100 protein-coding genes and 1 tRNA gene (1 of these 101 running past the window's edge) are annotated in these 115,343 nt (G+C 31.0%); 53 read left to right on the top strand and 48 right to left on the bottom strand.

The genetic code is table 11. The features are described from left to right. The 4 genes from RSC72_RS01465 to RSC72_RS01450 all read left to right on the top strand — a co-directional run. Positions 1-357 carry the end of a RagB/SusD family nutrient uptake outer membrane protein gene (locus RSC72_RS01465; protein WP_332543392.1) on the top strand. Its footprint begins 1,143 nt before the window's first position, so only the last 357 of its 1,500 coding nucleotides appear in the window; the start codon falls outside the window, past its left edge; the stop codon is at positions 355-357. 299 nt (positions 358-656) lie between these two features. Continuing rightward, positions 657-3,683 carry a SusC/RagA family TonB-linked outer membrane protein gene (locus RSC72_RS01460; RefSeq protein WP_332565863.1) on the top strand — a complete coding sequence of 1,009 codons (3,027 nt, stop codon included), beginning with the start codon at positions 657-659 and terminating at the stop codon, positions 3,681-3,683. 11 nt (positions 3,684-3,694) lie between these two features. After that, a complete protein-coding gene (locus RSC72_RS01455; RefSeq protein WP_332543396.1) occupies positions 3,695-5,263 on the top strand; it encodes a RagB/SusD family nutrient uptake outer membrane protein in 1,569 nt (522 codons plus the stop codon). Positions 5,264-5,350: 87 nt separating this feature from the next. Then, a complete protein-coding gene (locus RSC72_RS01450; protein ID WP_332543398.1) occupies positions 5,351-5,971 on the top strand; it encodes a hypothetical protein in 621 nt (206 codons plus the stop codon). Between the two features lie 35 nt (positions 5,972-6,006). On the opposite strand, the gene RSC72_RS01445 is transcribed toward RSC72_RS01450, so the two are convergent. Genes RSC72_RS01445 through recF form a run of 3 tightly spaced genes read right to left on the bottom strand, consistent with a single transcriptional unit; the run spans position 6,007 to position 8,348 of the window. Next, entirely contained in the window at positions 6,007-6,966 is a 960-nt protein-coding gene (locus RSC72_RS01445; protein WP_332543400.1) for a YheT family hydrolase, read from the bottom strand. A gap of 3 nt (positions 6,967-6,969) precedes the next feature. Then, positions 6,970-7,272, bottom strand: a complete 303-nt coding sequence (locus tag RSC72_RS01440; RefSeq protein ID WP_332543401.1) for a DUF721 domain-containing protein — start codon at positions 7,270-7,272, stop codon at positions 6,970-6,972. Next, the gene (gene recF, locus RSC72_RS01435) at positions 7,269-8,348 is read right to left on the bottom strand and encodes a DNA replication/repair protein RecF (protein ID WP_332543403.1); all 1,080 of its coding nucleotides are present in this window, start codon (positions 8,346-8,348) and stop codon (positions 7,269-7,271) included. Before recF ends, RSC72_RS01440 begins: the two co-directional genes overlap by 4 nt. A 266-nt stretch (positions 8,349-8,614) precedes the next feature. On the opposite strand from recF, the gene hisS reads away from it, so the two are divergent. The 4 genes from hisS (at position 8,615) to RSC72_RS01415 (ending at position 11,789) form a co-directional block, all read left to right on the top strand. Then, on the top strand, positions 8,615-9,985 hold the full coding sequence (hisS, locus tag RSC72_RS01430) for a histidine--tRNA ligase (RefSeq protein WP_332543405.1): 1,371 nt from the start codon (positions 8,615-8,617) through the stop codon (positions 9,983-9,985). Between the two features lie 138 nt (positions 9,986-10,123). After that, a complete protein-coding gene (locus RSC72_RS01425; RefSeq protein ID WP_332543406.1) occupies positions 10,124-11,044 on the top strand; it encodes a PfkB family carbohydrate kinase in 921 nt (306 codons plus the stop codon). Between the two features lie 77 nt (positions 11,045-11,121). After that, entirely contained in the window at positions 11,122-11,346 is a 225-nt protein-coding gene (locus RSC72_RS01420; protein WP_332543407.1) for a hypothetical protein, read from the top strand. Between the two features lie 2 nt (positions 11,347-11,348). After that, on the top strand, positions 11,349-11,789 hold the full coding sequence (locus tag RSC72_RS01415; RefSeq protein WP_332543408.1) for a hypothetical protein: 441 nt from the start codon (positions 11,349-11,351) through the stop codon (positions 11,787-11,789). 42 nt (positions 11,790-11,831) lie between these two features. Here the strand turns inward: RSC72_RS01415 and RSC72_RS01410 are convergent. The 4 genes from RSC72_RS01410 to RSC72_RS01395 form a co-directional block, all read right to left on the bottom strand. Next, positions 11,832-11,905: transfer RNA gene (locus RSC72_RS01410), tRNA-Arg, on the bottom strand. 85 nt (positions 11,906-11,990) lie between these two features. After that, the gene (locus RSC72_RS01405) at positions 11,991-12,587 is read right to left on the bottom strand and encodes an LURP-one-related family protein (protein WP_332543409.1); all 597 of its coding nucleotides are present in this window, start codon (positions 12,585-12,587) and stop codon (positions 11,991-11,993) included. A 75-nt stretch (positions 12,588-12,662) separates the two neighbouring features. Continuing rightward, entirely contained in the window at positions 12,663-13,112 is a 450-nt protein-coding gene (locus RSC72_RS01400) for a lipocalin family protein (RefSeq protein ID WP_332543411.1), read from the bottom strand. Positions 13,113-13,185: 73 nt separating this feature from the next. Beyond that, positions 13,186-13,881 carry a YjjG family noncanonical pyrimidine nucleotidase gene (locus tag RSC72_RS01395; protein ID WP_332543413.1) on the bottom strand — a complete coding sequence of 232 codons (696 nt, stop codon included), beginning with the start codon at positions 13,879-13,881 and terminating at the stop codon, positions 13,186-13,188. 51 nt (positions 13,882-13,932) lie between these two features. Here RSC72_RS01395 and RSC72_RS01390 point away from each other — a divergent pair, with 51 nt between their 5' ends. From RSC72_RS01390 to RSC72_RS01375, 4 genes are read left to right on the top strand one after another with little or no spacing between them, the layout of a single operon-like run. Continuing rightward, positions 13,933-15,183 carry a lipopolysaccharide biosynthesis protein gene (locus tag RSC72_RS01390; RefSeq protein WP_332543414.1) on the top strand — a complete coding sequence of 417 codons (1,251 nt, stop codon included), beginning with the start codon at positions 13,933-13,935 and terminating at the stop codon, positions 15,181-15,183. A 6-nt stretch (positions 15,184-15,189) separates the two neighbouring features. Next, a complete protein-coding gene (asnB, locus tag RSC72_RS01385; RefSeq protein WP_332543416.1) occupies positions 15,190-17,058 on the top strand; it encodes an asparagine synthase (glutamine-hydrolyzing) in 1,869 nt (622 codons plus the stop codon). Continuing rightward, the gene (locus RSC72_RS01380; protein ID WP_332543417.1) at positions 17,048-18,175 is read left to right on the top strand and encodes a glycosyltransferase family 4 protein; all 1,128 of its coding nucleotides are present in this window, start codon (positions 17,048-17,050) and stop codon (positions 18,173-18,175) included. The genes asnB and RSC72_RS01380 overlap by 11 nt, the downstream gene beginning before the upstream one ends. Continuing rightward, complete coding sequence (locus RSC72_RS01375; protein WP_332543418.1) at positions 18,172-19,416, top strand: lipopolysaccharide biosynthesis protein; 1,245 nt, start codon at positions 18,172-18,174, stop codon at positions 19,414-19,416. The genes RSC72_RS01380 and RSC72_RS01375 overlap by 4 nt, the downstream gene beginning before the upstream one ends. Position 19,417: 1 nt before the next feature. On the opposite strand, the gene RSC72_RS01370 is transcribed toward RSC72_RS01375, so the two are convergent. The 9 genes from RSC72_RS01370 to RSC72_RS01330 all read right to left on the bottom strand — a co-directional run bounded on the left by RSC72_RS01370 (position 19,418) and on the right by RSC72_RS01330 (position 27,381). Continuing rightward, entirely contained in the window at positions 19,418-20,680 is a 1,263-nt protein-coding gene (locus tag RSC72_RS01370; RefSeq protein WP_332543419.1) for a protein O-mannosyl-transferase family, read from the bottom strand. Next, entirely contained in the window at positions 20,677-21,546 is an 870-nt protein-coding gene (locus RSC72_RS01365; protein ID WP_332543422.1) for a hypothetical protein, read from the bottom strand. The genes RSC72_RS01370 and RSC72_RS01365 overlap by 4 nt, the downstream gene beginning before the upstream one ends. Next, positions 21,539-22,672, bottom strand: coding sequence for a polysaccharide deacetylase family protein (locus RSC72_RS01360; protein WP_332543423.1), 1,134 nt, complete (start codon positions 22,670-22,672; stop codon positions 21,539-21,541). Before RSC72_RS01360 ends, RSC72_RS01365 begins: the two co-directional genes overlap by 8 nt. Before the next feature lie 136 nt (positions 22,673-22,808). Then, on the bottom strand, positions 22,809-23,510 hold the full coding sequence (gene radC, locus RSC72_RS01355) for a RadC family protein (RefSeq protein ID WP_332543463.1): 702 nt from the start codon (positions 23,508-23,510) through the stop codon (positions 22,809-22,811). Further along, on the bottom strand, positions 23,488-23,943 hold the full coding sequence (locus RSC72_RS01350) for a hypothetical protein (protein ID WP_332543425.1): 456 nt from the start codon (positions 23,941-23,943) through the stop codon (positions 23,488-23,490). The genes radC and RSC72_RS01350 overlap by 23 nt, the downstream gene beginning before the upstream one ends. Positions 23,944-24,026: 83 nt before the next feature. Next, entirely contained in the window at positions 24,027-25,709 is a 1,683-nt protein-coding gene (locus RSC72_RS01345; protein ID WP_332543426.1) for a glutamine--tRNA ligase/YqeY domain fusion protein, read from the bottom strand. 118 nt (positions 25,710-25,827) lie between these two features. Then, positions 25,828-26,244, bottom strand: a complete 417-nt coding sequence (locus RSC72_RS01340) for a tetratricopeptide repeat protein (protein ID WP_332543427.1) — start codon at positions 26,242-26,244, stop codon at positions 25,828-25,830. A 61-nt stretch (positions 26,245-26,305) separates the two neighbouring features. Next, positions 26,306-26,830 carry a ribosome maturation factor RimM gene (gene rimM / locus RSC72_RS01335; RefSeq protein WP_332543429.1) on the bottom strand — a complete coding sequence of 175 codons (525 nt, stop codon included), beginning with the start codon at positions 26,828-26,830 and terminating at the stop codon, positions 26,306-26,308. Positions 26,831-26,853: 23 nt separating this feature from the next. After that, a complete protein-coding gene (locus tag RSC72_RS01330; protein WP_332543430.1) occupies positions 26,854-27,381 on the bottom strand; it encodes a 30S ribosomal protein S16 in 528 nt (175 codons plus the stop codon). A 158-nt stretch (positions 27,382-27,539) separates the two neighbouring features. Here RSC72_RS01330 and RSC72_RS01325 point away from each other — a divergent pair, with 158 nt between their 5' ends. From RSC72_RS01325 to RSC72_RS01315, 3 genes are read left to right on the top strand one after another with little or no spacing between them, the layout of a single operon-like run. Beyond that, the gene (locus RSC72_RS01325; protein WP_332543431.1) at positions 27,540-28,139 is read left to right on the top strand and encodes an HD domain-containing protein; all 600 of its coding nucleotides are present in this window, start codon (positions 27,540-27,542) and stop codon (positions 28,137-28,139) included. Between the two features lie 48 nt (positions 28,140-28,187). Next, positions 28,188-29,810, top strand: a complete 1,623-nt coding sequence (locus RSC72_RS01320) for a S41 family peptidase (protein ID WP_332543433.1) — start codon at positions 28,188-28,190, stop codon at positions 29,808-29,810. Next, the gene (locus RSC72_RS01315) at positions 29,811-31,388 is read left to right on the top strand and encodes a S41 family peptidase (protein WP_332543434.1); all 1,578 of its coding nucleotides are present in this window, start codon (positions 29,811-29,813) and stop codon (positions 31,386-31,388) included. A gap of 284 nt (positions 31,389-31,672) precedes the next feature. Here the strand turns inward: RSC72_RS01315 and RSC72_RS01310 are convergent, their stop codons facing one another. The 4 genes from RSC72_RS01310 to RSC72_RS01295 are packed head-to-tail and all read right to left on the bottom strand — an operon-like array spanning position 31,673 to position 36,913. Next, positions 31,673-32,674 carry an FAD:protein FMN transferase gene (locus RSC72_RS01310; protein WP_332543435.1) on the bottom strand — a complete coding sequence of 334 codons (1,002 nt, stop codon included), beginning with the start codon at positions 32,672-32,674 and terminating at the stop codon, positions 31,673-31,675. A gap of 30 nt (positions 32,675-32,704) precedes the next feature. Then, positions 32,705-34,903 (bottom strand): PepSY domain-containing protein, encoded by a 2,199-nt coding sequence (locus RSC72_RS01305; protein WP_332543437.1) that lies wholly within the window; start codon positions 34,901-34,903, stop codon positions 32,705-32,707. A gap of 16 nt (positions 34,904-34,919) precedes the next feature. After that, positions 34,920-35,405, bottom strand: a complete 486-nt coding sequence (locus tag RSC72_RS01300) for a DUF2271 domain-containing protein (protein ID WP_332543439.1) — start codon at positions 35,403-35,405, stop codon at positions 34,920-34,922. A 32-nt stretch (positions 35,406-35,437) separates the two neighbouring features. Then, on the bottom strand, positions 35,438-36,913 hold the full coding sequence (locus RSC72_RS01295) for an ankyrin repeat domain-containing protein (protein ID WP_332543440.1): 1,476 nt from the start codon (positions 36,911-36,913) through the stop codon (positions 35,438-35,440). Positions 36,914-37,251: 338 nt separating this feature from the next. Between RSC72_RS01295 and RSC72_RS01290 the strand changes: the two genes are divergently transcribed. Continuing rightward, the gene (locus tag RSC72_RS01290) at positions 37,252-38,076 is read left to right on the top strand and encodes a helix-turn-helix domain-containing protein (protein ID WP_332543442.1); all 825 of its coding nucleotides are present in this window, start codon (positions 37,252-37,254) and stop codon (positions 38,074-38,076) included. Between the two features lie 79 nt (positions 38,077-38,155). Next, positions 38,156-38,770 carry a DUF417 family protein gene (locus RSC72_RS01285; protein ID WP_332543443.1) on the top strand — a complete coding sequence of 205 codons (615 nt, stop codon included), beginning with the start codon at positions 38,156-38,158 and terminating at the stop codon, positions 38,768-38,770. A 21-nt stretch (positions 38,771-38,791) separates the two neighbouring features. Here RSC72_RS01285 and hisIE read toward each other — a convergent pair whose 3' ends face one another. The 11 genes from hisIE to RSC72_RS01230 all read right to left on the bottom strand — a co-directional run bounded on the left by hisIE (position 38,792) and on the right by RSC72_RS01230 (position 51,096). Further along, positions 38,792-39,403, bottom strand: coding sequence for a bifunctional phosphoribosyl-AMP cyclohydrolase/phosphoribosyl-ATP diphosphatase HisIE (hisIE, locus tag RSC72_RS01280; protein ID WP_332543444.1), 612 nt, complete (start codon positions 39,401-39,403; stop codon positions 38,792-38,794). Further along, entirely contained in the window at positions 39,400-40,152 is a 753-nt protein-coding gene (gene hisF, locus RSC72_RS01275; RefSeq protein WP_332543445.1) for an imidazole glycerol phosphate synthase subunit HisF, read from the bottom strand. The genes hisIE and hisF overlap by 4 nt, the downstream gene beginning before the upstream one ends. A gap of 139 nt (positions 40,153-40,291) precedes the next feature. After that, the gene (hisA, locus tag RSC72_RS01270) at positions 40,292-41,008 is read right to left on the bottom strand and encodes a 1-(5-phosphoribosyl)-5-[(5-phosphoribosylamino)methylideneamino]imidazole-4-carboxamide isomerase (protein WP_332543446.1); all 717 of its coding nucleotides are present in this window, start codon (positions 41,006-41,008) and stop codon (positions 40,292-40,294) included. Between the two features lie 93 nt (positions 41,009-41,101). After that, positions 41,102-44,221 (bottom strand): S41 family peptidase, encoded by a 3,120-nt coding sequence (locus RSC72_RS01265; RefSeq protein WP_332543448.1) that lies wholly within the window; start codon positions 44,219-44,221, stop codon positions 41,102-41,104. Positions 44,222-44,237: 16 nt separating this feature from the next. Next, positions 44,238-44,816 carry an imidazole glycerol phosphate synthase subunit HisH gene (gene hisH / locus RSC72_RS01260; protein WP_332543449.1) on the bottom strand — a complete coding sequence of 193 codons (579 nt, stop codon included), beginning with the start codon at positions 44,814-44,816 and terminating at the stop codon, positions 44,238-44,240. Between the two features lie 102 nt (positions 44,817-44,918). Continuing rightward, positions 44,919-46,052 carry a bifunctional histidinol-phosphatase/imidazoleglycerol-phosphate dehydratase HisB gene (gene hisB, locus RSC72_RS01255; protein WP_332543450.1) on the bottom strand — a complete coding sequence of 378 codons (1,134 nt, stop codon included), beginning with the start codon at positions 46,050-46,052 and terminating at the stop codon, positions 44,919-44,921. A 38-nt stretch (positions 46,053-46,090) separates the two neighbouring features. Next, a complete protein-coding gene (locus RSC72_RS01250) occupies positions 46,091-46,447 on the bottom strand; it encodes a four helix bundle protein (RefSeq protein ID WP_332543451.1) in 357 nt (118 codons plus the stop codon). 130 nt (positions 46,448-46,577) lie between these two features. After that, positions 46,578-47,645, bottom strand: a complete 1,068-nt coding sequence (gene hisC, locus RSC72_RS01245; protein ID WP_332543452.1) for a histidinol-phosphate transaminase — start codon at positions 47,643-47,645, stop codon at positions 46,578-46,580. 69 nt (positions 47,646-47,714) lie between these two features. Then, positions 47,715-48,998, bottom strand: a complete 1,284-nt coding sequence (gene hisD / locus RSC72_RS01240; protein WP_332543454.1) for a histidinol dehydrogenase — start codon at positions 48,996-48,998, stop codon at positions 47,715-47,717. Positions 48,999-49,102: 104 nt separating this feature from the next. After that, on the bottom strand, positions 49,103-49,960 hold the full coding sequence (gene hisG, locus RSC72_RS01235; RefSeq protein WP_332543455.1) for an ATP phosphoribosyltransferase: 858 nt from the start codon (positions 49,958-49,960) through the stop codon (positions 49,103-49,105). 248 nt (positions 49,961-50,208) lie between these two features. Next, positions 50,209-51,096 carry a T9SS type A sorting domain-containing protein gene (locus tag RSC72_RS01230; RefSeq protein ID WP_332543456.1) on the bottom strand — a complete coding sequence of 296 codons (888 nt, stop codon included), beginning with the start codon at positions 51,094-51,096 and terminating at the stop codon, positions 50,209-50,211. Between the two features lie 153 nt (positions 51,097-51,249). On the opposite strand from RSC72_RS01230, the gene hflX reads away from it, so the two are divergent. From hflX to RSC72_RS01210, 4 genes are all read left to right on the top strand, one after another. Further along, positions 51,250-52,491 (top strand): GTPase HflX, encoded by a 1,242-nt coding sequence (gene hflX / locus RSC72_RS01225; protein WP_332543457.1) that lies wholly within the window; start codon positions 51,250-51,252, stop codon positions 52,489-52,491. 49 nt (positions 52,492-52,540) lie between these two features. Then, positions 52,541-52,960, top strand: a complete 420-nt coding sequence (locus RSC72_RS01220; RefSeq protein WP_332543459.1) for a hypothetical protein — start codon at positions 52,541-52,543, stop codon at positions 52,958-52,960. A 255-nt stretch (positions 52,961-53,215) separates the two neighbouring features. Beyond that, positions 53,216-53,401: a DNA alkylation repair protein gene (locus RSC72_RS01215; RefSeq protein ID WP_332543461.1), complete on the top strand. Its 186-nt coding sequence runs from the start codon at positions 53,216-53,218 to the stop codon at positions 53,399-53,401. Positions 53,402-53,414: 13 nt separating this feature from the next. Next, entirely contained in the window at positions 53,415-53,927 is a 513-nt protein-coding gene (locus RSC72_RS01210; RefSeq protein ID WP_332566175.1) for a DNA alkylation repair protein, read from the top strand. Positions 53,928-53,991: 64 nt separating this feature from the next. On the opposite strand, the gene RSC72_RS01205 is transcribed toward RSC72_RS01210, so the two are convergent. After that, a complete protein-coding gene (locus RSC72_RS01205) occupies positions 53,992-54,699 on the bottom strand; it encodes a Crp/Fnr family transcriptional regulator (RefSeq protein WP_332544077.1) in 708 nt (235 codons plus the stop codon). Positions 54,700-54,774: 75 nt separating this feature from the next. On the opposite strand from RSC72_RS01205, the gene RSC72_RS01200 reads away from it, so the two are divergent. From RSC72_RS01200 to RSC72_RS01140, 13 genes are all read left to right on the top strand, one after another. Then, the gene (locus RSC72_RS01200; RefSeq protein WP_332578383.1) at positions 54,775-57,171 is read left to right on the top strand and encodes a heavy metal translocating P-type ATPase; all 2,397 of its coding nucleotides are present in this window, start codon (positions 54,775-54,777) and stop codon (positions 57,169-57,171) included. Between the two features lie 79 nt (positions 57,172-57,250). After that, entirely contained in the window at positions 57,251-57,415 is a 165-nt protein-coding gene (gene ccoS, locus RSC72_RS01195; protein ID WP_332544075.1) for a cbb3-type cytochrome oxidase assembly protein CcoS, read from the top strand. Continuing rightward, positions 57,415-59,682 (top strand): cytochrome-c oxidase, cbb3-type subunit II, encoded by a 2,268-nt coding sequence (gene ccoO, locus RSC72_RS01190; RefSeq protein WP_332544074.1) that lies wholly within the window; start codon positions 57,415-57,417, stop codon positions 59,680-59,682. The genes ccoS and ccoO overlap by 1 nt, the downstream gene beginning before the upstream one ends. After that, entirely contained in the window at positions 59,682-59,882 is a 201-nt protein-coding gene (locus RSC72_RS01185) for a cbb3-type cytochrome c oxidase subunit 3 (RefSeq protein ID WP_332544073.1), read from the top strand. The genes ccoO and RSC72_RS01185 overlap by 1 nt, the downstream gene beginning before the upstream one ends. Further along, entirely contained in the window at positions 59,879-60,826 is a 948-nt protein-coding gene (locus RSC72_RS01180; RefSeq protein WP_332544072.1) for a cbb3-type cytochrome c oxidase N-terminal domain-containing protein, read from the top strand. The genes RSC72_RS01185 and RSC72_RS01180 overlap by 4 nt, the downstream gene beginning before the upstream one ends. Positions 60,827-60,931: 105 nt before the next feature. After that, positions 60,932-62,413, top strand: a complete 1,482-nt coding sequence (gene ccoG / locus RSC72_RS01175; RefSeq protein ID WP_332544071.1) for a cytochrome c oxidase accessory protein CcoG — start codon at positions 60,932-60,934, stop codon at positions 62,411-62,413. 4 nt (positions 62,414-62,417) lie between these two features. Next, positions 62,418-62,861 (top strand): FixH family protein, encoded by a 444-nt coding sequence (locus RSC72_RS01170; RefSeq protein WP_332544070.1) that lies wholly within the window; start codon positions 62,418-62,420, stop codon positions 62,859-62,861. After that, a complete protein-coding gene (locus RSC72_RS01165; RefSeq protein WP_332544069.1) occupies positions 62,846-63,562 on the top strand; it encodes a sulfite exporter TauE/SafE family protein in 717 nt (238 codons plus the stop codon). The genes RSC72_RS01170 and RSC72_RS01165 overlap by 16 nt, the downstream gene beginning before the upstream one ends. A 240-nt stretch (positions 63,563-63,802) precedes the next feature. Further along, the gene (locus RSC72_RS01160; protein WP_332544068.1) at positions 63,803-64,825 is read left to right on the top strand and encodes a Vgb family protein; all 1,023 of its coding nucleotides are present in this window, start codon (positions 63,803-63,805) and stop codon (positions 64,823-64,825) included. A 165-nt stretch (positions 64,826-64,990) separates the two neighbouring features. Continuing rightward, positions 64,991-65,572 (top strand): Holliday junction branch migration protein RuvA, encoded by a 582-nt coding sequence (gene ruvA / locus RSC72_RS01155; RefSeq protein ID WP_332544067.1) that lies wholly within the window; start codon positions 64,991-64,993, stop codon positions 65,570-65,572. Next, positions 65,572-72,786, top strand: a complete 7,215-nt coding sequence (sov, locus tag RSC72_RS01150; protein WP_332578382.1) for a T9SS outer membrane translocon Sov/SprA — start codon at positions 65,572-65,574, stop codon at positions 72,784-72,786. Before ruvA ends, sov begins: the two co-directional genes overlap by 1 nt. A gap of 21 nt (positions 72,787-72,807) precedes the next feature. Then, on the top strand, positions 72,808-73,188 hold the full coding sequence (gcvH, locus tag RSC72_RS01145) for a glycine cleavage system protein GcvH (protein WP_332544065.1): 381 nt from the start codon (positions 72,808-72,810) through the stop codon (positions 73,186-73,188). Beyond that, positions 73,181-73,561, top strand: coding sequence for a VanZ family protein (locus RSC72_RS01140; protein WP_332544064.1), 381 nt, complete (start codon positions 73,181-73,183; stop codon positions 73,559-73,561). Before gcvH ends, RSC72_RS01140 begins: the two co-directional genes overlap by 8 nt. Positions 73,562-73,594: 33 nt before the next feature. On the opposite strand, the gene RSC72_RS01135 is transcribed toward RSC72_RS01140, so the two are convergent. Continuing rightward, positions 73,595-74,755, bottom strand: coding sequence for a DUF4932 domain-containing protein (locus RSC72_RS01135; RefSeq protein ID WP_332565979.1), 1,161 nt, complete (start codon positions 74,753-74,755; stop codon positions 73,595-73,597). Between the two features lie 111 nt (positions 74,756-74,866). Then, positions 74,867-75,664: an NAD(+) synthase gene (nadE, locus tag RSC72_RS01130; RefSeq protein WP_332544062.1), complete on the bottom strand. Its 798-nt coding sequence runs from the start codon at positions 75,662-75,664 to the stop codon at positions 74,867-74,869. A gap of 131 nt (positions 75,665-75,795) precedes the next feature. On the opposite strand from nadE, the gene gldB reads away from it, so the two are divergent. From gldB to RSC72_RS01105, 5 genes are all read left to right on the top strand, one after another. Next, positions 75,796-76,845, top strand: coding sequence for a gliding motility lipoprotein GldB (gldB, locus tag RSC72_RS01125; protein ID WP_332544061.1), 1,050 nt, complete (start codon positions 75,796-75,798; stop codon positions 76,843-76,845). A gap of 18 nt (positions 76,846-76,863) precedes the next feature. After that, positions 76,864-77,190: a gliding motility protein GldC gene (gldC, locus tag RSC72_RS01120; RefSeq protein WP_332544060.1), complete on the top strand. Its 327-nt coding sequence runs from the start codon at positions 76,864-76,866 to the stop codon at positions 77,188-77,190. A 98-nt stretch (positions 77,191-77,288) separates the two neighbouring features. Then, positions 77,289-78,611, top strand: a complete 1,323-nt coding sequence (locus RSC72_RS01115; RefSeq protein ID WP_332544059.1) for a TolC family protein — start codon at positions 77,289-77,291, stop codon at positions 78,609-78,611. A gap of 161 nt (positions 78,612-78,772) precedes the next feature. Next, complete coding sequence (tsaB, locus tag RSC72_RS01110; RefSeq protein ID WP_332544058.1) at positions 78,773-79,444, top strand: tRNA (adenosine(37)-N6)-threonylcarbamoyltransferase complex dimerization subunit type 1 TsaB; 672 nt, start codon at positions 78,773-78,775, stop codon at positions 79,442-79,444. Positions 79,445-79,460: 16 nt separating this feature from the next. Further along, entirely contained in the window at positions 79,461-79,844 is a 384-nt protein-coding gene (locus RSC72_RS01105; RefSeq protein ID WP_332544057.1) for a DUF423 domain-containing protein, read from the top strand. Between the two features lie 44 nt (positions 79,845-79,888). Here RSC72_RS01105 and RSC72_RS01100 read toward each other — a convergent pair whose 3' ends face one another. Continuing rightward, positions 79,889-80,407, bottom strand: coding sequence for a hypothetical protein (locus RSC72_RS01100; protein ID WP_332544056.1), 519 nt, complete (start codon positions 80,405-80,407; stop codon positions 79,889-79,891). A 158-nt stretch (positions 80,408-80,565) separates the two neighbouring features. Further along, positions 80,566-81,246, bottom strand: a complete 681-nt coding sequence (locus RSC72_RS01095) for a YceI family protein (protein WP_332544055.1) — start codon at positions 81,244-81,246, stop codon at positions 80,566-80,568. A 139-nt stretch (positions 81,247-81,385) separates the two neighbouring features. Between RSC72_RS01095 and RSC72_RS01090 the strand changes: the two genes are divergently transcribed. After that, positions 81,386-82,354 (top strand): ABC transporter ATP-binding protein, encoded by a 969-nt coding sequence (locus RSC72_RS01090; RefSeq protein ID WP_332565978.1) that lies wholly within the window; start codon positions 81,386-81,388, stop codon positions 82,352-82,354. Positions 82,355-82,394: 40 nt separating this feature from the next. On the opposite strand, the gene RSC72_RS01085 is transcribed toward RSC72_RS01090, so the two are convergent. From RSC72_RS01085 to RSC72_RS01075, 3 genes are read right to left on the bottom strand one after another with little or no spacing between them, the layout of a single operon-like run. Beyond that, positions 82,395-83,171, bottom strand: a complete 777-nt coding sequence (locus RSC72_RS01085) for an alpha/beta fold hydrolase (protein WP_332565977.1) — start codon at positions 83,169-83,171, stop codon at positions 82,395-82,397. 3 nt (positions 83,172-83,174) lie between these two features. Further along, a complete protein-coding gene (locus RSC72_RS01080; RefSeq protein WP_332544052.1) occupies positions 83,175-83,900 on the bottom strand; it encodes a pyridoxine 5'-phosphate synthase in 726 nt (241 codons plus the stop codon). A 10-nt stretch (positions 83,901-83,910) separates the two neighbouring features. Further along, a complete protein-coding gene (locus RSC72_RS01075; protein ID WP_332544051.1) occupies positions 83,911-85,182 on the bottom strand; it encodes a mechanosensitive ion channel family protein in 1,272 nt (423 codons plus the stop codon). A 58-nt stretch (positions 85,183-85,240) separates the two neighbouring features. On the opposite strand from RSC72_RS01075, the gene RSC72_RS01070 reads away from it, so the two are divergent. The 6 genes from RSC72_RS01070 to ggt all read left to right on the top strand — a co-directional run bounded on the left by RSC72_RS01070 (position 85,241) and on the right by ggt (position 95,516). Further along, positions 85,241-85,726 (top strand): DUF456 domain-containing protein, encoded by a 486-nt coding sequence (locus tag RSC72_RS01070; protein WP_332544050.1) that lies wholly within the window; start codon positions 85,241-85,243, stop codon positions 85,724-85,726. A 112-nt stretch (positions 85,727-85,838) separates the two neighbouring features. Beyond that, complete coding sequence (gene rimP, locus RSC72_RS01065) at positions 85,839-86,300, top strand: ribosome assembly cofactor RimP (protein WP_332544049.1); 462 nt, start codon at positions 85,839-85,841, stop codon at positions 86,298-86,300. A 14-nt stretch (positions 86,301-86,314) separates the two neighbouring features. Next, complete coding sequence (gene nusA / locus RSC72_RS01060; RefSeq protein WP_332544048.1) at positions 86,315-87,550, top strand: transcription termination factor NusA; 1,236 nt, start codon at positions 86,315-86,317, stop codon at positions 87,548-87,550. 69 nt (positions 87,551-87,619) lie between these two features. Beyond that, complete coding sequence (infB, locus tag RSC72_RS01055; RefSeq protein ID WP_332544047.1) at positions 87,620-90,739, top strand: translation initiation factor IF-2; 3,120 nt, start codon at positions 87,620-87,622, stop codon at positions 90,737-90,739. A 224-nt stretch (positions 90,740-90,963) separates the two neighbouring features. Beyond that, positions 90,964-93,768: a TonB-dependent receptor gene (locus RSC72_RS01050; protein WP_332544046.1), complete on the top strand. Its 2,805-nt coding sequence runs from the start codon at positions 90,964-90,966 to the stop codon at positions 93,766-93,768. A gap of 80 nt (positions 93,769-93,848) precedes the next feature. Continuing rightward, entirely contained in the window at positions 93,849-95,516 is a 1,668-nt protein-coding gene (ggt, locus tag RSC72_RS01045; RefSeq protein ID WP_332565975.1) for a gamma-glutamyltransferase, read from the top strand. Between the two features lie 86 nt (positions 95,517-95,602). Here the strand turns inward: ggt and metQ are convergent, their stop codons facing one another. The 9 genes from metQ to hutH form a co-directional block, all read right to left on the bottom strand. Continuing rightward, positions 95,603-96,412, bottom strand: coding sequence for a methionine ABC transporter substrate-binding lipoprotein MetQ (gene metQ, locus RSC72_RS01040; RefSeq protein ID WP_332545162.1), 810 nt, complete (start codon positions 96,410-96,412; stop codon positions 95,603-95,605). An 8-nt stretch (positions 96,413-96,420) separates the two neighbouring features. Continuing rightward, the gene (metI, locus tag RSC72_RS01035) at positions 96,421-97,074 is read right to left on the bottom strand and encodes a methionine ABC transporter permease MetI (RefSeq protein ID WP_332545164.1); all 654 of its coding nucleotides are present in this window, start codon (positions 97,072-97,074) and stop codon (positions 96,421-96,423) included. Further along, entirely contained in the window at positions 97,055-98,092 is a 1,038-nt protein-coding gene (locus tag RSC72_RS01030) for a methionine ABC transporter ATP-binding protein (protein WP_332545165.1), read from the bottom strand. Before RSC72_RS01030 ends, metI begins: the two co-directional genes overlap by 20 nt. Positions 98,093-98,339: 247 nt before the next feature. After that, positions 98,340-98,621 (bottom strand): GNAT family N-acetyltransferase, encoded by a 282-nt coding sequence (locus tag RSC72_RS01025; RefSeq protein ID WP_332545166.1) that lies wholly within the window; start codon positions 98,619-98,621, stop codon positions 98,340-98,342. Positions 98,622-98,646: 25 nt separating this feature from the next. Further along, a complete protein-coding gene (locus tag RSC72_RS01020; RefSeq protein WP_332545168.1) occupies positions 98,647-99,519 on the bottom strand; it encodes a pirin family protein in 873 nt (290 codons plus the stop codon). 279 nt (positions 99,520-99,798) lie between these two features. Continuing rightward, complete coding sequence (locus RSC72_RS01015; RefSeq protein ID WP_332545170.1) at positions 99,799-100,314, bottom strand: hypothetical protein; 516 nt, start codon at positions 100,312-100,314, stop codon at positions 99,799-99,801. Between the two features lie 9 nt (positions 100,315-100,323). Continuing rightward, a complete protein-coding gene (locus tag RSC72_RS01010) occupies positions 100,324-102,342 on the bottom strand; it encodes a urocanate hydratase (RefSeq protein ID WP_332545172.1) in 2,019 nt (672 codons plus the stop codon). Positions 102,343-102,498: 156 nt separating this feature from the next. Further along, on the bottom strand, positions 102,499-102,876 hold the full coding sequence (locus RSC72_RS01005) for a ribosomal maturation YjgA family protein (protein ID WP_332545174.1): 378 nt from the start codon (positions 102,874-102,876) through the stop codon (positions 102,499-102,501). 153 nt (positions 102,877-103,029) lie between these two features. Beyond that, a complete protein-coding gene (hutH, locus tag RSC72_RS01000) occupies positions 103,030-104,538 on the bottom strand; it encodes a histidine ammonia-lyase (protein WP_332545175.1) in 1,509 nt (502 codons plus the stop codon). Positions 104,539-104,677: 139 nt separating this feature from the next. Here hutH and folE point away from each other — a divergent pair, with 139 nt between their 5' ends. From folE to RSC72_RS00965, 7 genes are all read left to right on the top strand, one after another. Continuing rightward, positions 104,678-105,355 (top strand): GTP cyclohydrolase I FolE, encoded by a 678-nt coding sequence (folE, locus tag RSC72_RS00995; protein ID WP_332545177.1) that lies wholly within the window; start codon positions 104,678-104,680, stop codon positions 105,353-105,355. Positions 105,356-105,374: 19 nt separating this feature from the next. Continuing rightward, on the top strand, positions 105,375-106,847 hold the full coding sequence (cysS, locus tag RSC72_RS00990; RefSeq protein ID WP_332545179.1) for a cysteine--tRNA ligase: 1,473 nt from the start codon (positions 105,375-105,377) through the stop codon (positions 106,845-106,847). Between the two features lie 157 nt (positions 106,848-107,004). After that, positions 107,005-110,109 carry a SusC/RagA family TonB-linked outer membrane protein gene (locus tag RSC72_RS00985; protein ID WP_332545181.1) on the top strand — a complete coding sequence of 1,035 codons (3,105 nt, stop codon included), beginning with the start codon at positions 107,005-107,007 and terminating at the stop codon, positions 110,107-110,109. An 11-nt stretch (positions 110,110-110,120) separates the two neighbouring features. Continuing rightward, positions 110,121-111,554 (top strand): RagB/SusD family nutrient uptake outer membrane protein, encoded by a 1,434-nt coding sequence (locus RSC72_RS00980; protein WP_332545183.1) that lies wholly within the window; start codon positions 110,121-110,123, stop codon positions 111,552-111,554. Between the two features lie 105 nt (positions 111,555-111,659). After that, the gene (locus RSC72_RS00975; protein WP_332545185.1) at positions 111,660-113,633 is read left to right on the top strand and encodes a putative porin; all 1,974 of its coding nucleotides are present in this window, start codon (positions 111,660-111,662) and stop codon (positions 113,631-113,633) included. A gap of 117 nt (positions 113,634-113,750) precedes the next feature. Next, positions 113,751-114,812 carry a DUF2891 domain-containing protein gene (locus tag RSC72_RS00970; RefSeq protein ID WP_332545187.1) on the top strand — a complete coding sequence of 354 codons (1,062 nt, stop codon included), beginning with the start codon at positions 113,751-113,753 and terminating at the stop codon, positions 114,810-114,812. Between the two features lie 78 nt (positions 114,813-114,890). Continuing rightward, positions 114,891-115,187 (top strand): hypothetical protein, encoded by a 297-nt coding sequence (locus RSC72_RS00965; RefSeq protein ID WP_332545189.1) that lies wholly within the window; start codon positions 114,891-114,893, stop codon positions 115,185-115,187. Positions 115,188-115,343: the final 156 nt, after the last annotated feature.

The raw sequence follows: 115,343 nt of genomic DNA, 5'->3' as shown, positions 1-115,343 counted from the left end.
GACACAGGAAGTGCATTAACTACATTAAATAAATTACGCGATGTACGTTATTCTACTTATGCTGGAGGAGAAACAGGAGCAGCTATTTTTGATGCAATTCAATTAGAGCGTCGTAAAGAATTAGCTTTCGAAAACGGAGATCGTTGGTTTACACTAAAACGTTTACAAGGAGTTAACGGAATTTCTTCTGTTTACACAAGCGGTATTCAACGTAGTGGTAACGGTTATTTAGCAAACGGAACAGGTTCTGCATCGTCATCTCAAACTTTAAAAGCGAGAGATCACAAATGGCAATTACCAATTCCACAAACAGTGTTAAATCTTAACAAGAATATGACACAAACACCAGGATATTAGCCCTAGTCTTATAGTTAAAGAGTATAAAGCTCCTCATGTTTATGAGGAGCTTTATTATTTTATAATGTTAATTTATCTTTATTCAATAATAGATAAAAGTATTTTATTGAATAATTATATTCTTTTTAAAAACATTAAAATTGGCTTGATTTAGTAATAGTGTTGTTTATTTTTAATTGAATCAATAATATCTTAATGGTTTGTTTTAATGTATAATAAAACAAAAAAAAATATAACGTTTTTTGGTTTTGTTAAAAAAAAGTTAGAGTTTTGTCTAAAATGTTATAAAAAATAAAACTATGAGGAGAAGATTAACATCTTTGGGCTTATTAGCTTTCCTAGGATTAGGAACAATGGCTTTTGCTCAGGTAACGGGTGTAGTCAATGATGGAAATAATTTTCCAGAGTCTGACGTAGAAGTAACTGTAAAAGGAACTGATAAAGTTGCGTATACAGATGAAAATGGAAATTTCAATATTGACGCTAAAGTAGGGGATACTTTAGTTATTAATGGAAAAGAATTTAAAGTAACTTCTACTAATTTAGGAGCTATAAAATATGCAGAGGATGCAGATTTGAAAGAAGTTGTAGTTTTGGGGTATGGGTTAACGTCTACTAAACCAAAATCTATGGCTGCATCTACAACTGTTTCTTCAGAAGTATTAGCAAATAGACCAAGTGCTACTTTCTTAAATTCATTACAAGGAGCAGCGCCAGGTATATCAATCAATTCTGCATCTGGATCTCCAGGGTCAGGGAAAATAAATGTACGTATTAGAGGATTGTCGTCATTGGCAGCTAACACAGATCCTTTATATGTAATTGATGGTTTAATTTCTTCAGGATCACAATTTAGAAACTTAAATTCTAATGATATAGAAACAGTTTCTGTATTAAGAGATGCACAAGGAACAGCTATTTATGGAAATAGAGGAGCAAATGGTGTGGTTGTAATTACGACTAAATCAGGTAAATATAATTCAGGTTTATTAGTTAATTACGATGTTTTAACATCTTTTAATTTAATTCCTAAAACAGATTATAATTTAGCAAGCTCTAAAGAATTATTAACAATTCATAAAATTAGTGGAATTGGTGCTGGAGCATCAATGACAGATGATCAGATTGCAAATTATTCTACAAACACAGATTGGGGAAAAGAGTTTTTAAAAGTAGCAGCTTCTCAACAACATAATATTGGTTTGAAATTTGGAGGAGAAAACGTTACAGTATATTCTTCTGCAGGTTATTTAGAAGCAGCTGGAAATATAAAATCTACTGATTTTAAAAGATTTACGTTTAGAAATAATGTAACAGGTAGATCATCAAATGGAAGATTTAATTATTCATCTCAAGTAGCAATTGGTTATTCTAAGAGAAATCAGTTAGATCAAGAAACAAATTCTGGAATTGATAATAATGTTGTTCAAAATCCATTGTTTGGGACGCTTTTAAGTCCAGCTACTTTAGCTAAATATAGCTTTGTTAATGGTAGAGATATGTATAATCAAATTGGCTCGAATACGTCAGGTAGATCGGCTTGGATTTTGTCTGATATTATTAACGGAGGTATTAAAAATAGATTTACAGAAACTAGTATTATAGCTAACGTAAATGGAAATTATAAATTAACAGATTGGTTGTCTGTAGGGAATAGAACAGGTGTTGATTATAGAAATCACGAAAGATTATTTGCTCGTACACCAAATGGATATTTATCTGTAAATGTAGCTGCATCTCAGAATGCTCAATTTGGAGGTAATGAAGATATTACAAATACAAAAGATTTTACTTTTAGTTCTGTTTCAAATATTACATTTGATAAACAATTTGGAGATCACTCGTTAACAGTTGCTGCGTATTTAGATTATTTAAAAGCGCATTATCAGACATCAACTCAACGTGTAAACGGTCTAGATCCATTAAACTGGTCATTTGGATCAGGAGATGGATATGTTCCATTTAACCCAGCTACACCTAATATTTATCAACGTACTGCTACAGCAGATAAATTAAATGCTGGTACATTAGCTTATTTCGGTACATTAGATTATGATTATGCAGGAAAATATGGTTTAAGTGGGGTTGTAAGACGTGATGGTTCATATAGATTTTCAAAAGAAAATAGATGGGAAACATTTTGGTCTGTAGCAGGTCGTTGGAATATCGATCAAGAAGAATTTTTAAAAGGAACTTCTGTTCGTATGTTAAAACTTAGAGCTTCTTACGGAACAACAGGTAATCAAAACTTATTGATTACAGCAGATAACTTAAATCCTTTATTTGGTGGGGCTAACTTTTATAAGACATTAAATAATACAGTTACAGGTTACTCAAATTTACCAGGGTATAATTTGATTCAAATAGAAAATCCTAATCTGAAATGGGAAAAATCTGTGCAAGCTAACATTGGATTAGATTTTAGTCTTTTTAATGGACTTGTTGATGGTAATGTAGATGTATATGATAAACGTACAGAGCGTATGTTTAGCTCTCTTGCACTTTCTGCCACAAACGGTACTTATACTTTAAGAGGTAATAATGGTGAGATGTCTAATAAAGGGATTGAGGTAGGATTAAAATTTAATATTGTAAATAAAGAAGATTTTAAATTTGATGTATTCGCAAATTATGCATACAACAAAAATAAAATCGAATCAATGGATAATCAAGACCTTTCTTCGGACAATGTAAATGCAGTTGGAGATGTAGCCTTCCAATGGCACTTATACAAATATGTTGGAGTAAATCAACAGACTGGAGAGCAACAATTCTTAGATAAAGATGGTAATATTACAGAAGAACCAACTTCAGCTGATAGACAATTAACAGGTAAATCTTATTATGCTCCAGTTCAGGGAGGATTTGGTTTTAATTTAGATTATAAGGGCTTCTATGCTTCAACTCTATTTTCTTTCCAAACAGGAGGATGGTCTTATGATAACTTCTATAGTTGGTTAATGGACCCTTCTACAGCAGCAGCTTATAATGGTTCTGCAGATTTGCTTAATGGATGGACAAGTACAAACACAAATAGTAATACTCCAGCTATTACAGCGACTAATATTGGGGTAGAAGGATCTTCAGATCGTTTCTTGTATAAAACAGACTTTTTAAGATTGAAAAATATTTCTGTAGGATATAGTTTTACAAAGAAACAGTTACAATCTCTTCCTGTTAAGAATATGAGAATTTTTGTAAGTGCTGAGAATATAGTGACTTGGACAGATTGGAAAGGATATGATCCAGAACCTATTCAAAGTTATTCTTTAGGTGTTTATCCAAATCCAAGATCGATATCTTTAGGATTTAATGTAGAATTTTAATTGAATCAAAAATGAAAAAAATATTAATAAAAAGTGTATTTTTAGCTTCTATTTTAACAAGTGTAGCTACTTTGAATAGTTGTCAAGATGCATTAGATATAGTACAGCCAGGAGAAATGAATGATGACGTTTTGTTTACGAGCGTGTCAACTCTTGAAGGGTATTTAAACGGAGCTGTATATGGATCTCTTGATCCTGCAACATCTATTTATGCAGGAGCTATTTTGAGTGATGAACTTAAAGTTGGATCTCAAAATGGAGGACAAGAACAACCATTGTACAGACATTTTATTGATGGCGCTAATGATCGAGTAAGAGTTATATGGTTAAATAATTATTTAACTATTAATAGAGCTAATAGATTATTGGAAGGAGCCAAAAAAATTAAACCAGCTACTGATGCTGAAGTTGCAAAATATAACAGTATTATTGCTCAAGCAAGAGTATTAAGAGCTTTTGCTTATCTAGAATTAGAGAAGTATTTTGCTCCTGATATGAAAGATGATAATGGAATAGGTGTAATGATTACACCAGATGTTCCAAGTATCGATGATAAGACTCCTAGATCTACAAATAAAGAAGTTTTTGATGCTATTGAGAAAGATTTAGAATTTGCATCAACTATTTTAGTGAAAGGAACAGATCAATTTAGAGTAGATATTAATGTAGTTAACGCTATAAGAGCAAGAGTTAATCTATACAGAGGTAAGCACGCTGAAGCAAAAAAATATGCTGAGAAAGTAGTAAATGAATCAGGATTATCTTTAACAGTTGCTACACCAATGGTATCTGGAACAGCTACAGAAATAGGCTCTACTGCTTGGAATACAGCTTTTTATGCTACTTCTAATTCTTTTAATCCATATAGAAAAATATGGGATGATTCAGGACGTGGCGAAATTATATTTTCTTTGAATAGAGCTGCAACAGGGATTGGAATATCGGTTGGTAGTTTTTTCAATACCAACGTATCGTCTGCAACAGGTTCACCAATGTGGTTCTGGGGAAGAAATTTATTTAATATTTTCTATAATACGGATGGAGATGTTCGTCGTTATGCTTATTTAGATCCGACTTCTAAGATAGATCCAAATTACTTGACAAGTATCAATCCTCGTGGAACAGATCAATTAGTTGTTGATAAATATCCAGGAAAAACAAGTTCTGCAATTCGTAATGATCTTAAGATTTTTAGATTATCTGAAATGTATTTCATCCTAGCTGAAGCAGCTGTAGAAGAGAATAAATTATCTGATGCTTCGGCATTGATCCAAAAAGTAAGAGAAGCCAGAAATTATAAAGGAACGGCAGTTACTCCTACTTACTCTTCTTCTCAAGTTGCTTATGCAGATATTATGAAAGAACGTCGTGTAGAATTAGCTTTAGAAGGGCATAGATATACAGATCTTAAACGTTTAGCTGTAAAAGCAGGAGTTAAAATGGATCGTAATACTAGAGATGCTGTTCTTCCTAATGAAACTGTTGAAAATTTAGATAATGGAAGTTATAAATATACATTTCCAATTCCAGTATCAGAGTTTTCAGGAAATAACAATATGAAACAAAACCCAGGATATTAAAATTATAATCTTGATAAAAAAACCCTCAACGAGGGTTTTTTTTTATATAAAAAATAATGTTATATTTAAATTATTAATTACAATTATATGAAAAACAAGTTATTATTGATAATGTTAGGATTTGGTTCTATTGTTTTAGCTCAAAATGTTAATACAAAAGACGGAGGGACTATTTATAATTCACAAAATTATGTTCTAGATAAAGCAAATCTAAATGACAGTTTTTATATTGATAAAGAATATAAAAATGCAAATATTAAGAATTATAGTGGTACAAGAGGATATAGATATAATGCTTTTACAGATGATTTTGAATATTTAGATGGAAAAAAATACTATAACCTCGAAAAGCAAGATGGTTTAGAACTTAATTTTTTGAATGGACAAATCTATAAATATACATCTTATTATGACGATAATGGAGAATTAAAGAAAGGTTATTTACAGGTTCTTACAGATATTAATGGAAATAATATTTTATATAAGTCTGTTAAAGTTAGTAAGACTGAACTTGGAAATACAAATAGTTACAATAATATGGATAGTGTAAAGTTTAGAACTTTAATTAATTATTATATTGGAACAGGAAATAAAATTGAGCAGGTTTCTAAATCAAATAAAGATTTAAATAAAATAGCGAAAGCTGCTAAACTAAATATTAGTAAAGAAAAAGATCTAATAAAATTAGTAGATATTTTAAATAAATAGTGTAAAAAACCCTCGAAGCTTGCTTCGAGGGTTTTTTATTTATTCTCCACAAACTCCCAAGCTCTAATTTCTGCCCAAGAGTGTGAATTATTTTCTAAAGGAAAACCACAATGTCCACCATATTTTGGCATTTCAAAATGGCAAAATTCATGATTTTTAAAACGATCAATAGGATAACAATCTTTCCCTAAAAAGGGGTCATTTGCTGCATTTACAATCAAGCATGGTGTTTTTATATGGTCTAAAACTGTTGCAGGAGAAGCTTTGTGATAATAATCTTCCTTAGAAGAATAACCATGTATCGCCGCTGTAAAATATTCGTCTATTTCATCAAATGTTTTTATTTTATCAATCATTTCTTCATTCAAGAATCCAGGAAATTGTTTTGCCTTTTCTTTAAATTTTGGAACTAAAGTGCGTTTGAAATTTTTGAAGTAAACTGTATTAGGAAATTTCTTCAACGTATCTGCACTAGATTTTAAAGAAATAGGAGCAGAAAAAGAAACTGCACCTTTTATTTTTGAGTTGATTTGATGATTACCAAGATAATTTAAGATTAAAGCACCTCCCATAGAATAACCAATCAAATAAATACGTTCATATTCTTCTTCAATCGCTTTATTTACAATTCGCTCTATATCATCTGTTACACCATGGTGATACAAACGACAAGTATTATTCATTTCACCACCACAACTTCTATGATTCCAAGCTAAGATATTGAAACCTTTTTCATAGAAAAAATCGGAACACGAATTTAGATAAGTACGTTTAGAATCACCTTCTAATCCATGAAAAAGAATAACAATTTTATCTTTATTTTCTTGAAGACGCCAATCCAAATTCAAGAAATCACCATCATTCGTCGTTATTTTTTCTCTACTATAATTTGGAACAGGATATTTTTTGAATTTTGCAGGAATAATGGTAGAAAGATGTGCATTTCGGTTGATAAAATTAGGTTTCGGGTAGGACGATTTTTCGATATAAGGCATATCTTAATAAATTTTCACTTCAATTAAAAACTCTTTTCTAAGCTCTTCGTTGATGTTTGCAATGATTTTAGATTTTCCCATCATCAATTCTTGACGCATCGCAGGAGAATTGATTTTGACATATAAAACACGTTGTCTGACTTCAATTCTATCGGTATATTTTTCAAAAAACTTGCCCATAACTTTATGCCAAGCCTCTTCAGCTTTCACTTCCCAAATCAATTCTTCTTTTCCATTTTGTTTAATAAAATGTTCTAAAGCTTGACCAAGTGTTTGTTGATTGCTTCGTTTTTCATACTTTTTCATAAACGGAAAACTTTACTTTCAGAATTTATTTGTTTGATGATTTGTTCTGTTCGATCAGGATGTGTATCAGTAATAAAAATTTGACCAAAGCGTTCCTCGTTCACTAATTTAATTAATTGCGTGACGCGATGTTCATCCAATTTATCAAAAATATCATCCAATAATAACAAAGGTGTAATATTCAAAGAATTTTTAATCACATCTAATTGCGCTAATTTCAACGCAATCAAATAGGATTTTTGCTGACCTTGAGATCCAAATTTTTTGATTGGATAATTAGAAATTGTAAATAATAAATCATCTTTATGAATTCCGGCTGTAGAATATTGCGCAGAGCGATCTTTGTACAATGCATTTTTCAAAACAGTTTCAAAATCTGCGTCATTCAATTGCGAAACATATTCTATGTTTACTTTTTCTCTTCCTTCCGAAATTTCGTTGTAATATTTTAAGAAAGCTTCTAAAAATGTAGCAATAAATTCTTTTCTAACTTCATGAATTTTTTTTCCTAAAAAAATCAATTCTTCATCATAAATTTCTAAAGAACTTGCCTCGAAAGTATTATTTGCAACAAAATATTTTAGTAATGCATTTCGTTGCATTAGCACTTTGTTGTAACGCATTAAATCTGCCAAATAATGTTTGTTAGATTGTGAAATAATATTATCCAAAAATTTACGACGAACTTCGCTTCCTTCTTTTATCAAATCGCTATCATAAGGCGAAATCATAACCAAAGGATATTGTCCAATATGATCAGAAATACGATCATAAGATTTAGAATTTCGTTTTAATTGTTTGGGTTGACTTGTGCGCACCAAACAAAAAATAACATCATCAGATTCATTTCGATCAAAAGTACCTTCTAGCGTAAAATAATCACAATCAAATTGAATATTCATCGCATCCGAATGATTAAGATACGATTTACTTAAAGCTAAATAATGAATAGCGTCCAAAACATTGGTTTTTCCTTTTCCATTTTGTCCCACAAAAGCATTTATTTTAGGTGAAAATTCGAAATTATTTTCATCAAAATTCTTGAATTGTCGCGCTTTAAGTTCTTTCAAATACATGCTACGAAATTACGATATAATTAATTGAGAATAGAATGCGAAGCTGAAATAAATTCAGCTTGTCAAATCGTGTTTATTTTTCTGAAATAGAATTACACGTTGTAAATTCTATTTTGTCATTCTGAGCCTGTCGAAGAATTGAAATTAGTTTCAATTTTGATATGATTTATGGATAAATAATATAGAAAACAATGATTTATTTTTAAAATGTTGGGATAAAATCAAAATGATGTATTTTTGTATCTTAAATTGAAAGATTAAAGAAAATGGCAATTCAAAAACCATCGATTCCAAAAGGAACAAGAGATTTCTCACCTTTAGAAGTGAATCGTCGTCAATATATTATCAATACGATAAAGAAGCAATTCGTTTTATTCGGATTTTCTCCAATCGAAACACCATCATTCGAAAATTTATCGACTTTAACAGGTAAATATGGAGAAGAAGGAGATCGTTTAATCTTCAAAATTTTAAATTCTGGTGATTATTTAGCAAAGGTTGACGAAACTTTATTGCAAAATAAAGAAAGTCAAAAAGTAATTTCTAAAATCTCAGAAAAAGCATTGCGTTACGATTTAACAGTGCCTTTTGCACGTTACGTGGTGCAACATCAAAATGAGATTACTTTTCCTTTCAAGCGTTACCAAATTCAACCTGTTTGGCGTGCAGATCGTCCTCAAAAAGGTCGTTTTCGTGAATTTTTTCAGTGTGATGCAGATGTTGTAGGTTCGGATTCTTTGTTGCAAGAAGTTGATTTTGTACAATTATATGATTCTGTTTTTACGGATTTAAAAACGCCAGTTGAAATTCATATCAACAACCGTAAAATTTTATCAGGTTTAGCAGAAGTTGCAGATATTTCGGCTCAATTGATTGATTTTACTGTGGCTTTGGATAAGTTGGATAAAATTGGAGAAGAAGCGGTGAAAGAAGAAATGCGTGGAAAAGGAATTTCGGAATCTGCTATCGAAATTTTATCGCCTTTATTCCAAATGAATGGAGATTATAAAACACAATTTGCACAATTAAAAGAAATTTTAAAAACGTCTGAAATTGGTTTGAAAGGAATCGAAGAATTAGAATTTGTTTTCGAAAACACAACGAATATTGGCTTACAATCGGCAGATTTAATCTTAAATTTAACTTTAGCTCGCGGTCTTGATTATTACACAGGAGCAATTTTTGAAGTAAAAGCTAAAATTGGCGAATTTTTATCATCTATTGGTGGTGGCGGTCGTTATGACGATTTAACTGGAATTTTTGGAATGCCTGGAATTTCAGGAGTTGGAATTTCTTTCGGATTAGATCGTACATATTTGGTTTTAGAAGAAAATAATTTATTTCCTGCAATAGAAGATTCGACAAATATCCAAGCATTATTCATAAATTTTGGAACGACTGAAGCTGCACAAGCGATGAAATTGGTAAAACAATTACGTCAACAAGGTATAAATACAGAGGTTTATCCAGATGATGCAAAAATGAAAAAGCAAATGGGATATGCTGATAAAAAAGGAATTAAGAAAGTAATTTTATTGGGAGAGAAAGAAATTTCTGAGCAAAAAGCTACTGTGAAGGATATGACGACGGGCGAACAAACCGAAGTTGCTTTTGCTGATTTAGCTAACTCTTTATAAATATTCGGAATAATCGAAACCTATTTTTTTAATATACAAGAAGTTATAAAACGAATAAGTATAAAATAATAAATAGGTATATGCCTTAATTCAAGTCAATTCTATATATTTGCAAACTATTTAATTAAGATTATAAAAATGAGTTTATTAACAGTAGGTACTGTAGCCTTTGATAAATTGGAATCTCCTTTCGGGAAAACAGATAAAATCTTAGGTGGTGCCGCTACATATATCGGTATGGCGTCTTCTTTATTAGGCGTTGATACTGCAATCGTTTCGGTTGTTGGAGGAGATTTTCCACAAGAATACATTGATTTATTAACTTCGAAAGGAATTAATTTAGATGGTTTAGAAATCGTAAAAGAAGGAAAAACTTTCTTTTGGGAAGGAAGATATCACAACGATTTGAATACTCGTGATACATTGGTAACAGAATTGAATGTTTTAGAAACTTTCAACCCAGTTGTTCCTCAAAATTACAAATCTCCAGAAGTTTTAATGTTAGGAAACTTACATCCATTGGTACAAAAAGGAGTTTTAACACAATTAGATAAACGTCCAAGTTTGGTTATCTTAGATACAATGAACTTTTGGATGGATATTGCTTGGGACGATTTGATGGATGTAATCAAAGATGTTGATGTTATTTCTATTAATGACGAAGAAGCACGCCAAATGTCAGGTGAATATAGCTTAGTGAAAGCGGCTAAAAAAATCATGACGTTAGGACCAAAAACGGTTATCATCAAAAAAGGTGAACACGGCGCTTTATTATTTCAAGGAGAAGATGTATTTTTTGCACCAGCTTTACCATTAGAAGATGTATTTGATCCGACAGGAGCAGGAGATACATTTGCTGGAGGTTTCTCTGGATATTTAGCTAAAACAAACGATTTTTCTTTTGATAATATGAAACGTGCTATCGTTTACGGTTCAGCTTTAGCTTCTGTAACATGCGAAAAATTTGGAACAGAATCTTTACAAGCTTTAACACGTGATGGTTTAGCAGAACGTTTGAAAGAATTTAAAAAATTAATGGATTTTTCAATCACTTTATAAGAATTTGATTGTTCAAAATAGTTTAAGCCTTGCATTTGCAAGGCTTTTTTGTTTTATATTAGATTGTAATTATTTATATGCAGATTATTCTTGAAATATTAGCTTGGATCGTATTTGAGTTTGTTGGTTTAATTTTAGGCGCTTCTGTAAGATTTGCTATTTTTAAGATTTTTAACTCATCATTAAAATATAATGAATTTATAGATTCTGAATCTGGATCAAATGATTTTTACAATTTTCTTGTAGGAATACCAATGCTTTGTGGTTTAATTTTTGGAATAGTTTATTTAATTTATAATTAAAAATGAAAAACAGACTTATAACATTACTCGTTTTGGCAATTTTATCATTGTTATCAGGAATTTTAATTTCTAAAATGTCGTTTATCGGAAAAGTAGGAATTACACTTATTTATAACGAATACATAATTTTCAAATCGTGGTGGCAAACTGCTTTGGTTATGTTTATTATTCAACTAATTATTTTCGGAATTCTAAGTTTTTCTCAACATAAAAAGCAGTCAAAATTTAAACGTTCTATTTTACCGATTCTATTTATTTTGATTGGTGTTGCAGGTTTTTATTATACATATTATGATTTTACAGAAACTTCACACCGATTGATGAAGAAGTCTTTTCACTTCGGATTTTATCTATTTTGGATGACGTGGTTTATTAATTGTTTCTTTTTCTTTTCCACAAAGCCAAAACAAATTACACCAATCGGAAGTAATGAAATCGTATAAAATAAAAAAAGCTCATCTATTTAGATGAGCTTTTTACTTTTGTGACCGAGACAGGATTCAAACCTGTAACCTCCTGAGCCGTAATCAGGTGCGCTATTCAGTTGCGCCACTCGGCCATTCCTAATAATAAACTGTTGTTCTTATTTTGGACTGCAAATATAATGACTATTTATAGATTTGCAACTATTTTTCTATTTTTTTTTAACCTCTATTTCTGTCGCTAATTAGCATCATCATAAAACTCAAAACAAAAAGTGAATCATCTTCGGAAGAATTGAATTGATTTAGTTTAAATTTTCGTCCGAAAAATGAAGGTTCTTTTGAGGCTTCCATGTATTCTTTTCCAGAATTATCGGTTAATACATATTTTGGATTAAAAATATAACCAGAGAAAAAACCAAGTACAGGAATTTCACCAATCAAACCATCCATCATACGTGTAAATCCGCTACGTTCTTTTATTGTATAAAGATGATTGTCATTTGCGTCATGAATATGGAAAGTTGCTGTCCAAAACGATTTAAACGTTTTTCGACGCGCTTTTCCAATTAGATTTCCGTTTGCATCAGCAATAGAAAATGTTTGCTGAAAATCGATTAATTTATTTGATTTTAACTGAAATAATTCTTCTTTTTTAGATGAATCACTGTACACCTTAATTACATCGCGCCACGAAAACATTTTTTCTCGTACATAAAATATAGGTTGACTGTTTGCATCTGAAACAGAAAAATCGTTAGAGAATGTTGCGACATGAAATTTGATGTCAAATGGAAATTTTAGGTTGTTAAAATTCATATTATTTTTATATAAATCAAAAGTAGATTAATTTCAGACATAAAAAAAGACTCAGAATTTCTGAGTCTTTAAAATTTATCTTTTTAATATTAAAATATCAATTTCGTTTTTACCATCTCCATCAAGATCTTCACCATAATCAGATTTTAAAATTAATTCGTTTTTGGTTAGTTTGCTAATTTCTCCTTCTGCAATATCATTAGGGGCATATTCTATTTTAATCTTATTTCCTGTAATAGTATATATAGCTTTTACTGTCCAATCTTGTATACAATTTCCATTGATGTAATCAAAACCAACAGCTAAATAAGAATTATCTTTATTAAAAGTATAATTATCTTTAGAACTACAATCATCGGCAATATCTTCATCTACTATTTTATTGTCTTTAGAATATTGGGTTTGGTATTTTACGAATTTCCAAGTACCAACAATATTTGCATTGTCTATAGATGAATCGTCATCGTTATTACAGCTAAATAGTAGACCAAAAGCAAGAATGCTTGGTAAAATAAAATTTTTCATAGGTATCATTTTTTAAGTTGCTGGTGAAAATAAATATTAAAAAATTAACAAACCATTTTTAAATACTTAAGTTTTATAAATAATTCCTTACTTCATCTAAATGTTTAATTGTAGGAACATTCTCCATCTCGAAATTATCATCTAAACGATCAAAGAAAATAGCCGACATTCCATACGCATTTGCGCCAACAGCATCAGCAATCCAATCGTCGCCAATATAGATCGATTCATTTTTTTTAGCGCCAGATTTTTCCATAGCTAAATCATAAATACGAGGATCTGGTTTTAGAATTTCTATTTCGTCTGCATAAGTTACAGTATCAAAATAACCGTTAAGATCTGAAGATTCTATTTTACGTTTAGAAACTTCTATAAAACCATTTGTGATGATGTGTAATTTGTAATTTGGTTTCAAATAATCCAATAGTTCCATTGCGCCATCTACCACTTCATTGTAATTGGTAATCGTTTCTATGTATTCGTCCTCAAAAATTTTTGCTAATTCATCATTATTGATTCCAAGATTATCAAAAGCTTCTTTAAAACGACGTGCGCGTAATTCTTCTTTTGTAATTTTTTTATCACGAATTAATGCCCAAAGACCTTCATTGCTTTCATGGTAATGTGGGTGAAACTCATCAAAAGTAAACCCATATCTACTCTCTACATCATATTTTATATACAGCTTTTCTAATGCAAATTTTGCATTTTTTCGGAAATCCCAAAGTGTATTATCTAAGTCGAAAAAAACGTGTTTTATTGTGTTCATAAACGCAAAGCTAAGGATTTTATGTAGATTTGTTGATTAAGAATTCATCCATTGAAAACGAGGTTAGAAAAATTTAAGACAAAGAATGCCAAAGGTGTTCTATCTCTGTTGGCAGGTAATACAATTGCCCAAGTCATCATGTTGATTGGAGGATTGGCTTTGGCGAGATTATATGGTCCTGATGCTTCGGGAATATATAACGGATTTCTTGGTTTTGTGGCGATTTTATCTATTTTGACGACATTACGATTAGAAAATATTTTTGTTCTTTCTAAATCATCAAAAGCAATACGAAATTTATTTACAACACTTTTGTTATTAAGTACTATTGTTACGGTAGTTTTCTTTTTAGGTTACGCAGTTGTAGAACAAATTTTTTCTTTAAAAACATCATTATTTATTGTTTTCTTAAGTTGTATTGCGGGATTATTTACAGCTTGGAATAATATTCAAAATTCATTGTTCACAAAGTATAAATTCTTCAAAAGTATTTCGACTGGTTTTGTTATAAATGCACTGTTTTCTGTTCTTTTTCAATTCGTATTTTACGCAATGGGCTACAAAGAAACTGGGTTGATTTACGGAACAATTTTCGGAACAGTTTTATCTTGTGCTTATTATTTTTCTATTACTAAAAATAGATTTACAACAATAGATTTTGGTTTAGCGAAACAAACCATTTCCCAAAATAAAGAAATCATAAAATATACACTTCCATCTGAATCATTGAATGCAATTGCGAATAATTTGATGACAATATTGATGTTGTTTTATTTTACAAAAGAAGATGCCGGATTTTTTGGTAACGCCTCAAAAGTTTTGGTTGTTCCATTGGTTTTATTATCAAATTCGATGTCGAAAGTATTTTTTCAGAAATCTGCTGGAATGATTGATCATCGCGCACATCAATTATACGATTTATCCAAAAAAGTCATTTTGTACAATGTTGGTGCAATTGCGGTTTTTTTATTGGTAATGAATTTTGTTGGAATTTTTATTCTCGAATGGATTCTTGGTCCAGATTGGAAAGGTTTGCACATCATGACTTGGATTCTTTCTTTTTGGATTTTGTGTCGTTCAGCGCTCAATCCTATTCAACAAATTGTCGTTGTCATCAAGAAAAATCATTATGCTTTATACTTTAACATTTACTTGGTTTTTATCACGATTTTGACTTGCGTAATAGGAGGTTTAAATAAAAATATACTTTTAACGTTATCCCTATATTCTTTCTTTGCAGGAATAGGTTATTTGGTTCAACTTTACTTCGTGATGAGAGAACTAAAACGTTATAAAAGTTAAAAATAAATGTGTGGAATTTCTGGGATATTTTCGAAGAATAAATTGTATGATTTATCAATAATAAACTCCTTAGAATCAATAAAACATCGTGGACCAAATAATACAGTTCATGCAAGTTTTATAGCGAATGATTTTCATTTATTTTCGAGTCAACTTTCAAGTCAAAAGACGCAAATAGAACTTCAAAATTCAACAGAAATAGTATCTAATAATTGGATAGGATTTAATCGGCTTTCTATTATTGATTTATCAGATAACGGTATGCAACCATTTTATGATAATGATTCACAGACTGCATTTTTATTTAACGGTGAAATTTATAATTACAAAGAATTAAGAGAAAATTTCTTAGCAGATATAACATTTATATCCGATTCTGATTCGGAAGTTGTCTTTCAATTGTATTTGAAATTAGGAGATGATTTTATCCATCATCTTCGTGGAATGTTTGTTATAACGCTTGTAAACTATTCAACAAATGAGCTTAAAGTTTGGCGAGATCGATTTGGAATAAAACCTTTTTATTATTTTTTAGATGAAGAAAAATTTATCTTTTCATCAGAAATAAAAGGAATTTTTGCAACAGATTTTGTAAAAAAAGAAATTGATTTTAAGCACTTAGCATACACCTATTATCTTAATACCAGTTTTGCGCCCAATACGGTTTATCAGCAAATAAAATCTTTAGAAGCCGCAACTAAATTAACGGTCAATTTGACGAATTTTACGTGCGAAAAAGAAATTTATTGGATATTAAATTATGAGCCAGATGATCGAGAAATTGATAAAAATGAGTTTCTTAACGATATAAAAGAAGTGGTGGAATTGGCTGCTATTTCTGATGTAAAACAAGCTGTAATGCTGAGTGGAGGATTAGATTCTGGTCTGTTGGCGTATCAATTTGATCAACTAAAAATAGATATTGATGCTATAACAATTTATAACAATCAGGTTGAGGAACAAAATGAGTTAGAATTTGCAAAGAGTAATGCGAAAGCCTCAAATCTAAATTTATTGGCTTTTGAAATTGATAATAATGTTAATTTACAAACCATTAAAGAATATTGTTTAGCAGAAGAAGAACCAAACTCTTCGCCGGAACCCGCTTATTTTTTAGCGAAAAAAGCACATGAAAATAAATATATAGTTTTACAAAACGCGTTGGGTTTAGACGAATTATTTTATGGTTATGGCTATTATTCTCAAGCAAAGAAATTACAAAAAATAGAACCGTTTTTATTTAAATCATTCAATTATTTATTGAAAGGAAGCAAACGAAATAAATACGAAGAAATAACAACATTTGGTTTGGAAACTTCCCCATTTGTGAAGAGAAGTTTCGCAAGTTGGAAAGAAATTAAACTACTTTTTAAGCAGTATAATAGTGATAATTGGGAACATCCAATTTCAGTTTTGATGGAGCAAGTAAAGCAAAATAATGCTACGTTTGAATCGCTTCCATTGCTTAAAAAAATATCATATTTAGATTTTTATTATTACATCAGTTCACATCATTCTTTTCATTCGGATCAACCATCAATGAAGTTTGAAACGGAAATGCGTTTTCCTTATTTGGATCATCAGTTTGTGCAAAAATATTTTAATTGTACTAATTTAGATAAAGGTTTGACAAAAGAAAATAACAAACCTTTTTTGAGAAAAAATGTACATAATATTTTATCAAAAGATGTATTATTTATGCCAAAAAAAGGGTTTTCTATGCCAGTAAAAAATTGGTTGAAAGATGTAAATTTAGAACAAGATTTTCCTGAGTTGACAACTTATTTTGGAGACGAATATAAAAATTGGATCAATAATCCAGCAAAAAAATGGTTGATGATTTCGACAATTTATTTTTTAAGAAATGAAGACTAAACGCAACATATTATTTTTAGCAAGTTGGTTTCCATCTGATAAAAGTCTTTTTGATGGAGATTTTATAGAGCGCCACGCCAAATCTGTTGCGTTAATACATCATGTTACCGTAATTTATGTGGTTAGTTTGGACGGAATTTCTAAAATAAAAAAAGAGGAAGAACAAATCGATGATTTAAAAATTATTCGAATTTATTTTCCAAATAAAAATAAAATTCAGAATCAATGGACAAAATTTAAATTATATCTTAAAGAAATTAATTCTTATCCAAAGTTTGATTTAATCCATGTAAATGTAACGTACCCAGTAGGTTTTGTTGCGTTGTATTTGAAATTGGTAAAGAAAATTCCGTATGTAATAACAGAACATTGGACAGGTTTTTTACCACAAGATCCGGCGCATATACCTTTTGTAAAGTTATTTTTGATGAAAAAAATTGTAGATAATTCAAGTTATTTATTACCAGTTTCTGATAATTTGGGAAATGCAATGCGCAATTTAGGATTAATACAACGAACTAAAACAATTAGAAACGTTATCGATTTTGATATTTTTAATTCAAAAGAAAATACCGAAAACAAGATTCCCAAATTTCTACATATTTCTAATTTAACGTTTCAAAAAAATTGTGATGGAATTTTGAACGTAGCAGAACGATTATGGAAAAATAAGTACATTTTTGAATTACATATTGGTGGAAATGGAGATTTAAGTCCCTTTTATAGTTATAAAAAAAGCTCTGATTTTACAGATAAATTAATCCTCTTTGGAGTTTTATCTCAAGAAGAAGTGGCTGTAAAAATGAATGAAGCAAATATCTTTATTTTATTTAGTCGTTTTGAAAATCAACCATGTGTACAGATTGAATCATTTGCATGTGGATTACCTGTTTTAGCATCAGATGTTGGTGGGATTAGTGAGGTTTTTCCAATAGGTTTTGGACAAATTATAACATCAGAAAATGAAGAAGAATTGTATCAATCTTTAAAAAACATTTTAGAAAATAAGGTAGACTTTAAATCAAAAAATGAAATTCAACTTTTTGCAAAAGAAAACTTTTCGATGCAAAAAATAGCGAATGATTTTGACGAAATTTATAAACAGATTTTGAAATGAAAGAATTTTATACATTCATAAAACAGTTTCTGCAAAATAATGGATTGAATGTTTTTATTTCTATTTTTTTATCAAAATTTGCAATGTTAATCAATACGATTTTTATCGTTAAAATGATTGATCAAGAGGAGTTTGGACGAATTACTTTGATTGCATCAGTTCTTTCTTTTTTTACTCCGTGGAATGGAATAGGATCATTACAAATGTTTATGAAATATGGTTCGGAGTTAGATAGTGTAGATGATAAAAACCAATTAGGACAACATTTATTCTGGAAAGGATTAATGAATCAGCTTATAGTTTCGGTTTTATTTGTTTGCGTTTGTTTTATTTATACACTCAAATTTGAACATTTATTTTGGATTATATTTTTCTTCACAATAAGATTATTTGGTTATTATTTTTTAACACATATTACGATTGATTTTAGAATCAAAGGAAATAATAAAAAATTTGCAGAAATTAATAATATTACAAATGTAGTTGGGTTGATTATTACATTTGTTTTGACTTATTTTTACGGTGCTTTGGGCTATGTTATTTCGTTAGCAATAGGTCCTTTTTTAAGTTTTATTTATCTGAAAACGTATCATTTTCAGCAATCAATTTTAACTAAAAAATATGATTTTAAAGCCATGTGGAGTTATGGTAGATTAGAGTCTTTTGCTTATTTTTCTTCAGAACTTTTATTTGCAATTGATATTGCAATGATTGCTTATTTTATGACAGAAAAGGATATTGCGTTGTATAAAGTAGCTATTTTGTTGCCTTTAAACCTTATTTTTTTACCAACAATTTTAATACAAACTGACTTCCCGAAATTAATTAAACATTCAAAAGATAAAAACTATTTGAAATTTTATCTCAAAAATTATTACCGAATTTTTATACCAATTGGTTGCGCAATTTTGATTGGAAGCTATTTTCTAAAAGAATTTATACTTCAATTATTTTTCTCGAAAGTATATATAAAAGGAGATGAAATTTTTTTTATATCGGCTTGTGCAGTTGTTTTAGCTTTATGGTTTAGGGTACTCTACCTTAATTTATTTTCGGTGATAGGTTATGCAAAATGGAATAGTATTATTTCTGCATTATCTATTGTTGTATTAATAATTTCAGATATGTTGTTAATTCCAAAATATCATTTAGAAGGTGCTGCAGTTGGTTTAGCAATTACATTTACATTCTCTGGAATTTTAGCTTTTTTTGTGTTTTATTCTTATTTGAGAAAATTATAATTTAGAGATTATTTAATTCATCTTTCGATAATTTATTTGCTCTATTTTTAATTATTTTTCGTGCAGATTCTTTCATCCATTCAATGTCTTCTTCTGTTTTTTTATTTTGAATAGTTACTTCCACAATTCCTTTATTGTTATTCATCCAAGGCAATAGATAGTAATTTAAACCATCTTTATAAGCTTTTTCTTGATGAAACTCTTGCCCTTTTTTGGTTTTCAGTGCAATTTCTTTAGCGAAATAATAATTAAAAGGAGTAGCAAAAATGATAAAAGAAATAATGTATTTCAAATTAGGTTTTGACGAAATAAAATACTGTAAACCAATTGCTAAAAGAATGCAATAACTTAAGTTGAAATTTAAAAAGAAAACATAGTTATCACTCACTGCGTACACAGTTGAAAAACAAAAAACAGGGATTCCGATAAGTGTTAAAAATATTAATATCGTGTTCTTAAAAAACTGTTTGAAAGGTATAAAAAGAATAAATAAATTAAAAAACCAAAAATTATAGATGAGATAACCAATGGCTTTTACACCATCTTTTAAATAATCTGAACTAGTTTTTTTAAACGTATTAGATATCCAACTTTGTGAAGATGATGATAAAACATTTTTTATAGATTCTTGATTAATAATAGGATATATGTAGAGCAATCCTAGAAATAAAATAGGTATTAAAGTTAAAAATGTTTTTTCCTTTTTCTGAGAATTAAAAAAACATAGAAAAAAATACGAAGGTAAAAGTAAAACACCTTGTATATGACTAAAAAAGCTGATTCCTAATATAATACCAGCAAATAATAAAGAGTTTATTTCTTTTGTTTTTAGATATGATATGGCAAAATAGCAATAGGAAACGATCCAAATTAAGCTAAATGTATAGACTTCTACGTTTTCTGTATTTTTCCAAAATGTAAAACTAAATCCAAATACAATTGTGGTTATAAATGCAATCCAATTGTTTTCTGTTGTTTTATAGATGGTTTTGAATAAGATGAATAAAACGAGTAATGCTGAAATAATATTTATCCATCGACCAATTTCTATCGCATCTATAAAAGGAAATATTTTATAAATAAGAACAGTGAAGTTTTGATATAAAAAATGGGTGATAGAATATGTTTCTAAATTAAATTCATTGTTTTCAATATCTATTATTTTACCAGCAGAATCTCCAAAAGGAATTTTACTGAAACTTCCCAGTCTGTAAATAATTAAGAAAAATATAGAGACGAAAATAGATGGAATATATTTTTTCATAATTTGAGATTCTTATAAACAGTAAAAAACTTTGTTTCAGCTCTAAAACTTGTATTAAATTCATTTACACCTTTTAAACTAGAACCTTCAAAGTCAAGAATCAATTCACTTTGTAGATTTTTTTTGATAATAAAATCTACAATAAATGTATTTGTATTCAACTTTGTATTATTGTCTTTTGCATTACATAGTTGAATAATTCTTTGATTAGAAAATATATAGAATGAGCTACCAATAGTTTTCTCATTAACTAATATTGATATTGTAATTGATTTTTCATTTTTTTGAAGTCTGTTTACTAATTTTTTTAGCTTATTTATTTGTAGATCTTTTTCTATATTTTTATAATTATTTTCTAATAATTCAATAAAATTTAAACCATGTTTATTCTCAATAATCTTATAATCGTCTGGTAGACCGATTTTTATTTCTTGTTTTCTATTTTTTCGTAGTTTACTGAAAAATGATTGATAATCAGTGTTTAATTTTAAAATTTGATTAACTTTTGAAGTTCCCTTCGGTTCATACATCTCTGTATTTTCTTCATTAAAAGAATAACCTCTAACTAAATTTCGATGTAATTTTTTTTCAAATTTTTGAAAGTTATTTCTCGAAAAATTTTGATTATGAAATACACCTAATTGTTGACAATAAATAGGTTGTGTGATGAATTTTACACCAAATTTTTTGGTGTAAGGTAAAGGCATTATAGCTTCATAATCGTTCAAAATATAACAATCCCAATTGTCACCAACTAATGCATCCAAATACCAATATTCTGCATAAATTCTGTAGTTTGTAGCAGTATTTAGGCAATTCGTATATTTTTCTACATCAAGTTTTTTTCGTGTTATTCGCTTAATCATTAAAAATGCTTTCGTAAACTGTTCGCCATTCTAACCATTCTCCGCTAAAGTTTGATTGATGGAATAATGTTATAAACGTTCCGTTTACGTTTTTAATTGTTTGTTTCAAGCTTTTTAATTCTGAGATGGCCAATTCAGGTGTTGATTTTAAGTAGTTTTTTAACGTAACATCCATTGCAACAAATGGATATATTGTTAACAATGTTTGTTGGTTTGTAGATAAGTCAAACCATTTATAAGGAGTAGAAGTTCCTGCTCTAAAGCCCAATCGGTTTGCAAATCCCATGGTATAATCTTCTAAAATTTGGTTTATCAACAATTGTTGATAAGTGGTTGGTAAATGCAATTTTATAAAATGTTGACGAGATAATTTTACTTCAGAATTTGTAATTGTCTGTAAACGATTTATTTCTGTTGTTAATAACGTGTTGTTGTTATTAGATTTATAAGAAGGATGAATTCCAACTTTTGCCCAAGTAGAAATTTCTTTGATTAGTTTTTGTTGTGCTTTATTTTTCCAATCATGATTTTTATCAAACGTAGAATAATCGCCCAATAGCCAGAAAAAAATGGTTCCAATTTGATGTTTTTCTGCAAGATGTTTTAAATAATCATACGTATTGTATGGATCTTTTTCTTTATGATTTAAAATCTTGATTTGATTTTGAAATTCTTTAAAATTACCTTTTACAAGTTTCTTAAAAAGTGAACCAAATTTTATTTTAGGAGAATGATGTAAATATTTCCATGCATAATCTACGTCATGCGTATTGATTTGTTTAAAAATACGTTGTCTAAAATTTAATTCTGGATATTTTTTGCTTATTTTTTTTTGAATTTCGATGCAAATTAAATCAACAATTGGTTGTGAATAATCTAAATCAGAACCTAAAAAGCGATTATGTTCATCAAATAAATCTTTAGGAGAAATGTATTCTTCGTAACGAGAAAGCCAATAAAAACATTTTCCTATTTCATTTAATGTATAATAATTTATATTTTTATTAATGTCAATTTCTAACAAAATTTCATCCACATTAAAATTAATTTCATTGTCAAAAAAATGATTTGAAAAATTGATTTTCGGTAAATTTGATTGAAGAAATTCGTTAAAATCTGTAGTCATTTTGTAGTCAATTCCAGAAAAATCACATAAAATAAAATCGAAAATGTAATTTATTCGATTGGTTATTTTTTCTGTGAATAATAAGATAGATTGGCTCAAAATTTAATTTTCTATAAAGCTTAAAAGTACTATTTTTTTAGATCAAACCTTCATCCGCAAAAGAGTAATATTCTTTTTGTGTTACAATGATGTGATCAATTACTTGAATGTCTAATAAAGTAGCGCCTTCTTTTATTTTTTTTGTAATATTAATATCCGCTTCACTTGGTTTTAAATTACCAGAAGGATGATTGTGTGACAAGATAATAGCAGTCGCCATTAACTCTAAACTTCGTTTGAAAATAACGCGAACATCAACAGAAGTTTGAGTGATTCCACCACGTGAAATTTGCTCTGTTTTGATAATTTTATTTCCTTGATTGAGAAACATTACCCAAAATTCTTCATTTGGTAAATCACCGATTTGTTGTTGTAAAATGATTGCAGCTTCGCGACTTGATGCGATTTTTTTACGCTCTAAAATTTCTTGTGAATTTCTTCTTCGTCCAATTTCTAACGCTGTGATGATTGAAATTGCTTTTGCTTCGCCAACACCTTTAAATTTTGATAAATCTTGAATTGTAAATTTGGCTAATTCGTTCCAGTTATTATTCGCAGAATTTAAGATGCGTTTGGCTAACTCCACAGCCGATTCATCACGATTTCCACTTCCCATTATGATGGCTAATAATTCTGCGTCAGAAAGTGATGAACGTCCTTTTAGTGCTAATTTTTCACGTGGGCGATCATCTTCATTCCAGTTTTTGATGGAGTTTTTACTCTCTAAGTAATCCGTCATCATTTTTTCCTATTCGTTCAAAATATTTGTTAAAACCATCATGAGATTCTTCGCTAATGATTAGTTTATCGCTTAATAAATTATAACTCATTTCAGCTCTTGTATTTGAGTTTAGAAAAATCATTTCACGATCATTTATACTATGTATGCTTTTTCCTTTGCCTATTGTATAGCTATTTCTAGAAATTTCTTTACCGTTAATCATCAAAATCATTTCGGTAGGTGTAAATTCTATTAATTGTACTTGTCCCATTGGTGGATTCTGTTCTTTTCCTGTAATTCCTCCAGATAATTTAACTAATTTCCATCGTCCAACTAAAGTTTTATTCTGCTGCTTGTTTTCCGTGTCTTTATCTGTTGTTGATTTTACGCTTTTACAGTTGGTAAATAATATAATACTTGTAAATAATATGTAGCAAATATTTTTTTTCATTGTGGCTTTTAGAATTTGTTTTAAAGATAATAAAAAAGCTCGAACAAAATGTTCGAGCTTGGTATTCAATAAGATATATTTTTTTATTTATTTGCTTTTACCCATGCATCTTTTAGGGTAACAGTTCTATTAAAAACTAATTTTTCTGTTGTAGAATCTTTGTCCAAAGCAAAATAACCAATGCGTTGAAATTGAAATTTATCTTCTACTTTCGCTTCTTTTAGCGCTGGCTCTGCAAAACCATTTTTAACAGTTAAAGAATCTTTATTTACAAATTGTAAAAAGTCAACATCTTTCTCTGCATCTGGAGATTCTACTGTAAATAAACGATCATATTCGCGAACTTCTACAGGAATATTTTCTGTTGCAGAAACCCAATGTAATGTTCCTTTTACTTTACGCTTAGAAGCTTCTGTTCCGCTTCCAGACTTTGTTTCAGGATCATAAGTAGCATAAATTGTTGTAATATTTCCTTCAGCATCTTTTTCTACACGTTCTGCTTTTATAAAATATGCACCTTTCAAACGAACTTCATTTCCTAATGATAATCGGAAGAATTTTTTAGGCGCTTCTTCCATGAAATCTTCACGCTCGATATAAATTTCACGTGTAAATGGAACAATTCGAGTACCAGCTGTTTCGTCTTCTGGATTATTTTCGATTTCTAGTTCTTCAACTTGATTATCTGGATAATTCTCAATAATTACTTTTACAGGATCAATAACGGCAAAAACACGTGGTGCAATTTTGTTTAAATGATCACGAACAGAGAATTCTAACAAAGAAATATCCAATACGTTATCACGTTTTGCAATACCAGCAACATTCCAGAAATTTTTGATAGATTCTGCTGTATATCCGCGACGGCGTAAACCAGAAATGGTTGGCATACGTGGATCATCCCATCCTGTAACAATACCTTCTTGTACCAATTTCATCAATTTACGTTTACTTGTAATCATGTATGATACATTACCACGAGCAAATTCACGTTGTTTTGGTTTTTGATCTTGTCCGTCTAAGGATACATTATTTACGTACCATTCGTACAAATCACGGTGATTTTTGAATTCTAATGAACATAAAGAATGTGAAATACCTTCTATATAATCTGATTCTCCATGTGTCCAGTCGTACATCGGATACATTTTCCATGTATCACCAGTTCTGTGATGTGGACGCTTCAAGATGCGATACATAACAGGGTCGCGCATGTTCATGTTAGGAGAAGTCATGTCAATTTTTGCACGTAAAACATGTGTTCCTTCTTCAAATTCTCCAGCTTTCATACGTTCGAAGATTTCTAAATTTTCTTCAACAGAACGATTTCTGAAAGGAGAGTCAATTCCTGGTTCAAAAGGAGTTTTACGTTGTTCATTTATTACTTCAGAAGATTGATCATCAATATATGCTTTTCCTTCTTTGATTAATAGTACAGCCCAATCGTAAAGCTGCTGGAAATAATCAGAAGCATAACGTTCTTCCGTCCATTCAAAACCTAACCATTTCACATCTTCGCGAATAGAATCTACGAATTCTTGCTCTTCTTTGTCAGGATTTGTGTCGTCAAAACGTAAGTTTACAGGCGCGTTGTATTTCTGTCCTAAACCGAAGTTTAAGCAGATTGCTTTTGCGTGCCCGATGTGCAAATAACCATTTGGTTCTGGAGGGAAACGAAAACGTAAGTTTTCTTTTGGCATCCCGTTCGCTAAATCATCTTCAATGATTTGCTCGATAAAATTCAATGATTTTTTTTCTTCTTCCATTTTTAATTACGATTGAGTTTGCAAAGGTACAAAATTGACAATAAAAAAGTTATTGAAAATTTAATAGAGAAGAAGATTTAGTTTTTTTATTTTGAAAATTTATATAATTTAAAGTGAATTATTTACAAAAATCTTTATAAAAATTAAATTCGGTAAGAGTTTGGTCATATTTAATGGCCTTTTTGAAATCTTTACATAAACTTCGAGGATCATTACTTAGTAACATTTTTGACATTCCTATCATTGAATATGATTTTGACAAATCAGAATAATTATATTTAATAGATTTTTCAAAATCGTTAATAGCTTTTTTATATTTTTTCCATGAGAAATATAATCTACCCCTTCTAAAATAAGCATCAGGATTCTTATCGTTACTATTTAAAATCTGATTAAATATACTTTCCGCTTTTTCAAAATTATTTTCTTTAAAATGTGCTTCAGTACCATTCTCTAAATTAATAGAATCATTATTTATTTTGATTTCTTGAGAATAAGATAAGATTGAAATTAGTAAGCAAAATATAATTTTCATTGTTAATATCTTTATGTATAAAAATAAACAAAAAAATTAAATTGTCACTTAGAGTTAATAGCTATCCCAAATAAATCTCCAATAATCCGTCTGGTATGTTAATTAACATCGCTTTTTCTTCGCGGTTAACTTCCAAAATCCATTCGTCAATCATCGGAATTAAGATTTGTTTTCCTTGTGCTTCAACTTCAAAATAAGCTTGTGCAGCAGAATCATTAACAGAATTTATTACACCAACTTCGGTATTTGATTGATCATAAATCGTAAATCCAATAACTTCGTGATAGTAAAATGCTGTTCCAGTAAGTTCTGGTAATGTTTTTAGGGGTAAATAAAGTTCGCGATTAACTAAACGATCTACGTCTTCGTTGTCAACATCTTCAAACTTTACTAATAATTTTGTGCCTTGATAAGGCTGTGCAGTTTCGAAAAAAAATGGAACCAGTGTACCATCTTGCTCGATGAACACTGCTTCCAAAGTATTGTATAATTCTGGTTCGTCTGTATCCAAGTGAATGATTAAATTACCTTTGAAACCATGTCTCTTAGTAACTTTACCTAAATAGTAGCAATCATTTTTTGTCATTGGATTCTTTCTGAACTTAAAAATTATTCTTCTGTAGCAACTTCTTCAGTTGTACCTTCTGTTTCTTCAACAGTAGTTTCTTCAGCTTGTGCAGCAGCTTCAACTTCTTGAGCAGCTTTTACACGTGCAGCGTTAACAGCTTTTTCAGCTTCTAATGCAGCAGCTTTATCAGCAGCAGCGTTTGAAGTTAAACCGTCTTTTTTAGCTTGAATTTTAGCATCTTTAGCTTCTAACCAAGCAGCGTAACGTTTGTCAGCTTCTTCTTGAGTAAATGCTCCTTTTGCAACACCTCCTAATAAGTGTTTCTTCATGAAAGCACCTTTGTAAGATAATAAAGCTTTAGCCGTATCTGTAGGTTGTGCTCCTTTTAATAACCATTCAACAGAAGAATCAACATTTAATTCGATTGTTGCAGGATTAGTAATTGGGTTGTAAGTACCTAATTTTTCGATGAAACGACCATCACGTCTTGCTCTTGAGTCAGCAACTACGATGTGAAAGAATGGTTTTCCTTTACGACCATGTCTTTGTAATCTAATTTTTGTAGCCATAGTATAACTAATTAATTATGGGAACTCGTCCCGTTTTACAATTTGAGGTGCAAAGATACATATTTTTATTCAAAAAAATATTTTTAAATTATTATTCAACAATTTATTCAGTAGAATTGATTTTCTAATGTATTTTTAGACATAATTTTTAGAATAAAATGGACAAACAAGAAATACTTACTTTAACACAGGCATACATCAAAAAAACATTTTTAGACGAAGGAACTGGTCACGATTACTTTCATATAGAGCGTGTTGTGGTTAATGCGAAAAAAATTTTAGAAACTGAAAATGCAGATTCTTTTTTGGTAGAATTAGCTGCTTGGACGCATGATATTGGCGATTATAAATTGCATGATGGTGTGGATAAATCAGAAGAATTAATTACAGCGTTTTTACAATCAATCCAGGTTGAAAATGATACAATTAATAAAGTTTTAGAAATTGTTTCACAAGTTTCATTTAGCAAAGGAAATACGCCAACAACTATAGAAGCTAAAATTGTGCAAGACGCCGACCGTTTAGATGCAATTGGTGCTGTTGGTATCGCGCGTTGTTTTGCTTATGGTGGTAGTGTAGGAAATATTTTGTACAATCCATATGACAATTCTAAAGACGCATCGAGTGTACAACATTTTTATGATAAATTATTCAAATTAAAAGATTTGATGAATACCGAAACAGCAAAACAAATTGCAGAAAGTAGAAATAAATATATGGAAAATTTTATCGAAGAATTTTATAGTGAAGTGAGATAAAATTGTAACTTTTCTTAAATTATACCGTCTATAACCAAACTATTAACTATGAAATTTTTTTTTACATTTTTTATTATTCTTATAATATCATCTTGTGTTTCTGTTGAGAAGTATAATGCACATATAGATAAAGCTATTTCTGTAGACGATTTACGAAAAGATGTAGACGTTGCAAAAAAGCAATTGTTGACAAAACATGTTAATATAGACATGTATCACTCAAAAAAGATTATTACAAATAGATTAGATAGTTTTAGTAAATCACTTCAAAACCCAATGAAACCGAACGATTTTCAACGAGAATTATCTAAAGTTGTTTCAAGTTTTGGACATGGACATACAGTTGTTTTTGCGCTGAGTAAACGCCCGACGAAAGAAGAGAAGAAAAAATACAAAAACTCAAAAGGACTTCTAAATCTAATAGAATTAAAATCATTTGATAATCATTTATATTTAAATAGAAATTATTCAAAAGACACGACATTAGTTGTTAATACAGAAGTTTTAGCAATTAATGGAGTTTCGTTTAACGATTTTTATAAACAGTATCAAGATTATAGAAAAGGTGATGGATATATTTCGACTGGAGATAAATACATGTATGCTGGTGGTTATTTACGTTTTCTTAATAATCAGATTGGACTTGTAGATTCTGTCGATATTACTTTCACAAAAAATAACACTGTTTTTACTCAAACTATGAAAAGAGAATTTTCTAAGAAAAAAGACAAAAAATCGATTAAAAGTGTAAAAAATGATTCAATTCCAGAAAAAAAGGTAGAAAAAGTTGCTAAAATAAAATTATCTAAAGAAGATAAAAAACGCAAAAAAGAGTTAGAAAAACATAAATCTGATATCAAAAAATATTTTGTTTATAATAAAAGTAAAAATGATTATCAGCGCGAATTAATTTTCCCAAATAAAGAAGATTCTACAACTGTTATTTTAAATATCAAGTCGTTTTCAATCAGTCATGGTAAAGAAGCTTATCCATTTGTATTTGATTCAATTCAAAAATTGAATGTTAAAAATCTAATTCTTGATATTCGTAATAATGGTGGCGGCTATGCGAAAGATATTAATTATTTATACTCTTTTTTGACTTCAAGAGAAGGAAAACAAACCGTTATGGCAGATGAAATGAAAATAAATTCGAGATTTTCTTTAGTAAAAAATTATTTTAATCAATTTGGTATAGTAGGAAATACAATTACGTTACCATATTCACTTTATACGTATACTAAAACTTTATTGAAAACACATAAAGCGGAAGATGGTTATTTTTATAGATCGACGAATAAAAAGGATTATATCGAACAGCCAAATAAGTATAAAGGTAATTTATATGTCCTAACAAATGGTTCATCTTATTCGGCAACAAGTGTCATTTCTTCTGCTTTGCAAAACGAAGGAAAAGCAATTTTTGTTGGTGAAGAAACAGGTGGTGATTATAATGGAACCGTCGCAGGAAGTATGAAAATTTATGAATTAAAAAATTCAAAATTAAAGTTATTATATGGTTTGATTGATTTTAAACCAAACACTTCACGTGAATTAATAGGACGTGGAGTTATGCCTAATATTCCAATTAGTATGACTTTTGACGATATTTTGAATAAAAAAGATCCACAATTAGACTGGATTTTGAATGATATAAAATCAAAAAAATAAATGAAAATAAAATCAATTCTTTTTTTATTTGTGATCGGATTAATATGTAGTTGTACCTCTGTAAAGCAGTACAATGCACATGTTGATAAAGTTATTGCTGTATCAGATTTAAAGAAAGATGTTGATTTTACGTATAAAAAATTGAAACGTTATCATCCGAAATTAGATTTATATACATCCCAAAAAGAAATAGATTTTAAATTTGATAGTTTCAAAAAAACAATTGATAAACCACTTAAACCGAATGATTTTTATATTAAATTTTTTCCGATTTTCAGAAGTTTAAAACATGGACATACTGATGTTTATCCGTTAAATAAACGATTAGAAAAAAAACAAAAAAAGAAGTACGAAGAATCTAAATCTGCTTTTAATAATTATATTTTTTTTTGGCAAAATGATTCAGTTTTTTTAGTCAAAGATTATTCAAAAACAAATCCAATCGTTTCAGGTTCAGCATTGTTGGCTATAGATAATTATTCTACGAAAGAGCTTTACAATAAGTACAAACAAAGTATTTATGGCGATGGCAACAATAATACGTTTTCAGACAATTATTTTAACCGTACTTTTCTTAATTTCATAACGTTAGATGAAGGTGTTAAAGATTCTGTAGAGCTTACCTTTTTGATGGGGAATAATATTGTTCGCAAAAAATCATACCGTACATTTCCTAAAATTAAGACATCACAACAAGATAAAAAAGATACTGTTTTAACAAAAGTTGTAAAGCAAGAACAACGTAAAATTCGTCTAAAACAGAAGCGTTATGGCTATAGTCGTTCATCAAAATCATATTCTAAAGATTTAAGTTTTCCTACAAATGACAGCACAATTGCTGTTCTCAGAATAAATGATTTCCGAAAAGGTAAAACGAAAGAGCTACATAAAGAAATCTTTTCTGACATAAAAAATCATCACGTAGACAATCTTATTTTAGACATTAGAAATAATGGTGGTGGTTATATAAAAGATGCGCATTACTTATATAGTTATTTGGTTGAAGATTCGAAACCTTTTTTAGGTAAAAAAATTGTCGCGAATAAAACCTCTTTTGGTAAATCGTTGTACAATCTTTTCCCAATTCCTACATATCCTTTATTATGGCTGGGTTCTGGTTATACTTTTTTCTCAACTTCAAAAATGGATAACGAAGAATATGAGTTAAAAATGCCATTTTCTTTTGTCAAAATCGATGAAAATTTAGTCTACAAAGGCAACTTATATGTGTTGATAAACGGAGGTTCTTATTCTGCTTCAAGCCTTATTGCGTCCAATTTACAAATAAAAAATAGAGCATATTTTGTTGGAGAGGAAACGGGCGGAGATTTCAATGGAACAGTTGCTGGATTGATGCCTAAGTTTAAAATGCCACATACAAAGCTCCATTTTTCGGTAGGTACTGTCTATCTTTCTCCAATAGAAATGCGCGAAGAAAAGGGGCGAGGAGTGTATCCTAATAAAGAAATTAAGCAAAATTTAACCACTAAAATAAAGAATTTTGATCCCGAATTAAGTTGGATTTTGAAAGATATTTCCAATGCAAACGAGCAATACAATAAAATTTTAGAGAAATAAAATTATTTGGGCGTTCGGGCGGGCTATCCATTACAATCTTTTTTGTAGACACTGTGTCTACAAAAAAGGATTTTCACTCCTATCCCTAACGCTTTTTGATGTTTGTTATAATAGGATTTTCTCTTAGCATTCTGAGTCTTTCGAAGAATAGTTTACATTTCGACAAGCTCAATGTGACAGCATCTTTTCATAACTTTATGTAATTCTTAAATAAATTCAATAAAAAATATTCGATTGTCATTCTGAGCTTGTCGAAGAAGAATATTTCAATAAAAAAATAAAGTTTATTTCTTCAAACTTTGTTTAATTTTTTTATAATTTTTTGATCGAATAATTTTACCCGAATCAGTAATTAACATAGCGCCATAATCAGGATTTTTATGAATTAATTCTAATCCTTTTTCTTTACCTAAAACCATTATAGACGTGCTATAGCCGTTACACATTTCAGCATCCGGACCAATTACAGTAACGCTTGTTAAGCCAGTTACGGGATAACCAGTTTTCGGATTGATGATGTGTGAATATCGTTTACCGTCAATTAATATAAATTTTTCGTAATCTCCAGAAGTTGTAACGGCGCCATTTTTCATCGTTAAAATATCAGCCGTTTTATAACGTTTAAACGGGTTGATTATACCAATTTTCCAAAGAGAATTATCAGGCTGATTTCCCCAAGTTGTCATATCGCCCGAAGCATCTATAATTCCAGCTTCTATACCCAAATTTTGCATGAAATTTCTGGTTTTTTGAGCAGCATATCCTTTTCCAATTGATCCAAAACCAATTTTCATTCCAGAGAGTTTCAAGAAAATAGTTGAGTTTTTTTCATCTAAAACAATGTTTTTATAACCAATTTTAGCAATTGCTTTATTGATTTCTTCTTGTGTCGGAAGAATTTCTATAGAGCCATCAAATTTCCAGATTTTGTCCATTGCAGCAAAGCTAATATCGAATCCTCCATTTGTGATTTCAGAGAAATAAATTGCTCTTTTTGTCAACTCAAAAACTTCTTTATCAACTTTAATTGGTTTAATTCCTGCATTTTGATTGACTTGTGAAACCTGTGAATCTGGTTTCCAATCAGAGATTAGTTTTTCGATTCGTATAATTTCATCAATTGCTTTATTGATATTTTTTTCCGTAGAAATAGAATCTTTATCAACAAGCGTAATTTTGAATTTACTTCCCATCAAAATTGTATCTCTAACTCCAACCGTTTGAGCATTAGCGTAAATCAGAGCTACAAATACTATAAAAGGGAGTATTTTTTTTAGAATTTCCAAATTATCACATTTTCAAATTAATGAATTATCCTAATAACAATCTGTTAATAATTGACCATTCGTTTTGAATTCATCAAAGGATTTATTTAGATGTTCTTGACAAATTATTTCCAAAATTTTTTCTACATCATGTTGCATTGCCAAAGCGCCACAAATCATAATTGTTCCTCCGTTTTGTAATGTTTCAACAAATAAATTTGCATCTTTTTTGACTAAATCCATCACATATTCAGAATTTTCTTCTCTCGAAAAAGCAATATTGAATTTTGATAAATGATTTCGTTCAATTTGCTTTTCAGTAAATTCAGCATAAGATTTTGTCGTGTCATTATTATGCCTAAATCCGCAATATAAGTGCGTTTCAATCTTTTTAGAGTTCTCATCAATCATTCCTAAAAATGGCGCAATTCCTGTTCCGTTCGCAATCATCACAACCTTTTTTGACTTTTTAGGAAAATGAAAGGTCGAATTATGAACAATTTTTGCTTTTAAAGTCGAATTAATTGACAAATTATTTAAGAATTGAGAACCTAAACCAAACTCATGTAACTTAACAATTAACTGAATTTTGTTGTCAACTTTACCAATAGAATAAAGTCTTTCTCGGTGATCATTTTCTGGATAAACAGCGATTAAATCTCCTGATTGGAACTTTTGATTTGTTGAAATTTTTAAAGAAAAAGTTTTATCATTTTCTTTAAGATTAGTTTTTTCAACAACTTTTAAATTTTTTAGTTTTGGCGTTTTTTCTGAATATAAAGCAGACGTTGTCGCAAGTTTTATTTCAGATTTTTCGTTAAATGAGTTAACCCAATCTGTGAAATCCTCTGGCGATCTATCATTAACAGTTTTGATTTCTACCAAACGATTTGTCCAATTTTGGTTCGCTAAAATTTCATCAATTCTAATAGCAAAGGCGCAATAATCCTCGTAAGCTTTAGATCCAAAACCAATTACAGAATAATTTATAGTTTGTTCTTGAGGTATTTTATTGATTAATTTCTCGAAATTTTTTGCATTTGTAGGCGCATCACCCAAACCATAAGTTGAAGTGAAAATGATGAGTTTTTTTGCTTTCGGAAAAGTTTTATATTGATTAAGTTCTGTCAAAAATGATTTTTCTCCAGCATCTAAAAATTGTTGATGAATTTTATTAGCAAACGTAAGCGTAGAGCCATTTTCGGAACCAACTAAAATAATTGTTTCAGCATCTTCAGCTTTATATTTATTCTTAATTTTTGTTGCTTTTCGTTTTAATGTAATTGCAAATCCTGAATAAATAAAAAACAAAATATTAAGGGACGCAATTCCCAAAATAACTGCCCAAAGCATATTTGTACGCCCAGTGTGTAGATTTAAACTAAGATTTTCGAGAACTTTTGAAGTTGGATAAATGGTTTCATTTTCTACTTTTCCTGTCAATTGATTTACAGTTAATTCGCGGTCTTTTAGTTTTATTTTATAAAATTCTTCTGGATCTTCAGAATCAAATGGAAATTCTATTTTATCAACATCAGCCAATAATGTTGATTTGAAAATTGGAAAATCTTTTAGTTCAATTTGTTTTGAATTTTCGTTTGCAGAAGATGAAATTTCTTGAGCTTCAATTTCTTTATTCGGAATTATTTCAAAACGAATCATAAATAGATATGTTCCAGTTAATGAAATAATTAATATTGGAATTAATAAAATTCTTCCTGTTACAACATGAAAATATTGTGCAAAATAATCTTTATTAATCTTAGCAAAAAAATGACGAATTCCTTGTTGTCTTTTTATGATTAATATTGTTCCAGAAACTGAAATCAATAATAGTAAAAAAGATATTATTCCGACAATAAAACGACCTGTTTCGTGTAAAAATAATGAACGGTGAAGCGAGGTAATCCACTGAATAAATTCACTTTTTTCTTTTGGAGTTCCTAATGCTTTTCCTGTTATTGGATTTACAAATTGTTTAAAATCATTTCCGTCTGCATCAAAGCCTTCTAATGTTACAAATTGATTGTGATTAACACTTAATTCAACCAATTCTGGATAAATTTTTCTAAGTTCGGGCAATGATTGAGCTAAAGTTATTGCATCAAAATTGTCTACTTTATAAGGTTGAGTTTTTTCTACAACTGGGTCAATAGCCAAAATGACTCCTGTAATAGAAGCCATTGTGAGAAATAGAAATGAAATTATTGCTAATGCTAAATGCGCATAGCGCCAAACCGATAAGGTCATGATTATAATTTAGTTCTTATTGTGCTTTATTTAATTTTACGTAACGGATATAACCAGTACCTTCAACTTTTTGAGTAATACCAGCAGTTGTAAGAGGAATTTCGATGTCGTTTACATGATATTGTCCATCTTCTACAGCCGATTCGAAACGTAATTTGTAACCTTTGTTCATTTTAGTTGCATCTATAGCAAAAGTTGTGATGCTACGATCACCAGCAGCTACAGAAGCACCAGTGATTCCATTCAATTTTTCTTTTTTCTTTTTATTGAATTTATCCCATTGTTTGAAACCGTTATACCATTGTTTGTCTGGTCCCATCATGTACAATGTTTTTTCGTAATTACCTTTTGGGTCTATAAGAGAAACCACTACATAGGCTTCTAAACCTTTGTAATTTGTCATTTGTAACATGCATTTATATTTTACACTTTGTGCAGATGCAGTAAGTGCTAATCCGAACATGAAAAGCGCGGTAAATGTTATTTTAAAAAAAGATTTCATTTTGTATAAATATAGATTTTATATCGTTTTTTTTATTTTAAAAAATCGATTGATATTTTGTTTTCTTTTAATGATTCATTTTCAGAAGCTAAATCATAAGCTGTTTCATCAAACTCAGTTTTTGCTTTTTTATTAGCACCTAAACTTACCAAATGTTTTAAGATTACATCATCTTTAGCCATCAAAGCAGCTTTGTGCAAAGCAGTTGTTCCTTCTGAATTGGCAGCATTAACATCAATTTTTAAACCATTTAATAAGTTAAATAAATTAATATCATTTTTGCTTACAGCAACACTATACAATGAACTTCCGTCTGGTTGTGGTGTAGCAAAATTGAATCCATTTTTAGTTAGTATATCTAACTTTTGTTTAAACTCTTCATTTTTTTCACCTGGACGAGGCGTTTTATACGACTGAACTAAATAGTAACCCAAATTTCCTTCTTTCGTTTTGATGTCTGTTTTTGCACCATTTTCTATTAAAAAAGAAATAATTTCTGGCGAACCATTATGAACAGCCATCATCAAAGCCGTTTCTCCTTTAGAGTTTGCTGCATTTATATTTTTAACCTTTGGAAGAGTTAACTGTACTGCATCTAAATTTTTAGAACCAGAAGCATTCATAAATGCATTATTTCCGTCTTTATCCGTTGCATTTACATCAACTCCTTTTGCAATAAAATAGTTGATATTTTCTGTTTGATCTTTTTTCTTAACAAGATTATGTAAAACATTTTCGCCGTTTTCACCAACCGAATTTGCTTTCAATTTTAAATCTTCTACCAAATATTTATAGGTTGACAAACCATTTGTAGTAGAACGTGTACCCTGAGAAGCAATGATTAATGCATTACCAGTAGGTTTAATACTTTTTTCAATTATTTTTTTCAGGAATTCAACGTTTCCGTTACGAGCAGCGTAATCAAAAGCTGTTTTTCCTAATTCATCAGTATCTTTTAATGATAAACCTTTTGTTGTTAAATAATCAGTTAATTTAAACTCTGTATCATTCGGAATTGCTAAAAGTAAAATAGTAGCACCGTTTGTATATTTTTGTTTTGGATTGATTCCTGCCTTAAAAAAAGCTTCATAAACTGCTGGATTTATTTGTCCGTTACTTGCAGCAAAAGCTAATGGTGTAGCGCCTTTGTCATCTGTTCTATCAATTTCGGTACCTTTTGAAATTAAATAATTTATCAATTCTACATTTCCTCTACTCGCAGCCCAATGGATATACAAACGCCCGTCATGAGTTAGTTTGTCAACACTGTTTCCTGGTTGATCGATCAAATATTTTATCGTTTCCAAAGGAGCTTCATTGTTAATTGCCATACTCACAATATCATGATTTCCACCATTTGCTTGTGCAGGATTATTTCCTTTTGACACTTCTGCTTTAATAGCCGTAACATCTGGTTTAGATTTCCAGAAATTAGCGTTTAGCATCGAATTATCTTGTGCTTTTAAGAAAGAAGACAATAACAACATTGTAAAAAATATTCTTTTCATATCGAATTGAGTATATAGAATTATTATTTAGACTAAATTTAATTAGTGTTCAAAAGTAGAATTTTTTTATCAAAAAAATGACTTTCTACAGATTTTTTAACCAAAACTGAGAAATTTCATCTTAAAATTGAATAATCATGTAGTTATTAGTATGTTGACAAATTATTTTACGTGGCTTTTTTGGGCGTTCCCTTCGGTCGGGCTTTTCGTTACAATCTTCTCAACTTCGTTTCAAAGGATTTTCACTACAATCCCTAACGCAAAAACATCATTTTATTAATTCAATTTAAATAGCTCGTTTTTTGTATTTTAGCAGAACATAGAAATAATAAAATCCATTGGACTTCCTTATAAAAACTGAACAATTCAAGACGTTTTCCGAATTAAAAACAATAAATAATCCACACTATTCTATTTTAGTTTTAGAAGGAAGAACATCGTTTTCTATTGATACTAATTTGTATGAATGTAGTGGGAAAAACATTATTTTTTTAACACCTTATCAAGTGTTACAATGGCAAAACGCAGAATTTGAATCATTGTATTTATTGCAATTTCATGGAGATTATTATTGTATAGAGTATCATAAAAAGGAAGTGGCTTGTAATGGAATTTTGTTCAATAATATTTATGCAGAACCCTTTGTTCCTGTTTCGGATTCGGTATTTGAAGATATTATTCAAGCAATTTTTAACATCAAAAAGTTAGAAAATACGACCGAAAGTTATAATCAATCAATTATAAAAACCTACTTGCAATTAATTTTAGCATTGTGTAGTAAAGAGAAACAAATTAATTCATTAGAAATAGATGAAATGGATTCTATTTCACCAGAAATTTCTGATTTTAAAGAAGTGCTTGACGCAAATTTTATCCAAAATAAATCAGTTGCTTTTTATGCCGATTATTATGCTTTATCAATTGATGTGTTTAGTAAAAAAATCAAAAAGAAATTTGGGAAAACACCTTCAAAATTAATTCAAGAACGAATGATTCTAGAAGCTAAAAAACGATTACACTTGACGTATAAAAGCATTAAAGAAATTGCCAACGAATTGGGTTTTGATGATGAATTTTATTTTAGCCGTTATTTTAAAAATCATGTTAATGTTTCTCCAAAAGTTTTTCGTGAAAAAGTAGGAATTTCTATTGTGGCAAAATAATCTATGCAATAACCTTTTTTATCCATTCCACAGGCGATTATCTCTTCTTAATTTTGAGAATTATTTAAAAAGATTTAGAATGAATAAAATAATTCAATTTTTCGCAGATTCACAAAAACAATTTATCAATATACTTCGAATTTCAATTTTCATTGTGATGGCTTGGATTGGAGGCTTAAAAGCGTTTCCGTATGAAGCTGATGGAATTGTTGCCTTTGTAAGCAATAGTCCTGTGATGAGTTTTTTCTATAATAATAGTCAAAATACACTGACGAATGAAGAAGGTAAAACGGTAGCAGAGTATACGCAATATAAAAATCCGGAAGGAAAAACAGTTTTGAAGAATATAGAATGGCACAAAAGTAATGGTACTTATATATTTTCTTACGGATTGGGAATTGTAATTGTAGGAATCGGAATTTTAGTTTTATTAGGAATTTGGTTTCCTAAAATTGGATTTTTTGGAGGATTTTTAACATTTGGAATGTCACTTGTAACTCTTTCGTTTTTGATAACAACACCAGAAACTTTTGTACCGAATTTGGGAGGAGATTTTCCGACACCTCATTTTGGATTCCCGTATCTTTCGGCAGCAGGAAGATTGGTTATAAAAGATATAATTATGTTAGCTGGAGGTTTAGTTATCGCATCGGAAAGTGCTAAAACTATTTTAAAACAAAAGACGAATAACTAAAATTATTCGTCTTTTGTGTATTTATTCTTCACGTCTTGGTCCATTTTCTCTCGATTTTAAGACATTTTCTACATCTTCTAATTTAAAGCCTTTCGCTTTTAGCAAGATTAAATAATGATACATCAAATCTGCAGCTTCGCCCAAAAATAAATCGTCATTATTGTCTTTTGCTTCAATCACAATTTCTATGGCTTCTTCGCCAACTTTTTGAGCAATTTTATTAATTCCGCGTTTGTACAATTTATTTGTATACGAATCGGGATCATTATCCAAATCTATTCTATCATGAATTGTTTGCTCCAATTCATAGACAAATCCATGATTAGAAATTTCTGTAAAACATGTTATAGAACCCGTGTGGCAAGTTGGTCCGTAAGGTTTTGCTTTAACCAAAATGGTGTCGCTATCGCAATCTATTGCAATGTTTTTTACTTCTAAAAAATTTCCAGATTCTTCGCCTTTTGTCCATAATCTGTTTTTTGAACGCGAATAAAAAGTTACTTTCCCTAATTCTTGCGTTTTTACAAAAGCTTCTTCGTTCATATAACCTAACATCAAAACCTGATTGTTAAGGTGATTCTGAATGATAACGGGAACTAATCCGTCATCAGATTTATTGAAATCGATTTTCATCGTATCGGAATATTTTGTTGTTTTAAATAATTTTTGAGCGTTGGAATCGGAATTTCCCCAAAGTGAAAAATACTTGCAGCCAATCCGCCACTTGCTTTTGTTTGAGTAAAAACTTCGGTAAAGTCGTCCATTTTTCCAGCTCCTCCAGAAGCGATTACAGGTAAATTTACGCTTTCGGCAACAGCTTTTGTAATATCAATTTTGAAACCAGCTTTTGTTCCATCACCATCCATTGATGTTAATAAAATTTCGCCAGCACCCAATTCTTCTACTTTTTTTACCCAATCTAATGTTTCCCATTCGGTTTCAATTTTTCCACCGCTTACAAAAACTTTATGCGTTCCGTTTACATCTCTTGTGTCAACAGCAACCACCACACATTGCGAGCCAAATTGAGCTGCTAAATCTGTGATTAATTGTGGATTTTTTACAGCAGAAGAATTTACAGAAACTTTGTCTGCACCTGCTTGTATCACTGCTGAAGCGTCTTCTACAGAATTTATTCCGCCACCAACCGTAAATGGAATATTAATCGCCGAAGCAATTTTTTCGACCATTTCTGCTAATGTTTTACGCTTTTCTAAAGTTGCTGTAATATCCAAAAACACCAATTCGTCAGCGCCTTCTTCTACATATTTTTTCGCTAATTCCACTGGATCTCCAGCATCGCGTAATCCTTCGAAATTAATTCCTTTTACCGTTCTTCCATCTTTGATGTCGAGACACGGAATGATTCTTTTTTTTAACAAGTAGTTATGTGTTTATGTTATTCTGTTTTTAAGTAAGAAAGTTATATAGTTGCGTATTAATTATGTTTTTTAGTGTTGAAGTTTAAAGATGATTTAAATGGTAAATAATTATTAACTTAACCACATACCAACCTAACCACTAACTGAATAACTTAGAAAGATCTTTCAACTGAATTCTTCCTTCATAAATCGCTTTTCCAAGAATTGCGCCTTCGCAACCTAATTCTTTCACTTTAATTAAATCATCGATGGAAGAAACGCCACCCGAAGCAATTAATTTAACATCCGCAGCAGCTAAAACTTCTGCATACAATTCGTTCGAAGTTCCTTGTAACATACCATCTTTCGCAATATCTGTACAAATAACATAATCAATTCCTTTGGCTTTATATTCTTTTATAAAATCAATGACGTCCAATTCTGAAGTTTCTAACCAACCGTGAGTTGCAATTTTACGGTCTTTTGCATCAGCACCCAAAATAATTTTTTCACTTCCGTATTGAGAAATCCATTCTTCAAAAATAGTTGGATTTTGTACCGCGATACTTCCACCTGTAATTTGATTTGCACCACATTCAAAAGCAATTCTAATATCATCATCGGCCTTAATTCCACCACCAAAATCAACTTTAAGATTAGTTTTAGAAGTGAGTAATTCTAAGATTTTATAATTGATGATTTGCTTTGATTTCGCTCCATCTAAATCCACCAAATGCAAATATTCGATTCCGTGATCTTCAAATTCTTTTGCAACCTCCAACGGATTTTCGTTGTATATTTTTTTTGTATCGTAATCGCCTTGCGATAATCTGACGCATTTTCCGTCGATAATATCTATTGCTGGGATGATTCTCATTGTTCTTCTGTTTCTAAGTTGATAAGTTTTTAAGTGTTTATGTTAATGAGTATCTATATAACTAAAACACCTAAAAACTTAAGAACTTTATCGCTATTTTAATTCTTTCATTATTTCTTGAACAGCTCTTTCCAGTTGTGGATCTTTATTTTCTAATCGATCCATAAATGTATTTTTAATATAAATATCTGGAGCAACTCCTGTTTTTTCTAAATTCTTCCCATCTAAACTATATGTTCCCCAAGAAGGAAGTCTGTATGATGAGCCATCTACAAGTCCTTTTGCAGATGTGAAAATAATCCAACGGTAAGTTTCTTGTCCTATTATTTTTCCTAATTTTAAAGCTTTAAAACCTTCTGCGGTCATTTCTGCATCACTCAAAGAATATTCGTTAATTAGTAAAACAATTGGCTTTGCGGCTGGTGCAAAATTTGGTTGAACAGTTAATTGACCTTCACGATATTTCCATTTTAGATAAGGTCGTTGCGCCAAAAAGTTCAAGACTTTATCATGAACATTTCCTCCAGTATTAAAGCGTAAATCTAAAATAACTCCATCTTTTTGATGTTCCTGCTCTACCATATCCAATAAAAAAACGTCTAATTCGCTTGTAGACATATTTTTCATGTAGGAATACGCAATTCTATTGTTACTTAACTGATTAACTCGCTGTTTGTTTTCGAAAATCCACTCGTCATACAATAGATTTTTTTGTTCATTATTAGAAATAGGATGAAGTTTTGTTAAGATTGTTTTTCCATCACGGTTAAACTCTACTATTAATTCTTCAACTTTTTTAGGAGTTGTAAAATACAATTCACGATTATTTGATTGATCAATTTTTTGACCATTTACAGAAATCAACTCATCACCAGGTTTTATGTCTATATTTTTTAGAAAAGCAGGAGATTTTCGTGTGATTTTATCAACAATATAAGGTTCGCTATTTTTGAAAATAATTCCAGTTTCGTTCGTGAAATAGTTTAGTAATTTTGTTTCCTCTTTTCCTGTTGATGAAAATCCTAAATGCGAAGAATTTAACTCTCCTAAAAGATCATTTAGTAAAACACGCAAATCATTTCTGCTATTAACATAAGGTAAATAAGTTGCGTATTGTTCTTTTTTCGCTTTCCAATCTATACCATGAAAATTTTCATCATAAAAATTTTCTTCTACTCCAGCCCAAGCTTCATCGTACATTTGATTAAATTCTGAAGCCAAGTTTTTATTGAACGAATATTTTAAATTGATTTTTTCTGGATTTGTAGAATTAACACCAAATTTGTAGATAGAATTATCAATCAAAGCGAAAAGATTTTTCTCATTTTTTAGAATAAAATTAGCGCCTTTATTAAATATTTTATCTGTTTTTTCTTCTTCAAAATCAGCGGTTGTCTTTCTGTATAACTGAAATTTACCATTTTCTTGATTGGTGTTATAGAATAAAAATTGCTTTTTATCATCCTCAAAAACAAAAGGATTGGTTTGATATCCAAAACGATCTGTCACTAACTCGATTCGTTCCAAGAATCCTTCAGGATTAACAGTTAATGCTTTAAAATCGTTCTTTTCTTCTTTTTTCTCTTTCTTCTCAACCTTTTTTTCTTCGACAAATAAATTATCGAATTTCTCTGATTTATAAGCTTGATCGAACCAATCTAAAGAAGCGCGGTAAACACTTGATTCTTGCATTCCCAAAGGATATGAAGGATTTTTTCTATCGCTTGAAAAATAGATGTATTTTCCGTCTGGAGACCAAGTAGGATCTGCTTCGGAAACACCCGTTTTGGTAAGATTTACAGTTTGATTTTTTTTGATATGATGAATAAAAATATCTAATTCGAAATTTCGTTTAGCTGAAAATAAAACATATTCTCCATTGGGAGAAAAAGACGGTTTTGAATTCTGAAATGCCCAAATTTCATCTGTTACAATGGTTGAAGATTTTAATGATTTTAAATCTAATAATCTTACTTCATCACGACCGCTCAAATAAACCGCTTGGGTAAAATCATTATTGAATGTAATGTCGCGGTTATTTTTGGTGTCAGAAGTTAATTGTTCACTTTTTCCTTTTCCATCTGCCGAAATTTTAAACCAGTTTTGATAACCATTATATGTTTGATTATAAACTAAATTTTTATTGTCTTTTAACCATTTTACTTCTAAAACACGCTCGTTTCCATTTGTTATTTGATTAATAAATTTACCTTCATTATCAGAAACAAAAATAATTCCTCGACTAATAAATGCCATTTTTTTACCATCAGGAGAAACATCAAAATAGGAAATTGTATTTTCTATTTCAAAACTTTGTTCTTTTGATAAAATTTTGTTTGTATTTACATTGATTAAAATAGGAGTTGTAGACTTAGTTGTATTATCATAAATAAATAATTGATAATCTTTCTCGAAAATAACTTTAGATCCATCAGCAGAAACAAATGGTTTTTTGATTGAAGTATCGAACTTTGTTAACGCTTCTTTTTTACCATTTTCAATTTTATAAAGATTGTATTCGCCATTGTTTTCATCTGAAATAAAATAGATAGTACCATTTTTATCTACACTTGGACTAAAATCTTTTCCGTTATAATCAGTATATTGTTTAAAGGAATTCGTCTTTGGATTATATGCTAATAAATCTGGATTATTTTCTCCTTTGTAACGTTTTCTTGTCGTTTGTCCAGCACTTTCTGTAGAGTTTGTAAATATAAATTCGCCTGTTGGTGTTTCTACTAAACCATTTGTTGTGTTAAAATAATTTGTAAATAATGGTTGAGAAGTTTTACCATTGATGTCAATTTTAAAACTTCCAAAATTATTGTTTTGATTAGACGTGTAATAAATAGTTTTACTATCCCAACTCCAACTTTCCATTTCATCTTTTGCTTGGTGAAATGTTAATTGTTTAATTTGTCCACCATCAACAGGTAAAAGATAAATATCATAATTACCATATTGATTTGAACTAAACGCAAGCCATTTACCATCTGGAGAAATACGAGGATTTATTTCTTCGCCTTCTAATGCTGTAATACGAGATGCGTTTCCACCAACAGAATTTACTTTCCAAATATCTCCATCGTAGCTAAAATAAGCGATTTTTCCATCAGGACTTAAAGAAGGTGTAGAGGTAAAATATACTTTTTCTTGCGCAGAAAGTTGACAAATTGTAAATGCACTGAGTAGAGTAAAAAATATTTTTTTCATGTGTGAGTATTAGTTTCTATAAACTTAGGAAGTTTTTCAATATTTGTTCGCCAATTCCAGCAGATTTTTCTGGGTGAAATTGTGTTGCGTAAAAGTTGTCTTTATGTAATGCGGCTGAATATTCTAAAATATAATCCGTTTTGGCAATCGTATATTCAGAATTTTCGCAATAAAAACTATGAACATAATAGATGTCCGAATCTTTTTCAGTTTTATTAAATAACGACGTTTTCAAATCGTAAATCGTATTCCAACCCATGTGTGGAACAATCTCCGTTGATGGAAATAATTTCACTTTAACAGGAAAAATTCCTAAACAATCTGTATTTCCTTCTTCCGAATATTGACACATCAATTGTTGTCCTAAACAAATACCTAAAGTTGGTTGTTTTAAGTTTCGGATTACTTCATCTAAACCTTTTTCTTTCAGATAAGCCATTGCAGAACTTGCTTCTCCAACTCCTGGAAAAATTACTTTATCTGCATTTTGTAAGGTTTTAAAATCATCTGTAATTATTGCTTCAAAACCCAAACGAGTTACCGCATTATACACTGATTTCGCATTTCCTGCATTGTATTTTATTATTGCTATCATTATTTTATTTTTTGTGATTAAGTTATGAAGTGTTTATGTTGTTAAGTTTTTAGGCTAAAACATAAACTTAAACACTTTAAAAACTGTCCAACTTAAAAACTACTACAGCATTCCTTTCGTCGACGGTAATATCATTTTTTCTGGATCACGTTTTACGGCAACTTTTATAGCTTTTGCAAATGCTTTGAAAATAGCTTCTATTTTGTGATGCTCATTTGTGCCTTCTGCTTTGATGTTTAAGTTCGCTTTTGCACCATCAGTAAACGATTTGAAGAAATGATAAAACATTTCTGTTGGCATTTGACCAATCATTTCACGCTGAAAATCTGCTTCCCAAACTAACCAATTTCTTCCACCAAAATCAATCGCAGCTTGCGCTAAACAATCGTCCATTGGTAACGTAAATCCGTAACGCTCGATACTCAATTTATTTCCTAAAGCTTGTGCAAAAACTTCACCTAAGGCAATCGCCGTATCTTCTATCGTGTGGTGTTCGTCAACTTCCAAATCACCATCAACTTTTATCACTAAATCCATTTGTCCGTGACGCGCAATTTGATCTAACATATGATCGAAAAAGTGTAAACCTGTAGAGATGTCAGACTTTCCTGTTCCGTCAAGATTTAGGTTGATTTTAATTTTCGTTTCGTTTGTATTTCGAATAATTGAAGCAGTGCGATTTTGCAATTTTAAAAACTCATAAATATCTTTCCAAGAAGTTGTTTTCAAAGCAATCGCATCATTCAAATCTTCGTCATCGGTGATTTCGTTAGCTCCCAAAGATTCATCATTCGCAATAAAAATTCCTTTTGAACCTAAATTTTGAGCTAATTTAACATCGGTAATTCGATCACCAATCACAAAAGAATTGATTAAATCATATTCAGGATTGTTGATATATTTCGTCAATAAAGCAGTTCCAGGTTTACGTGTTGGTGCATTTTCGTGTGCAAATGTTTTGTCGATGTAAATATCTGTGAATTTTACTCCTTCGTTTTCGAAAGCTTTCACCACAAAATTCTGAATCGGCCAGAATAATTCTTCAGGATTTGCAGGTGTTCCCAAACCATCTTGATTGGTCACCATCGCCAATTCGTAATCCAATTCTTTTGCAATTTTACCTAAATAATTAAACGCTTCTGGATAAAATTCTAATTTAGAAAAGCTATCGACTTGGTAATCCGCAGGCTCCAAAATCATGGTTCCGTCGCGGTCTATGAATAGTAGTTTTTTCATAATAAGTTCTTCTGTTTTTATGTGATGAAGTTTTTAAGTTATTTGTTTTTTATATGTTTAATGTAACCTGCAATCATTTTCCCAACCTCTTCACTTTTGCTAATTAATATTTTATATTCATCCTCTGTTATATATTTCAAATCTTTAGAGAGTAAAAAGTAATATTTTAACTCCTCTAATGAGGTGTCTGAAATGTTATAAAAATGGATTTGATGAGTCTTCGTTTGTTTTTTATAACCTTCTACAATATTTGCGGGTACAGAAATTGCACAACGTTTCATTTGATTCGATAATGCAAAAATTTCTGCTTTTGGGTATTTTTCAACCATTTTATATACTTCCAAAACAAGTTGATGTGCTATTTTCCATAAATTTAAATCATAGACTAATCCCATATTTTCTAGGTTTTAAGGTTAATAGTTCTTAAGTTAAGCAATAAGTTTTTAAGTTAATCAGTTAGTAAGTTTTTCAGTTTTAAAATATTTGGATTTAGTTCCACCCCATCAACATAATTAACTATAAATTTTAAAACTTGCCAACATAAACACTTAACAACTTAAGAATCTCAATAAGTTTCCCGTTTTCCTCTTCCGTTCCCACAGTTATTCTTAGACAATTTTCGCATAAATCATCTTTTGTGCGATTACGAATAATAATTCCTTTTTCTACCAGTTGATTGTAGCGTTCGTCTGCATTATCAACCTTTATTAAAATAAAATTAGCATCGCTTGGGTAGATTTTTTTAACGAAAGAAATTTCTGTTAAAGCCTTTTCTAAAACATTTTTTTGTTGAATAATTAACTTTGTAGCATCAATCACTTTATTATAATTGCTTAAAATTTCAATTGCTTTTAATTGTGTTAATTGATTGATATTATAAGGTGGTTTTATTTTGTTTAAAACGTCTACAATTTCTTGTGAAGCATATAAAATTCCCAAACGAATTCCTGCCAAACCAACCGCTTTTGATAAAGTTTGAGTGACAATTACATTCGGATAATTTTGGATTTCTTGCATCCAAGAAGTTTCATTTGCGAAATCAATATAAGCCTCATCAATAATTACCAAACCATTGAAACGATTGACGATTTCTAAAATCGAATCTCGCTTAATAATTTCTCCTGTTGGATTATTTGGAGAACACAAGAAAATCATTTTTGTATTATCATCTACTTTCTCGAAAATATCGTCAATATTTGGTTGAAAATCTTTTTCGTTTAATAAAGATTTACGGTATTCTATCGCATTTAAATTAGCTAAAACACTGTACATTCCGTACGATGGAGAAATTGCAATTACATTATCTTGATTCGGTTCGCAAAATGCTCTGAAAATTAAATCTAACACTTCGTCACTTCCATTTCCTAATAAAATTTGATTCGTAGGAAAGTTTTTGATTTCACTTAAAATTGTTTTCACATTGCGTTGCAAAGGATCAGGATAACGATTTAGTCCATTGTTGAACGGATTCTCGTTCGCATCTAAGAAAACGAAATCGTCATTTATTTCCTGAAATTCGTCACGCGCCGAAGAATACGCTTTCATGGCTTTTACGTTGGGACGAATGATGTTGTTTATGTTGAATTGGTTCATTGTTTTTAATTTTTTGTCATTCCGACGTTAGGAGGAATCTAAGATTCTTCGACAGGCTCAGAATGACAATTACTTTAAGTCTTTTAATCTCAGAGTTACTGCATTTTTGTGTGCAAATAATTCTTCGGCTTCGGCCATTAATTCTATTGAAGGACCGATATTTTGAATGCCTTCTGCTGTTAGTTTTTGGAAAGTAATTTTCTTGATAAAACTATCCAAAGAAACGCCTGAATAATTCTTTGCATAGCCATTTGTTGGTAAGGTGTGATTAGTTCCAGAAGCATAATCTCCAGCCGATTCGCACGAATAATTCCCTAAGAAAACAGAACCTGCATTGATGATTTTATCGATGTAATTTTCAGCTGTTTCACAAGCGAAAATCAAGTGTTCTGGTGCATAAATATTCGAAAAAGAAACACATTCTTGAATAGAATTCAAAACAATTCCTCTCGAATTTTCTAAAGCTTGAGCGGCTAATTCTTTTCTTGGTAAAATGGCTAATTGAGTATTGATTTCAGAAATAGTTTCGTTTAAAGTATTCTCATTATTCGTCAATAAAATCACTTGCGAATCGATTCCATGCTCGGCTTGCGACAATAAATCAGCCGCAACATATTTTGGAATAGAAGTTTCATCTGCAATTACTAAAACTTCGCTTGGGCCAGCGGGCATATCAATCGCAACGCCAAAATTTTGAGCAACTTGTTTTGCAGCCGTTACATATTGATTTCCTGGGCCAAATATTTTATCAACTTTCTGAATTGTTTCTGTTCCAAAAGTTAAAGCTCCAATCGCTTGAATTCCGCCAACTTTGTAGATTTTTTCAATTCCGATTAAATTTGCTGTGTACAAAATAGCAGGATGAACTTTTCCTGATTTATTAGGTGGTGTGCACAAAATAATATTTTCACAACCTGCCAATTTTGCTGGAATTCCTAACATTAAAGTTGTAGAAAATAAAGGAGCTGTTCCACCAGGAATGTAAATTCCTACATTTTCTATTCCACGAGATTCTCTCCAACAATTTACACCTTTTGTGGTTTCAATTACTTTTATTTCTTCACGTTGTACTGCGTGAAACTTCTGAATATTAGAAGCTGCTAATTGAATCGCTTGTTTTAATTCTTCTGAAATTAAGGATTTAGCTTCTTCAATTTCTTCAAGAGAAACTTCCAAAGAGCTTAATTTAACTTTGTCAAATTTTTCTGTAAAATCAATTAAAGCTTTATCTTTTTCGGATTGAATCTTTTCAAAAACATCTAAAACGATTTTTTGTAAATCTTGTGCCTCCTTTGTTGGACGTGATGTTAACGCTGACCAATCCGAAAGCTGAGGGTTTATATATGTTTGCATTTCTTTTAAGTTTTTAAGTTTTTAAGTTTTCAAGTGTTTAGGTTGTTAAGTTCAATATGTTTCAAGTCGAAACTTTAAAACTTACCAATTTTATCACTTAATTACTATAAAATCATTTTCTCAATTTCTAAAACCAAAATTCCTTCGGCACCCAATGTTTTTAATTGCTCAATAATATCCCAAAAAGTATCTTCTTTAATTACAGTGTGGATTGACGACCAACCTTCTTCGGCAAGAGGTAAAATCGTAGGCGATTTCATACCAGGAAGTAAAGCGATAATTTCGTTTAACTTGGCGTTTGGAGCGTTCAATAAAATATATTTATTTTCGGAAGATTGCTTTACAGCTTCAATTCGGAACAAAAGTCGATCAAGAATGGCTTGTTTTTCTGTGTTCAGATTTTTGTTTGAAATTAATACCGCTTCAGATTCTACAACCGTTTCAACTTGTTTCAAACCATTTGTCAATAAAGTAGAGCCGGTAGAAACAATATCGAAAATTGCATTTGCCAAACCAATACTTGGCGCAATTTCTACACTTCCTCCAATTTCTTCAATTTTTACATTAATATTATTCTCATCGAAGTAGTTTTGTAAAATTTTAGGATAAGAAGTGGCTATTTTTTTGTCTTGAAAATAACTTAAATCCGTATAAATTTCATCTTTTGGAATTGCTAAACATAATTTGCAAGCAGCAAAACCTAATTGACGAATTTGAGCAACATCTTTGTCTTTTTCCCAAACTTCATTTTCTCCTAAAATGCCAATGTCTGCAACGCCTTGCTCCACATATTGCGGAATATCGTCGTCGCGTAAAAACAAAACTTCGATAGGGAAATTAGAAGATTCTGTTCTTAATTTTCGGTTGCTTGTAGAGATTTTAATTCCACAATCTTTTAATAATTCGAGTGATTTTTCACTTAATCTTCCACTTTTCTGAATGGCAATTTTTAATTTACTCATTTTTAATATTTTATATTTTTTAATGATTGAGTAAATCGAAGATTAAATTATAAAGAAAAACAAAAAAAATCCCGTTCGATTTACTCAAACGGGACTTAGATATTTTGATAAATTAATTACATACCACTATCTGTTCGCTTGAGTGCAAATATGATGGTGATGATGATGTAATTGATTTGTGTACATTTTTACTTTTTGTTATTGCAAATGTATAAATGATTTCTGAAAGAAATTTAAAAAATAAGGAATTATTTTTTAATAAATTTTTTCGAAACGATTTTATCACCTGTTTTTATTTTGATAATATAGGTTCCTGTATTTAGGTGTTCTACGTTGATTGATTGTTGGTTATCTGCTTTTAAAATAAATTTTCCAACTAAATCATAAACTTCTACTGAGTCTATTTTTTTAGTTGTATTAATATTTAAAACATGAGAAGCAGGGTTTGGATAAATAATAGTTTCTGTTTTGTGATACTCATCTAATCCTAAATTTTCTAAGTCAATGATATTAACATTATCAATAATAAAACTAGAACCATAGTTGTCAAAACTAAAATCCACTTCTGTTATTTCATTGTTTAAACTAGAAATAGTAGTTTCTTTTACTTTGACATTATCTAAAAAATATATAACTTTTTTCGCTTTTAGATCGACTTCTGCTTTTACATTATACCATTTTTTAGGAATCCATGTACCAACAGGAATACTATTATCCATATCTTCATAGGCTACTTTTCCGTCATAGTAAAAAAGTAAACCACCAATCAAATCAAAATCATTATTTTCGTTATATAAAGCTAACATCTCATAATCAGAATTATTAGCATCTTCTAAATACACATCAGCTGAAATAGAATATTTACGATACTTAGTAATAGGATAAGTAATTCCTCCCCAATTACCTTCTTCGATATCATCATTTAAAACTTGCACGGCATTTGTGCCATCACTAGAAAATGAGTTAATAACCTTAGAGTTATTATCTGAAACATATCCCCAATTATTCCAATTTTGTTGAGTGTTCATACTTCCTAAAGTAAAACCTTCGGAAGTTTCGAAAGATATTTTTTTGTTTTGAGCAATCGTATTAATTGATAAGATGCTTAGTAAGCCAAATAGTAAATTTTTTTTCATATAATATTAATTTAAAAATAATTAAGAGGCAAAAATGAAGAATATCTTTGGAATAAAAAATAAAACAATATTATATTTGAGTTGGGTATAATCCTTGTTAATACTAAATATATCTTTAATTTAGAGTAATTTTGTAAAAAATCTATTAAATAGATGTTAGAAAAAAAAGAAACACAATACGAAAAAGTAGTTTTAATTGGATTGGTTACACAAAAGCAATCTGAAGAAAAACTAACTGAATATATGGATGAGTTGGAGTTCTTGACTTTTACAGCTGGTGCTGAAGTTGCGGCTCGTTTCACCCAAAAAGTAGATAAACCTGATCCTAAATTTTTTGTTGGTAGTGGAAAACTGAACGAAATATTAGATTATGTTATAGAACACAATATTGATACACTTATTTTTGATGATGAATTATCACCATCTCAGTTAAAAAATATTGAGAAAGTTGTAGAACGTAAGGTGATTGATAGAACACAATTAATCCTAGATATTTTTGCTCAACGTGCACAAACATCGTATGCGCGTACACAAGTAGAATTGGCGCAATATCAATATTTACTTCCTCGATTAACACGTATGTGGACTCACTTAGAGCGTCAGCGTGGTGGTATCGGAATGCGTGGTCCTGGAGAAACGGAAATCGAAACGGATAGACGTATTATTCGCGACCGTATTACTTTATTGAAAGAAAAACTGAAGGTTGTTGACAAACAAATGGCAACGCAACGTAAAAATCGTGGACAATTGGTTCGTGTGGCGTTGGTTGGATATACAAACGTGGGGAAATCTACGTTGATGAATGTTTTGTCAAAATCGGATGTTTTTGCAGAAGATAAATTATTTGCAACTTTAGACACGACGGTTCGTAAAGTTGTAATCGGTAATTTACCATTTTTGTTAACAGATACAGTAGGGTTTATTCGTAAATTACCAACTCAATTGATCGAGTCTTTCAAATCGACATTAGATGAGGTTCGCGAAGCAGATTTATTGGTGCATGTTGCGGATATTTCGCATGAAAGTTTCGAAGATCATGTGAATTCTGTAAACGAAATTTTAGCAGAAATAGATTCTAAAGATAAACCAACAGTAATGGTTTTCAATAAAATTGATAATTTTTCTTATGTTAAAAAAGCAGAAGATGATTTATCTGAAATGAAATTTGAAAATTATTCGTTAGAAGATTGGAAACGTACTTGGATGTCGAAAAGTGAATATAAAACTTTGTTTATTTCGGCAACTGAAAACGATAATTTAGAAGAATTACGTAAAACGATTTACGAAGAAGTAAAAGATATTCATACCAAACGTTTTCCTTACAATAATTTCTTGTTTCAGTATTATGATGACGAGGGTGTTGATGAAGATTTAAACGAAGAAAAAGAAGATTAAAATACAAAAGAGTTCAAGAGATTGAGCTCTTTTTTTATTTTTACAAAATATGATTAAAACAAAAGTCGGATTTGGTATTTTACTTCCGCTCGTGGTTCTTTTAGGAGTTTTAATGTTTGTAAACTCATTGTTTTTAGCTTCATTTAAAGTTAAATCATCAGAAAAAATATTCTTTGTAATTGGATTTTTATTGATGTCTTATTTTCTTTTTAAAACTTTAAAAGACATTTTATTAACTTGTAGATTTATTAGGATAAACCGTGATAAAAATGTTTATATTTTCAATAAATCAATCGGAAAGATTAATAAAGTAACTGAATTTCGTCAATATTCAAAATTAGGTAATAGTTTAGTTTTAATTATTGAATGTGATGAGAAAAGTATCAAAATTCCACAATTTTATTATCGAAACTATTATCCAATAAAAGAATTTTTGAAAAAGGAATTAATGATTGAAATTATTAAATAATATAAAAAATAGTTCTTCTATGACTTAGTTTTATTTAATCTATTTATTGACAAAATTATAGCAAATAAAAGTATAGTTATTTGAACATAAGATGTAATAGGAATTTCTGTAAAATTATTTTGTATGTTAAAAAGTTTACTAACTAAAACGAATGTTAGAAAAATAATAAAAAAATAAGGTTTTCGAAAGTTCATAGCAAGACATTTATTTAAAGTTACTTAAAATAATTTATAAAAAGTATTTATTTTTAAAATTATGATTCTAAACGATATAAAATCTACTTTACATGATTTGGCAAATGCAGATAAAGCCAAAATTCTGAGCCGATATTTCAAAACTGGAAAGGGAGAATATGGCGAAGGAGATCAGTTTTTGGGAATTACTGTTCCAGATCAGCGTTTGGTTGCGAAGGAATTTTATCAAACCGTTTCCATTAGATGAAATTAAAAATTTATTGAGTTTTGATATTCATGAATATCGTTTAACAGCTTTGTTGATGTTAGTTTTGAAATATGAAAAGACAAAAGATACAGACTTCAGAAAAGAAATTGTTGATTTTTATCTTACGCAAACGTCACGTATTAACAATTGGGATTTGGTGGATACAAGTTGTCACAAGATTTTAGGTCATTTTGCTTTTCATCAAAATCAAGAAAATATCTTGTATGATTTGGCAAAATCAGAAGATTTATGGGAAAAACGAATGGCTATTGTTTCCACTTGGTATTATATAAAGAACAAAGCATTGGAAATTGTACCCGAAATAGTTGTTATAAATCTTAACCATCCGCATGATTTAATGCACAAAGCAAATGGCTGGATGTTACGCGAAATGGGAAAAAAGGATGACGAAAAATTAATTCATTTCTTAGACGAATATACGTTGCAACTTCCACGAACAACTTTGCGTTACGCTGTAGAAAAAATAGATCCTGCGCTGAAAGAGTATTATATGAAATTGAAGTAGACAATAATGCATAAAAAAAAGTCGCTCTGTGAGCGACTTTTACTATTGTATAAAGAATAAATTTTTATAAAATAACGTGACCTAATTTTGTTAATTTTTGATGATCTAATAACTTAATTTTTCGACCTTCAACTTCAATTAATTCATCTGTTTTAAATTCTGAAATCAATCGGATTGCAGATTCTGTTGCCGTACCAATCAAATTCGCCATTTCTTCTCTTGTTAAAGAAATATTGATAAATCCATCTTTATCTGTTCCTAGCTTTCCTTCTAACAAAATTAAAACTTCTGCTAAACGCTCGCGAACAGTTTTTTGCGCTAAATAGGTAATTGTACGTGCATATTCACCTAAATCTTTTGCAATTCTTTGTAAAACATTAAATGCTAATTTTGGATTAACCTCTAATAATTTCAAAAAGAATTTTTCTGGAATATAATAAATTTCAACTGGTGTCATTGCAGTTGCAGATGCACCAAAAACTTCTTGACTTAAGATTGAACGATAACCGATAATATCACCTTCGTTTATGAAACGTAGAATTTGCTCTTTACCGTTAAAACCAATTTTGAATAGTTTTGCAGTTCCCTTCATAACGCAATAAATACCTTTTGGTGTATTACCTTCTTGGATAATTTCATCACCTTTTTTTAGGTTTACTACTTTTTTCTCTTGCTCAAATTCTAATAATTCCTCTTTGCTAAAAACTCCGAAAGATTCCGGGTTATCAAACATCGCTTTAATCGATACTACATTCTCATTAAACTCTGACATCTCGTATAGTTATGACTTAATTCATACAAAGTTAACGTTAATTCTGCTAAAAGGAAAGTAATTTTGTAAAATAGTATGGAAGAGAATTGTTTTCATTGCGATCAACGAATTGAAGAAGAGGTTATTCAGTTTGATGAAAAGGCCTTTTGTTGCCAGGGTTGTAAAACTGTTTATGAAATTTTAAATGTAAATGATTTAAAAGATTATTATGATCTTAATCGTAATGCAGGAGTGCGTCCGGACGCTAAGAGTAATCATCAATTTGATTTCTTAAATACAAAAGAAATCTTTGATAAAGTTGTCGATTTTTCCGATGACGGAATTACTGTCGTCTCCTTTTATGTGCCAGTTATGCACTGTACTTCGTGTGTTTGGTTGTTAGAGAGTTTAAATACCATCAACCCAAACATCATATCTTCTAATGTAAACTTTACGCAAAAAACAGTTCAAGTTACTTTTCGTGAAGAAAAGTTACAATTGGGAGATTTAGCCAGATTTATAACAAACTTAGGTTATAAGCCATCTATAAATCTAAAATCATTAGACAAAAAGAAGAAAAACAAAGTAGACAGAGCATTAGTTAGTAAACTTGTAATTGCAGGTTTTTGCTTTGGTAATATAATGTTACTTTCTTTTCCTGAATATGTGGAGGTTTTTGGCGAAGTAAAAGAACAATGGTTAGACGAAAATAAAGGCTATTTTAGATGGTTGATGTTTGCACTGTCTTTACCTGTTTTCTTTTATTCGTCTACAGACTATTTTGTATCGGCTTGGCAAGGAATCAAAAATAAATATATTAATATCGATGTGCCAATTGCATTAGGAATTATCGTGATTATGTTCAAATCTACTTATGATATCATTTTTGATATTTCTCCAGGTTATTTTGACACATTAGCGATGCTTCTATTTTTGATGTTAACTGGGAAATGGTTTCAACAACAAACCATGCAAGCTTTGGCTTTTGATAGAGATTACAAATCATTTTACCCTATTGCGGTTACTAAGATGATAGATGGTCATGAACAACCAATTTTATTGTCAGAATTAACAAAAGGAGATCGAATATTAATCAGAAATGAAGAAATAATTCCAGCAGATGCAATCTTAATGAAAGGCGAAGCCATGATTGATAATTCTTTTGTAACGGGCGAATCTCGATTAATTCCTAAAAAAGCAGGAGATAAAATTTTTGCAGGAGGAAAACAATCTGGTCATGCAATCGAGTTAGAAATTATTTCTGACGTCAATCAAAGTTATTTAACGCAGTTGTGGAATAACGATGCTTTCCAGAAAGAAGAATCAGAATTGAATGAGCTTACCAATAAAATTAGTCATTATTTTACCATAATTATTCTTTTTATCACACTGATTTCAGCTATTTATTGGTATTTTCATGATGCTTCTATAATTTTAGAAGTTGTTACATCTATCCTTATTATTGCCTGTCCATGTGCGCTTGGTTTGTCTTCGCCATTTATTTTAGGGCACATGATGCGAATTTTTGGAAACAAGAAATTTTATGTCAAAAATACATCAACTGTAGAGCGAATGGAGCGAATTACAGATATTGTTTTTGATAAAACAGGAACAATTACTGAGAGTGATGAGGCGCAAGTAAAATATGAAGGAAAAGAACTTTCTGAATATCAAAAGCAATTGGTAAAAGCGTTAATTAGAAATTCTAATCATCCATTAAGTAGAACACTTTACAAAAAAATAAATGTTGACGATCATTTGCCAATCAACAATTACGAAGAGGTTGTAGGTAAAGGTCAGCAGGCGGTTGTGGACGGACATGATGTAAAAGTTGGATCAAGAAGTTTTACAAATGCTATTTTTAATGAAAATAGTTTGAATCAATCTCAAGTTTTTATATCGATTGATGGAGAAGTTTTTGGTAAATTTGTTTATACCAATCGATATAGAAAAGGTTTGGATGAATTATTAAAACAATTGGATATGTATCAATTACATATTTTGTCGGGTGATAATGATTCAGAAAAAGAATATTTAGAAACAATTTTCCCTGTAAATGCGAAGCTGATTTTTAATCAATCGCCCGCAGATAAATTAGAATATATAAAAGCATTAGAAAACGATGGTAAAAAAGTAATGATGCTTGGAGATGGGCTAAATGACGCTGGTGCATTGAAACAAAGTACAGTTGGAATTTCGATTTCCGAGGACATCAATAGTTTTTCGCCTTCATGTGATGGTATTTTAGATGCAAAAAGTTTTAAGGCAATTCCAAATTTTTTGAAATTATCTAAAACAACAATGAAATTTGTCAAGATTGCTTTTGTGATAAGTTTCTTGTACAATATAGTCGGTCTTAGTTTTGCAGTAACTGGTTATTTACAGCCAGTTGTAGCGGCAATATTGATGCCGATAAGTTCTATTTCTGTTCTTATTTTTGCAACAGCAAGTACGCGAATTGCAGATAAATTAACAAAATGGAATTTAGATTGATTTTAAATTAGAAATATAAATACTGCTGTGACCAAAATCATTGTGATAAGAACTTACGGCTTTGTAATTTTGTACGGCTATGGGGATATTATTATTAATGATATTGGTAAGTGTCTCTTTGGGGGCAATATTTCTTTTTTTATTCTTTTTGGGATATAAGAAAGGACAGTTTGATGAAGACGAATCTCCAGCAGTGAGAATGTTAAAAGATGATAAAAAAACAAAAGATAAAATCGACTCATAATGCAAATGCAGACTTTTAGTTACGACAATAAGATCGTAAAGTATTTCCTTTATGCCACATTGTTTTGGGCAGTTATGGCATTTTTCTTTGGAGTATTGGTTGCAACATTGTTGTTTTTTCCTACGTTACCAGAATACATCTTCGGATCGGATGACGGTACAATAGGAGGAAATATTCAAGGTTTAGTCAATTCACAAGGAAAACTAGGTTTTGGTAGATTAAGAATGATACACACAACATTTGCGGTTTTCGCGTTTGTTGGTAACACTTTTTTTACTGGAGCATATTATTCAATGCAAAGGTTGTTGAAAACCAGAATGTACAGCGACGTAATGAGCTGGATCGTTTTCTGGGGATGGCAACTATTTATTGTATTATCATTTGTTACGTTTATTTATGGTTACAATACTTCAAAAGAGTATGCTGAGCATGAATGGCCAATAGATATCTTAATCGCTTTGGTTTGGATAGTTTTTGGATTACAAATGTTTATTACAATTGCAAAACGTCGTGTACGCCACTTGTACGTAGCAATTTGGTTCTTCATCGGAACTTGGGCTGCAATTACAATGTTACACGTTTTTAACAATTTAGAAATTCCAGTTACTTTTAGTTTAACGGCTCCAAAATCTTATTCGATTTATTCTGGAGTACAAGATGCATTAGTACAATGGTGGTATGGTCACAATGCAGTAGCATTTTTCCTTACAACACCTATCTTAGGATTAATGTATTACTTTGTGCCAAAAGCGGCAAATAGACCTGTATTCTCATACAAATTGTCTATTATACACTTCTGGTCTTTAATCTTTATTTACATTTGGGCTGGTCCTCACCATTTACTTTACACAGCTTTACCAGGTTGGGCACAAGCAGTAGGTACAGGTTTCTCAATCATGTTAATCGCTCCATCTTGGGGAGGTATGTTAAATGGTTTATTAACATTGCGTGGAGCATGGGATAAAGTAAGAGAAAATCCTATTTTAAAATTCTTCGTTGTAGCCTTAACATGTTATGGTATGGCAACTTTTGAAGGACCAATGTTAGCAACAAAAACATTAAATAAAATTGGTCACTTTACGGACTGGGTTCCTGCTCACGTACACGTAGGTACATTAGGATGGAATGGTTTTATGGCTTTTGGTATCATTTATTATTTAGCTCCAAAATTATTTAATACAAAATTAGCTTCAGTTAAGTTAGCAAATGCTCACTTCTGGATTGGTACATTTGGTATCTTATTTTGGGTTATCCCAATGTATGTTGCAGGTTGGACACAAGGTTTAATGTGGAAACAATTCGCAGCAGACGGAACATTAGAATATGGTAACTTCTTACAAACAGTTACAATTCTTAAACAATGGTTATATCCATTACGTGCATTTGGTGGTACATTATATTTGATCGGATCAATTTTAATGATTATCAATGTTTGGAAAACTGTAAAAGCTGGATATTTTGTAAATAATGAAGAAGCAGAAGCTCCTGCATTAGCTCCAAAAACAGCAGCTCGTACACAAGGAGAAGGTGTACACTCTTGGATTGAAAGAACACCAATCGTATTAACAATCGGTGCTGTATTAACATTAGCAGTTGGAGGTTTAGTAGAAATTGTACCAACAATTGTAATTAAATCAAACGTACCAACAATTGCAAGTGTAAAACCTTACACACCATTAGAGTTAGAAGGTCGTGATTTATATATTAGAGAAGGTTGTAATGCATGTCACACACAAATGGTTCGTCCATTCCGTGATGAGGTAAAACGTTATGGTGAATACTCTAAAGCTGGAGAATTTGTATACGATCATCCATTCTTATGGGGATCTAAACGTACAGGTCCAGATTTACATCGTGAAGGAGGTAAAAATCCAGATGCTTGGCATTACAAACACATGTGGAATCCACGTTCTACATCAGACGGATCTATCATGCCTCGTTACCCATGGTTAATTGAAAACAAATTAGACCGCGAGTTAACACGTGATAAAATGAAATCTATGGTTGCGTTAGGAGTTCCTTACCAAGACGAAGATTTTGATAGTATGAAAATATCTATGGACAAACAAGCACTTGCTATTGAAACAAGTATCTTTAAAGACGCATCTGACTTAAAAGAGTTATATACGAAAAAAGAAGCTGAAGCAAAAGCACAAGGTAAAGAATTTGTTCCATTAAGAGATCGTGAGATTACAGCATTAATCGCTTTCTTACAACGTTTAGGAATAGATATTAAAGCTGACCAAATTGAGACAGCAAGTAACTAATGTTAAAATATTATAAAGAATTCCTATCTCAGTATGAGTATGCATCTTTGTTGCAGACCTTGATTTTAATCGGATTTATAGCCGTTTTTGTAACGATATTTATTCGAGTTGTAAAAAAACCAAAAGGTTATTATAAAAACAATGAGTCTGCCGCACTTGATTTAGAATCTGAAGAGAACGAAAAAAATAATACAAAATGAGACAACGTACCCCGGCTTATATATTTGTTCCATTAACGCTATTAGCAGTGATTTTAGCGTTTACAATGGTAACACCAGTAAATGTGGTGCCAGAACCAGGTTTTCAAGGAATGATCCATAACTTGTTAGAGCATTTGAAACATGTTTTTGCACAAGGAATTTTCTGGGCGGTATTAGCGGTTGCTATTGTGATGCTTTTAATCATCAATGCTTTGAATAAAGTTGTTGAGGCAGAAAGATTTAAAAGATTATCTGAAGAAGAACAAAATAAATACTTAGAAGAAGGTAAAATTGGTTACTTCAAAAGATTATTTGGTAGTGCAGCTAAAAAACAATCTGATCAAGAAGAAGAAGCAATTATCTTAGACCACGGTTTTGATGGTATCAAAGAGTTAGACAACGCTTTACCACAATGGTGGTTATCTTTATTCTATTTCGGAGTAGTATTTATGATTGTTTATGTAATGGCATATAGTTTTACAGACTTTGCACATGCAGACGCAGAATATACAGAAGAAATGACTTACTTGAATGAGAAAGATAGTATTTGGGCTGTAGCTAATGATATTGACATTACAGGAGCTGTTAACAAATCTAACGATCCAGCAATTGTAGAACAAGGAGCAAAAATATTTGCTCAGAATTGTGTGCAATGTCACATGGAAGGAGGTAAAGGAGGTATTGGACCAAACTTAACTGACGACTATTGGGTAAATCATGTGGAAGATAGTTTGTTCAAAAACATTTATCATATTGTTTATGACGGTTCTCCTCATAATCCTCAAATGCGTGCCTTTGGACAACGTAAAGAGTTATCAGGTTTAGCGATAGAAAAAGTTGCTTCTTATGTTTACTTTATCAACCAAAAAGAACCTACAAAGACTGTTGCCGAAGGTGCAGCAGCTCCACAAGGTGATTTAATGGATGCATGGAAACAAAAGTAATTAATACTATATAATTACAACAAATATCATATTGAAAGAGAGCTTATTTATAAGCTCTCTTCTTATTTTTAGTCGTAAATTTGTTAGAGATATAAAATTCGTAAAATGAGTGCACCTAATTCAGATCCAAAAGATGAATTTCATTTAGATGATTATTTGAGAGAGAATGATCAGATGAAAGAAGATGTCCGTTCTTCAATTGGAACAATGGAAAAATCGGGTAAACGAAAATGGGTTTATCCTAGAAAACCACGTGGTAAATTTACTAATTACAGAACTTACGTAAGTTATGTTTTATTAGCCATCTTAATTGTTACTCCATTTATAAAATTACCAAACGGCAATCCATTATTCAAATTTGATGTATTACAAAGTCAATTTGTTATATTCGGATTCCCATTCTTTACATCAGACTTTTTCTTATTAGCATTAGGAATGATTACAACAATCATTTTCATTGTATTATTTACGATGGCTTATGGTAGATTGTTTTGTGGATGGGTTTGTCCGCAAACTATTTTCCTAGAAATGGTTTTCCGAAAAATAGAGTATGCCATAGAAGGTGATCGTGCGAAACAAATTCGTCTAGATAAACAAGATTGGGACGAAGAAAAAATCAGAAAAAAATTATTAAAATGGACGATTTTCGCCATTATATCATTCATCATTGCTAATGTATTTCTAGCTTATATAATAGGTGCCGATGCATTATATGCATTAATAGAAGATGGTCCAGTAGATCATGTTGGTACATTGGTAGGATTAATCTTTTTCTCGGCTATGTTTTATTTCGTATTTGCTTGGTTTCGCGAACAAGCCTGTACATTGGTTTGTCCTTACGGACGTTTTCAAGGAGTTTTAATCGATTCGCATACAATCAATGTTGCGTACGATTTTAAACGTGGAGAAGGAACTGCAGGTCGTGCAAAATTCAGAAAAAATGAAGATCGTAAAGCAGAAGGGAAAGGAGATTGTATAGATTGTGGACAATGTGTTGCAGTTTGTCCTACAGGAATTGATATTCGAGATGGAATACAATTAGAATGTGTAAACTGTACAGCATGTATTGATGCTTGTGACGATGTGATGTTAAAAGTTGGTTTACCAACAGGACTGATTCGTTATGCTTCGGAAGATGATATTAAAAAAGGGGAAAAATTTAAATTTACAAAACGTCTAGCAGCTTATACAATTGCATTATTACTTTTGATTGCCGCGATGACAGTCTTCTTATTTTCTAGACCAGATGTAGAGTCAAAATACCTAAAAGTTCCAGGAACAGATTATAAAGTAGAAGGAAAATACTACGTTAATCAGTTTGAATATACACTTTACAATAAAACAAATAAAGATCAAATTGTAAGTTTGAAACTTTTATCTCATGCAAATTCTAAAATAGAAATGTATGAAGGTGAAAATAAATTAAACTTAGAAAAAGGACAAATCGTTCAAGGAAAATTTTATTTAAAAGTTCCAACAAACGAAGTTAAATCTTACAAAGAAAAAGTTGTAATAGGTTTAATAAACAAGAAAGGAAAAGTAATCGATAAATACGAAACGAGCTTCTCAGCTCCATTTAAATATTAAGAAAATGAAATTAAATTGGGGACATTACGTAGCAATTGCATTAGGATGTTTTATGATATTCATTTTATCATTGCTATATTTTGCAGGTGATACAGGCGGTATGGTAACCGAAAATTACTATGAGAAAGAGATTCATTTTCAAGATGAAATTAATTCAGAAAAGCGTGCAAATGCTTTAAAAGAAAAGCCAGAAATTATTTTACAAGCCAATGGATTTTTGTTTCAATTTCCAGAAACAACAGCGGCAGATTTCAAAGGTGATATATTTTTGATGCGTAACGATGACGAAACAAAAGACGTGAAGTTGCCAATCAAATTATCAGACAAAAAGAATTTTTTAGTTTCTTCGGTTAAATTAGTAGATGGCGAATATGAGCTAATACTTAACTGGAAAGAAAACAACCAAACATATTTGATTAAAAAGTCCATTCGATGGATTTCACAATAATCATAATAGCATTTTCTATAGGTCTTACATCATCCCTACATTGTGTGGGTATGTGCGGACCTATTGCTTTATCTTTGGGATTAGAATCTCAGAACAAGCTAAAATTTACACTTCGTAACTTAACGTACCAATTGGGTCGCGTTACAACCTACACAATTCTTGGTGCAATTTTAGGTCTTATTGGCGAATCACTTTCTTTCGCAGGTTTACAAAATTATTTAAGTATTTTGATTGGTGTTTTGATGATTATTATGGTCATGATTCCAAAATTCTACGAAAATGGAGCTACACAACTACGCCCGATAAATGCGTTGATGGTTAAGGTGAAAATCAAATTAGGAAAATATTTAATCAAAAAAGATTCTTCTTCCCTTTATATAGTTGGTCTACTTAACGGCTTATTACCTTGTGGAATGGTTTATGCCTCACTTACAGCAGCCATTGGTTTAGGATCGGTTTATAAAAGTGCACTGTTCATGTTCTTCTTCGGATTAGGAACATTACCATTGATGTTTGCGACCGTTTTATTTGGTAATTTCTTATCAGTAAAACAACGACAAACAATCCTAAAAATATTACCAATTATTACTTTAATTCTTGGCGTTTTATTTATTCTACGCGGATTAGAATTAGACATTCCTTTTATTTCTCCAGCCAAAGAAGCTTTACAACTTAATGGAATGGGCGATCATGAGATGTAGGATTTTATAATAAAATTTCAAAAATTGGTAGAGAATATTAGGCTATAAATAATATTTTTTTATAATTTATTAACACATAATATATCTTTAAAAACTCTGTAATCAAGCAATATAAGTTACATTTTTAAATTGCTAAATATAATTCGAATATATGTTATTGATTTAGTAATTAATCGTTTAAGTTGTTTTTTTTGTTTAAAAAAAATATATTTTTGCATTCAAAATACCTAAACTAAATTTATGAAATTATTTTTATCTCTTGTTACTTTGGTAACAACAACATTGTATGCCCAGACAGTAACAGACTACACAACTGTCACAGGTAATCCAACAGGAATTGTTTTTGATTCAAAAGGAGTACTTTATATTGGAACAGAATCTGATTATGGATTAAAAAAACATGAAAATGGAAATTTGACAACAATTAGGTCAGGAATGAACGGTCAACCAAGACAAATGACAATTGATTCTTTTGGTGAGATTTGGGCTTCATTTCAAGCTTTAGGTAGCGTAAAGTCTATCAAAGCAAATGGAATATCTACATCTTATTCTGCATTTAGTCCTTTTGGTATGGCTATTGATCCGATTTCAAAAAATATTTATTTCTCAGAAGAGGTTAAAGGAGTTATTACAGTTTTTAATCTAAAAACGGTTGAAATGACTAATTTACCACAATCAATACCTGGAGCAAGAGGTCTTGTGTTTAATGAAAATGGAGATTTATTTGTAGCATCTGTAAAAGATAATAAAGTTTATAAGATAAGTAAAAGTGGAGAGTTATCTACTGTTGTTACAAATGTTAAAAATCCTTCTTATTTAGTAATTGATCAAAATCAGAATTTATACATTTCAACTGAGTATAAAGGAGAAATTTATAAGTATAATTTGAATAGTTCAACAACTAACGCAGAATTATTTGTTTCAGATTTAGATTATACTAATGGAATTGCAATATATGAAGGTAACTTATATTGTGCTATAGTATCTAAAAATAAAATTGTAAAAATAACTTTACCAAGTCTAAATACGTCTGAAGTAGATATAAAACAAATAATTGCTTCGCCAAATCCTGTGAAAGATATTTTGAATATTAACATAGAAAATTCAAAGTTTAATGTAGAATTATATTCGGTTGATGGTAAATTAATTCTTTCAAAAGAAAATTCTAAACAAATTAATCTTTCGTCTTTAGCAAAAGGAACTTATATTTTACAAATTAGAACAGATAATAAGACTTATACACAGAAAGTACTAAAATTTTAAAAAACTACATATATATTGTGAACGTAAAAAAGACTTGGGTTAATAAAAATTCAAGTCTTTTTTTATTCATATTAAATGATAAAAAAACTCCAACTTTCATCCTTTCAAAATAAATTGTATTTTTGACGTTATCACTTTATGTGATGTAACTAAATAAACGTCAAAATGATAACACAATTACGAGGTAAATTAATTGAAATTTATCCAACAAATGCTGTAATAGATTGCAATGGTGTAGGATATTGGGTCAATATTTCTCTCAATACATATTCAACTTTAGAACACGAAGAAGCCGTTACAATTTTTACACATTTAATTGTTCGTGAAGATGCACATTTACTTTATGGATTTGCAACAAAATTAGAACGAGAAATTTTTCAGAAATTAATTAGTGTTAACGGAGTTGGTCCAGCTTCGGGAATGATGATGATTTCTACACTTTCTTCCAAAGAAATTGCAACAGCAATTGCAACAGAAGACGTAAAAGTATTGCAAAGCGTAAAAGGAATTGGAGCAAAAACAGCGCAAAGAATCATTATTGATTTGAAAGATAAATTGGATCAAAACTTAATTCAAGATGTTAATTCAGGGTCGGTTAAAAATAAATCTAAGAATGAAGCGTTATCTGCTTTAGAAGTTTTAGGAATTCCTAAAAAATCTGCAGAAAAAATCATGGACAAAATCTTACAAGATTCGCCAAACGCAGATGTGGAATTCTTAGTAAAAGAAACCTTGAAGAAAATTTAATGAAGATTCACCGCGAACCAAAATCTATTCGTAAAGGCTCTACTATAGCCGCTTTATGTTTCCTTTTTGCAATGGGAATAGGAAGCGATGCTATGGCGCAAGAAAACGATACACTAAAGTTTCCTATCCGAGATCAGAAAGGTGGGTTATTTTTAGATAATCAAGTAAAATACGATGTTCAATATGATGCAATTACGCGTCAATATATCTTATATCCCCAAATTGGAACAAGTTTAGTCTCTGATCCAATTTATTTAACTCGACAAGAATATCTTACTCTGGTACAGAATCAAGATATGAAAAGTTATTTCCGAACAAAATCACAAACAAACGATCAGTTTTACCGTGAGCAACGTTTTGGTGATAAAGAACAGAAAAAAGAAGGAAGTATTTTACCAAGTTTCCGTGTAAAATCTAAAGCATTCGAAACCATTTTCGGAGGATCAGAAATTCAATTGATTCCACAAGGTTACGTTAATTTAGATTTAGGCGTTTTCTTACAAAAGATAGATAATCCGATGCTTTTACCACAAAACCGTCAAACGCTTACAATGGATCTTAACCAACGTATGCAGATGAGTATTTTGGGAAAAGTAGGTGAAAATCTCCAAATGAAAGTAAATTATGATACTCAAGCTGGTTTTGGTTTTGAGAATCAAATGAAACTACAATGGAGAAAAGCATTGGGTAATAAATCTGATCCTTTCGGAGGCGAAGATGATATTTTACAAAATATAGAGTTAGGAAATATCTCTATGCCGTTAAGCACATCATTAATTACTGGTGCGCAATCTCTTTTTGGAGTTAGAACAGATTTAAAATTTGGTCGTACAAATGTAACAGCAGTATTCTCGGAACAACGTTCGGAGGCAAAAAATATAGTTGTACAAGGCGGTGGTGTAATGACAGATTTTAAAGTTGCAGCAGAAAAATACGAATATAACCGACACTTTTTCTTAGGACAATATTTTCGAGACAATTATGATACTTCTTTAGCTAATTATCCAGCAATTAACAGTAAAATTAATATTACACGCGTTGAAGTTTGGAAAATTGATAAATCAGGAGGAAATCAACCAAACAGACGTTCTGTTATTGCTGTAAGAGATATTGCAGAAAGTAATTCTATTCCTAATAACGGAAATAATCAATTATACGGAAACCTAGTTAAAGAAGATTTTCAAAGTATAAGTCAAGCAAGAAACTTCTTGAATGGTTATTCTTTCGATAATCAACAATTTCAAGATGGAGAAAATTTTGTTGTAAACGAAAATGTTAGAAAACTTGATCCTTCTGAATTTACATTTTATCCAAAATTAGGATACGTTTCGTTAAATACACCTTTGGTTGATGGTGAAGATTTATTAGCAGTATCATTTCAATATTCATTAAGTAGCGACCCAACAAAAGTTTACCAAGTTGGTCAAATGTCTGATACAAATTCAGGACCACTTATTGCAAAATTAATCAAACCAAATTCGGCAGTTAATGTAGCTTCGCCAATGTGGAATTTGATGATGAAAAATATTTACTCGTTAAATGCTTATGGTGTTTCGAGTGAAGATTTTATGTTGAATGTTAATTTTAAAGACAACAGCGAAAACTCTTCGGGAACTTTAAATTATCTTCCTAATTCGGCAATTTCAAATCAATCCTTAATCCAAGCTTTAAACATGGATAGATTGAACTCGAATGGGCAGTTACAACAAAGTCCTGACGGAGTAAAAGGAGATGGATTATTCGATTTTCAACCAGGTATAACAATTGATACAGAAAGAGGAAATATTGTTTTTACAACGGTAGAACCTTTTGGTAAATATTTAGATGGTAAATTAAAAGGACAAAATCCTGAATATATTTTTAATCAAATATATAAGCAATTACCAAATACTTTATCTGGAGAAAAATTAGCGAATAGATATACATTAGAAGGACGATACAAAGGAACTGTAACAGACGGTATTCCTTTGGGAGCGTTTAACGTACCACAAGGTTCTGTAAAAGTAACTTCTGGTGGAGCAACTTTAACAGAAGGTGTAGATTATACGGTAGATTATCAGTTGGGACGTGTAAAAATAATCAACGAACAACTTAAAAATTCTGGAGCATCAATCAATGTTAGTTTAGAAAATCAATCAACATTTAATCTTCAGAAAAAACGTTTCATGGGAGTTAATGTCGAGCATAAGTTTAGCGATAAATTTATGTTAGGTGGTACATTAATCAATTACCAAGAACGTCCAGTAACGCAAAAAACACAATTTGGTTCGGAACCTGTAAACAATACAATTTTCGGACTTAATACACAATATAACTCAGAAGCTGAGTGGTTAACTCGTTTAACAAATAAAATTCCGGGAATTAAAACAGATCAAATGTCGAACATTAGTGTTCAGGCAGAAGCGGCTTATTTAATGCCAGGAATCAACAAAGTAACAAGTGGTTATTCGTATATAGATGATTTCGAAGAAGCACAATCTCGTATCAGCTTATTAGACATCGGATCATGGAAATTTGGTTCTACTCCAGGTAAACCAGCAGGTTATCCAAATAGTAATCACCCATTTTTCCCAAATGGAATGAAAAATAACGACCTAAGTTTTAACAACGGTCGTAAAATGCTTTCTTGGTATACAATTGATCCTCGTTTTTATGGTTTAGGAGGTAGCTCACCATTAACAGATCAGCAAATGTCTAACCATAAAGCACGTCGTGTAAAATTAAAAGAGCTTTTTGATCAACGTGATGTTATGGCTGGTACAAATTCTTATATCAGTACATTAGACATGACTTTTTATCCAGAAGAAAGAGGTCCTTATAATGTTAATCCAAATTCTACAGATACAAAGAATTGGGGAGCAATGATGCGTCCAATATCAGTATCTAACTTCAAAGATTCTAACGTAGAATACATAGAGTTTTGGATGATGGATCCTTATGCTGATGGTGATGGAGGAGATGGAGAACTTTTGGTACATTTAGGAAACGTTTCTGAAGATGTATTGAAAGATGGTGAAATGATGTATGAAAATGGAATGCCACATTCTGCAAATGGAGCTACTACGACAGCAACTAATTGGGGAAAACAACCACAATTAAATCCTATTTTATATGCATTTGATACCGAAGGTGCTGCACGTAAACAACAAGATTTAGGTTTTAATGGTTTAAATGATTCTGAAGAAGCAGCCTTATACGGTCTTTCGACAAATAACTTGATTACAGGAGAATTAGATCCTGCGAATGATAATTATGTATTCTTTTTAGATGAGCGCTTTAGAGGAGCATCTATCGGAAATACAGTACAAGATCGTTACCGTTTCTTTAGAAATCCACAGGGAAATAACTCAACAGATAATCCACTTAACGCTTCATCTTTAATACCAGATGTAGAGGATATAAATGGTGATTATAATTTAGATCAAACAGAAAATTATAATCAGTATACGCTAAAAATCAATAAACAAAGTTTAGAAGATCAAGACAATAAATTTATTGTAGCGAGAAAAGAAGTTGATGGAGAATTTCCTGATAAATCGAAGAAAAAAGTAAAATGGTATCAAGTTCGTATTCCAGTTGATAATTTTGATTTAGATATTGATGGTGATGGTGTAGAAGAATTAAATAATACTACTTCTATCTCTCAAGCAGAAAGTGTATTAACAGCTGCGCGATTTATGCGTGTTGTAATGCGTGGTTTCGAACAAGAAACAACACTTCGTTTTGGTACATTTGATTTAGTAAGATCTGAATGGAGAAGATATCCAAAAAATATTTATCCTTTAATCGTTAGTAACCAAGAAGGTGCCAAAGAAGATGAAAATATAGACGATTTAGAGATCGGAGAAGTAAGTATAGAGCGTAACAATACAGATAGTCCGCCATACAAAATACCACCAGGTGTTTACCGAGAGCAAACACAAGGTGCATCGGGATATCAGTCTCAAAATGAAGCTTCGATGACATTGAAAGCTAAATTTAAGCGAGGAAGTACATCGAAAGCAATTTTTAAGAATACGAATTTAGATTTGCGTCGATACAAAAAATTAGAAATGTTTGTATCTGCTCAAAACTTACTGAATAAAACAAGTAATGAAATTGATAATGGTACAAAATTATTTATTCGTTTAGGTAGCGATTACACAGACAACTACTACGAATACGAAATGCCATTAAAATATACGCCAGAAAGTGCAAGAACAGAAAGCTCAATTTGGCCTGATGATAACTTTATTAATTTAACAACTGATTTATTTACAGATGCTAAAAAACAAAGAGATTCAGAAGGTTTTAGTACATTACAACGTTATAACTTCCCGTTTGATGCCGAAAATCCAAACAAAACAGTTTATGTAAAAGGACGACCAACATTAGGAAATGTATCGTCAATTATGATTGGAGTTCGTAATACATCTGGTTCGTCAGACAAAGAAGTATTACTTTGGGTAAACGAATTGCGCCTAAGTGAGATTGATAACAAAGGAGGTTATGCAGCCGCTGCAAATATTCAATTTAATTTAGGAGATTTTGCAAATGTACAAGTTTCGGGTAGTACAAGTTCGGTTGGTTTTGGAGCTTTAGATCAAGGACCAGCGGGACGTAATCAAGACGAATCGTTACAATATGCTTTAAATGCAGAAGTAAAATTAGATAAATTCTTACCAAAGAAATGGGGAATGGAAGTTCCGTTCAATTTTACGATTCAAGAAAGTTTTGTCGATCCAAAATATAATCCATTAGACAATGATATTATTTTTGATGAAGCGCCAAACAAAGCAGAATTAGAAAAGGTTGTACGTACATATACACAATTCAAAAGTTTTGCATTTAATAACGTAAGAAAAGTAAGATCATCAAACAATAATAATCCAACTCGTTTTTACGATCCATCAAACTTCTCAGTTTCGATGATGTATTCGGATAATTATTACCGTGATATTTACACACAATACAACGTTAATCAACAATTACGAGCATCTGTAAATTATAATTACGGCTTTAGAGGAAAATCGTACGAACCATTCAAAAAATGGAGAAAAGTACAACCAGGAGAAGAGTCTAGTAAATATTTACAATTTATTCGCGAGTTTAATATTAATCCATTACCAACACGTTTTTCTTTTAGAACAGAAGTAGCGCGTACATATAGCGAAAGACAATATCGCGATATAAGCCAGTATCTTGGCGGAAGTGGATCATCACTTATTCGTCCAACGTACAGTAATAATTTCTTGTTCAATTGGCAATATAATTTAGGATTTGATCTAACAAAATCATTGCGATTAGATTTGACATCATCTACAATGACGTTGAATGATGGTACAACTTTTCAACAAGCAAATCAAGGTTTAATTTGGCAAAATCTATTTACAATAGGTCGTCCAGTACAATATGATCAACAATTTCAGATTAATTATAAGTTGCCTTTAAAATTCTTCCCGTATTTAAATTGGATTAATATGGAAGTAGGATTTACGTCAAATTACAATTGGATGGCTTCTTCTACAGCATACAGAAATTTCGAAGTTGATGGAAGATCAGTTGATTTAGGAAGAGGAACAGGACAAAATTCTAATTCGGTTAATTTAATAGGAGATTTAGATTTTACGAAATTTTATCCAGAATTTAAAGGATACAAACGTTTCGATTCTATTTTGAAAGGACGTCGTGCAGAGATAGATTCTTTAAACAACGTTTATACAGAATTATTCGCGAAGAAAAATCGTCGTAATAAAAAATCAGCATATAAATTCAAAAACAAGTTTACAGCAAAAGATTATGGTTGGATGGTTTTATCATCATTAAAAAGAGCGAATTTCACATTCAATCAACGTAATGGTGCAGTAGTTCCAGGATTATTATACGAACCAGGTTTCTTTGGTGTAGATGGTAAAAATGGTCCATCTTTAGGATTTGTATACGGAACTCAATTTGATATAAAACGTCAGATGGTAGAAAACGGATTAGTTGTTGGAGATGAGTTAATGACAGATCCATATCAAATAACAAAAGGATCAGATTTTAATGCAACAGCTTTGATTGAGCCAATTCCAGATTTACGAATTGATTTGAATGCAAAACGCATGAAAGATCATCGTTTATACCACACAAGTTTCAATCAATACGACGGGGTTGGTGATAAATTTAGATTCAAAAATCAATACATAGACGAATTAACAAATCTTAATATATCAACCGTAAGTTTTAAAACTGCATTTACAGATGGAGATGCAATTTTTAATCAATTTATAGCAAATACAAAAATAATTTCTGGACGATTAGGAAGAGCTAATGCACGATTAAACAATGTTAAAGATGAGGATATTGTAAAATTAATAGATGGTCTAGGATATTTTAAAGGGTTTAGCGATAAAAGTTCGGACGTACTTTTACCAGCATTTGTTTCGGCAATAGAAGGTAAAGATGCAGGTTCTTCTAAATTAGGATACAACCGTGCAATTCCAATCCCGAACTGGAGAATTACGTATACAGGCTTAAAATCAATTCCAATTATTAATAAATATTTTGATAATGTAGAAATTTCGAGTGCATACAATTCTACATACACGGTTACGGGCGTACAATCTAATCCAAATTATATGTTAGATGCTGGTGTGGTTGCTGGAGGAAGTGTAACAGGAACAGATTTGAACGGAAATTTATATACTCGAAACTTATATGGTGCAGTTACAATGATAGAGTCTTTTTCTCCATTATTAGGAGTAGACTTAACATTCCGTAACAGTATGCAAGTACGTGCGCAATATAACCGCGATCGTATGATTTCGTTAAGTACAACAAACTATACTTTTTCTGAAGATTATGGATCAGAATTTATTCTTGGATTTGGTTATATTTTCAAGGACTTTAAAATGAAGATTCGTTATCAAGGAAATCAGAAAACGGTAAAAGGAGATTTAAATATTCGTGGAGATTTCTCGTTACGTGACAATCAAACAGTCATCAGAAAAATTATTTATACTTATGATGATCCATTAAATCCAACAACACCAACAGATATTAACGGAGATTCTCAAATTACAGGAGGTCAAAGAATAGTAACATTTAAATTAACAGCAGATTATAATGTAAGCAAAAGTCTAAATTTGAGATTCTATTGGGATCAGATGATGAGTGAATATAAAATTTCAACAGCTTTTCCAATTTCTCAAATTCGTGCCGGATTTAGTGCTACATTTACATTCGGAAATTAAAAACAATAAAACAAAACAATTATGAGCATTCCAAACAATTTAAAGTACAGTAAAGATCACGAGTGGATTTCGTTAGAAGGTGACGTTGCTACAATTGGTATTACAGCATTTGCACAAGGAGAGTTAGGAGACATCGTTTACGTTGATGTAGAAACTGAAGGAGAAACTTTAGGACAAGAAGAAGTTTTTGGAACAGTAGAAGCTGTAAAAACAGTTTCAGATTTGTTTATGCCAATTAGTGGAGAAATCGTAGAATTTAACACAGATTTAGAAGGTGAGCCAGAATTAATCAACACTGATCCTTACGGAAAAGGGTGGATTATTAAAGTAAAAGTAGAAGATGTAGCTCAAGTAGAAGCTTTATTAGATGCTGCAGCTTACGGAGATTTAATCGGTGCATAAGACAAAACAAATAATATTTTATGCGTATGTAGCGTTGGTGTTTTATCTAACGCTACTTCCGCAAGAAAACTTTACAAGACTTAGTAAAATAAGACAATTAGAAATCTTTTTTGAGATTGATAATTTAGATAAAGTTGTGCATTTCGGTATGTTTGGTTTAATGACAATTTTATTGTTTTTGACCTACAAAATTTTTGATATTCGATTAATTATTTTTCCTTTCTTGATCAGTTTTCTGATTGAGATTTTACAAGGAACTTTAACTTTTTTACACCGAAGTTTTGATTTTGTAGACCTCATGGCAAACTTATCAGGAATCACAATTGCATACATCCTTGTAACTTATTATTTACAATATAAAAAAACTCAGTAGCATTACTGAGTTTTCTGTTTTCTATGTATTGTATTATTGCGTTTTACACCATTCAATTAATTCTGGATATAACTCTTCGATTTTATTATTTGGATTATTTTTTCTAAGCTCTATTAATGTATCATTAAATTCTTTTATTTTGATAAAACCTCTATCAATCATTACTGAATTAATATCATTATAAGCATAATCAAACGCAGCTTTATTGTCTTTAAAATAATCCATAATGTATAATATATAGATAGACCACGTCATGTATTCATCAAAAATTTTTTTAGGGTTTGGATAATATTTTGTACCATACTTATCAGTTTTTACCCAAATTTCTCTAGTTTTTAATGCTTCATTTATTATTTTTTCATATTTATCAGTAGGTTTCCCAATGTAATTGTGGTCAATTTCTGTAAATATTGGTCGGGTATTAGTAATAATTTTATTAATATCAGATAAATTTTCTAAATTAGAGATAGGTGGTACTACTAAAAATATTTGAGTAAAATCATTATCTTCATAGCTTGTAGTATAATTTAATCCACCTATTAAAGGAGAACACATGATTACATAATTATTTACTTTCGTTTCAAAATTATTTTCTAACCACTTCCATTGTTTGTCAATATTTGCTTGTGTATTATAGTCATTTATTACTTCATCATAATATTTTTTTGAATTTCGATAAAATTTTCTAAAATCAGACTTTTCGGCAAATCTTTCTAATTCATTTTTATAAGTTGTAATTGGATTCTCTTTTATTGTAGTATGAGAAGATACGCTTTGAGCTGGAAAAATGTAGTTTTTATCTTTAATTAATTTATTTCTTTTAAAGTCGTATGAAATAGCATTACCTGTTAAAAAAATATAATTTAAAGGATTAGCTTTTATTAAAGAATCAAATTTAATAATAATAGATTCATCTTTGAAAGGTTTAAAATGCTTTAAAAGTTCTTGGTAATAAGGGGTTGATTGATTTATCATATCATCATTTCCAAGACCCGCATCTGTTATTGCAATCATAATATGTAAAAGTTCTTTTACTTCATTAATTTCAACATTTGATTTTCCTTGATGTTCTTTTTTAAAATTGTTATCAAAATTTACTTTCTTTAATTTTTGAGCATTAACTGAAATACTAATAATTAGAAAGATTAATATAAGGGATATGTTTTTCATTTTGTAGTTGAATTTAATTGTCATTATATATCATTGTTTTTTAGTTAGAAAATTTAATTTGAAATATTTTTTAATAAAAAAGCAAACTCTCGCTTGCTTTTTAAATCGTATTCTATTTATAAAAAATAATATTGCTTATCGCTTCATCAATTCCTCTGGAATATCACAAACCGGAATAGGAATCATTTTGTGTTGGTTAATACGATTCAATCTCGAGAAAATTTCGAAAACTTCTTTTTCTCTACCCGAAAATTCGTCTGCATTATGTCCAGCTTCTTTTGCTTTCATTGCCCATTCTAACTCATCATAATTTGCTCCTAATTGATCTTCATCAGAACGATCATCACCAAACAAACCGTCCGTAGGTTTTGCTTTTTGTATGTCTGTATTAATACCTAAAAATTCCGCAATTTTATACACTTCAGACTTCATCAAATCCGCAATCGGACTAAGATCTACACCACCATCACCATATTTTGTGTAAAAACCAACACCAAAATCTTCTACTTTATTTCCAGTTCCTGCAACTAAGTAATTGTGCAAACCTGCAAAATAATACAAAGTCGTCATACGCAAGCGCGCACGTGTATTTGCCAACGCCAAATTTACTTTATCTGTAGTTTCAGTTTTTGGTAAAGCAGCATTCATCGTATCAAAAGTCGCAGTCAAATCGATTTCTATAGAATCTATTGGTGATGTAAAATTATTTTTTAACCACTCAATATGTTTTTTTGCACGATCGGCTTGGTTTTCTGCTTGATGAATTGGCATTTCAAGATTTAATAACGGATAACCCGTCATCGCACAAAGTGTTGAGGTTACAGCAGAATCTATTCCACCCGAAATTCCAATTACAAATCCTTTTTGGTGCGAAGTTTCTAGATAATCCTTCAACCAAGAAACAATATATTGTACAACTTTTTCCGTTTGCATAATCTTTATTTTATCTCAAATATAAGTATAATCTCAAAAAATGCTTTTCTATATTCGATTAATCATTCAAAATTTTAAAGTGCAAAACTCTACAGATTATTTCCTACTTTTGTTTGCTAAATAACCAAACAATGAAATTTGTATATAGCTTGGCTTTTGCGAGTTTAATTTTATTTACAGCGTGTAAAAAAGAGAAAACTTGGGATGTAGATGTTAAAGAACAAACAGTAAAATTAAAAATACAGGACATTAGTGCAGATTTTTTTAATGACTCAATTCCATTAACAACTTTACGCCAAAATTATCCATTCTTTTTTGATGATAAAACACCCGATGAAACGTGGGAAAAACAACGCCGCGAAAAAACGGAGCTAACTATTTATGGTCAATCTAAGAAAGTATTTGGAGATTTTAGTCAATTAAATAGCATATTAACGCCAATGTTTCAGCGTTACCAATATTATTTTCCTGAACATAAACTACCAACTATTTATACCTATTCTTCGGGTTTACAAAATTTAGATTATCCTGTGATGTATAGCCAACAAGCAGGTTTGATGTTTATTGCGATGGATGCTTACCTTGGACCAAAAAGTAAATTGTATGATAGTATTGGTGTAGAACGATATATGCGTGCAAATATGGATATTAATCGTTTACCAGCACAAACTGTAGATGCAATTGCAAATAATATTGTAACGTTCAGTCCAAGAAATCAACAATTTATAGATAAGATGATTTATGAAGGGAAGAAATTAATTTTGCAAGATGCTTTATTAACAGAAACACCCGATGAATATAAAATGGGTTACACACCTCAACAAATACAATGGTGTATAGCGAATGAAGGTCAGATTTGGAACTTTTTTGTTGAGCAAAATTATGTTTTTAGTACAGACGCTTCGTTACAAAAACGATTTTTGAGTGTTGCACCTTTTTCTAAATTTAATAATGAAATAGAGCAAGAATCGCCAGGTAGAATCGCTGCTTGGATTGGTTGGCAAATTATAAGACAATATCTTAAAGAGAATCCAAAAGTAGAGCTTAAAACGTTGTTAGAAGATATGGATGGGCAAAAAATATTTAAAGAATCTAAATATAAGCCAGCTTTAGAAGGAGATAACGCAACAAATTATACTACGAAATCCATCAATGGAGAAACGTATCATTTTATAAAATAATAGTAAGAATAGAATTATATGAGAACAACAAATATTTCAGTTGACATCGAGTTAGATGAAAATAACGTACCAGAAAAAATGACTTGGAATGCACCAGATGGTGGAATTAGTCATGAAGAAACTAAAGCAATGTTATTATCTGTTTGGGACGATAAATCTAAAGAAGCTTTACGCATTGATTTATGGACAAAAGATATGACGCAAGATGATATGAAACGCTTTTTTCATCAAATCTTAATTTCTATGTCAAGTTCTTATCTTAGAGCGACAGACGAAGAAGAAGTTGCAACAAGAATTGCTGCATTTGCAGAAGAATTTGCAGTAGCTTCAAAAATAAAAGATTAAATAAATTAATATTTCAATATTTTAAGTCGAATTTCGTAACATTTGTTATAGAAATTCGACTTATTTTATATCTTTAATTTTTCTGACTAAACGATTATATGAAACGTCTATTATTTGCATTAACATTTTTAGGATCAATTTATTCTTTTGCCCAAGAAGATTGGACAATTGAGCAATGCATTATGTATGCAAATAAAAATAACTTGACGGTTCAGCAAAATAAAATCAACGAAGAACTTTTTAATAAAGACAAAGAGTTGATGTACAATGCTTGGTTGCCAACTGTTTCTGGTTATGTAGACACCAATTTTACAATTGGTACTTATAATCCAGTTATAGAGAAAGGATATTATCAATTTGGGCACTCATTTGGAGCGCAATCTAGTATCAATATCTATAATGGAGGTGTTGTGCAACTGAACAAAGATAAAGCTGATATAGACCTAAAAGCAGCTAAAGTACAGACCGAAATCACGGTGAATGATATTTCATTACAGATTGCGAATTTCTATTTAGCAGTTTTACTGAACAAAGAATTGAAACAAGTAGCAGTTGGTAATTTAGATATTTCGAAACAATTGTTAGATCAAAATCGTAAAAAGTTTAAAGCTGGTACTATTGCACAATCTATTGTTGCGCAAGCAGAAGCAGAAGTAGCGTCTAATACAAGAGAAGTTGTAAATACACAGATAGAAATAGAGCGTGCTTTGTTTAATTTGGCGATGTTGTTACAGTTAGCAGACTACAGAAATTTTAGAATTGTAGACGTTAAATTACCAGAGAATATTAACTCGCAATTGTACAACTTAGAAGATGTTTTAGAAATAGCTTATAACTCTCAGCCGGCTGTAAAATATGCAGAACTACAAATAGAATCTGCAGCAAAATCTACAGAAATTGCAAGAACTTCGTTGTTTCCTAAAGTGACAGGAAGTTTTAATTTAGGAACAAATTATATGCAATATTTTAACAAACGATTGCAACAAGATGCTTTGTTTACTCAGTTAGGTCACAATGTAACGGGTGTTTTTGGAGTAAATGTTGTTATTCCGATTTGGAATCAATATTCGTATAAAATTAATATACAAAAAGCATTGATTAACCAAGATTTAGCTCAGGTTAACCTTTTGCAATCCAAACAAGAAATTCAAAAAAATGTACAATCGGCCTATTTCGAAGTAAATAGTTCTTTTGCATCTTACGATTCGTCTAAAGAAGCCGTAAAATATGCGAAAATTTCGTATGATTTTGCTCAGAAATCTTACAATGCAGGTGTAATCAATTTGTATGATTTTAACCGTTCTCGTAATGATATGATGGTTTCGGAATCGCAAATGTTACAAGCAAAATATAACTACATTTTTAAACAAAAAGTGCTAGATTTCTACGCAGGTGTTCCAATTACGTTGGACGAAAAATAAATTTCATGATACAATTTGCGTTAGGGATAGTAATGGAAATCCTTTTTTGTAGACTTTTTTTCTACAAAAAAGATTGAAATGAATAGCCCGTTCGAACGCCCAAATAAAAATCATCTACACAAACACAATTCATCTAATTTTCGTGATGTATATTTGCATTTATGGCAACAATCTTAAATATAGAAACTTCAACAAAAAATTGTTCGGTTTCGATTGCTAAAGATGGTGTACAACTGTGTTTGGTTGAGGAAAATGAAGAAAGTTTTGCACACGGCGAAAAACTAAATCAGTTTATAGACTGGTGTATCGACGGCGCTGAAATTACGTTGAATGATTTGGATGCAATCTGTGTTTCCAAAGGACCAGGTTCGTATACAGGCTTACGCATAGGCGTTTCGTCAGCAAAAGGTTTTGCATTTGGTTTGAATCTTCCGTTGTTGGCAATAAATTCTTTACAGATATTAGCTGAAATGCAGATTAATAAAGGTTTTGATTTGATAATCCCAATGATTGATGCGCGTAGAATGGAAGTGTATACGGCGCAATTTGATACGAATGGAAATCAGTTAACAGATACTGAAGCAAAAGTGATTGATGAGACTTCTTTTGAGGAATTGAAAGGAAAAAAGATTGTTTTTGTAGGTGATGGTGCGGAGAAATGTCAAGAAGTTTTGGCGCATTTGGATGCAACATTTGTACAAATTTTTCCTTCGGCGAAATATATGTGCGAACAGGCTGAAAAACGATTTGAAGAAAAACAGTTTGAAGATGTTGCGTATTTTGAGCCTTATTATCTGAAAGATTTTGTGGCAGGAAAAAAGAAAACTGAATAAATAAAAAAGAAATAACATGAAAAATCTTGTTTTGACAATTGCATCTTTGTACGGAATGATTGCAATTATTTTAGGAGCATTTGGTGCTCATGCGTTCAAGAAATTTTTACCAGACGAAAAATTAGCAAGTTTTGAGGTTGGTGTACGTTACCAAATGTATCATGCAATTGCATTATTAGCTATTGGTATGTATTTTCAGTTCGATAAAAGTTTAGAGCGTTCTGCTGCTTGGTGTCTTATTTTGGGAACTTTTGTGTTTTCTGTAAGTGTTTATTTATTATCATTTGCGGATCATTGGGGTGCAAATCTCAAGTTTTTAGGACCAATTACACCACTTGGTGGTTTGTTGATGGTTGTAGGATGGGGATTATTGGCTTGGATTTTTATGAAAGGTAGATAATTATTATAAATTAAAAACGGCGCTGATTTCAGCGCCGTTTTTAGTTATTTTGGTTTTATTATTTCTTCAAATTCATCTTCGTTAAATTCAAATTCTTCGAAAGTACATTCTATTTCAAAAGGAATATCACCTTCTGTGTTTTGTGTAAAATCTTGTACTTCTCCTTTCCAATTTAGGGTTAAAATACCTTTGTCGTTAACACTAAAATTTAGTTCGTTGTTTACTGTTTCGTAATCGTCTTCAGAAACATTTAAAGAAGTGTAATAAACCTCTACAAGTTCACCTTCTTCATCTTCTTCTTCCGCAAAACCGTATGGTATAGACACTTTTTTACCCGTTAATTGTTCGACAGATTCTACATCTAAAGGAAAATCGTCGATAAAAAGAGAAAGTTGAGGAAATTCATTTTGTAATGAGTCTCCTTCTACATGTTCTAAGTCATCATTGGAATGGATTTCTACCAATAAACATTTTTTATTTCCTTGAAAAACGACTTTGCATAATGATCTTTCAATTTTGTAATTCAATGTTTCGTCCGAATGGAAGAACTTAATTGTTTTCATTGTTTAGTTAATGTATGTTATTAATTATGAGTACGAATATAATTAAGTTCATTTAATTTTCATAAAAAAAATGACGAAGAAATGCATTTTTTTTATATATCGCCAAAAAAAGCCACACATTTGCATGTATGGCTTTGTATTTATAAGATAAAAACGTATTATTTTGCAACTTCAGCAGTAGCTGGTTTAGCTGTTAAATCTACTTGTAATAAAACTTCGTCTTTTACGATAGATCCACCTCCACCAGTGAAAGCAATTCCGAAATCTTTACGGTTGATACCGAATTCTTCAGATTTAATTGTTACTCCATTCGCGTCAACTGTTACGTTAGCTTTAAAAGTTACATTTTTAGGTGTTCCACGGAAATCTAAGTTTCCAGAAACTTCAGAATTATAATCTCCACCTTCAACTGGTTTTACAGCAGTAATTTCGAAAGTAGCTGTTGGGAATTTTTCAACATCTAAAAAATCAGCTGATTTTAAGTGTCCATCTAATTTTCCTTTGCTTTCTGCATCAGCATCTAAATCTTTAGATTCAAAAGATGTAAAATCTGCAACAAATTTACCAGCTTCTAAAACACCGTTATTTACTTTTACAGTTCCTTCTTTTAATTTTACAATACCGTAATGTCCTTCTTCAGGTTTGTTGATATCGTCAAAAGTTTTTCCACCTTTCCAGTTTACAACAGATGTTGTAGTATCTACATTATAATCCACAGCACCTTCTGTAGATGTAGCACCTTCTTGTGCTTCTGTTGTTTTTACAGTTTCTGTATTTCCACCACAAGATGTTAATGCAACAGCAGAAACAACGGCTAGGCCTAAAAATAATTTTTTCATATTGTTTTTTATTTGAGACAAAATTATAACTTAAATTGATAGTTTATATTGACTTATATCAATTAATGAAATAAATATTAAAATCATTTTGAATAATTCTAAATATCTTTAACCAAAAATAATAAAAATTTATTCAATTGTGCTAAAGATTGATAATCTTAATTATAACTACCCAGGATTTGAAGAAAATGTATTAACGAATATAAATTTCGAGGTACAAAAGGGAGAGGTAATTAGTGTAATAGGTGAGAGTGGAAGTGGTAAATCAACTTTATTGAAGTTGATTTACGGTTTGTTAGATTTTAATGATGGAGAAATAAAATATGGAGATAAAAAACTAAAAGGGCCATTGTACAACCTGATTCCAGGGCATAAGATGATGAAATATGTGGCGCAAGATTATGATTTATTAGATTTTGTGACGGTTGGTGAAAATGTCGGAAAATTCTTAAGTAATTTTGATTTAGCGCTCAAACAAAAAAATATTGATGAGGCTTTGGATGTGGTAGAATTAAAACATTTTAAACACATTTTTCCAAATAAATTAAGTGGAGGTCAACGGCAACGTGTTTCCTTAGCGCGCGCTTTGGCTCAAGAACCAGCGGTTTTGTTGTTAGATGAACCTTTTTCTAATCTTGATCAAACTTTAAAATTATCTATTCGAGAAAAAATTATGAATTGGTGTAGAACACATCAAATTACAGTAATTTTTACAACTCACGATTTGAGTGATGCATTTTATACTTCAGATAAAATTTTAGTTCTTGAAAATGGAAATATGATTCAATTTGATGAAATCGAAAATGTCAGAAAATTTCCGAAGAATGAGTATGCTGCTCGATTATTTGGTTATGTGAATGTGTTGAGAAGTGAAGAGTCTAAAAAATTATCTATCCATACAACGACTTCAGTTGTTATTTATCCCGAAGAAATTAAGATTTCTACAAATGGAAATTTTAGTGGGAAAGTTATCGAAACAAAATTTCAGGGAAGAGATTATTTGATAAATTTTAGTTACCAAGATCTAGAATTATATGCATATTTTGATGCTAAACTAGAAAAAGGAACAAATATTAATTTTGATTTAAAATCATATTCCGTTATATAAAAAATAGAAATTAAAAGCCAATCATTTGATTGGCTTTTAGTTATTTATTCAGTAGAAACTCTAAAATTTCTGTTGTAAAATCTTTTGGGTTTTCGGCATGAATCCAATGTCCTGCATTTGCAATTTTTTTGATTTCCGCATTTGGAAAACGTTCTTTTATCAACATTTCATCTTCTGGTAAAATGTAATTAGAATTAGCTCCACCCAAAAATAATGTTGGACCATCAAATTCGCCATGTAACAATTCAGTACCAATCATCTCTTGATAAAATTTGTCTAAAACAGGCAAATTAAATCGAAACGCATATTTACCATTTTCTGCATTGTAAACATTTTTTAGTAAAAATTGACGAACACCGACTTCAGGAATATATTGACTTAAAATTGTTTCGACATCTTTTCGAGATTCTATTTCGTTAAAATCAACAGATTTTAATGCCTTGAAAATTGCATTATGATGTGGTTGATACGCTTTTGGTGCCATATCAGCTACAATCAAATGATCTAATCTATCTTGATGAATCATTGCAAAATCAATCACAATTCGTCCACCCAAAGAATGTCCTAAAAGATGAGCTTTTTCTATGTTATTTGCATCTAAATAATTTACAATATCCTGCGTCATAGCGGCTAAAGAAGAATCATCGCTATGGAAGCTTCGTCCATGATTTCGTAAATCGATAAGGTGAGTTGTAAAATATTCGCCAAAATATTTTCCTATGGTGTTCCAATTGTCCAATTGACCAAACAAACCATGAAAAACTAACAAATGTTTTTCGCCCGAACCTACAATTTTACTGTGTAAGATTTCTGTCATTTTCTAAAGATTAGCCAATTCTATTTTACGTAAATAAGTTTGTATTGTATTCTCCAAACCTAAATATAAAGCTTCAGAGATTAATGCATGTCCAATAGAAACTTCTGCAATTTCTGGAATCTCGTGAATAAAATATTCAATATTTTTTAAACTTAAATCATGTCCAGCATTTACACCTAATCCATTTGCTAAAGCCAATTTAGTAGTTTCTTTGTATGGATTGATCGCTGCCGAATTTCCTAAACCATATTGTGTCGCAAATTCTTCTGTGTACAATTCTATTCTATCTGCACCAGTTTTTGCTGCCGATTCTATTAAAGCTGGATTCGGATCTAAGAAAATAGAAGTTCTGATTCCTGCTTCTTTAAATGTTTTGATTACTTCTGTCAAATAATCAAAATGCTTTATTGTATCCCAACCAGCGTTAGATGTTATAGCATCTTCAGCATCAGGAACCAAGGTTACTTGTTCTGGTTTTGATTTTAAAACCAATTCCATAAAACTATCAACTGGTTTACCTTCTATATTAAATTCTGTTGTAACAACAGGTTTCAAATCATACACATCTTGGTAACGAATATGACGCTCGTCTGGACGTGGATGAATAGTAATTCCTTGTCCACCAAATTCTTGAATTTTTATAGCAGCTTCTACTAAATTTGGTGTATTTCCACCACGCGCATTACGTATAGTGGCAATTTTATTTATATTAACACTTAATTTGGTCATTGTTTTTGTATTATAAATTTTTGATATCTGATAATGAAATTGATTGCATAATTTCTAACTCAAATTTACGACAAGCAGTTAATAAATGATCGAAAATATCGGATTGAATTCGTTCAAATTCTAAACTACTCGAAGTCGTTGTAAAACACCCAATTTCTAAAGGCATTCCTAGCGGTGAAACTGGAAGTTGTTTTACGATAATTGAATCATTTTGAGAAATTGTTTTTAAACTCTTCAAATAATTTTCAACATAAATTCTAAACACACCAATATTAGTAAGATTTCTACCATTAATGTCAATTTCAGAATTGGTTACATTTTGATTATAAAGATTAATTTCTTCTCGTTTAGAAAGAATATATTGATTGATTAAAGTTATTTTTTCAAATTGATTTAACATTTCTTCATCACAAAACTTAAACGAATTCACGTTAAACGAAATAGAACGTTTAATTTGTCGCGTTCCAGTCTCCATCATCGGCATGTGATTGGTTACTTGCGATGAAACCAAATCTACAGTTGGTACAGTTGCAATAGATTTATCAAACTTTTCTATTTTCACTAAGTTGATGTTAATTTCTTTTACTATTCCTTCTATGTCGCCTTTGGAAATGGTGATCCAATCGCCAACTTTTACAATTTTTGAATAGGAAATTTGTAAACCAGAAACAAATCCAAAAATAGCATCACGAAAAATTAATAAAACAGCAGCCGTTAATGCTCCTAAAACAGTGATAATTGTATTCTGATCGACTGTAAAAAGAATCATTATCCCAGAAAGAATAGAAAAAAATGTAATGATAAATTTTAACATCTGACCAAACGTTCGTACACCAATTGTCGTATAACTGTTTTCTTCGTTGTAAACATCGATTATAGTATTGATGAATCGAAAAATCAATTGTGTAAAAACGATAAGTGTGATAAGTTGTGTTATTTTTTGAACAGTATGGAAAACACTTCCATCATCTTTGAACAAAAGAATATTCATACTTAATGCGAAACTTATCGGTATAAGATGAATGGCTGATGTAAATACTTTGTTTTTGTACAAAAAATTAAACCAATCATTTTGCGTTATTTTCGTCATTTTTTTAAGAATCGGAAAAATAATTGCTCTCAAAATAAAGTCAATCACAAAAAGGATTGCAATCCAAGCAACTATTTCCAAAAAAGTAAAAAGATTTTCGGACAAATCAATTTTAAATTGTTGATTGAAAAAAAATTTTACACCATCGGAAAATTCTTCATAAAAAGATTTATCTTGCACTTGCAGTTTCATAAATTTTAAGCAGAAAATTGTTATTGTACAAAGTTACATTTTTAAAAATAGAAATAATATGGATAACGATTCGGTACTAAATATCATTAGCGGAATTTTACTTGTAGTCGGATTAATAGGTACAGTTTTACCTGTTTTACCTGGTGCGCCATTGGCTTTAATAGGTTTATTGGTATTTAAATTTAGTGGAGATTGTAGCTATGGTTGGGGAACAATTATACTTGCAGGATTATTTGTATTAATAGGTGCTTTGTTAGATTATTTGTTGCCAATTTATATGACCAAAAAACTAGGAGGTACCAAATACGGTATTTGGGGATCAATTGTCGGATTAATTGTCGGATTATTTTTCCCACCAATAGGTTTTATAGTTGGACCATTTATTGGTGCATTTTTAGGTGAATTAGCTTTTAGCGCAGCAGAACCAAAAATGGCATTAAAATCTGCCTTTGGATCTTTTGCAGGATTTATTTTGACAACGGGTTATGATATTATTCTGACATTAATTTTTATAGGAATTTTTGTTTGGCAATTAATGAATTAATTATAGATTAAATGATTGAAATTAGGTCAATAAAAAAAAATGGCATATATTTGCAAAGAATTTAAGGAAGTAAAAGGAGGAGGGCTGGTTATAGCTCTCTTTTTCGTTGTATATGGATTCAGATAAAGTAAAACAGCTCATAGAAGAAGCAATCGCGGAAAACCCGGCATTGTTTCTTATCGATTGGAAAATCTCTCCAGAAAATAAAATATCTATTTTGGTAGACGGAGACGAAGGTGTTCCAATTGAAGAAATTGTAAGAATTAGCCGCTACGTAGAAAATAATCTTGATCGTGAAGATGATGATTTTTCTCTAGAAGTTTCTTCTCCTGGTGTTGGTAGTAATTTGACAATGCCTCGTCAATACTCAAAAAATGTTGGTCGTACACTAGAAGCAACATTAAATGATAAAGTGATAGAAGGTGAAATTGTTGAAGCAGATGAAGAAGGTGTAATCCTTTTTTGGGAAGCACGCGAACCAAAACCAGTAGGAAAAGGTAAAATTACAGTAGAAAAAGAAGAAAAAATAAAGTACGCTGACATTAAGAAAGCGATAATAAAAGTCACCTTTTAAAAATTTAAAATGTAATGGACAATCTTGCATTAATCGAGTCTTTTGGAGATTTTAAAGACGATAAGAATATCGACCGTATTACACTTATGGCTATCCTAGAAGAAGCCTTAAAAAGTGTATTGAAAAAGAAATATGGTTCTGATGATAACTTTGACATTATTGTAAATCCTGACAAAGGAGATTTAGAAATTTGGCATAACCGTATTGTTGTAGAAGACGGTTTTTCTGAAGACGATGCAACAGATATCGAATTAGCTGAAGCACGTAAAATTGAACCAGATTTTGAAGTAGGTGAAGAAGTTTCGGAAAAAATTCCAATCGAAGCATTAGGTCGTCGTGCCATTTTAACTTTACGCCAAACATTGGTTTCTAAAGTTATGGAGCATGATAACTCTAACTTATACGAAAAATTTAAAGGATTAATTGGAGAAGTTGTTTCAGGAGAAATTCACTATGTACGTCACAAACATGTGATAATCATGGATGATGATCAAAATGAAATGATTTTACCAAAAGAAAATCAAATACCATCAGATTTTTTCAGAAAAGGAGAAACATTGCGTGCAATTGTTGATGATGTAAAATTAAGAGGAGCAAAACCTCAAATTATTTTATCAAGAACATCACCAAAATTCTTAGAGAAATTATTTGAACAAGAAATTCCAGAAATTTTAGACGGATTAATTACAATCAAAAATGTAGTTCGTATCCCTGGAGATAAAGCAAAAGTTGCAGTAGAATCTTATGATGACCGTATTGATCCTGTAGGAGCATGTGTGGGTATGAAAGGTTCTCGTATTCATTCAATCGTTCGCGAATTACGTAACGAGAATATTGATGTAATCAATTATACAAACAACCAAAGCTTATACATTCAACGTGCATTAAGCCCAGCTAAAATAGCAAATATAGAGATTGACGAAGAAAGAAATAAAGCGTTAGTCCATGTAAATGCAGACGAAGTTTCTAAAGCAATTGGTAAAGGTGGTTATAACGTACGTTTGGCATCTAAACTTGTTGGAATGGAAATTGATATTTTTAGAGAAGGAGTACAAGATGAAGATGTAGAATTAAGAGAATTCTCAGACGAAATCGATTCTTGGGTAATCGACGCATTTAGCGCGATAGGATTAGATACTGCAAAAAGTATCTTAGAACAAGATGTAGATGACTTAGTAAAACGAACAGACCTAGAAGAGGAAACAATTTTAGAAGTAATTCGTGTCTTAAAAGAAGAGTTTGAAGATTAATTCATTCTCAAGTCATAAACAATTTGTAAATTTGCAAAACATTATATAAAAATAAGAGATTAGTTTCATATGCCGGAAATAAGATTAAGTAAAGTATTAAAAGAATTAAATATATCAATAGATAGAGCTGTTGATTTTTTAGAAGCCAAAGGTAAAACAGTAGAAAAAAACCCAAACTCTAAAATCGACTTGCCGACTTATGATATTTTAGTTAATGAGTTCCGGTCTGATGCGAAACAAAAGCAAGCTTCCGGTGAAGTAGTCATTAACAAAATTTCTGATATCAAAGCAGCAGAAAAGAAAGAAGCAGATGCAAAAGCGGCAGCTGAAAAACCTGTTGTTATAGAGAAACCTACAATTACAGAAAAACCTGTAGCTGTAGAAAAACCAGAAATTACACAAACGACGAAAGTTGAATTGGAAGGTCCTAAAACTGTTGGTAAAATAGATTTAGATGCTTTAAAACCAAAAGCTAAAGTTGAAAAAACTTCAGCTAAGGAAGAAGAAGTTAAGAAACAAGAAATTAAAAAAGAGGAAGCTCCTATAGCAAAAGTTGAGGAGAAGAGTCCAGAATTACCTAAGGAAACAAAAGGTCCTAAGGTGATAAAAGTAATTGATCTTGATAAAATAAATAATACGAGTAAACCTAAAAAACAAGATTCTCCGGCTCCTAAAAAAGAGCAAGCAGAACCTAAAAAGGCTGAAGCACCAAAGGTGGAAGTTAAAAAAGAGGTGAAGAAAGAAGAACCTAAAAAGGTTGAAGAGGTGATAAAGCCTGAAACAAAATTGGAAGCGAAGCCTGAAGTGAAGAAAGAAGAAATAGAAGAAGTAGCGCCTGAGACTCAGAAAATAGAGACTGTTTATACCAAATTAGATGGTCCTAATTTTACTGGAGCTAAAATTGACTTATCGAAATTTGATAAGAAAAAACCAGAGCCAAAAGGAAACCAAAAAGGTGGGAATAGTGCAGCTGACAAGAAGAAGCGCAAACGTATTCAGAAAAATGTTAAGCCAGAAGATGTAGCAAAAACTGGAGATAACACAAATAACAACCGTCAAGGAGGTAATACAAATCACCAAGGAGGTAATAACAACCGTCAAGGTGGAAACAATAATCACCAAGGAGGTAATAATAACAACCGTCAAGGTGGTGGAGCAGGAGCTGGTAATAACAGACCTGGAGGAAACAACAGACCTGGAGGAAATAACAATCGCCCAGGAACAGGAAACAATCGTCCGATAACAAACTACAGAGGTGGACAACGTGTACCTCCAGCAGAACTTTCTGACGAAGATGTTAAAAAACAAATTAAAGACACTTTAGACAAACTTACAAATAAAGGTAAGGGAGCGAAAAGTGCAAAACATAGAAGAGACAAACGTAATCAACGTCGTGAATATGCTGAATTAGAGCAAGAAGCGATGGATAAAGATAAAACGTTACACGTAACAGAATTTGTTACTGTAAACGAATTAGCTTCTTTAATGGATGTTTCTGTAACAGAAGTAATTTCTGCTTGTATGTCTTTAGGAATCATGGTTACCATGAACCAACGTCTAGAAGCTGATACAATTCAATTAGTAGCAGATGATTTTGGATTTGAAGCTGTATTTGAAAGTGCTGAAGAAGAAATTTCTACTGAAGAAGAAGTAGTTGATAGCCCAGAAGATTTAGTAACTCGTGCGCCAATCGTAACAGTAATGGGACACGTGGATCACGGTAAAACATCATTATTAGATTATGTTCGTAAAGCTAACGTAATCGCTGGTGAATCAGGAGGTATCACACAACATATTGGTGCATATAACGTAACATTACCTAGCGGTAAACGTGTAGCATTCTTAGATACTCCAGGTCACGAGGCCTTTACAGCAATGCGTGCTCGTGGTGCTCAAGTAACAGATATCGCAATTATTGTGATTGCTGCTGATGATCAAATCATGCCACAAACAAGAGAAGCAATTTCTCACGCACAAGCTGCGGGTGTACCAATGGTATTTGCAATCAATAAAATTGATAAACAAGGAGCTAATCCAGAAAAAGTAAAAGAGCAATTAGCTCAAATGAATATCTTGGTAGAAGATTGGGGTGGAACATACCAATCTCAAGAAATTTCTGCAAAATCTGGTTTAGGAGTTGAGGATTTATTAGAAAAAGTTTTATTAGAAGCTGAAGTATTAGATCTTAAAGCAAATCCAAATCGTAAAGCATCTGGTACAGTTGTAGAAGCTGCATTAGACAAAGGACGTGGATATGTATCTACAATTATTGTACAAACGGGTACATTAGCCATCGGAGATTATGTATTAGCAGGATCTCACCACGGTAAAGTACGTGCGATGTTAGATGAGCGTGGAAACAATGTAAAAGTTGCAGGTCCATCTACACCAGTTACAGTATTAGGTTTAGACGGAGCGCCAACAGCAGGTGATAAATTCAAAGTTTACGAAGACGAACGCGAAGCGAAACAAATTGCATCTCGTAGAGATCAATTACAACGTGAGCAAACTATTCGTACACAGAAACATATTACACTTGATGAGATTGGACGTCGTATCGCTTTAGGAGATTTCAAAGAATTAAATATTATCTTGAAAGGAGATGTGGATGGTTCTGTTGAAGCATTAACAGACTCATTACAAAAACTTTCTAACGAAGAAATTATCGTTAACATCTTACATAAAGGTGTTGGACAAATTACAGAATCTGACGTATTATTAGCTTCTGCTTCTGATGCAATCATTATCGGATTTAATGTTCGTCCAGGTGTTTCTGCTCGTGATATTGCGGATAAAGAAGAAGTAGAGATTAGAACATATTCTATTATCTATGCTGCAATCGATGAGGTGAAAGAAGCGATGGAAGGTATGTTATCTCCAGAGTTGAAAGAGCAAGTTACAGGTAATATCGAAGTTCGTGAAACATTCAAAGTAACGAAAGTTGGAACAATTGCAGGATGTATGGTATTAGATGGTAAAGTTTACAGAAACTCTAAAATCCGTATTATTCGTGATGGTGTTGTAATTCACGAAGGTGAGTTAGCTTCATTAAAACGTTTCAAAGATGACGTGAAAGAAGTTTCTAAAGGTTACGAATGTGGTCTTAACATCAAAAACTTCAATGATATCAAAGAAAATGATATTATCGAAGCTTACGAAACTATCGAAGTTAAAAAGAAATTAAAGTAAATTTAATTTTATAACATATAAAAGGGACTCAATTGAGTCCCTTTTTTTTATGAATAATAATTTATTAAGTCTTTTTATTTGTGAAAATTATTCTAAATTAAACTTGTATTGCAGGATTATATCCTATTTTAACATTATTTTAAAGTTTTATTTTAGTTTATTTAAATAAGATTTGGTTTGTAGTCTATAAAGTCTATAAATTTGCTAGACTTTAAAATGGTAAAATGATAAGAAACAAATACTCTCTCAAGAAATTATTTTTACTCGCTACATTATTTGGCGGATCAGTACTGTTTGCTCAACAAGCAAAAGTGCATGGTATTGTAGAAGATGCCAAGGGTCCAATAGCTAATGCAACGGTTAATGTAAAAGGAACTTCTATTAATACAACAACTGATGCCAATGGATTTTATGAAATTCTAGTAAATCCAGGAAATTACAACATTGTCGTAACAAAAGCAGGAGAGCCAACAAATGAACAAACAATTACAATTATAGACGAACAAGAAGTTGATTTAGATTTCTTTTTACAATCAATAGACGCACAAACTGATCTTAGCGAAGTTGTTTTGATTGGTTCTCGTAGCGTTGGACGCACACAATTAGATTCTTCTACACCAGTTGATGTAATTGATGTAAAAGAAATAACAAAAGATGTTGGTCAGGTTTCATTAAATCAAATTTTGAACTACGTTGCACCTTCATTTAGCTCAAATACACAAGTTATTTCTGATGGGACAGATCATATAGACCCAGCTTCGTTACGAGGTCTTGGACCAGATCAAGTATTGGTTTTGATTAATGGAAAACGTCGTCACACAACATCGTTAATTAACATCAATGGTTCATTTGGAAAAGGATCTGTAGGTACAGATCTTAATGCAATTCCGACTTCAGCAATCAAACGAATTGAGATTTTACGTGATGGTGCAGCAGCGCAATATGGCTCTGATGCAATTGCAGGTGTTATCAACATTGTGTTAGATGATTCGACAGATAAAGTAAGAGCAAATATTACGTATGGCGGAAATTTATCGAAGAACGCAGAAGATAATTTTGATGGAGAAACATTTCAGGCAAATGTAAACTATGGCGTTAAAGTTGGTGAAAAAGGTGGTTTTGTAAATCTATCTGGATCGTACGATAAACGTCAACCATTCAACCGTCAAAAAGAATTTACAGGAACAATTTTTTCTGATTATAATCGACCAGATTTATATCCAAATCCAACAGGAGTAGATATTACAACAGCAGAATTAGAACGTCGTGGAGAAACACGTGCCGATTATGTTTCGCGTATTGGACAGTCAAAAAATGAAGGTGGAGCAATCTTTTTAAATTCACTTTTTCCAGTTTCGGATAAGACAGAAATTTATGCTTTTGGAGGTTTGAATTATCGTTTGGGTGAATCGGCAGCTTTTCGTCGTCAGCCAGCACAATTAAATCAAACTGTTTCTACTATTTTTCCAAATGGTTATATGCCATTAATAGAAACAAATAATTACGATCGTTCCTTAGCTGCTGGTATTCGTAGCGAAATTGGTGATTGGAAAGTTGATTTCTCAAATACGTATGGAAATAACACAATCGATTTTGGAGTTAAAAATACAGTGAATGCATCTATGTTAGACTCTTCTCCAACTTCTTTTGAAGCTGGTGGATATCGTTTTACACAAAATACAACCAACCTAGATTTTTCTCGTTTTTTTGATGATGCATTGGCAGGAATTAATGTTGCTTTTGGAGCCGAATTTCGTTACGAAAATTATAAAATTGTAGCAGGAGAGGAATCTTCTTATGCAAATTACGGTAAAGTTCGTCAGATAGGAATTGGAGCCAATGGACAACCAATTTATACACCCGATTTTAATGGAAATATCAACACATTATTTGCAGCGAATGGTTCAGCTTTTGCAGGTGGAGCGCAAGCTTTTCCTGGTTTTCTACCAGCAAATGAAGTTGATGCAAGCAGACATTCTGTAGCAGCTTATTTGGATACGGAATTTAATTTTACTAAAAATTGGTTAGTTGCAGCCGCAGTTCGTTACGAAGATTACTCAGATTTTGGCTCGACATTGAATGGTAAAATATCAACACGATATAAGTTAGGTAACTATGTTTTGAGAGCTGCTGCAAGTACAGGATTTAGAGCGCCATCTTTACATCAAATGTATTTTAGTGCAACATCAAGTTTATTTTTAGATGGCTCAATTTCTAATTCAGGAACATTTACAAATGATAGTCGTGCAGCTAAATTATTAGGAATACCAGAATTGAACGAAGAGAAATCGAAAAGTGTTTCAGCAGGTTTTACTGCAAATTGGGGTAAATTTAAGTTGAGCGTAGATGGTTATTTTATCCGAATTGATGATCGTATTATTTATACAGGAACTTTTACGGGAAGTAATGCAGCGAATGCTACAACTCAAGACAAAGAAATTTACGAATTATTACAACAAGCAAATGCAACATCTGCACGCTTTTTCGCTAATGCAATTGATACTGAAACCAAAGGAATAGATGTTGTTTTAACGTATCAAGAAAAGTTTGGTTTAGGAAAATTAAGAGCAGATTTATCAGCCACTTTCAATAAAACAAATGTTGTAGGTGATGTACATGCATCAGACTTATTAAAAGGAAAAGAGGCTACTTATTTTGATCGTTCGAGTCGTATTTATTTAGAATCGGCTGTTCCACGTACAAAAGTTAATTTATCATTGAATTATAGTCTAGATAAATGGAACGTGTATTTACGAAACGTTTATTTTGGAGAGGTTGATGGAGCAACAAATAATTTAGCAGATGCGCAGACTTTCGGAGGAAAAGTAATTACAGATTTAAGTTTTGGTTATGCTGTTAATAAAAATATTTCAGTAACAATTGGTGCAAATAATTTGTTAGACGTTTATCCTGACAAGACAAATGTTGGAAGTTTACGTGGTGCAGGATATTTCTTGTACTCAAGAACAGGACAGCAATTTGGTACAGGTGGTCGTTTTGCTTTCGCAAGATTGTCATTAAATTTATAATAAAATATAGTTTTAGGGTTTTTTGCCAAACTTTCATTAATTTGATGAAGGTTTGGTAATTTTGTTTAAAATCATTTCAAATGAAAAATATATCATTAATAATACTTTCATTCTTCACATTTATTCAAGTAAATGCGCAAGAATCATATAAAAATGGAGTTGTTGTGACGGCTCATCCCGAAGCATCAAAAGTTGGAATTGATATTCTGAAAAAAGGTGGAAATGCAATAGATGCATCTATTGCGGTGCAATTTGCTTTGGCAGTTGTTTATCCAAACGCTGGTAATATTGGTGGAGGCGGTTTTTTAGTTTATCGCGATGCAAAAGGAAATACAGATGCGTTAGATTTTCGTGAAAAAGCACCGCTTAATGCGAAAGAAGATATGTATTGGGATAAAGAAGGTAATCCAATTACAGATCTTAGTTTGTATGGACAATTGGCTGCTGGAGTTCCTGGAACAGTAGATGGAATGGTAAAAGCACACGAAAAATATGGTAAATTAAGTTGGAAAGAATTGCTACAACCAGCAATAGATTTAGCTGAAAAAGGTTTTCCAATCACAAAACAACAAGCGAGTGAATTAACAAATAAACATGAAGATTTTGAGAAATATAACAAAGTTGCGAATGCGTTAATTTCTCGTTCAACTTGGAGTCAAGGAGATTTATTGATTCAAAAAGATTTGGCAAATACGCTGAAATTGGTTCAACAAAAAGGTAGAAATGGTTTTTATTCTGGTAAAACAGCCGATTTGATTGTGAATGAAATGAAGCGTGGAAATGGAATTATCACAAAAAAAGATTTAAAAAATTATCATTCAGTTTGGCGAAAACCAGTTTCTGGAGCTTACAAAGATTACAACGTAATTTCTATGCCACCGCCATCAAGTGGAGGAATTGCATTGGTTTCGTTGTTTCAATCTATCGAAAAATATCCATTGAAAAAGTGGGGATTTCAGTCAGATTCTACAATTCAAGTTATGGTAGAAGCAGAACGCCGAGTTTATGCAGATCGTGCTGAACATTTGGGAGATCCAGATTTTTTTAAGGTTCCTCAAAAACAATTGTTAGACAAAACCTATAATGTAAATCGTATGAATAATTTTTCGTTTGATAGAGCAACACCAAGTTCTGCTGTAAAAGCGGGTGAAATTATTGGAAAAGAATCGATGGAAACAACGCATTATGTAATTGTAGACAAAGATGGAAATGCAGCTTCTGTAACAACTACTCTTAATGGTTCTTACGGTTCGTTAGTTGTAGTTGGTGGCGCAGGTTTTTTATTGAATAATGAAATGGATGATTTTTCTGTAAAACCAGGAACACCAAATATGTATGGTTTGGTGGGAGGAAAAGCGAACGCAATTCAGCCACAGAAACGTATGTTAAGCTCGATGACGCCTTCTATTTTAGAGAAGGATGGTAAACTGTTTATGGTTGTCGGAACTCCAGGTGGCTCTACAATTATTACTTCTGTTTTTCAAACAATTCTGAATGTTGTTGATTTTGGAATGACAATGCAAGAAGCTGTTGCTGCTTCTCGTTTTCATCATCAATGGTTGCCAGATCAAGTAGATTACGAACCAAAAGCAATTTCTGAGAATGTAAGGGAAACATTGCGCAAAAAAGGATATAATTTGAAAGAAAGAAATGCTTATGGACGCGTAGATGGTATTTTGGTTAATCCAAACGGAACATATCAAGGTGGTGCAGATCCGCGTGGAGATGATAAAATTGAAGGATATTAAGTTTATAATTTCTAAGAATTTACATAAAAACAAAAGGCTATTCATTATCGAATAGCCTTTCTTGTTTTATATTTTGAATAAAGATTTTACCAGCCTTTTATAGCTCCACCTTTGAAAACTTCATCTGCTTTTTTAGCAACTTGTTCAGACTGGTACGCTTGTACAAATTTCTTCACTTTTTCATCGTTTTTGTTATCTTCACGACTCACAATGATATTTACATAAGGCGATTCTTTGTTCTCTGTAAAAATTCCTTGTTTTTTTGCATCTAAACCAGCTTGTCCTGCAAAATTATTATTAATAACAGAGATTGCTACTTTTTCATCATCTAAAACACGAGGCAATTGAGGTGCTTCTAATTCTAAAATTTCTAATTTTTTTGGATTAGAAACAACATCAGTTAATTTAGGAAATAAACCAACTCCATCTTTCAATTTAATTAAACCTATTTTTTGTAACAATAATAAAGATCGTCCACCATTTGCAGGATCATTCGGAATAGCAATTGTATTACCTTCTTTTAACTCGTTTATAGATTTTATTTTTTTAGAATATCCAACAATTGGGTATAAAAATGTATTTCCAACAGGCGCTAATTTATATCCTCTTTGTTTTTCTTGTTCTTCTAAAAATGGAACAGTTTGATAAGCATTAACATCTAAATCTCCATTGTTCAACGCTTCATTTGGAACGATATAATCATTGAAAGTAATCAATTCTACATCCAAATTATATTTTTCTTTTGCAACTTGTTTCGCAACCTGAGCCACTTCAAATTCAGGTCCAGTCATCACACCAACGCGTATTGTATTTGCATCGGTTTTAGATTCACCACATGATGTTAAAGCAAATGCTGAAATTGTTGTAAGAAGTATATTTTTAATTAACTTTTTCATTGTTTAAATTATTTATGATTGAATTTTTTTGATAAGAAATCACCAGCAAATTGGATGATAAAAACGATAATTATTAAAAGAATTAAAACGGTATTCATAATAAAAGTATCGTATCCAACATACCCATATTGATAACCTATTTGTCCTAATCCACCCGCTCCTACAGCGCCACCCATTGCTGAATAGCCGACTAAAGTAATTAGTGTAATTGTTGCAGCATTTATTAACGATGGTAATGCTTCTGGTAACAAAACTTTGAAGATGATTTGCGAAGGTTTTGCGCCCATAGAGCGTGCTGCTTCTATCAAACCTTCAGGAATTTCTAATAAACTATTTTCGACCAAACGCGCTATAAATGGTGCGGCTCCAATACTAAGAGGTACCAAAGCGGCTGCGACACCAATTGACGTTCCGACCAGACCTCGTGTAAAAGGAATCATCCAAACGATTAAAATAATGAATGGAATTGAACGAAAAACATTGACAAAAAATGCTAAAATTTGATTGATTAATTTGTTTTCTAACAACTGTCCTTTTCTCGTCAAAAACAAGAAAATTCCGATTGGAAGTCCAAGTAAAAAACCAAAAAATCCGGAAACAAATGTCATCAAAACTGTTTCCCAAGTTCCCTTAAGTAATAGATTAATAACTGCTTCTGACATAACCGATTTTTTCTAAATTAAATTTATTTTGCTGTAAATATGTTTCGATTTCTGAATTTTCTTTTGAATTAATTTTCAAGAAAAATGTTCCATAATTAATTTCTCCAGCATATTCTATTCTCGAATTAATTATTTCTGCTTCAGTTTTATACAACGAACTTATTTCTGCAATAAGTTGATTGAATTTTGGTTGATTGGTAAAATTTACCTTATAAATGGTCGAATTATTTTCTGAATAAGTATCAACCAAATTTTTCTGAAAGCTTAGTGGTAAAGCAATATCCAACGAACTTTTAATAAATTCTTGTGTAATATTTTCTTTCGGATTTGTAAAAATAGCTTCCACAGATCCGTGTTCTACCAACTTTCCGTCTTCTATAACGCCAACTTCATCACAAATAGAATTGATAACTTCCATTTCATGCGTAATCAATAAAATTGTCAGATTAAGTCGTTGATTTATTTCTTTCAACAATCTCAAAATAGATTTTGTAGTAGCAGGATCCAAAGCACTTGTCGCTTCGTCACACAACAAAACTGTCGGATTATTTGCCAAAGCACGCGCTATTGCAACACGTTGTTTTTGTCCGCCCGATAAATTTGTAGGATATTCTTTTGCTTTTTCGTGAATACCAACAAGGTGTAAAAGTTCATCAACCTTTGTTTTGATTTGGCTTTTCGAAACACCTTCTAATTCCATCGGAAATGCAATATTTTCTTCTACAGTTCGTGAAGAAAGTAAATTAAAATGTTGAAAAATCATTCCGATTTTTCTTCTTTCTAATGTTAATTTAGAATTGCTTAATTCTAAAAGATTAATTCCATCTACCAAAACTTCTCCTTTATCAGGACGCTCCAGTAAATTAACACAGCGAATCAAGGTGCTTTTTCCTGCACCAGATTTACCAATGATTCCAAAAATTTTTCCTTCATCAATTTTTAAAGAAACATCGCGTAAAGCATAAATTTCTTTTTTAGAAGTTTTAAATGTTTTGGATATATTTTTTATCTCAATCATTCTCTATTTTTAATAAAAAAACCTCTCAAAAAACATCAAGAGGTTTGTGTATTTTATATTAATTTTAGTCTATCAAAGTTATAGACATTTAAATTCTTATGCAAAAATAATTAATTTTTCACGAATGATTTTTTAATAAATAAGAATTTTATTCTTTTAAATTTTAGTTTAATAAAATAAATTTCTAAATATATTAATTTTGAATTAAGATTAATTTTATAATAAATCGATTATTAGTAATTATTTCTTATGATAAAACATCTCTTATTTCTGGATTTTTCTCGAATTGAGCTTTTGCAAATGGACATAACGGAATTACTTTTACATTCTCTTTTCTAACCCAATCTACTAATGCCGTCAATGCTTTTTTACCGACACCTTGTCCTCCGTATGCTTCGTCAACTTCGGTATGATCAATAATTATTTTATCATTACCAGCCCAAACATAAGCCATTTCACCTGCTTTTTTATCGCCATCTAAAACGACAAAAGCTCCATTTTTTTGATCATCAATTTGTTTAACTTCCATCTTGTTCTATTTTATAGTTGAATTATTAGTTTTCTAATGTACCAAATTTTCCGTTATTATAATCATCAAAAGCTTCACGAATTTCATCTTGAGTATTCATTACAAAAGGTCCATAAGAGGCAATCGGCTCGTTTAGAGGTTCTCCACTCAAAATTAACACAACACTATTTTCTTTTGCTTCAATTTCAAAATCTTCTCCTTCGTTTGTGAAAAGTAATAAATGATCGGTAGGTACAATTTCTTCATTGTTTACTTTTACTTCACCTTCTATTACGAGTAGAACTGTATTGTAATTTGCAGGGAAATTAAAATTAGCTTTTCCACCTTCGTTTAATTTTGCATTCAACATATTAACAGGAGAAAATGTAGAAGCAGCACCTTTTGTTTGATTATAATTACCTGCGATTACTTCAATAATTCCATTTTCTACATCAACTGTCGGAATATTTTTATGATCGATAGCTTGATATTTTGGCGCACTCATTTTATCCTTTGCTGGCAAGTTTACCCAAAGTTGAACCATTTGGAAAATTCCACCTTTTTTATAAAATTCTTCTGCATGATATTCTTTGTGTAAAACTCCCGAAGCAGCAGTCATCCATTGTACATCGCCTTGATGAATTGTTCCGCCTCCGCCAGCACTATCGTGGTGAGAAACACTACCTTCGTAAGCAATTGTAACTGTTTCGAAACCACGATGTGGATGTACGCCAACTCCTTTTGGAATATCTGTTGCTGGAAAATGAAATTTAGAATTATAGTCTAGCATAATAAATGGATCCATGCGTTTCATACCTAAATGATAACCGTTTGGAATAAAATTATGAACTCTAAATCCATCTCCTACAAAATGAGGTTCTCTTGGCGCTACAACTATTTCTATTTTTTTTGTGTTCATATCTATAAATTTTATATTTTCTACTTTTAATAAAACAAATTTACAACCACAAAAGCATCCTGAAATTGATATAAGTTAAGAAGTTGTTTATGTATTAAGCGAAATAAAAAACCACTTCGGTTGAAGTGGTTTTGAGAATTTTTTGATTGATAAGGAATGATTTTAGAAATAATAAGAGATTGTCATTCTGAGCTTGTCGAAGAATCTTTTCGCTAACGCTACATTCTGAATGGTAAACAAAGTCATCCTAATATAAGTTAAGAAGTTGTTTATTGAAAGTTAGAATTTAAAAGCTAATCCATAGCCATCTTCGTTTACATTAAAGTTTAAAGAATTAGAATAAGTTGTAGTTTCATTTTCCAACTCAACTGCCTTTTTTATATTTTTATTAAATCCAATCCATAATGGAATTGAAGTAGCTGTAATTCCTAAACCAATTCCAAGATAAATTAAACCAGATTCTCTATTTGATTTTCTTGTTATCTTTTCATAAGGATTTTTGCTATTTCCTTTACCTAAATTTCCAATGAACATTCCTGTACCGAATCCAATACCAAATCCGCCAATAGTACTAATGATGGTTCCAAATGTTTTATTTGAATAAGCTTTTTGAATATGTTTTATTGCACTGGGATTTTCAAATACTTGCTTATATTGGTTTAGTCTATAAGTTTCTTCATTTTTAATAAATAAATCTTTAGTACTTGTTCCTAAAATAATTTGTTGATTAGAATTTGTTTCTTGACTAAAAGCAAATGTATTTGTTAATAGTAATAAAAATGTTAATTTTTTCATTGATATAGTTTAAAGTAATTTTTCATCAACGATATTTGGTAAAGTCACTTTCAACAAAGGCTCTTCTTCCATTGCTCGTTTTATCGCAAAAATAGCTTCTTCGTTTCTTGCCCAAGATCTGCGCGCAATTCCATTGTTTACATCCCAGTGTAACATTGATTTTAAGCGATTTTCAGCATCTTGTGTTCCATCTAACAACATTCCGAAACCACCATTAATCACTTCTCCCCAACCAACGCCACCGCCGTTGTGAATAGAAACCCAAGTTGCACCTCGAAAACTGTCACCAATTACATTATGAATTGCCATATCAGCCGTGAATTTTGATCCATCATAAATGTTAGAAGTTTCACGGAAAGGAGAATCCGTTCCCGAAACATCATGATGATCACGTCCTAAAACAACAGCTCCAATTTCTCCTTTTGTAATTGCATCGTTAAACGCTTTTGCAATTTTCATACGACCTTCTGCATCGGCATATAAAATGCGAGCTTGTGAACCAACGACTAATTTGTTTTCTTGCGCACCTTTTATCCACGTAATATTGTCCTGCATTTGTTGCTGAATTTCTTTCGGAGAATGTTGCATGATTTCTTCTAAAACTTGACAAGCAATTTCGTCTGTTTTTTCTAAATCGAGAGGATTTCCAGAAGCACAAACCCAACGAAAAGGTCCAAAACCATAATCAAAACACATTGGTCCCATAATATCTTGAACATAACTTGGATAAGCGAAAGTTTCGCTAGCTAATTTTGAATAAGAGGAATCTACTAAGTTTCCTTTTTCATCTTTATGAACTTTGGCACCAGCACGGGAAGCTTCTAATAAAAAAGCATTTCCGTAATCAAAAAAATAGGTTCCTTTTGCAGTGTGTTTATTTATAGCTTCGGCATGACGACGTAAAGTTTCTTGAACTTTTTCTTTGAATAATTCAGGATTTTCTGCCATCATTTGATTAGATTCTTCAAACGATAAACCAATCGGATAATAACCTCCAGCCCAAGGATTGTGCAATGATGTTTGATCTGAACCTAATTCGATATAAACATTTTCTTCATCAAATTTTTCCCAAACATCAACAATATTTCCATTGTAAGCGATAGAAACAACTTCTTTGTTTTCTTTTGCTTTTTTTACACGAGTAACTAATTCGTCCAAATCTGTAATTACTTCGTCTACCCAACCTTGTTCGTGACGTTTGTAAGTCGCAGCAGGATTTACTTCGGCAGTTACCGAGATAACGCCTGCAATATTTCCGGCTTTTGGTTGTGCTCCACTCATTCCGCCAAGACCAGCCGTTACAAATAATTTACCAGCCGTTCCTTTGTCATCAATTTTCCGAGAACCATTCAAAACTGTAATTGTTGTTCCGTGTACAATTCCTTGTGGACCGATGTACATATAACTTCCAGCAGTCATTTGTCCATATTGTGAAACACCTAAAGCGTTCATTTTTTCCCAATCGTCAGGCTTCGAATAATTCGGAATAACCATTCCATTCGTTACCACAACTCTTGGTGCATTTTTGTGCGAAGGAAATAATCCCATAGGATGTCCAGAATACATAACCAAAGTTTGCTCTTCCGTCATTTCTGACAAATATTTCATCGTCAAAAGATATTGCGCCCAATTCTGAAAAACAGCGCCATTTCCTCCGTACGTAATTAATTCTTCGGGATGTTGAGCTACTGCATGATCCAAATTGTTTTGAATCATTAATTGAATTGCTTTTGCTTGTTCAGAATTTCCTGGATAATCAGAAATTGGTCGAGCAAATATTTTGTAATCTGGCATGAAACGATACATATAAATTCGTCCAAAATCTTCTAATTCTTGTTTAAATTCAGGAATTAATTCTGCATGAAATTGAGAATCAAAATAACGTAATGCATTTTTAAGTGCTAATTTTTTTTCTTCTTCTGATAAAATTTCTTTGCGTTTTGGCGCATGACTTATAGTTGTATCTCTATATTTTTTTGAAGGAAGATGTGACGGAATTCCTTCTTTTATTTGTTCTTGAAATGTCATTTTTTTTTGTGGTTTTCTTTTAATGTTTTACGTAGAACGTTACATGTTTTTTTTGTTACTCTAATAATCTATCCTTTGACAAGCTCTAGATGACAAGGATATTATGTGTAACGTTAAACGTTTTTGTCATTCTGAGCTTGTCGAAGAATCTACAGGTTATAGTTTATTTTTCTTTAAATCTTTGTCAATAAAAAATAGAATAATAAATCCGACGAAATAACACACTAAATCAATCCATGAGAATGATGTTCCGATGATGATTCGTGCAGCTTTGTTATGTCCTAAACCTATTAATTCTACAAAATTAAAATACTGTAAAATTTCAACTACAAAAGAAAAAATCAACGTAAAAATTGCAAGATTAATCGCTTTTGTGTTGATAAATGCTTTGAGAAAATAGTAAATAAAAATTACGACTAAAATATCGCCAATAAATGGACGAATGATTTTGTCTTTGATAAAAAGTGCAATAAAAACTTCTACTAAGAAAATTATAATCGCAATGATGAAGGATTTTTTATCGAATTTGAACATTTAATATTTTTTACATTGGTATTATTCATTTTTTGACCTTCGAAAAGCTCAGGATGACAATTTAATTCTGTCACTCTGAGCGTGTCGAAGAGTCTTTCTACTATGTATAGGTTTCCTGTATTATAAATAGTTGCTCTGGATGACAAGAATTATTTAAAAATTTAAAATTAATTTCTTGAAATCCTCTGTTTGTAATAAATCGATGATATTATTGATATCATCTCCAATCAATCTATCTTCTTCTAGTTTTGGACAAACTGAACGAACTTTTGCAAAAACTTCCTCTAAAAAAGGACTTGTTTTACGCGGTCTTCTAAATTCTAAACCTTGACAAGCGTACATCAATTCAATTGCTAAAATACGCTCTACATTATCTAAAACTTGGTTGAATTTTCGTCCTGAAATACTTCCCATGGAAACATGATCTTCTTGTCCTAATGATGTCGGAATAGAATCTGCTGAAGCCGGAAAACACAAGGTTTTGTTCTCTGTACAAAGTGCTGCCGTTGTATATTGAGGAATCATAAAACCTGAATTTAAGCCAGAACTTTCTGTTAATAATTTAGGTAAACCATATTTCCCTTCTAATAATAAATAAGAACGACGGTCTGATATATTTCCTAATTCTGATGCAGCAACTGTTGCATAATCTAACGCCATTGCCAAAGGTTGTCCGTGAAAATTTCCACCAGAAATAGCTTCTTCATCAGAAATAACAATTGGATTATCAGTTACAGAATTTAATTCGATTTCGGCTAATTCTTGTAAATGGAAAAATGCATTTCTTGATGCGCCATGAACTTGTGGCATACAACGTAATGAATACGGATCTTGCACACGTCCGCAATCCATATGAGAATAAGCGATTTGTGAATCTTTTAATAATTTTCTGATTCTTTCAGCAACGAATAAAGTTCCTTTGAATGGACGAATTTGGTGTAATTCTTCTCTGAATGGACTTGGAGAACCTTCGTAAGCTTCTAATGATAAAGCACCTGCAACGTCAGCTAAATTTAATAAATATTCAAATTTTTCTAATCCGTTTAACGCATGAGATAAAATGAATTGTGTCCCATTTATTAAGCCCAAACCTTCTTTTGCAGATAAATGCAGAGGTTCTAAATTATGCTTTGTCAATGCTTCTTTTGTTGAGATGATTTGCTCACCTTCCCAAACTTTTCCTTCACCTATTAATGGTAAAAATAAATGTGATAAAGGAGCTAAATCTCCCGAAGCACCAACCGAACCTTTTTCTGGTACAACAGGAATAATATCTTTCTCTACCATCAATAAAATTCGTTCTACAACATCTAATGTTACGCCCGAAAAACCTTTTGATAAAGCATGAGCTTTTGCAATAAGCATTGTTTTAGAAAATTCTTTTTTGATAGGATTTCCAACACCAACAGCATGACTTATTAGTAAATTATGTTGTAATTGTCGTGTTTCGTCTTCAGATATTTTAGAGTCGCAAAGTGGTCCAAAACCTGTATTTATACCATATACAGTTTGTCCAGATGCAACTATTTTAGCTACATTTTGTTGCGATTTTGTGATTTGTTGTTTACTGTCTTCATTCAATGCAATTTCGATGTTTCCTTGCTTTATTCCTTTGTAGTCCTCAAAAGAAAGGAAATCGATTCCGTAAGTTTTCTTGATCATTTTTTCGATTTTGTGTCATTTCAAAGATAATCTTTTCATTGATTAGATAAAAGATAGAAATCATTTCTAATATAATATTTTGACTTTTCATAAGGTTTTATACCGCTATCTTTTATAAATTTGCAGAAATTTTTATGTAATGTGTGATAAACATCTTCATGACGAAATAGGAGACGACCATATGTCAGCTAACTTAGAGACTCCTCTAAGAGATGATGCGTTTGAGCTGTCTGCAGACGAAAAAGTAGAAATGATAGAGGCGGATTTTCGTCATATTATGGAAACTTTAGGTTTAGATTTAACAGACGATAGTTTGAAAGGAACACCAAAACGTGTTGCGAAAATGTTCGTAAAAGAAATTTTTGGAGGATTATTACCAGAGCGCAAGCCAGGTATGTCAACTTTCGAAAATAAATATAACTACAATCAAATGTTGGTTGAAAAAGATATCGTGGTTTATTCTACTTGCGAACATCACTTTTTACCGATAGTTGGTCGTGCGCACGTTGGTTACATTTCGAAAGGAAAAGTAATCGGATTATCTAAAATGAATCGTATTGTAGAGTATTATGCGAAACGTCCGCAAGTACAAGAACGTCTTACAATGCAAATTGTAAAAGCGATGCAAGATGCTTTGGGTACAGACGATGTAGCGTGTATTATAGATGCAAAACATTTGTGTGTAAATTCTCGTGGTATAAAAGATATCGAATCGAGTACGGTTACTGCCGAATATGGTGGAGCATTTAAAGATAATGAACAACTAAGAAAAGAGTTTATTGCGTATATCGGAATGAAAACTACTTTCAACGTTTAAAGAAAATAAATCCAAAAAAATGGTAAAAGAAAATCAATTAAAATTACATAATTCCTTAACGGGAATCAAAGAAACATTTGTACCTATTAATCAAGATAATGTAGGAATGTATGTCTGTGGACCTACCGTTTATAGTAATGTACATCTTGGTAATGTACGTACGTTTATGTCGTTTGATATGATTTATCGTTATCTGAAATTTTTGGGTTACAAAGTTCGTTACGTTCGTAATATTACTGATGCAGGACATTTGACAGATGATGGAAATGTAGAAAATGATCGTTTTGTAAAACAATCAAAATTAGAGAAACTTGAACCAATGGAAATTGTACAGAAATACACTGTCGATTTTCATAAAGTTTTAGAAAAATTTAATTTACTTCCTCCAACAATCGAGCCTACAGCAACAGGACATATTTTAGAGCAAATTGCTTTAGCGGAGAAATTGATTGATTTAGGATTTGCTTACGAAGCAAACGGATCGGTTTATTTTGATGTAGAAGCATACAACAAAAAAGGACTTAATTATGGTGAATTAAGCAACCGTAATATCGAAGAATTAATTAATAATTCAAGAGATTTAGACGGACAAGGAGAAAAGAAAAATCCGGTGGATTTTGCTCTTTGGAAAAACGCTTCACCTGCTCACATCATGCGTTGGGCTTCACCTTGGGGAGATGGATTCCCAGGTTGGCACTTAGAATGTACAGTGATGAGTACCAAATATCTTGGTGATTATTTTGATATTCACGGAGGTGGAATGGATCTTAAATTCCCACATCACGAATGTGAAATTGCACAAGCAAAAGGTTCTAACGGACACGAACCAGTAAAATATTGGATGCATGCAAATATGTTGACAATGAATGGTCAGCGTATGAGTAAATCGACAGGAAATTACATTTTACCAATGCAATTAGTAAATGGTGAAAATAATTTCTTCGAGAAACCATTTCATCCAGCAGTTGTACGTTTTTGTTTCTTACAAGCCCATTATCGCGGTGTTTTAGACATTTCGAATGATGCAATGTTAGCTTCAGAAAAAGGTTTTACACGTTTGATAGAAGCGCTGAAAACATTAGAAACAATCACTCCAAAACAAACTTCTACAGTTGATATTAACGAGTTAGAAGCGAAGTTGTACACAGCAATGGACGATGATTTTAATACGCCAATTTTAATTGCTCATTTATTTGATGCGGTGAAAATGATTAATTCTATCAAAGAAAATTTTGAGAATATTACGGCTGAAGATTTGGATCGATTAAAAACCTTGATGAATGGATTTGTACATGATGTTTTGGGTCTTGATACAGATGAAATCAACGAGAGTTCGGACAAATTAGACGGTGTTGTAAAAATGTTAATCGAAATGCGAAATCAAGCACGTGTGGATAAAAATTGGGCTTTATCAGATCAAATTAGAGATCAATTAAGTGCTTTAGGAATTCAACTGAAAGATGGCGCAGATGGAACATCATTTACGTTTTAAGAAAAAAATAGTTATAGTTAATAAACAAGTAAAACCGCTTTTAGCGGTTTTTTTTTGTTATATACTTAGAATAATAATCTATTTTTTAACAGAATATTTGTAAAATTTAAGAAAAATTCACATATTTGTAATAATTAGCACTAAAAATTAACATAATATGAGGAGAAGATTTACATCTTTAAGTGTCCTATCATTATTTATGATGGGAGGACTGTCTTATGCTCAAGTCTCAGGGGTCTTACGAGATTCAAACAATTTCCCAGTTGAAGAAGCGGAAGTTGTTGTTAAGAGTACGGGAGTGAAAGTTTACACAGATGGAGACGGTAATTTTAATGTAGATGCCAAAGTGGGTGATATACTTAAAATTATTGATTCTAATGGAAAAGAAAACACAGTAAAAGTTACTTCAACTAATTTAGGAGTTGTTCGTTTTTCTAAATCTGATGCAGATAATATTGAATTACAAACAGTAAACCTTATTGGAGGAATTAAACTTGATCCTGCACAAAAGGTAGGGTCTTATACAACTGTTTCTAGAGATAATTTTGAAAGCACGCCTGTGTCATCTGTAGATGAGGTTTTAAACGGTCGCGTAGCAGGACTTAATTATTCCACAGCCAGTGGAGATCCAGGATCCTCTAATATGATTGTAATTCGTGGAGTTGGTTCTATTCTAGGAACTCCAAATCCATTATACGTTGTAGATGGTGTTGTAGTTGGTAAAGGGGCAGATAACGCAAGTTTGATGGAATCTTGGAATCCATTATCTTCTATCGATCCAAATATGATAGAGAATGTTACAGTCTTGAAAGATGCTTCTGCAACAGCATTATATGGTGCACGTGGAGCAAATGGAGTTATTGTAATTACAACGAAGAAAGGTAAATATGGTCAAAAGCCACGTTTTAATTTCTCGTCAGATATGGCTGTTCAAGATATTGCTTTTGATAAAATTAATATGATGAATGCTAGTCAATATCATCAATATGGGGGGCAGAATTATTTTAACTCTCAACAAGCTTTAGGGACAACATTTAACTCTTTAGAAGATGCTATATCTCAATTTATAAAAACAAATGATGCTGATTGGGATGGAAAAGAAACAGACTGGAGAAAAGCAGTACAGCGTAATCAATCTTTTGTTAATACGTATAATTTCTCTGTAACAGGAGGGACAAACGGTATTTCGTACCGAGCAGGATTAACATATTATAAGAATAAACCATTAATACAAACTACAGATTTTGATCGTAAGAGTGCTATTTTAGCATTTGATCAAAAGATAACAGATAATTTGAAATATGGTTTTTCTGTAAATTATACAGGAGTTGAAAGAAAAACAATTCCAGATGCAAATGCCTCAGCTAATCCATGGTTATCGTCATTATTTATTCCAACAAGTAAACCAATTTACAAAGATGGAACATATAATCAAACTAATTTAGGAGAAGTAACAGAGGGGTTTAATCCAATAGGAAATTTAAATAACAATTATTTAAAAGGAAAAGTAGATACTTTCTTAGGATCTTTTACAGCTGAATATAAATTTTTAAAATACCTTACTTTTAATACTTTATTTGGTGGACAAAGACAAATAATGGATGAATTAGTTTGGTGGGATCCTTCTTATGGTGATGGTATTGCACAAAATGGATTTATGCAAACGGGTGATACAAGAATTTGGGATTGGAATTTTACAAATACCTTATCATTCAGAAAGAAGTTTAACGATATCCACGATATAGATTTTGCTGTAGGAACGGATTATCAAGATCACGAATATAAATTGAGACAACAACAGGGTAGAGATTTTTCAGAGCCTATTCCAGATTTTCAATATTCAGATCCGGATAAATTTATAGATGTAAGAACAGGTGCTGGTACTTTTTATAAATGGAGACAAGATTCTTATTTCTCTAAATTAAGCTATATCTACGATAACAGATTTACTTTTGCAGGGCAATTTAGATATGATCGAGTTTCAGTTTTACCTAAAAAGAACAGAGGAGGTTTGTTTTGGTCTGTAGGAGGGAGTTGGAATATTGGAAAAGAAGAATTTTTAAAAGGATCTTCTGTCGTTAATAATTTAATTCTGAAGGCAAGTTATGGACGTTTAGGTAACGTACCATTTGCAGATATGTGGGGTAACCAATATTATTATAATTCATTGGTGTCATCATCTACAACAACACCATATCCGTATGGAGATGATTATTATACCATTATTTCTTCTGCTGGTAATGCTAATTTAGATTGGGAAATATCAAAACAATTGGACGTTGGTTTCGAAATGAGTTTGTATAAAGATGCATTAGGAATTACATTTTCGTACTATGATAAACAAACAGAAGGAGCATTATTTAATGCTGTAACAAAACCAGAATCTGGTGATCCTAGTAGTTATATTGCAAACGTATCAGATATTTCAAATAAAGGATTTGAGGTTACACTAACAAGTTCACCTTTCAGAAAAGAATTTAAATGGGATATTAATGCAAACTTTTCTCGAAATATTAATAAAATTGAGAAATTAAATATAGAAGAAGACATATACGTTCTTGATGATATGCGTGCTTTATCTGAAGGTCAGTTATTAGGAGAATATTACACATGGTTATGGGCAGGTCCTAATAACGATCCTAATGTAGGAGAATTAGGTGTAGGGTCTTGGTATACAGATGCTACAAAAACAGCAACTACAACAGATAAAAGTAAAGCAGAAAAAGCATGGTTAGGAAAATCAGCATTTCCTAAATATTTAGTTGGTATTTCAAATACGTTTTCTTATAAAGGATTATCTTTAAGTGTTTTGTTTACAGGTCAATTTGACTTTTATGTACACAATGGTTTTCATTCATTCTTTTTCAATGATGGAAACTTTCCTGGTAGAAACCAAATTGCAGATGCAATGGACTATTGGACACCAGAAAATACAGATGCTGCAAATCCAAAACCACAGCTTAATAATCCAAACAATAGCCGTTTAGAGTCGGATAGATGGATGCGTAAAGGAGATCATATTCGTTTAAAAGAAGTTAAGCTAGCATATAACTTTGGCGATAAATTTAAACAACAAACAGGTGTTAAAAATTTAGTTCTCTATGTAAAAGGATTCAATATGTGGACCCATGCTTTTGATAAAAACTTAAATTTTGATCCAGAATCAGTAGAAAATGCATGGTCATTTGAAGGAAAAGGAGTTTTTAACTATACTACTCCTATTATCAAGAGTTTATCAATTGGAATGTCATTAGATTTTTAAAATTTATTTAAATGAAAAAAACAATATTTACTATAGTCGGTATTTTAGCACTTAACTTATTTAATTCATGTAGTGATGATGTGTTAGACTTAAAACCACCTTATGAGGATACTTTAGATAACGCAATAAAAACAGAAAATGATGTATATAAATTTCTTTTAGGAAGCTATTTAAAAACATCATCTAGTTCTTTATATGGAGCAAATTTTTTCTACTTTGGAGATTTGTTAGGTGATACTTTTTTTAGAAGTAATAAACATAATGGCGGATTTACAAGTCTTGTTATAATGAATTATGATCCTAATAATACTGGAGAAATTAATTTTTATAGATCTGCTTATGATGTGATTCAGAGTACAAATTTTGTGATTAATAATGAGTTAAATGATACTCCGTTAAACAAACAGTACAAAGGTGAGGCACGTTTTTTAAGAGCAATAACTTATTTTAATTTATTAAATTACTATTCATCATCTCCTAAATCAGGTCAGTATCAAGAAGTAGGGGTGCCAATAGCAGTCTATCCATATAATGCAGATGAAAAAATAGCTCGTTCATCTGTGGCAGATGTCTATAAATTAATTGTAGATGATTTAAATTACGCTATAGAAAACGCAAAGGCAGAACCAAGTTCTAAAATATTTGCAAGTAAAACAGCAGCTAAATTATTATTGTCGAGAGTTTATTTAACAAGACAAGGCCAAGGTGATGCTCAACTTGCATTTAATTTATCTAATGATGTGATTACGAATTCTCCTTCATCATTTGCACCACTTGCAAATAATAAATATGAAGAATATTTCGCGTTAAATAATGATGCTTTAGCAGAAAATCAACCAGAAACAGTTTGGGAATTAGATCAAAATGTAGTAAATAACTCAGGAGTAAATCTATCTCTTAGTGTTTTTTACAGTAGAACAGGAACTAAAAAAGGATTAATGGCAAAAGAATCTTTTTACTCTTCTTTTGGAAGTACAGATACGAGAAGAATATTATTGACAAATCAATCAGCGCCAGCAGAAGATAGTCCAAAGGGATATTGGATGAGAAAATTTGAAAGAGCATCAACAGGAGGAAACTATACTCGAAATAATAAAATTTTGAGATTCTCTGAAGCATACTTAAATAGAATAGAGGCATTGTATCAATTAGGAAATAATACAGAAGCTTTATCAAAGTTAAATGAGTTTGCATTATCTAGAAAAGGAAACACTTATACAGGAGCAAATTTATTAACTGATATCTTAACAGAGCGTAATAAAGAGTTTTTTGGAGAAGGACAACGATTTTTAGATTTAAAGCGTTACAATTTACCATTAGCTAAAGGTACTAATTGTCCAGGGAATTGTGATGTTCCTGCTAGTAGTAAGTTATTTGTTTTCCCATATTCAAATGGGCAACTATTAATTAATGAATTAGCGGTACAACATCCTCTTTGGAAATAAATTATCATCTTAAACATTTTTATAACATTTAACCCACTTAGAAATAAGTGGGTTTTTTTATATCTATCAATTTTAGTTTACTTTTGTAACGATTTATTCAAGAGGATGAAAAAAACAATCATTGGTCTATTTTTATTAGGAACTGTTATAGCGCAAGCACAACAAGATTCAGTTCAACAAATTTTGAAACCACTTAAAGGATCTTCAACAAACGATTCTATCACAAATTTTAAAACAAAAATTACAGATTATAAATTTTGGAACAACGGTCAAAAGCCAGAAATTATTGATACAACTTTAAATATCAAAAATTATTACAACCAAAATTTTATTAGACGTGATGCTTTTGGAAAACTATTTTTTCCTAATGTAGGAGGCGTTGTTACAGATTTAGAATATCAGGATCAACCATTTTCTACAAGTTTGTTGCCAACAGGTAAAAAATACAATTACTACCGAACTTCGGATATCAAATATTACGATGTAAAAACACCTTACACCGAATTTATTTATGAGAATGGTGTAAAAGAAGGAAATTTTCTATCTTCAACTTTTTCTCATAACATCAACAAGCAATTTAACTATACGTTTCATTACCGTGGATTAGTTTCAGAAGGTCGTTATCGTAATGAGAAAGCTCAAAATAACACATTTGTTTTTTCATCAAATTATAAAACAAAAAATGAGCGTTTCAAATTATGGTGGCATTATTCGGCTCAAAATCTTAAAAACAATGAAAACGGTGGAATAAAAGATATTAATGATTTTATTTTACAAGATGAACGTAGAATGACCAATGTGCGTAACATTGAGGTAAATTCGCAAACAGCAAAATCTACGTTTGATGCGCGTCGTATCGAGATGAATGCTTCGTATGGGATTTTGAAAAGAATGAATGCAAAAGATTCTACTTTTTATAATCCAATCATCATAAAGAATACAATTTCGTACGAGAAACAAAAATTTAGATACGAGGATTCTTCTGCAGTCGGAGATTTATACGAAACAGAAATTCTGACAAGATTAGGAAGGAGTAACCAAAAAGCTTCTACTGATTTTTATAACGTAACAACGGCAGGTTTTCAATGGACAGATCGTGTACAAATAGAAGCAGGTGTAAAGTTTCAGAACTTACGTGTTTTCTCGGAAGAAGCTTTAAATTATCAAATTTTTGACCCAAAAGATCCAACTGTAGTTTTAAGAACAGTTGTTAATCCAAAGCAAATCGAAGAGAATTTAGTCGGAATTGTAGGTAAAGTGAATTTTGATTGGAATGAAAAGTTGAAACTTTACGGAAATGCGGAGTTTTTACAAAGTGATAATTACAAAAGTGTATACAATGTAGACGCTGTGTTAGATATTACGCCAGTTAATGGATATACATTATCTGCTGGAGCTTTGATACAAGCTAAAATTCCATCGTTGAATCAGATTTATAACCAAAGTTTTTTCGAAGATTTTAACTATGCACATCAATTTGAGACGGAAAACACTCAAAAATTATTTGCTAAGCTTAATTTAGAGAAAGTAAAAACATCAGTAGAAGGTTCGCTTTATAATATTGATAATCATGTTTATTTAGATCAAGATTTGGTGTATAAGCAATTAAGCGATAACGTAAATTATTTTAAGATAAAAGGAATTAATCATTTACAATTCGGAAAGATTAATTTAGTGTCAACAGTGCAGTATCAGAAGGTAACAAAGAATGAAACTTATATGCCTTTACCAGATTTCTTGATTCGCGAAACATTATATTGGCAAGGAGAATTGTTCAATAAAAAAGCGCAATTACAAGCTGGTATTAATGCAACTTATTTTACCAAATATAATGGAATGCGTTATATTCCAATAATCAATGAGTTTGCATTACAAGATCCTACAAGTGTCCAAGAAATAGGAGGTTATCCAATTCTAGATATATTTATCAATTTCAAGGTTCAGAATATGCGTTTTTACATCAGAGGAGAGCATATTAATGCTTCGTTTACAAAAGAACCTAATTATTTTGCGGCGCCAAATGTTCCGTACAGAGATTTTAAATTTCAGTTAGGATTAAAATGGAATATTTTTAGTTAATACATTATTGCTCTAAGATTTTCGAAGAGCAGTGCTAATAAAATTTTAAAACGACTTCATGATGAGGTCGTTTTTTTTATATTTAGAAAATTGAGTAATTTGGTAAAAACATTTTTGATGAAAAAATTATTCTATTTCACAACTTTATTAGCAGCGACTACTTTTGCTCAAGAATTAAAAATTGAGCAAGCCAAAAAGATTTTTGATTTACCTACACATTGTATCAAAATTGAATATCCTAATAAATTGGGAAATGTTTTGGGAAGCGATCAAGATCTTAAATCGCCCAAGCAGCTTCGTCCAATTTTCTATGGTTGTTACGATTGGCATTCGTCTGTTCATGGTTTTTGGTCGATTGTAAAGTTGATGAAAGATTTTCCTGAATTAGATAAAAATAATCAAGTCAGAAATGAGTTAAATCAAATGATTACACCAGAAAATGTAGCGGTTGAGATGGCTTTTTTTAATGATAAAAACAATAAAAATTTCGAAAGAACATACGGCTGGGCTTGGTTGTTACAATTGCAAATGGAATTGAACAATTGGCAAGATAAAGACGCGCAAGTTTGGGCAAAAAACTTGAAACCTTTAAGTGATTTAATCATTACAAAATACAAAGATTATTTACCAAAATTAGTTTATCCAATAAGAACGGGAACGCATGACAATACAGCTTTTGGATTGAGTTTGGCGATAGATTATGCGCGATCTGTGAATGATAAATCCTTTGAAAATGTAATTATTACCAATGCGAACAGATTATATTTGAAAGATAAAAGCTGCAACATTGCTTTTGAACCAAGTGGAAGCGATTTCCTTTCGGCTTGTTTAGAAGAAGCTTTATTAATGTCGAAAATACATTCTCATGATGAATATAAAAAATGGTTAAAACCATTTTTACCACAATTATTTGATAAAAAACACGAGTTAAAACCAGGAATTGTTTCGGATAGAACGGACGGGCAATTGGTGCACTTGGACGGATTAAATTTTAGTCGTGCAACTGCATTGTATCAAATCGCAAATAAATTACCTGAATTAAATTATTTGAATGATTGGGCAAATCATCATTTTAATTATTCGTTCAATAATATCTCAAACGATGATTATATGGGAAGCCATTGGTTGGGAACTTTTGCACTTTATGCCTTGAAAACAAAGCAAGAAACTAAAAATTAGCTAAAATTAGGGATTTCTGAAAAGTGAGATTACATATAAATTTGTAGTAGACAAAAACTACTAATAAAAACAATTTGTATGAAAAAATATTTTTATATCGTAATCGTAATTTTGGGTGTTGCAGCTTTTGGATATAGCCAATACTCGAAAGGAAAATTAGAAGAACAATTAGCTAAAACAGGAAAATGTGTAGATGGTCTTGTGACAGAAACTGGCGGAACATTGAAGCGTCCAACAGCAACAATAGATTTTCCTGTAAATGAAGAAGTTTATACGGTTACTTTACGATCAAGAGCGGATGTGAATGAGATTGTCAAAATAAAATATGACACTTTAAATCCAGAAGAAGTGATGATTGTAGATAATTGTAATTAATTATATAGTCTCAAAGTTTGTAAAAAAAATCCATCAGAAAACTGATGGATTTTTGATTCTATATTTTTGTCTCGTCCTGAAATAATGATACAGAAAAAAGTATCATTATGAAAGAAGAGAGAGTTTATGTAAAGCGTACTCAACGGGATTACACTT

This window comes from Algoriella sp. (assembly GCF_036647415.1).
Lineage (GTDB): Bacteria > Bacteroidota > Bacteroidia > Flavobacteriales > Weeksellaceae > Empedobacter.
Note: the sequence above shows the minus strand (reverse complement) of the source record. Positions and strands in the feature narration are given on the sequence as shown.

Excerpts from the sequence above, each read along its gene's own strand:
- hutH (WP_332545175.1), bottom strand. The coding sequence starts at position 104,538 with ATGATCAAGAAAACTTACGGAATCGATTTCCTTTCTTTTGAGGACTAC.
- hisH (WP_332543449.1), bottom strand. The coding sequence starts at position 44,816 with ATGATAGCAATAATAAAATACAATGCAGGAAATGCGAAATCAGTGTAT.
- hflX (WP_332543457.1), top strand. The coding sequence starts at position 51,250 with ATGTTAGAAAAAAAAGAAACACAATACGAAAAAGTAGTTTTAATTGGA.
- RSC72_RS01365 (WP_332543422.1), bottom strand. The coding sequence starts at position 21,546 with ATGATTAAGCGAATAACACGAAAAAAACTTGATGTAGAAAAATATACG.
- RSC72_RS01405 (WP_332543409.1), bottom strand. The coding sequence starts at position 12,587 with ATGAATTTTAACAACCTAAAATTTCCATTTGACATCAAATTTCATGTC.
- RSC72_RS01085 (WP_332565977.1), bottom strand. The coding sequence starts at position 83,171 with ATGACAGAAATCTTACACAGTAAAATTGTAGGTTCGGGCGAAAAACAT.
- metI (WP_332545164.1), bottom strand. The coding sequence starts at position 97,074 with ATGTCAGAAGCAGTTATTAATCTATTACTTAAGGGAACTTGGGAAACA.
- RSC72_RS01025 (WP_332545166.1), bottom strand. The coding sequence starts at position 98,621 with ATGGAAGTTAAACAAATTGATGATCAAAAAAATGGAGCTTTTGTCGTT.
- RSC72_RS01455 (WP_332543396.1), top strand. The coding sequence starts at position 3,695 with ATGAAAAAAATATTAATAAAAAGTGTATTTTTAGCTTCTATTTTAACA.
- ccoS (WP_332544075.1), top strand. The coding sequence starts at position 57,251 with ATGGGGATATTATTATTAATGATATTGGTAAGTGTCTCTTTGGGGGCA.
- recF (WP_332543403.1), bottom strand. The coding sequence starts at position 8,348 with ATGTATTTGAAAGAACTTAAAGCGCGACAATTCAAGAATTTTGATGAA.
- RSC72_RS01230 (WP_332543456.1), bottom strand. The coding sequence starts at position 51,096 with ATGAAAAAAAATTTACTATTTGGCTTACTAAGCATCTTATCAATTAAT.
- RSC72_RS01005 (WP_332545174.1), bottom strand. The coding sequence starts at position 102,876 with ATGTTCAAATTCGATAAAAAATCCTTCATCATTGCGATTATAATTTTC.
- RSC72_RS01160 (WP_332544068.1), top strand. The coding sequence starts at position 63,803 with ATGAAATTATTTTTATCTCTTGTTACTTTGGTAACAACAACATTGTAT.
- RSC72_RS01440 (WP_332543401.1), bottom strand. The coding sequence starts at position 7,272 with ATGAAAAAGTATGAAAAACGAAGCAATCAACAAACACTTGGTCAAGCT.
- RSC72_RS01300 (WP_332543439.1), bottom strand. The coding sequence starts at position 35,405 with ATGAAATCTTTTTTTAAAATAACATTTACCGCGCTTTTCATGTTCGGA.
- folE (WP_332545177.1), top strand. The coding sequence starts at position 104,678 with ATGTGTGATAAACATCTTCATGACGAAATAGGAGACGACCATATGTCA.
- RSC72_RS01330 (WP_332543430.1), bottom strand. The coding sequence starts at position 27,381 with ATGGCTACAAAAATTAGATTACAAAGACATGGTCGTAAAGGAAAACCA.
- sov (WP_332578382.1), top strand. The coding sequence starts at position 65,572 with ATGAAGATTCACCGCGAACCAAAATCTATTCGTAAAGGCTCTACTATA.
- hisC (WP_332543452.1), bottom strand. The coding sequence starts at position 47,645 with ATGAACCAATTCAACATAAACAACATCATTCGTCCCAACGTAAAAGCC.
- RSC72_RS00970 (WP_332545187.1), top strand. The coding sequence starts at position 113,751 with ATGAAAAAATTATTCTATTTCACAACTTTATTAGCAGCGACTACTTTT.
- RSC72_RS01380 (WP_332543417.1), top strand. The coding sequence starts at position 17,048 with ATGAAGACTAAACGCAACATATTATTTTTAGCAAGTTGGTTTCCATCT.
- asnB (WP_332543416.1), top strand. The coding sequence starts at position 15,190 with ATGTGTGGAATTTCTGGGATATTTTCGAAGAATAAATTGTATGATTTA.
- RSC72_RS01350 (WP_332543425.1), bottom strand. The coding sequence starts at position 23,943 with ATGAAAAAAAATATTTGCTACATATTATTTACAAGTATTATATTATTT.
- RSC72_RS01070 (WP_332544050.1), top strand. The coding sequence starts at position 85,241 with ATGGATAACGATTCGGTACTAAATATCATTAGCGGAATTTTACTTGTA.
- RSC72_RS01265 (WP_332543448.1), bottom strand. The coding sequence starts at position 44,221 with ATGAAAAAAATATTTTTTACTCTACTCAGTGCATTTACAATTTGTCAA.
- RSC72_RS01170 (WP_332544070.1), top strand. The coding sequence starts at position 62,418 with ATGAAATTAAATTGGGGACATTACGTAGCAATTGCATTAGGATGTTTT.
- RSC72_RS00980 (WP_332545183.1), top strand. The coding sequence starts at position 110,121 with ATGAAAAAAACAATATTTACTATAGTCGGTATTTTAGCACTTAACTTA.
- RSC72_RS01315 (WP_332543434.1), top strand. The coding sequence starts at position 29,811 with ATGAAAATAAAATCAATTCTTTTTTTATTTGTGATCGGATTAATATGT.
- cysS (WP_332545179.1), top strand. The coding sequence starts at position 105,375 with ATGGTAAAAGAAAATCAATTAAAATTACATAATTCCTTAACGGGAATC.
- RSC72_RS01015 (WP_332545170.1), bottom strand. The coding sequence starts at position 100,314 with ATGAAAAAATTAACATTTTTATTACTATTAACAAATACATTTGCTTTT.
- RSC72_RS01250 (WP_332543451.1), bottom strand. The coding sequence starts at position 46,447 with ATGGGATTAGTCTATGATTTAAATTTATGGAAAATAGCACATCAACTT.
- RSC72_RS01360 (WP_332543423.1), bottom strand. The coding sequence starts at position 22,672 with ATGACTACAGATTTTAACGAATTTCTTCAATCAAATTTACCGAAAATC.
- gldC (WP_332544060.1), top strand. The coding sequence starts at position 76,864 with ATGAGAACAACAAATATTTCAGTTGACATCGAGTTAGATGAAAATAAC.
- ggt (WP_332565975.1), top strand. The coding sequence starts at position 93,849 with ATGAAAAATATATCATTAATAATACTTTCATTCTTCACATTTATTCAA.
- RSC72_RS01095 (WP_332544055.1), bottom strand. The coding sequence starts at position 81,246 with ATGAAAAAATTATTTTTAGGCCTAGCCGTTGTTTCTGCTGTTGCATTA.
- hisG (WP_332543455.1), bottom strand. The coding sequence starts at position 49,960 with ATGAGTAAATTAAAAATTGCCATTCAGAAAAGTGGAAGATTAAGTGAA.
- ccoO (WP_332544074.1), top strand. The coding sequence starts at position 57,415 with ATGCAAATGCAGACTTTTAGTTACGACAATAAGATCGTAAAGTATTTC.
- RSC72_RS01415 (WP_332543408.1), top strand. The coding sequence starts at position 11,349 with ATGAAAAACAGACTTATAACATTACTCGTTTTGGCAATTTTATCATTG.
- RSC72_RS01200 (WP_332578383.1), top strand. The coding sequence starts at position 54,775 with ATGGAAGAGAATTGTTTTCATTGCGATCAACGAATTGAAGAAGAGGTT.
- RSC72_RS01075 (WP_332544051.1), bottom strand. The coding sequence starts at position 85,182 with ATGAAACTGCAAGTGCAAGATAAATCTTTTTATGAAGAATTTTCCGAT.
- RSC72_RS01305 (WP_332543437.1), bottom strand. The coding sequence starts at position 34,903 with ATGACCTTATCGGTTTGGCGCTATGCGCATTTAGCATTAGCAATAATT.
- hisS (WP_332543405.1), top strand. The coding sequence starts at position 8,615 with ATGGCAATTCAAAAACCATCGATTCCAAAAGGAACAAGAGATTTCTCA.
- RSC72_RS01395 (WP_332543413.1), bottom strand. The coding sequence starts at position 13,881 with ATGAACACAATAAAACACGTTTTTTTCGACTTAGATAATACACTTTGG.
- RSC72_RS01135 (WP_332565979.1), bottom strand. The coding sequence starts at position 74,755 with ATGACAATTAAATTCAACTACAAAATGAAAAACATATCCCTTATATTA.
- RSC72_RS01115 (WP_332544059.1), top strand. The coding sequence starts at position 77,289 with ATGAAACGTCTATTATTTGCATTAACATTTTTAGGATCAATTTATTCT.
- RSC72_RS01220 (WP_332543459.1), top strand. The coding sequence starts at position 52,541 with ATGATTAAAACAAAAGTCGGATTTGGTATTTTACTTCCGCTCGTGGTT.
- infB (WP_332544047.1), top strand. The coding sequence starts at position 87,620 with ATGCCGGAAATAAGATTAAGTAAAGTATTAAAAGAATTAAATATATCA.
- RSC72_RS01445 (WP_332543400.1), bottom strand. The coding sequence starts at position 6,966 with ATGCCTTATATCGAAAAATCGTCCTACCCGAAACCTAATTTTATCAAC.
- RSC72_RS01420 (WP_332543407.1), top strand. The coding sequence starts at position 11,122 with ATGCAGATTATTCTTGAAATATTAGCTTGGATCGTATTTGAGTTTGTT.
- RSC72_RS01215 (WP_332543461.1), top strand. The coding sequence starts at position 53,216 with ATGATTCTAAACGATATAAAATCTACTTTACATGATTTGGCAAATGCA.
- metQ (WP_332545162.1), bottom strand. The coding sequence starts at position 96,412 with ATGAAAAAGTTAATTAAAAATATACTTCTTACAACAATTTCAGCATTT.
- RSC72_RS01340 (WP_332543427.1), bottom strand. The coding sequence starts at position 26,244 with ATGAAAATTATATTTTGCTTACTAATTTCAATCTTATCTTATTCTCAA.
- RSC72_RS01030 (WP_332545165.1), bottom strand. The coding sequence starts at position 98,092 with ATGATTGAGATAAAAAATATATCCAAAACATTTAAAACTTCTAAAAAA.
- RSC72_RS00975 (WP_332545185.1), top strand. The coding sequence starts at position 111,660 with ATGAAAAAAACAATCATTGGTCTATTTTTATTAGGAACTGTTATAGCG.
- RSC72_RS01180 (WP_332544072.1), top strand. The coding sequence starts at position 59,879 with ATGAGACAACGTACCCCGGCTTATATATTTGTTCCATTAACGCTATTA.
- RSC72_RS01460 (WP_332565863.1), top strand. The coding sequence starts at position 657 with ATGAGGAGAAGATTAACATCTTTGGGCTTATTAGCTTTCCTAGGATTA.
- RSC72_RS01400 (WP_332543411.1), bottom strand. The coding sequence starts at position 13,112 with ATGAAAAATTTTATTTTACCAAGCATTCTTGCTTTTGGTCTACTATTT.
- RSC72_RS01010 (WP_332545172.1), bottom strand. The coding sequence starts at position 102,342 with ATGACATTTCAAGAACAAATAAAAGAAGGAATTCCGTCACATCTTCCT.
- tsaB (WP_332544058.1), top strand. The coding sequence starts at position 78,773 with ATGGCAACAATCTTAAATATAGAAACTTCAACAAAAAATTGTTCGGTT.
- RSC72_RS01285 (WP_332543443.1), top strand. The coding sequence starts at position 38,156 with ATGAATAAAATAATTCAATTTTTCGCAGATTCACAAAAACAATTTATC.
- rimM (WP_332543429.1), bottom strand. The coding sequence starts at position 26,830 with ATGACAAAAAATGATTGCTACTATTTAGGTAAAGTTACTAAGAGACAT.
- RSC72_RS01450 (WP_332543398.1), top strand. The coding sequence starts at position 5,351 with ATGAAAAACAAGTTATTATTGATAATGTTAGGATTTGGTTCTATTGTT.
- hisA (WP_332543446.1), bottom strand. The coding sequence starts at position 41,008 with ATGAGAATCATCCCAGCAATAGATATTATCGACGGAAAATGCGTCAGA.
- RSC72_RS01370 (WP_332543419.1), bottom strand. The coding sequence starts at position 20,680 with ATGAAAAAATATATTCCATCTATTTTCGTCTCTATATTTTTCTTAATT.
- RSC72_RS01320 (WP_332543433.1), top strand. The coding sequence starts at position 28,188 with ATGAAATTTTTTTTTACATTTTTTATTATTCTTATAATATCATCTTGT.
- radC (WP_332543463.1), bottom strand. The coding sequence starts at position 23,510 with ATGACGGATTACTTAGAGAGTAAAAACTCCATCAAAAACTGGAATGAA.
- ruvA (WP_332544067.1), top strand. The coding sequence starts at position 64,991 with ATGATAACACAATTACGAGGTAAATTAATTGAAATTTATCCAACAAAT.
- rimP (WP_332544049.1), top strand. The coding sequence starts at position 85,839 with ATGGATTCAGATAAAGTAAAACAGCTCATAGAAGAAGCAATCGCGGAA.
- RSC72_RS01050 (WP_332544046.1), top strand. The coding sequence starts at position 90,964 with ATGATAAGAAACAAATACTCTCTCAAGAAATTATTTTTACTCGCTACA.
- RSC72_RS01020 (WP_332545168.1), bottom strand. The coding sequence starts at position 99,519 with ATGAACACAAAAAAAATAGAAATAGTTGTAGCGCCAAGAGAACCTCAT.
- RSC72_RS01205 (WP_332544077.1), bottom strand. The coding sequence starts at position 54,699 with ATGTCAGAGTTTAATGAGAATGTAGTATCGATTAAAGCGATGTTTGAT.
- RSC72_RS01375 (WP_332543418.1), top strand. The coding sequence starts at position 18,172 with ATGAAAGAATTTTATACATTCATAAAACAGTTTCTGCAAAATAATGGA.
- RSC72_RS00985 (WP_332545181.1), top strand. The coding sequence starts at position 107,005 with ATGAGGAGAAGATTTACATCTTTAAGTGTCCTATCATTATTTATGATG.
- RSC72_RS01165 (WP_332544069.1), top strand. The coding sequence starts at position 62,846 with ATGGATTTCACAATAATCATAATAGCATTTTCTATAGGTCTTACATCA.
- gldB (WP_332544061.1), top strand. The coding sequence starts at position 75,796 with ATGAAATTTGTATATAGCTTGGCTTTTGCGAGTTTAATTTTATTTACA.
- hisD (WP_332543454.1), bottom strand. The coding sequence starts at position 48,998 with ATGCAAACATATATAAACCCTCAGCTTTCGGATTGGTCAGCGTTAACA.
- ccoG (WP_332544071.1), top strand. The coding sequence starts at position 60,932 with ATGAGTGCACCTAATTCAGATCCAAAAGATGAATTTCATTTAGATGAT.
- RSC72_RS00965 (WP_332545189.1), top strand. The coding sequence starts at position 114,891 with ATGAAAAAATATTTTTATATCGTAATCGTAATTTTGGGTGTTGCAGCT.
- RSC72_RS01345 (WP_332543426.1), bottom strand. The coding sequence starts at position 25,709 with ATGGAAGAAGAAAAAAAATCATTGAATTTTATCGAGCAAATCATTGAA.
- RSC72_RS01295 (WP_332543440.1), bottom strand. The coding sequence starts at position 36,913 with ATGAAAAGAATATTTTTTACAATGTTGTTATTGTCTTCTTTCTTAAAA.
- RSC72_RS01105 (WP_332544057.1), top strand. The coding sequence starts at position 79,461 with ATGAAAAATCTTGTTTTGACAATTGCATCTTTGTACGGAATGATTGCA.
- nusA (WP_332544048.1), top strand. The coding sequence starts at position 86,315 with ATGGACAATCTTGCATTAATCGAGTCTTTTGGAGATTTTAAAGACGAT.
- RSC72_RS01080 (WP_332544052.1), bottom strand. The coding sequence starts at position 83,900 with ATGACCAAATTAAGTGTTAATATAAATAAAATTGCCACTATACGTAAT.
- RSC72_RS01425 (WP_332543406.1), top strand. The coding sequence starts at position 10,124 with ATGAGTTTATTAACAGTAGGTACTGTAGCCTTTGATAAATTGGAATCT.
- gcvH (WP_332544065.1), top strand. The coding sequence starts at position 72,808 with ATGAGCATTCCAAACAATTTAAAGTACAGTAAAGATCACGAGTGGATT.
- nadE (WP_332544062.1), bottom strand. The coding sequence starts at position 75,664 with ATGCAAACGGAAAAAGTTGTACAATATATTGTTTCTTGGTTGAAGGAT.
- hisB (WP_332543450.1), bottom strand. The coding sequence starts at position 46,052 with ATGAAAAAACTACTATTCATAGACCGCGACGGAACCATGATTTTGGAG.
- RSC72_RS01325 (WP_332543431.1), top strand. The coding sequence starts at position 27,540 with ATGGACAAACAAGAAATACTTACTTTAACACAGGCATACATCAAAAAA.
- RSC72_RS01185 (WP_332544073.1), top strand. The coding sequence starts at position 59,682 with ATGTTAAAATATTATAAAGAATTCCTATCTCAGTATGAGTATGCATCT.
- RSC72_RS01100 (WP_332544056.1), bottom strand. The coding sequence starts at position 80,407 with ATGAAAACAATTAAGTTCTTCCATTCGGACGAAACATTGAATTACAAA.
- hisIE (WP_332543444.1), bottom strand. The coding sequence starts at position 39,403 with ATGAAAATCGATTTCAATAAATCTGATGACGGATTAGTTCCCGTTATC.